The following is a 115,343-nucleotide window of genomic DNA, read 5'->3' as shown; positions in this document are numbered from 1 at the left end:
CCTGGAGTTCTTTCATGGCTTTAAGCCCCAATGGCGTCGCCGCATTATCTAATCCTAGTGCATTAGCCGAGAAATTCATAAGAATAGAACCAAGCGCAGGGTGATTTTTGGGTATCTCTGGGAATAGTTTATGGAAAAAAGGTCCCACGATTTTTGCGAAGATATTGATCATACCACCTTTTTCGCCAATTTTCATAATCCCAAGTGCAAAACTCATCATGCCGATCAGTCCTAAAGAGATTTCTGCTCCTGTTTTTGCACTGTCAAAGATTGAATTTACAATTTGCTGAAAGATTTCCGTATCTCCGAAAAAGATTAGTTTTACAAGGGCTACGGCAAATGTGATTAAGAAAAATGCAACCCAAACGTAGTTTAATGCCATATAGATTTAAAATATGCGTAAAAGTAATCTTTTAGAACTTATCCATCAACTGGCTCCATGGATTTTTCTTCTTATTTTGACTCTTTTCTTTAATGAGATGCGCAACGATATAATCCAATGTATCCTCATGCTCACTGATCATTTTATCGGATAAGGAGATCAACTTCTGAATATTATTGGGCGAGGCTGCATCTAATGATGCATTGATGCTCGACAGATTGGCTGGTTCTATGCGTAGATAATTCTGTTGCTTACCGTTACTTTGAAATAGTTGTCGAATAAAAAACTCGGTACTTTCAGAAGATGCACTTGTCATAATGTCAACTAAAGCTGGACCGATTTGTATAGCAAGTTTCTTTTTAAAATGTTCGTAATTATAAGCTGTTTTTGACATTCCGGTACCTAAGGATACCATAAACATGTCGTTTATCTGCGTGCTGTTAAAAGCCTTTAAAACTTCAAGTAAACCGCATATGGAGGGGTTTTGAGCAAACACACCGCCATCAATCAAAGGGTATCTTGTTTTTGAAAGCGAATAGATCTCTGCAACAGGAAAAAATGTGGGTGCAGCAGATGTAGCCTTGCAGACATCTTTAAGGTAGAAATCCCGAGCTTCCCCGTGCGTAATTGCCTTTTGTTGTCTAAAAAAATGATTCTTCCGCAATTCAATGTTATACGCAGTGATGATACAGGGTTTTATAAGATGGCTCAATCGTGCATTTTGAAAGTACTCATCCAAAACGTCTGATAATGTGTTGGACGAGTAGAGTTCGCTGACAAGACCAAATCCACCTAAAAAGCGTCGCCATTTGGAAGCGTTGAAAATTTCAGTACCATGATTAACAAATAAATTTAATGCATCTCGCGCGGAAAACTTAGGATGGGTGGGATTGCCTTCTTCTGGATACAAAAGAATGCTTGTCAGAATTCCACCGCTGCTTGTGCCCGCAATAAAGTCAAAGTAGGAGGCAATCCGCTCATTGGGATCCATGGTCTGCTTTTGTAACGTCTCTTCCAGAGCGACGAGAACCATTGCAGGAATGATACCCCGGATACCACCACCATCAAGCGCGAGAATATTCTTCATATGCCAAAAACTGATTTAGTTAACGATATGTAAATATAATAAATGTCTTCAATTGACAGGAGTCATATATTGGTGACAATTGTGTCCTACATCCTGTGCTTAAATGCATAGCGTATCTTTTTAGCAGACTTACTTTGTATTGCATTGTGCTATGCGCTAAACAGCTTCTGAATTAATGGGGATTTACCATATAGTTTGTAGGGATATAACAGGGGGTTAACAAGGGTTTACCCCTGCTAACCCCCTGTTAACCCCCTGTTATACCCCTGTTAGTGTAGGAGCTGATGAGAAGATTATAGGAGTTTGGTATTAGCTGATACGCTACATAAAAACAAAAAAAACTGCCTCAAAATTTTATTGAGGCAGCTTTTTTTGCTAGTATAGATACCGATTTAATTGAACCAAGCAAATACTTCGTCTTTCGTTGGCATATTGATATCTAGTTTCAGTTTTTTACGCATACCACCAAGATCATTAAAAACCTTGTTCGGATTCGCTTCTTTTAAAGCTTCAATGGTTGTAAAGCCCATTTTTTGTAAAGCAGGAACCCAGGCCGCAGGAATGCCTTGTTCCTCATAATCTTTTACTTCTGCTACTTTGGCGACTTTTTCAGGTCTCATTTGTGGGAAGAAAAGAACTTCTTGGATTGACGCATTATCGGTCAAGAACATGATTAAACGGTCCATACCGATTCCAAGTCCAGAGGTCGGCGGCATTCCATATTCCAATGAACGTAGGAAATCCTGATCAATAAACATGGCTTCATCATCACCTTTTTCAGAAAGACGTAATTGATCTTCAAATCGTTCACGTTGATCAATTGGATCATTAAGCTCTGAATAAGCATTGGCAATCTCTTTTCCACAAACCATCAGCTCAAAACGCTCGGTTAAATCAGGATTATCTCTGTGCTTCTTCGTTAAAGGAGACATTTCTTTTGGATAATCTGTAATGAATGTTGGCTGGATGTAGTTTCCTTCACATTTTGCACCGAAAATTTCATCGATCAGTTTGCCTTTACCCATGGTTTCGTTTACATCGATGCCCATTCCTTTGGCGGCAATACGGATTTCGTCTTCAGATTTTCCAGTAATATCAAATCCAGTAAATTCCTTAATGGAATCTGTCATCGATATCCGTTTATACGGTGCTCTAAAGTCAATTTTATGTTCTCCGAAGGTAGCTTCAGTCGTACCGTTTACAGCCAAGGCACAATGTTCTAACAGACGTTCTGTAAAGTCCATCATCCAGTTGTAGTCTTTATAGGCTACATAAATTTCCATTGCGGTGAACTCTGGATTGTGGGTACGATCCATTCCTTCATTACGGAAGTTTTTAGAAAATTCGTATACACCATCAAATCCACCAACGATTAGTCTTTTTAAATAAAGCTCGTTGGCGATACGAAGATATAATGGAATATCTAAAGCATTATGGTGTGTAATAAACGGACGTGCTGCAGCACCGCCTGGAATGGATTGTAGGACCGGTGTTTCTACTTCCATATACCCCGCGTCGTTAAAGAACTGACGCATCGCATTGAAAAGCTTCGTACGTTTGATAAATATGTCTTTGTTACTTGGATTTACGATCAAATCCACGTAACGCATTCTATAGCGTTGCTCTGGGTCTGTAAAGGCATCAAAAGTTTTACCTTCTGCAGATTTAACGACAGGTAGGGGACGTAGCGATTTGGATAAAACGGTAAGTTCTTCTACGTGTACTGCAATAGCCTCGGTTTGTGTTGTGAAGACATAGCCTTTGATACCAACGATATCTCCGATATCCAATAGCTTTTTGAAAACGACATTGTATAGGTCTTTATTCTCATCAGGACATACATCGTCACGCTTAATATAAGCTTGAATACGTCCGGTAGAGTCTTGAATTTCAAAGAATGAAGCACTACCCATCACACGACGACTCATGATACGTCCAGCAATGGTAATGTTCTTATAATTCAATTTATCTCTATCGTAATTTTCTAAAATATCAGCAGCATGTGCATTGACGACAAATTCGTTTGCTGGAAATGGATCAATTCCCATATCCAACAACGATTGCATCGCTTGTCTTCTAAGTTGTTCCTGTTCGGATAATACAGTACTCATTCGGTATGAATAATATTTAAAATGTGAAAATCACGCAAAAATAGCCATTTTTTTCAATTCTTTTTATGGATTTTTTTTGAAAACACTGTAGCGAAAGGAAATGGCATTCCGTTATATGGGATAAAAATAGTTAAATAGTGATATTATTACAAGGGGACATTCGACTATTTGATTTTGAGTTTTATAATTTTAATTTCGTTATCTCCTCGAAAAAAACGTTCATAATGAAGGGGAGAATTCGATAGATTGTTTACATGGCATGTGTTATTGATTGCATATGAAAGGCAATTTGTCTAAGTTTGAAACTTAATAATTAAATGGTTTAAGTGGGTATAATTCGGTCATATTTTTATAACAAGAAGCTATCATCTTTACATGATGCCTTAGAACGTTGCTTGCGCGATCGTGAGGACGGCAAGGCCTTCGTTTATAAGAAGTATTATGGTTATCTCATGGCTATTATTATTCGTTATGTAAAACAGGATGTGGACGCTGAAGAGCTCGTGAATGAAAGCTTTGTTCGGATATTTCGAAAATTGGAATCATTTAATAGGGATATTGAAGATGAAAATCTCGAAAAATCGTTTAGAGCCTGGATAGGGCGAATTGCTGCCAATATTTCGATTGATTTTTTACGAAGTAAAAAGCAGTTTTATTCGGTTGAAGATTTGGGAGAAGGGGATATGCATACACCGGCAGTACAATTGGACAGTCGACTGGAGGTCAATGAGATTATGCGTCTGCTCGATCAGCTCCCTGAAATTCAAAAAACTATTTTTAATCTCTATGAAATTGAGGGGTATTCACATGATGAAATTGCCCAGATGCTTAACATACCAGATAGTACATCAAGGACTTATCTGACGCGAGCGAAACAAAAACTTAGAAAATTATACTTGGATTATACAGGCGTAGTTCAAGAAATAAGATAAATATTGTTGTTACGATGAAAGACAATAAGAAAAAGGAATTGATAGAAGAGATCATTGGACAATTAAAAGACCATGAACTACCTTATAAAGAAGGTTCCTGGGAGAAATTTGCCTCAAATTATGGCGTTTCAGCACATCGCTCCTCTAATTGGAAGTATTGGAGTGCTGCTGCGGCTGTGTTATTGTGTTTTGGTGTAGGCTATTGGGGGCTAAAGACGAATGTGGAGACTGATATACCTGCAGTCGTTTTAACACATCTGCCGGAACGCGAAGATGTGTTAGGTGATCATAAGGATTTAAAAGAATCGATACAGCGTTCGTTATCGGATGTTACGGGCGATAGGATTGTGAGTGCAGAGGGATTATCGGCGAAGAAGCCCTATACCTATTCTGTGCCAGCGGACCATTCAACTGAAAATTTGGACAATCACCACATGGTATTGAGTACCGGGCAATTAATGCGGGGCCACGATGTGGCTGTATCAGCCGATTTAAGAAGGCTACAGTCCATGCAATTGAAAAATAATTCATTTTCAGCGCAGGTTGGTTTAACGGAAAGTGAAGTGGAACGAGTAAGCGCGTCAACAAATACCACTGTGACGAATAGTAGTGCCGTTATTGCTTCGGCCAATTCAGGGTTTATGTCGCCTGTTAATCAAACGCAACGCGATGCTGCAAAACTATCACAATTGTATGCTGCACAACAAGGGGGGGCAAGGAATAGTGTTGTACACACGAACGTTAACCAAGATAAGAAATGGGAAATGGGCGCTTTTGTATCACCTGCTTCTACGTCAGAAAGTATAACGCTGGGGGGCGGGGTCGCACTAGCCTATAATATTTCGAGTAAGGTAAGTCTTCGTTCAGGAGCTTCCATTCAACATTATGGAGCTGTTTCGGGTAATTCACCCATTACTCCTGCAATGGGATCAAATACTCTTAATGCAGATGCGCCAAATTATATTTCTCAATCGAATTTGAATAATTCCTTTGCGATGCGGGCAGCAGATGCAAAAGATGCAAAGAGTAATGAACGGGTTTCAGGTAAAATCCTAACAGTTGATATCCCATTGGATGTTAGATACGCGATCAACAAGAATTTCTATACCTCAGTCGGTGTATCCTATGTTGGTGTATTGGATCAGGAACGGGCAACGATCTATGAAACAAATAATACGGAGTACAGACAAAAATCTCAAGACAAAAATGTTGATGATAAAGGTGTGAACGGCTTTATTAATTTTTCAGTTGGTCGGAAACAGAAAGTTGGAAAATTATCCATTTCTGTAGAGCCTTATTATAAAGCTCCAATCGGAAATTTGAAATCATCCGATTTGAACTATAGCAACGGGGGAGTGAAAATAATTACTAGTTTTTAAATAGCATAATGCTATAAAAAAGCCGCAGTAAGTTTGAAGTTTACTGCGGCTTTTTTTATAGTCTGCATATCTGATTAAATTTCATCAACGCGAACCCAACCCATTCCTGCGGCTTTCGCACCTTCAACTCCTGGGGTCCCGTCTTCGTAGACCAGGCATCTTTCCGGAGCAATATTCAATTGAGCAGCTGCCAAAAGAAAGGGTTGTGGTGAAGGTTTTCCCTCAGCTGTATCTCCAGCACAAACCAGTGTTTCCAAATCATCCCATACACCAATGGTGGTTAATGTCATGGATAAGGTTGTTCTGGTTCCTCCTGAAACGGCAGCGATGTGTTTTTTACCTTTCTGATATTTTAGATGTTCAACAACGTAATCTACAGGCTTAGTCTTGAAAACATACTCGTCTCGAAAAATGGTAGACTTCAGTGAAGAAAATTCTTGATAATCGAAATCTACCTCATAGCGTTTGCTGATTTCCTCTGCAACAGCCACAGTGGGCCATCCGGCAGTTTCATCAATCAAATTGACGTCCAACTCGACCCCGTATTGTTTGGCTGCAGCTTTATAGGCTTGTTTATGTGCGTCCATATTATCTGCCAAGGTACCATCGACATCAAATAATAGCGCGTCGTAGGATTCGGCAAGAAGGTTTAGTAATTCAAATTTTCGTTGTGATTCAGGTGACATATACTTTTAATAGTGAGCTGTAAAAATAAAAAAATATAATTGGACGAGCAAAAAAGAAGCCTTTCCCTTGTTACAAGGAAAGGCTTCTTGCTGTTAGCTCCGTGTGGATTCTTCACAGAGGCAGCGTATAATTAGTGTGAACTTAAATTTTTCGCTTTCTCTTCATCGAAATTAGCTTCTAATTCAGCCAATTTTTTCTTACCATATGCCATACGTGTAATCACAACGAATAGCACCGGAACGATAAAGATTGCTAGGAGTGTGGCTGCAGTCATACCACCAAATACCGTCCAACCGATTGTTTGGCGAGAAATCGCTCCAGCTCCATGAGATAGCATCAATGGAATAATCCCCAAGATGAAGGCAAAGGACGTCATGATAATTGGGCGTAAACGCAATTTTACAGCATCTAATGTCGCTTCATAAAGGTTCATCCCGATATCAACCCGTTCCTTAGCAAACTCTACGATTAGAATCGCATTCTTGGCAGCAAGTCCAATGATGGTGACCAGACCAATCTGTGCATAGATGTTATTATCCAATGTAGGGATTAATGTTAGGGTTAATATAGCCCCAAACACACCTAATGGTACAGATAACAAAATGGAGAAAGGTACAGACCAACTTTCGTATAAGGCAGCCAATAGTAAGAACACAAATAGGATACACAACGCAAAAATTTGAATGGTCTTTGACCCGGATTGCATCTCTTGAAGAGATAGACCGGAGAACTGATAGTCAAAGCCTTCTGGTAATGTTTGTGCAGCCACTTCTTGCAAAGCTTTCAATGCATCTCCGGATGAGAAACCAGGAGCCGAACTACCATTGATCTCGATACTTCTAAAGATATTGTAGTGGTTGATGATTGAAGGCATTGTCATTAATTCGTACTTGACCAGTGTACCCATCGGTACAGGGTTTCCGGAAACATTGTTGACATACAATTTGTTGATGTCTTCAATATTCATACGGTAGGGAATATCAGCTTGTGTCACAACACGGTAACTACGACCATACTTTGTAAAGTCATTGACATAGCTACTTCCCAAATAGGATGATATTGTCGAATAAATACTTGAGATAGGCACGCCCATACGTTTTGCCTGTTCACGATTGACCTCCAATTTGTAGTTTGGAGAATTGGTATTAAACATGGTATAGGCCATTCCAATTTCTGGACGTTGGTTGGCAGCCATCAAGAATTTACCTACTGTTGCTTCGAAATCTTTGATATTTACAGTTTGTAAATCCTGTACCTGCATAGAGAAACCACCAGATGTACCCAGACCCGGAATTGCTGGTGGTGTTACCGCCAATACCCGTGCTTTGGTATAACCCATGTATTTACCCATAATCATTCCCGCGATATCGTTTGCAGTACGTGTACGGGTTTCCCAAGGTTTAAGAGAAACGAACACTGTTGCACCATTGGATTTAAACGCACGGTTTAGGATATTGATACCAGAAATTGCGGTAACATACTTGATTTCAGGGAAAGTCTTGTGTAGATCGGCTTCAATCTCTTTAAGGACTTCATTGGTACGTGCAGAAGAAGAACCTTCCGGCAAAGTAATACCTGCGAAAAATGCACCACCATCTTCGGAAGGGATAAATCCTGTCGGTTTGGTTGTAAACATCCAGCCTGTTCCGATAAAAATACACAACAGAATGATCAATACAAGTGGTGCTTTTTTGATTGCTTGTTTTACACCATTGGAGTATCTGATGGTCACCTTTTCAAACCAGACATTAAATTTGTAGAAAAATTTATTTAAACCTTTGGCGCCTTCATGTACTGCTGTTGGTTTTAATAAAATCGAACATAATGCTGGAGTTAACGAAAGGGCAATAAATGCAGACAACATAACGGATACAGCGATCGTGATGGCAAATTGTTGATACAATTTACCGACCATCCCAGGGATAAAACCTACAGGAACGAATACGGCAGCCAAAATTAATGCAATTGCAATAACCGGAGCGGTGATATCGCCCATAGCGCGACGTGTCGCTTCTTTTGCATCCAGCTTATAATGGTCGATATAGTGCTGCACAGCTTCCACCACAACGATGGCATCATCCACCACAATACCGATGGCCAATACAAAGGCGAGCATGGTCAGGTTGTTGACCGAAAAGCCAAACATCAGGAAGAAGATGAATGTACCGATGATGGATACCGGAATTGCCAATACGGGGATTAATGTTGCCCTCCAGCTTTGAAGGAAGAAAAATACCACCACTGTTACCAGGATCAATGCTTCAACTAGGGTATGGATAACCGAAGAAATTGAGGCATTTACTACCGAAACTGTCTCGTAACTGATGGTATAATCTACGTCAGTTGGAAAAGATTTCTTTAATTTTTCCAATGCTGTCACAATACCTTCTGCGGATTCTACGGCATTTCCTCCCGGGGTCTGGTTAATCATCATCGCAGATGAGGTCATACCATTTACGGTAGATGATGTACCATAATTAAATTGACCCAATTCAACACGTGCAACATCCTTTAAAAGTACGATAGATCCATCTTTGTTGGTTTTTACAACGATGTTTTCAAAGTCTTCCGGATTCGAAAGGTCACTATCGGTAATGATTGGATATTCAAATACTGTCGAAGACTCTTGTGGACGTCCACCCACACTACCACCAGGTATGCGGGAGTTTTGTTCCGCAATCGCTGTCGATACATCGGCCGGGGTCATGCTTAGATTAGCCAATTTATTTGCATCTAGCCATACACGCATTGAAAATGGCTGACCAAAAGCCGTTACGTCACCGACACCTTTCACACGTAAGAGCGCGTCTTTAACGTATAAGTTATTGTAATTGGCCAAGAAATTTTCATCTCTCGTTCCTTTTGGTGAAGTTAAGGCAACCAACATCAGGATATCGTTATTGGCTTTACGGGTCGTAATTCCCAGACGTCTCACAGCTTCGGGAAGGGCTGGTTCAGCGATTCCCACGCGGTTTTGTACGTCTAAGGTCGCAATATCGATATCCGTACCTACTTCAAATGTCACCGTAATTGTTGCTTGACCATTTGACGTACTATTGGACGACATATAAATCATGCCAGGTGTACCATTGATCTGACTCTCGATAAGAGTTGTCACGGTTTGTTCAACCGTCTGTGCATCAGCTCCGGTGTAATTGGCCGTAACCGTTACTGTTGGAGGTGCAATAGAAGGATACTGGCTAATTGGCAACGTGGATACTGCAATGATCCCGATAATTGAAATCAATATCGAAATAACGATTGCGGTAACTGGCCTCTTAATAAATACTTCTGAAATCATTCTATATCTTTTAGATTCTCTTTAAAAAATTAATGGTGTTATTTTCCATGAGGTGCTCCTTTCGCAGCCTGTTGGGCAGCGACAGCAGCATCAACTACTTTAACTCCATTTTGGACATTCATGGTACCGTCGACGATAATCTTTTCACCGTCTTTGACACCTTCTTTAATCACAATTTTATCACCAGCTTTAATACCTAATTTTACTTGACGTATTTCAGCTTTGCTGCTATCATTCACAGCATAAAGGTTAAATACCCCGAGCTGTTCAAAGACAGCTTTGTAAGGTACAACAACTTCTTCTGTAGCCGAGGTTGTTGATACATTCATCGTAATATTCATACCAGCCCGCAATTCGTTGGCATTGTTCGGGAAAGTAGCCCGCACTTTGATTGTTCCGGTAGCAGGGTCAACTGCGCGGTCAATGGTTGTGATCGTTCCTTTGCCTTCATAAGTGCTTCCATTTGGCAATAAAAGAGAAAGGTCCGAAGAGGAATGGCTGCTTTGCAATTGGGTAAATTTGGCAATATCCTTTTCGTTTACCTGAAACTCAACAGCAATTGGACTGGTTGAAGACAAGGTATTCAATAGGGTTGTGCCTGGGTTAACTAAAGCTCCCAAACGCACCTGTGATATCCCTACAGTACCACTGAAAGGAGCGCGGATCGTTGACCGTGATAAGTTTGTATTTGCAGTGACCAATGCCGCACGAGCCGACTCTACCTGTGCCTGAGAAGCCGCTACATTTGATACTGCATTGTCAAAAACCTGCTTCGCAATCGCGTCTTTATCGGCCAATGTCTGGTAACGTGCTAAATCTCTTTTTTGTCGGTCCAAATCAGTCTGTGCGACCTGTAAGCTTGCTTTAGCTTGTTGGACAGCTGCGTTGTAGCGTGTTCCATCAATTTCATAAAGAGCTTGTCCTGCGGAAACTACTGCACCGTCAGAAACATATATTTTTGTGATATAGCCGCTTACTTCCGCATATAGATCTGCTTCGTTCAACGGTTTGACTGTTGCTGGATAGCTGATTGTACCTGTAACAGTCTCATGCGATGCGACACCAAAGCTGACAGGGACAACTTTTTCAGCCTGAGCCTGTGCTGCACCTTGCTTTTTTGCATCTTTATTTCCACAAGAGGTCCATACTAATGCCGTCCCAAGGAAGAAAGCGAATAATAATTGTCTTTTATTCATGATTTGTATTAGTTTCCGTTTATTGATTAATTTGTGTGGATTGCCCCAACTGCTTTCTGAACATCCAATTTACTTGACAATAGCGCATAAAGGGAGTTCAAATAATTGAGCTGTGTTGTTTTGAGATCAGTCTCTGCTGTCATTAAATCGAGGTAAGTTTTGATACCTTCGTCATATTGAAGTTTGATTGTCTCGTATACTTCTTTGGAGAGATCCACATTTTCTTTAGCTGTTTTCCAGTCATTTAAATTTGCATTATAGGTTGCCTTTGCCAACGAATATTCTGTGTTAATGCTGTTTTCTAAATTTTTGATATCCCAGTCAATTCTTTCTTCCTGCAATCTGGATTTATTGATTTGTTTTTTACGTTTAAACCCGTCGAAAATTGAAAAAGAAACATTTAGGCCAGCTACTGAACCCGGGAAATTGTCGGAATAAAGCTTACTGAATTTATCATTTCTATAGTTGAATGCGTAATTATAAAAGGCACTTACGCTTGGTAAATATGTCCATTTATAATACTGTGTGCTCAACTGTTGAATCTTTTTCGATGTTTCCAATTGTTGGAATTCAATTCGATTAGAGACACTTATTCCTGCAGTTGTATCAAGTAGAATCTCTGATTCCATACTGCTATTGTCAAATGAAAGCGTCAAATTTTTGCTTTTATCCAAAGCTAGCAATTGTTTAAGGTATTCGTATTTATATTTACGAAGCTCAACCGTTCTTTTCTCGTCAGCATTCGAATTTGCCAACGCAATTTGCGCTCTCTTATAGTCGGTTTTATCAACTAAACCCACATCATATTGTGACTTCGCATCTTTCAATTGTTTTTGAAGGCGAGCAATATTTTCGCGAACAATCTTGATCTGCTCTTCCGAGGTAAGGATGTCATAATAGGCTTTACTGACTTCCACAACAGCTGTTATTTTTTTGTTCTCCGTATTTTGTTTATTACCGAGACGTACCAGCTCAGCGGCTTTTTTTGCCTGCATTAGCTCCGGATTAAGGATCTGTTGGTCTGCTTGAAGCGTTAAGGCACTCGCATTGTTCTGCCCCATTTTGATATTATTTCCGCCAATATTTGCTAATGGAACAATGACATTATAATTGTAACTTCCTTTTAGACCCAATTGAGGGTACCAACCTGAAAGGGAGATGTCAATATCTTTTTCACCGATGGCCTCGTCCAATTGTGCTTGTTTTACAGAGATTTGATTACGTAAGGCGTAATCAATCAGCTGCTGAAGTGTTGCATTTGCCGGCAAGTTTTCAGATTGCTGTTGTGCAAATCCTGTATTACTCAAAAGCGACAGGGCCGCCAAGGAATAAACGATTCTATTAAACTTCATATATGTAATTAATTATTTTTTTCTCTATTAATAGCTCCATCCCAAATAATCCCAATTAAATCTTCTACATTCTGTTCAGAGAATTTGAGATCTTTAAATTTGATACTGTGAACAGTGGATAAGGCTACACCAATATAACTGGCCACCAAAAGATGGACGTCTACCTGTTTCAATATTTTTCGGTCAATGCCTTCTTGTAAAAAATCAACAACTTTATTTTGTCCACCTACAGGTTCTTGTATCTCAGCTTTGTTTTTCTCGTAATAAGGAGACGAAAAAAACTGTTCAAAAAAACTGAAGATATGCCCATTTTCTAAATAGAACTTGACAAAGTTGCGCCAGATATGAATAAAGGAATCTTTATAATCGAAATCATCTTTTATACCATCAAAAATGTAATCATTCAGTAATGTTCTACAATGCTTGAACAGTGCAAAGATTAGGTCATCTTTTGATGGAAAATAATGGTAGATAGTTCCTATTGCTACATCAGAATCTTGTGCGATTTTGCTCATCGGCGTTCCATGGAAGCCGTTTGTTTGTATAAGTTTTAGTGTGCTGGCAAGTACTGCCGCAATTTTTTCATTGGAATTCATCAATCGAACGTTCATTCGGTTGCAAAATTAACGATTAATTTGGATCCAAAATGTCAGAATATTGTTATAAATCAATAAATATAAAACGATTTGAACCAATAATACAATAAGGAAAAAAAGGTGAAATTGTTTTCAACTTTTTATTTTTTTTGATGGGCGGAGGGGAAGTAGTGCCAAGAGTGCCAGGGTTGTAGCTTGATTGTCGCTTGCAGATTGGCCCGAAGATCTTTCTTAGAGGAGGTGGATCGGTTGCATAGAAAAAAAAGCGTTGGCTTATAAAACCAACGCTTTTTTCTATTTACAATTTTTTAAATTTTTCTCCACTTCTTCCAGAGGATATAGATTCTTTCCTTTATTGATCTTGGTATTGATGTATGTTAATACATAAGCGATATCAATTGCAGAAAGATTTGAAGCGGGCATGGTATTATTAAACTTTTTGCCTGCTACTTCAAGTTCTCCGGAAGTCCCGTGCTTGATGATACAAGCAAGCTCCTGACGATGCGTTTGCAGAAAGGTAGTATCGGTTAGGGGAGGATAGAGATTTCCCAATCCTTCACCTTTCTCTCCATGACAATTTTGACAATGTGTTCGGTATACCTTTTGACCATTAACCGCATATTGTGCCGTTTTGATATCAACTTCCTGCTGACAACCAATCAAGATCGATAAAATAACCCCGATCGTTATACCTGTTGTTAAGAGAATGCGCATGTTACTTTTTAGCCCCACTCAAGAGTAAAGGTAAATCGTTTATCAATTTTTTCACCTGCTCATCGTTTGTACCGTCGTAGGCACCCCGAATTCTTTTATCCTTATCTATTAAGACAAGGTAACCTTGATGATCGTAACCACCAGGTGCATTTTTATCTTCAGCGGTATAAACCAGGTATTGATTGGCTAGACCATATATTTCTGCTTTAGTCCCCGAAACAAATTGCCAGTGATTATTGGTTACACCCAATTTATTGGCATAATCTTTCAGAACATAGGGTTGATCGTATTTAAAGTCTATACTATGGGACAGGAAACGAACTTCTTCATTATCCTTGTATTGCTGGTATATCTTTAATAGGTTGCGATTCATCGTCGGACAGATACTTGGACAATGGGTAAAGAAGAAGTTGGCGATATATACTTTACCCTCAAAATCTTTATCTGAAATCATTGTACTATCCTGATTGAGCAGTTTAAAAGGTGGAATAGTATGATAGACTGTATCTACGATTTGTTTTCCATCAACTGTTTTTTCTACAGCTTCTCTTTCGCCATAGATGGGTAGGCTTGTCTGGCTATTGTTTTTACAGGAAAATAAACCGAGTAAAAGGCCAGTTGCGCAGTAAAATTTAGTTATGGATCTCATGTGTTTAATAGTTTTGTTTGTAAAAGCTTGATTCCATCTTTACACGAACAATTTAATGTTAATCTAAAGCGGGGTGGACTGCGTTATTTGAATTTTTGGATTTAAAAATTCTTTAATTTGTCTTGGCTTTCTTTAGAAACATTATCAAATATTTTTTTCATATCACTTACTTTTTGCAGCTCTGTTTCAAAATATTTAACATCTGTTGAATCTGGGTTATATCCTTTCATCCAGTCCATCATATGGTCTGTAGCACTTTCTAAATTAGCTTTCAATGTGCTTAGCTCTTTTCTTGTTAAATTGGTGTCTAAATCAGACTTAGTTGTTTTTAGGTTTTTTAAATTTGCCAAAATAGAATCTATCTTAACAGCATCGCGGTCGAAATGAGCGATTTGAGGCATAATTTCATCATGTATCTTAATAGTTGAATCTTGCAGGGCTTTTACACCTGTTGCACCATTTCCCTGAGTTCCACATGCTGCTATTGCCAAGGATGCGATAGCTACAAACGCGATTTTATTCATGTTTTTTGTTTTTTTGGTAATTGGACAAATATATTAATTTCTTATGGCTCAATATTTCGATTTCTGGAAGGGAATGTAAAATTCAAGTCACGAATATAGGTTTCACAACGTACCGTGGCACAGAGATCGCCAGACTTATCTTTAATTTCCAGGGTAAAATCTTTTACTACTTTGCCTTTTGTACGGATAATATGGGCACATTCTTCAAGGATTTCCTCGGAGAGTTGCACAGAATATTCCACGCTGGTTTTGCCGGGTTTCTTAAAGGTGATCTGTGATGATTTTAACCAGGCCACCGTTTTTTTAAAACCAATCTTTTGAAGATACTGATCAATGAGGATGGGGAATATTGGATCTGCTGCAGAAAAGATCGTTCCGCCAAATAATGTTTTGTTGGTATTGATATTGAATGGTGTCTTATAAATTTTTACTTTGGCGCCTTGGAAGCCGGGGCTAATTTTTTTAACCCAGATTCCCTGAAATAGAAATGGTGGGTAAATACGTAATAGCCATGTTAAGGCAAGTGGACTATATCTCATGATGCAAAAGTAAAACAATGTGTCGGATTATTTTTCGAAATCTTGGTTTTATAGCTTCACTATGGTATTTTTACAGATCAAAAAACCTAAAATGTCAACAATAAAAGAAAAACAATCCAGCAAAAAAGTATGGTTACTGGTTATGATTGCATCACTGGGCTATTTCGTCGATATCTACGATTTGATTATTTTCTCCATAGTTCGTATTCAGTCCTTCACTGATATTGGCGTCCCTGCGGAAGAAATGCGGGTAAAGGGTGAATTTGTGCTCAATATGCAAATGGGCGGTTTGCTGTTGGGTGGAATTCTTTGGGGGATTATAGGGGATAAATTTGGACGTTTAAAAGTGCTTTTTGGATCGATTCTTTTATACTCTGTAGCGAACATTGCAAATGGTTTTGTACATGATGTGCTTATGTATGGTATTATTCGTTTTATAGCGGGCGTTGGATTGGCCGGAGAACTGGGGGCGGGAATTACCTTGGTTTCTGAAAGTATGCATAAATCAAAACGCGGTTATGGGACCATGTTGGTTGCCGGTGTCGGTGTTTTAGGCGCTATATTGGCCTATTTTGTCTCGGAAGAATTTGACTGGCGGACGGCCTACTTTGTCGGTGGTGGAATGGGCTTACTGTTGTTACTGTTGCGCATTGGCTCTTTTGAATCAGGATTATTTAAGGATCAAGATAAATCGGGTGTTGTGAAAGGAGATATCCGTATGCTTTTTACAAATAAAAGCCGGTTAAAACGGTATGTTAACTGTCTCTGTATTGGCCTTCCAATCTGGTTTGTTGTCGGTGTTTTGGTTACACAGGCTCCGGAAATCGGCAAGGCCTTAGGGGCTACAGGTACATTGAGTGCTGGTCAAGGGGTGATGTTTACCTATATCGGTATTTCTATTGGGGATGTACTGGCAGGAATATTCGCACAGATTTTAAAATCCCGCAAAAAAGTGGTGTTTATATGTCAATTAATTATCATTGGAAGTTCACTATGGTATTTATTGAGTGATGGTATTACAGCGACAAAGTTTTTAAGCCTTGCCTTTATAATGGGCTTAGGAGTAGGGTATTGGGCAACCTTTGTGACTATCTCAGCGGAACAATTTGGTACAAATCTCAGAGCAACTGTTGCAACGACGGCCCCCAATTTTGTACGGGGTGCACTCATTCCATCAACAATGCTATATGGACTTCTAGTAAATGCATTTGGAATTGTGCCAGCAGCAATTACAATGGTTGTCGTTCTTTCGGGTATAGCAATTTATTCGTTGACTCAGTTAGAAGAAAGCTTTGATAAAGATTTAGACTATCTGGAAGAGTAGTCAATAAATAGCTATTTTTTTCGTCCCGGACATTTTTTACAGCGTTTGCCTTCTTTATATTTTTTGCAACACTTTTTAAAGCAGGCACAAGAAAAGTCAGAAAAAGGGTTCATAGCCGTATTCCGAAACTGAAACAACCCGGCTTTATTTTCTGACTCATCGATCTCCAACACAGATTCAATAACTTCGTTCATAATACAAAGTTACAATTTGTTTAAAACAATTCTAAATAATAGAATTGTTTTTACATTTTTTTGATAAGATTTTCAATTATTTTAGGGAAGTACTGATGTTCAAGTTGCTGCCCTTTAAATTTAATAATGTCTAAAGTATCGTTGGGATCCACTTTGAATCGTGCTTGGTATATAATTTCCCCCTCGTCAAAATGTTCATTTGCGAAGTGGATCGTAATGCCATGTTCCTCTTCCTTATTGGCCAAAACGGCTTTGTGCACATGGTCACCATACATACCTTTGCCACCATATTTTGGTAGGAGAGCAGGATGTATATTTATAATTTGATTTGGAAATGCTTTCAGAAGGTTATTGGGAACGAGCCAAAGAAAACCCGCCAAAACAATCAGATCAATATTTAAGTTTTTAAGAATATTGACAACGTTGTCGGTTTTGTAAAATTCGTCACGATCAAATATATGTGCAGGTATTTCAAAATTGTCGGCTCGTTGAATAACGTAAGCATCAGGGTTATTGGATAAAATCAAGGCAACCTCAGCTTCATCTGAATACTTGAAATGTTCCATTATTTTTTGAGCATTGGACCCTGAACCTGAAGCAAAAATAGCAATTCGTTTTTTCACGATTAATAAGTATTAATAGATTTGATCGATTTAAAAATTAGCCCAAACTTACGGATTTTTTGTAAAAAAACTAAAATAATAGTTGACTGAAGCGCATTTTTAAGTATTATTGATTAAAATTAATTGAATAGTCACTGTTGGTTTAAATTTCTTTAACATGAGGTTCCTTTGTTCCCTATTTTTTGTAAGTGTATTTTTCTTATTTCAACCTGTTTTTGCACAGGCACCCAAAACACTTCCATCGTTTACTTTTGAGGAGGTCTATCAGGCTAACAAGTTTAATTCGGACAAGCTTCCAAAATCGGGTTATATTGTGTTGGATTTTTACGACCCGGGTTGTGGCCATTGCCAGAAAATGGGCGCTGGTATCGCACAGCACTTGTCCAAATTCAAGAATGTATCCTTCTATTTTATCTCCATGAATGACAAGCCTTATGTCGATGGATTTATTAATATGCATGCGAAGGCATTGAAAAGTGCCGCAAATGTCAAATTCTTGTTTGATGCTGGAACTCAATTTATTGAGAAATTTAAGCCAAGCAATTACCCTTCGCTTTATATCTATGATGCAAAAACCAAAGTATTGGTACAGCATTTGGACGGCGAAGACGATATAAACAAGTTGTTAAAAGCTTTAGGTATTACAGGTTAAATGTTTAAAAATTAGCAATAAAAAAAAGAACGTCCGATAGTACTATCGGACGTTCTTTTTTTTATTGTTCTTGTTTATTGATGAACACAAATTTACCGTCGAATACATCCAGACGAATAATCGAATCGCGATTTACTTTTCCGGATAAAATTTCCTTTGATAATTCATTTAAAATTCGTTTTTGAATAACACGTTTTAATGGCCTAGCCCCATAAATAGGGTCATAACCAAGCTGTGCCAACCAATCCATTGCTTCATCAGAAGCCGTAATGAATATATTTTGTTCGGCCAGCTGTTTCTGAACATGTGCAAATTGTAAACGAACAATATCTCCAATTTCGTCTCGACTTAATGGCGTAAACATAATCACTTCATCGATACGGTTCAAAAACTCGGGACGAATCGACTGTTTTAAAAGATCGAAGACCTCATTCCGTGTTTTGGCGATAATTTCATCCCGATTATCATCGGTCAGATGACTGAAATTCTCCTGTATAATGGTTGACCCCGTATTGGAGGTCATAATGATAATGGTGTTTTTGAAGTTTACCGTACGACCTTTGTTGTCTGTAAGATGGCCATCATCCAATACCTGCAATAGGATATTGAATACATCGGGATGAGCTTTTTCAATTTCATCTAACAAAACAACAGAATAAGGTCTTCTTCGGACTGCTTCAGTCAACTGTCCGCCTTCATCATAGCCGACATATCCCGGAGGCGCTCCGATTAAACGAGACACTGCGTGTCGTTCTTGATATTCCGACATATCAATACGAACCATGGATTGTTCGTCGTCAAATAAGAACTCGGCAAGTGCTTTTGCAAGTTCGGTTTTTCCGACTCCAGTAGTCCCCAAAAATATGAACGATCCTATTGGTCGTTTCGCATCATTTAATCCAGCACGTGATCGACGAATGGCATCGGAAATAGCTTCTATTGCTTCATCCTGACCGGCGACACGTTTATGAAGCTCTTCCTCTAGATTCAGTAATTTTTCGCGTTCTGATTGAATCATTTTACTCACAGGTATTCCCGTCCATTTTGCAACAACATCAGCAATGTCTTCTGAAGTAACTTCTTCTTTGAGCATACGCTTACTTTCTTGTTTTTCGGCGAGTTCAGCCTTTAGTTTGTCCACTTTTTCTTGCGCTTCTTTAATTCGTCCATAACGAAGTTCTGCTACCTTTCCATAGTCTCCGGAACGCTCGGCCTGCTCAGCTTCGAGTTTGTAGTTTTCAATATTCTCAATCTCTTGATTGACATTGTCAACAAGACTCTTTTCTTCTTGCCACGATGCTCTCAACGTATCTCTTTCTGCAGATAGATTAGCGATACTTTCCGACAGTTCTGCGACTTTTTTATCGTCATTTTCACGTTTCAAAGCTTCACGCTCAATTTCCAATTGCATGATACGACGTTCAAGCTCATCGACAGCTTCCGGTACAGAATCCATTTCAAGGCGCAATTTGGATGCTGCCTCATCAATTAAATCAATCGCTTTATCTGGTAGAAAACGATCGGCAATATAGCGCTGTGACAATTCCACTGCAGCAATGATAGACTCATCCAGAATGCGTACCTTATGGTGTGTTTCGTAGCGTTCTTTTAGGCCACGGAGAATGGAAATGGCATCTTGCGTGTCAGGTTCTTCAACCATAACTTTCTGGAACCTGCGCTCCAATGCTTTATCTTTCTCAAAGTATTTTTGGTATTCGTTTAAGGTTGTCGCTCCAATTGCACGTAGTTCACCTCTAGCTAACGCCGGTTTGAGGATATTAGCCGCATCCATTGCGCCTTCACCACCACCAGCACCCACTAATGTATGGATTTCATCGATAAAGAGTATAATGTCTCCATTGGAATCGGTAACTTCTTTTACAACCGCTTTTAGACGTTCTTCAAATTCACCTTTATATTTAGCTCCGGCAACCAAAGCGCCCATATCTAAGGAAAATACAATCTTAGATTTTAAGTTTTCAGGTGCGTCGCCTTTTATAATTCTGTAAGCAATACCTTCCGCAATAGCCGTTTTACCAACCCCAGGTTCACCAACGAGTATTGGGTTGTTTTTGGTACGACGGGAGAGTATCTGCATCACCCGTCTAATTTCCTCATCACGGCCGATAACAGGATCCAATTTGCCGGATTCGGCATATTCATTTAAATTTCGTGCATATTTCCCCAGAGCATTATAGGTGGCCTCCGCATTTTGATCGGTTACCCGACTGTTTCCGCGCAATTCTTTTATGGCGGTCTTTAAGTCTTTTTCTGTAACGCCCTGTGACTTAAGTAATGTTGAGGTCTTATCAGAGGTCGCCAGGATACCCAATAATAAATGCTCTACCGAGACAAATTCATCATTGAATTCTTTGAGATAGCCCTGTGCTTTCTGAAGTGCATTGTTGGCATCGCTACTTAAATAAATATTGCTACCACTAACCTTCGGAAAACCTTCAATTTGTTTGTCAAGTTCAGTTCCGAGGTAGCTGATGTTGACATTTAACTTTTTTAATAAGTGGCTGACAACATTTTCATCCACTGTGAGTAAAGCTTTTAAAATATGCGCTGTCTCAATCGCCTGTTGTTGATGGCCAGCCGCAATTTCGGATGCTTTTTGTATAGCCTCTTGGGCTTTAATTGTATAGTTGTTAAAATTCATTTTTATTCTCTTATTTAAAGTTTCGTTGATACATATTGGTTATAACAATTGAAGTGCCATTCGGTTTTTAAGCCATACTTCGGAAAAAATGGCAATATTTTTTATTGAATCATGACAAATTTTCAGTTATTGAAAATAATGCGCTTGATTTTTAAATAATTGGCTTAACAGGGTATAAAATTCTTGAAATCGACTTGCATTTTTGGTTTAAGCTTTCGATATTTGCAGCATCTTAAAACGGTCAGACGTTGTAAGATTGAAAAGAAGTAACGCCTCTTTAGCTCAGCTGGTAGAGCAACTGACTTGTAATCAGTAGGTCATTGGTTCGATTCCGATAAGAGGCTCTTTGAGCGACACTCATTAAAATTCATGTGTCTTTTGCCTCTTTAGCTCAGCTGGTAGAGCAACTGACTTGTAATCAGTAGGTCATTGGTTCGATTCCGATAAGAGGCTCATAAAAAAGATCCCCAAGATTTCTTGAGGATCTTTTTTTGTTTAGTCCAAACTAAGTTGTGCTGCTGTAGCGATTTTCTTTGGTATATCTGTGTTATCCATTTTCTGACTGAATTGCTCGGAGCCAACTCCGATCGCATATACCGGTGCATAGGCGGCCGAATGGTTGTTAGAGGCCCAGCTTATTGATCCCATCCGATTTAAGATTGAAATACTCAATGCGGCTATTTTGTCGTCGCTTGCGTAAAGGCTTTTTGCGGTTTCATTGTGGTGATCGACAAAGCTTTTTTGATAGGCAGCTTCTAAAGCATTACGATCAGTTTCATGGATTGTAATTTTGGAAAATAAACCAGTTTGAGCAGCAATGAGATTCTTGAGATCGTCCCATGTTGCATTTGGATTATTCTTACGAAGGTTGCCAATTGCGTTCGAAAGTTCTGCATGCGAGGTTTTTTGGTGGGACAAGAATTTTGTTTTCAGCGAAGAACTTCCATTACCGACACCTAATCCTCCTGTTTCATGGTCCGCCGTAACGACTATAAGTGTTTCATTTGGGAATTTTTTATAAAAATCATAGGCGAGTTGTACGGAGGCATTGAAATCCAATACTTCCTGAATCGTTGTAGCCGCATCATTTGCATGGCATGCCCAATCAATTTTTCCACCTTCAATCATTAAAAAGAAACCATTTGTATTGTTTTTATGCAGTGAAGTGATAGCTGCAGATGTGATATCTGCCAATTTTAAATCACTTGGCTTTTGGTCTATGGCATATTTAAGGGCATCTATAGGACTGCCATCTGAATTCATCAATATGATCTTATCTGATTTATTTGGTAGTTGTGCATAAGCATCTTTTCCTTTAAGCACTTTATAGCCGGCTTTTTCTAATATGGGGAAAAGCGATGGCGCCTTTTTATGATCAAATGTTGTTTCGGGTTTGAGAAAATTGGATCCGCCAAAAAAGTCAAAATTGGAAGTGACAATTTCTTTACCGATTTCATAATACATGTCGCGGTCTGCTTGGTGCGCATAAAATGAAGCTGGGGTAGCGTGGTCTATGCTGACGCTTGTAATAATACCGACTTTCTTTCCTTTTTGCTTTGCGGCATAAGCTATACTCTTATAGGGGACAGTTCCTGTACTGTCCATACCGATAACGCCATTTTTGGTTTTTTTTCCAACGGCTAATGCGGTACCTCCAGCGCCTGAGTCCGTTACGCCATTGGAGAGTGAATGTGTGGAGGCAAATCCAACATGAGGAAATTGGGTAAACACAAGTGGGATGGGATTATCTTTATGCTGTACTTCAGCTTGATGAATTTCGGTGAGATTAACCTGGTTGAGGCCCATGCCATCACCAATTAAGTAAAAGATGTATTTTGCTTCTTGGCCAAAAGAGGGGAAAACATGTACAAAAACGAGGAGAAACAGAAATAAAACGTGTTTTTTCATTTGAATGGTTGTTATTTTAAAAAAACACAAATTACAGCCTTAGGATTAGCTTACTGTTAATTCAATATTATGAATTGTTTTTTTACTTGTTTCAACTGGTTTCTGCTGCTAATTTCTGGATATCTTTCACGGTTACAGTATGGATACCTGTTGTGTAGTGATTGATCGCCTGTAACATTGCCATAGCAACTTGTCCCACTGAAAGAGGCTCGTATGTTTTGAATAATCCTATTGTATTAAAGATACGAAGAGCAGCTATGGCTGTTTTTTCACCCAAGCGATCTGTATTTGGTCGGATTAGTCCTCCAGGCTGGAAAATAATAAGCCGATTGAAATCAAGTGCCTTAACATCCTGTTCAAGGCTTCCTTTCATGCGGTTATAAAAAATTTTTGATGCAGGATCCGCAAGGACAGCCGATAATAAGAGAAAGGTAGGAAAACCATTTTTTTTAGCCAATGCCGCAAATTGCAAATTAAGATCATGATCTATTTTCCATTGTGCATCTTTACTGCCTGCGTCTTTTAATGTGGTGCCAAGGCAGGAAATTGCGACATTGCCCTGTATCACTTGCTCAAAATCCGTTAGATTTTCGAAATCTACGATAACCTGTTTCAATTTAATGTGCTCCTCAAACGAGACACGTCTTAAAAGCACTACGATTTCCGTAATTTCCTTAGATTTTAACATCAATTGAACGAGCGCCCTTCCTGTAGCGCCAGAACCGCCTATTAAAACTACCTTCATTATTTCCTTACTTCTTTTCTTTACTAATTATCTTGTATTAATTGCTTTACTGAGCGTTATTTGCCGAGATGATTGAGCATGCAATTAATCTTTATAATTAGGCTTGCCCGGAGTAAAGCGAACAATAGATTGATCCAATCGGAGGGTGTCTGCGACGGTAATCAAGTCTTCTTCGACGATAAAATTTTGATCAATAGCGGTTTTTATTGTCGTAAAATCCTCTTGATCGGCGTCCTGAAAATAGAGGAGGGATTGAATAGTAGATACAGCCACCAGTTCGAGTAATTCGTTTTCACCTTCGTATCCAACGTAGAAAAAATCTGCCATAACAATGATATTTGATGTTATACGAATATACTTTTTTTCTTTTTAAAATTTGTCAATTAGCGCGAGAACTTATTAAATTGTGATAAAGGCTATGTCAAAAAGTTGTTGAAATTTGAGTTTCTTTTAGACAGATGTGGGTAGCCATCGTAAAATACATTATATTTGATATAGTCATTTTAAAGATAATTAACAATAAGTTTTGATAACGATGGATAAAGAGCAGATACAAAATTGGTTGGACAATGGATATGACATACTTCATCATGGAAGACCTGTGAAAGTTGAAGGTGATTTGTGGGATTATATCGATGGATTGGGAAGTTATGAAAATGTGTATGTTTTGCGCGAATTGATCTATTGGACGGAAGAAGAGTTGGCAAATATCGGTAAATAACGTGGAGACCCTGAAAAATCATATTCAGGATCCCGTCGGTTGTTGCCTTGTTCTAGAATATAATATTTCGCTTGAAGGCACAGCCTAATTCAATAAGGGAATCTGTTTTTGCAATTCCTGGAATGCTATCGATTTTTTCATAAAGCAATTGTCGCATATGTTCGTGGTTCTTAGCAATAATTTTTACATATAGCGTGTAATTGCCCGTAATGTAATAGCATTCTGTAACTTCTGGTATTTTCTTAAGTTCTTCAATAATTCGGCTCGAGTCATGATCTTTTTCTAAACTTAGCCCTGTAAAAGCACCCCAATCATAGCCTAGCTTTTTTTCATTTAATACAGGCTTTATACCGGCCAGTATTCCTTGTTCTGTCAATCGGTTGATTCGTTGATGGATCATCGTATTGGATACGCCCATAGCTGTTGCTATTGCAGAGTAGGCCATTCGTCCATCTTCGTCTAAATATTTTAAAATTTGTAAATCAAAATCATCGATATTATTCATTGTAGAAAGTGGTTTAAAAGTTAATTTTAATATTTCTATGCTAATTTAGTGTTAAATTTTATTTTTCAGTCAATAAAAAAGTAAATATTGTATATTTGTTATTATTAGAAAAAATCTGAATTATGAGTACAGTAGCTAAACATGGTAAGGGCGAGATGTTCACTGCCAAAGAAGAAAAATATGGAGCGCACAATTACCATCCTCTTCCAGTCGTATTGGAAAGAGCTGAAGGAGTCATGGTGTGGGATGTTGATGGAAAATCTTATTTTGATTTCTTGTCTGCATATTCTGCTGTCAATCAGGGACACTGCCATCCGCGAATTATAGATGCTTTAAAAGAGCAAGCTGCGAAATTGACACTTACATCGAGAGCGTTTTATAATAATAAATTGGGCGATTTTGAAGAAATGCTTTGTCAGTTATTTGGGTTTGATAAGGCTTTGGTGATGAATTCGGGAGTTGAAGCGGTAGAAACGGCAATGAAGCTTTGTCGTAAATGGGCCTATCAGGTGAAAGGTGTAGCAGCCAATCAAGCGAAAATTGTTTTTGCCAAAGACAATTTCCATGGTAGGACAATCTCCGTTATATCGGCATCCAATGATCGTACTGCAACACATGAATTTGGTCCCTTTTTAGATGGCATAGTACTCGTTCCCTATAATGATGTTGATGCGCTAGAACAGTTATTCAAAGCAGATGAAAATATTGCTGGCTTTATTGTTGAGCCAATTCAGGGCGAAGCGGGTATTGTCGTTCCTGATGAGAATTATCTGATGCGTGTGAGACAGTTATGTACAAAATACAATGTATTGTTTATTGCAGACGAAATCCAAACCGGTATTGCTCGGACGGGAAGTATGTTGGCATCCTATGATATTGATGCTGCGCAGAGTCAAAGCAAACCAGATGTTCTGATTTTAGGGAAAGCGTTATCGGGAGGTGTATTGCCGGTATCGGCAGTGTTGGCAAATGATTCCATTATGTTGTGTATTAAACCGGGCGAACATGGTTCGACTTATGGTGGAAACCCGTTGGCCTGTGCAGTGGCTATGGAAGCGTTAAATGTTGTACGGGATGAAAATTTGACGCAACGGGCGTTTCAGATGGGGGCATTGTTTTTGGATGGATTGCGTCAGATTGCCGCTAAGTGCACGTTAATTACAGAAGTGCGAGGAAAGGGGCTCTTGACTGCCATTGTAATTGATGCGGATGAAGAAAGTGATTTGGCCTGGAATATCTGTCTCAAATTTAAAGAAAATGGACTTTTAGCGAAGCCTACACATGGTAACAAAATTCGATTGGCTCCGCCGCTGGTTATTACAAAAGAGCAAGTCGAGACTTGCTTAGGGATTATTGAGCGATCGTTGACTAATTTGAAATAGTGTATGGAGAAAATGATTGAATTGATCAAAAACAGATCGGATATAGGAGCAGGGACTAGGGGTTCAGATCTGGGCATCGACGCCATCGAGATAGCTGCAATTAATAAAGGAAGTCAATATTTCATTAACTATCCATTTGTTGATGTGCCGACTCGAAATAGCTCCATTTATCAGAATGATAATCATCCTTTTGCAAAACATATTCAGCAGATTTATGAACAATGCAAACAAGTAGCTTCCACCGTTGAAGATAGCTTATCTTCCGGCAATTTTCCATTGGTGTTTTCAGGGGATCATTCTTCAGCAATGGGGACGATCAGTGGTATAAAGTCCGCTTATCCTGATAAACAACTCGGTGTAATCTGGGTAGATGCGCATGCCGATATTCATTCTCCGCACACAACACCCTCAGGCAATATGCATGGAATGCCTTTAGCGGCGATGTTGAATGAGGATAATTTGCCATGCAAAATCAATGAAATAGACGAATCGACACAAGAATTTTGGAATAAACTAAAACGAATAGCTGGCCCAGTAGGTAAAATACTATCCAATCATTTGATTTATTTTGGTGTAAGGGATACGGAAGAACCGGAAGATCTGGTCATTGAACGACTTGGCATTAAGAACTATCGTGTGGAAGATACGAGACAGCGCGGAATAACCGATTGTGTGGCTGAAGCATTGAAAATCCTAGAAGCATGTGATATGATTTATATCTCTTTTGATGTGGATAGCATGGATAGTGAATTGATATCGGATGGCACGGGAACACCAGTACCTAAGGGTTTTTTGCCAAGGGAGATTGTGTTGATTTTAGAAGAGATCATCCGATCTGGAAAGGTGATTTGTTTTGAAATTGTTGAAGTTAATCCGTTATTGGACAATAAAGGTAATAAAATGGCAGAGGTGGCATTTGATATATTAGAACGGATCACTCCGCTCATTGAATTGAAATCGGGTAATTAACCGGTTTTGGGATTGTCTATTTTCAAGCCCTTTTATTGATGTGTATCGTCAATAAAAGGGCTTTTTTAATAGTATATCGTTGAGCTTGGCGGATAAAAATAAGTCAGCCTTCCTTATGTTAAAACTCGTATTGCTTTATGTGATTTAATATTGTGTTAACATGTTTCATGTACATTTGCAATTCGATTATTTACGTTAAATATGAGGATTTCTGATAAAATTATTTTGTTTCTACTTTTTTTTATACAGCTTTTTTTGTGTCACCCGGGTACTGCGCAGGTTGAATCCTTTAAGGATATCAGAGGATTAAGTCAAAACCATCCTGATTCTGCAATTATGCTCGTCAAAAAACGTTATGCAAAAGCTGTTACGGATAAAGACTTATTATTACAAGCCAATTGTTTACAGGCGATTGGATGGTTATGTGTCAATCAGGGACATTATGGACAGGCGCAGGACTACTATTTTCAAGCCGATCGAATCTATACGCAATTAAATTCAAAACAGCATCTTGCTTCGAATTGGAGTGATATCGGGGAGCTCAATATTTTCAACAAACAACATGATGTAGCGAAAGTTTATTTTAACAAGGCGCTACATTCTTTCCGAACAGAGGGGGATAAAAATGGAGAGGCAGGTACATTAGGGAATATAGGTCATTTATTTGAAAAGGAAGCGAACTACGACTCCGCCTTTGTCTACCAGCATCTTGCTTTGTCCATTTATAGCAGTGTGGGTAATAAAAATGGAGAAGCCAAGATCCATGAAAATTTGGGGAGTATTTATGAAGATCTTGCAAGGTATGACAGCGCTTTTCTTCATTTTGAAAAAGCAAGTACCCTCTATACGGAAACAAAAGACAATTATGGAAAAATTGTGGTCATAAATAATATGGGCGATATTTTTAGAAAGACCAATAAATATCCAGAAAGTATTAAACTCACGCAATTGGCCTATCAGATGGCCGAAAATTTGGGTGATGTGTATCAAATGGCTGCTACGACAAAAGATTTGAGTAGGACCTACACCTTGCGTGAGCAGATGGATAGCGCATATTTTTATGCAGAAAAGAGCCGTAAGTTGGTGCTTGAACTATATAGCGTAGATGGTGCTCGACATACCGCTTTTTTTCAGGCGCTCTACGATATGAATCAAAAAGCTGAGGAGATTGAAAAATTGCAGGTAACAAAAAGAATCAACTTAATCATGCTGTGGGGAACAATCGTGGTTTTAATTTTGTTAATTGTATTATCCTATGTATTGCATAGTCGTCAGAAAATTAAGATCAAAAATCAGATTACTGAATCGCGAAAACAGGAGGCCGAACGTGAGTTGACTGAAGTAGCCCTTAAAAACCAGTTGCTTGAAGATAAGCAGCTCAAACAAGAACTGTCGCTCAAGCAAAAGGAATTGACATCCCATACCTTAAATCTAATCCGTAACAATCAATTTTTGGAAGAACTTCGTGATGAATTAAAAGGAATGGTTAAGGACGAACGCCGGGATCAAAAACGACAAATGCAGAAGTTGGTGTTGCAAATCAATGAAAATATTACGCAGGGCATCCATTGGAAAGAGTTTATGGGAACTTTCGAAAAGGTACATCACAGCTTTTTTGAAAAACTTATTCAACGATTTCCAGATTTGACGGCCGCAGATATGCGATTAATAGCATTGCTTAAAATAAATTTGAATAATATCGATATTGCCGTCTTATTGGGCATTTCACAAGATAGCCTTCGTGTTGCCAGACATCGATTGCGAAAAAAATTAAGATTGGAACAAGGAGAGGATCTGACGGGTTATCTCGTTGGTATTTCATAATTTTTTAACACAGGAGTAATAGAATGTTAATGGCGTGTAATTTGTTTTTAAATTACTGTTTACTAGTGTTTTATATCTTCTTGTTTCCTTGCTGTATAGTGCTCTTTTTACCTTGTTTCCTTGTTGTAACGCTAGATATTTTGTGTGAATAGAATTGGCTGCCATCTTTGCGACAACAATCAAAGATTCATAATAATCTAAGCAAAATGAAAAACTTTTTAACGGTATTACTTGCCTCCAGTATTTCGGTCAGCGCTGCTTATGCGACCAAAATCAAAGGTAAGGTATTAGATGGTCAGACTGGTGAAGCCATTGCTGGTGCAACAGTGTTCTTGGAACAGTGTGGGCTATCGACCAAAACACAATTGGATGGTTCGTTTGAATTCAAAGGATTATCTGCAGGTGTGGATAAGGTTCATATCAAGCATATGGCCTATGCCGAATTAATTAAAGAAATCGAAATTCAAAAAGAAAATACACCTCATTTTATTTTTCAGCTGACATCTACCGAACAGACATTAATGGAAGTAACCATAAAGGGACGTCGGAATGGAGGGGATGATGATCCTAGTGCAAGGCGTTTGGAAAAGAATGCGTCACAAATTATGAATGTTGTTTCGGCGCGTGCAATAGAGATTTCTCCGGATATCACCGTTGCTAATGTTGTACAGCGTGTTTCGGGTGTATCTATAGAAAGAAATTCGAATGGCGAGGGGCAATATGCTATTCTGAGAGGGATGGATAAACGTTACAATACCACTTTAGTGAATGGTGTAAAGGTTCCAAGTCCGGATAATAAATACCGTTATGTCCCTTTGGATTTATTTCCTTCAGATATGTTGGAACGCTTAGAAGTCTACAAGTCGCTAACACCAAATATGGAAGCCGATGCGGTGGGTGGAGTTGTCAATATGGTTATGAAATCGGCGCCGACTAAATTATTGCTTCAAGCAAATTTGGCAACAGGCTACAGCCAACGTTATTTTAATCGTGATTTTGGAAGCTTTTCAACAGGCGGAACCTCGGCTAAATCTCCCTACGAACAGCATGGGAAGAATTACAATGCAACCGCTGCTGATTTTAATAAGGGGGCATTAGATTATACCTATAAAAAGCCCCTTCCAGATCTTGTAGGCAATTTGACAATAGGCAATCGGTATTTGGATGATAAATTGGGCGTTATTTTGGGTGCGAGTTATCAAAATTTACATCGAGGTAGTCGTTCTATTTTCTACAAATCGGCTGTCGTTGGCGTAAATCCCAATGCGGTAATTACTGAGCAGAGTGATCGTCAATATGATGAACAGCAACAACGCTTAGGTTTGCATAACAAGGTCGACTATCGATTTAATCCAAATCATCGGGTTAGCTTTTATCAAATGTATGTGAATTTAAATAACATGCAATTGCGTGATGCGGTAAATACGATATATAATGGTCAGTATGATCCCAGTATTGGTAAAGCCGAACTGACCTATGTGACAAGAAGCCGAAAAACACAGCAACAGATCTACAATGGTACCCTACAGGGGGATCATCATTTTTTAGATAATCGTCTGAATGTCCGTTGGTCAGGTGTGCTTTCTTCAGCGCGCAATCAATTGCCACAAAATACGATGATCAGTCTGGATGGAGTAGAAGAAAATTTTGAACGTAAAAGGACTTCTCTCGTCAATAAATCTCCCGTAACCTATCGTTGGGAGCGGAATACCGATAATGATCATGCAGGCTATTGGGATGTAGCTTATAAAGTTCCAATGGAAAACAGTAAGCTGGAGCTATCGACGGGAGGTTTGTATCGTGATAAACAGCGTAGTAGTTTTTACAATAACTATAACTTATCACCAGCTTCGGCAGAAGAGGCAAAGTATAAATACGGCGTAGATTTTCAGCGCTATACCGATCTCAATTTGACCGTCACCAATCCTACCGGAGCTGTCGCAAATCCATTAACTTATGATGCTGGAGAGAGGACCACAGCATTGTACGGTATGTTCAATTATGAGAATGACAAATGGCAGATGATCGGTGGGATCCGGATGGAGCATACCAATCAGAATTATAAATTATTGTTTCCTGCAGGAGAAAAAAGACCAGAAGGATCCCAAATTTATACAGATTGGCTGCCAAGTTTGACCATGAAATATCATTTGGACGAAAAACAACAGCTTCATGCGGCCTATTATCGTGCGTTAAACCGACCTGGATTTTATGAAATTGTACCCTCAAGTGTGGTTAATGAAGAGTTTTTAGAAAAAGGAAACCCAGATTTAAAACACGCCTTAGCAGATAATTTTGATTTAAGGTATGAATTATTCCCTGAGGCTTCCTCTCAATTTCTTGTGGGTATGTTTTACAAGAAAATCAAAAACCCAATTGAATATACCTTTCAACCGGATGAGGTTCGTAAACAGGATGTATACTACACACCTGGTAATTTTGGTAATGCCAATAACTTTGGTCTTGAGGTTGATTATATCAAGTATATCCAGAAATTTGGTGTTAAGGCAAATTACACCTATACACATTCACGTATAACTACCGCCAAGATGTCGCGTCGAATCAATGAGACCACACAGGACCCTGAAGCGATTATCGTGGATCAAACGAGACCGCTATATGGGCAAGCTGCACATGTGGCCAATCTATCGCTACTTTACAAAGATGCTAATAATGGCTGGGAAGGACAGTTAGCTGGATCTTATACCGGCTCACGAATCAATACAGTGTCACAATTTTTGAACGATGATTTATGGCAAAAAGGATTTGTTCAGTTAGATGCTTCTATTGAGAAGAAATTTAAAGCTGGTTGGGTCATTTTTGCCAAAGCTAACAACATCTTGAACACACCAATGGAATTGTATGTGAAAGGAACAAATCCCGAAAATGAGAAGATCGCTGAAAAGCTTATTGAAGGCGGAAATACTTTGATTAGAAAGGATTTGTATGGACAGAACTATATCCTTGGATTACGTTATTCGTTTAGTAAATAATAGACCCGCGTAAAACAGGGCATGTTTTAATCTGAACATGTGCGACGTGAAATAACAACAGTTTGTTTCGGTGAAGCTTTCACTTTTTTGGAAAGCCAATGTTTTGGATAAGTGAAATCTGCTTCATCATTAAAAATTAAATATATACAGATGAAAAATAAATGTATTTTATCGTTTCTAGCGTTTTTTATCGTGGTGCTAAGTGCCTGTGAAAAAGCAAATATTGATGTTGATACTTCTGATGCTGATGGAAGTGCTATAGGTGAGGTCTCCGGTGTGTGGAGCAAAGGGAGTGTGCAGCATATCAAGGGAGATATTATTATTCCCGAAGGCAAGAGCCTGACGATTGAGGAAGGTGTAACCGTATTGATGGATTCAGTCAATAAGCCTGAAATTGTTGTTTTGGGTAATTTGTATGCACTAGGTACAGCTGAAAATCCTGTAAAGTTTACGGTTGAAGATGGATATAAGACGAAGACGAATGAATTTGGGAAGTTATGGGGAGGAATTTTAGCCGCTCCAAGCTGCCAGGAACTTGTTTTGGACAATACCGTCATTGAATATGGTGGTGCAATTACATCGGATGCGTCGACTTCTGTAAAAATGGGCTTGTATAAAAAAGTGTCTGGTGAAGCTTTGCCAGCTTTGTGGTTCTCAAATCCAGACGGAAAGCTAGTTGTTCAAAATAGTACTGTAAGTCATTTTCACGAAGACTGTACGTATATTGAAGGCGGAAAAATCATTTTCGCTAACAATCGTTTCTTTTCTAATGGGGTGACAGGTGGAGAAGCGATGAATTTCAAATCCGGATGTCTTGCAGATGTTGCTTATAACCTCGTGTATAGTGTAAATACCAATGCATTAAAACTATCCAACTCGGGAGACCGTACACCGCAGGCTTATATTATTGTTTATAATAATACCATGCTCAATACAGGGTGGCGCAGACCTACAGCCAAAGGAGGTTCCATATGGTTAGAAGCCTCTGTCAGAGCAGAAATTTATAATAATCTTTTTGCCAATACACGGTTTGGTGTCAAGCGTGATCCTAAAAAACCAGAAGATAGCCGTTCTGTGTCAGGTAATAATTGGTATTATGGCTACGGTCAATTGACTGTAGATCAGTTTCAGGTCGGTAAAAATGATATTGTAGGCGGTAGTAATGATGTTAGAGGTAAAGTGGCAGGGGAGAATAATCCTAAATTTGTTTCTTATCCTTTAGAAACATCAGTTGACAATTACATATTTGATTTAACCTGGGATTTTCATCTTCAGGGGAATTCACCTGCATTAAAGGCCGGTACTTTGGCTTTTAAACCCCATTTTACGAGTGGCCTGGTGATGTCAAACGGCCTGACATATAATTCTCCTCAGCCTGCAGCTTATGTTGGGGCATTTGGTTCCAAATTCTAATTTACTTCATATAATGACAAATTTAAAAACAATACTAACACTAACTTTTGGAGCGTCAACCCTGCTTCAAATGGCATGCAAAAATGCGCAAACAAATACGGTAAACTCAGTTAAACCCATTATTGTGACCGATGCTGTACGTTATGATTCGGATGATCCTGCAATTTGGATCAATAAGAGCGATCCGAGCAAGAGTCTGATTATAGCAACGGATAAAGATGCCGATGGAGCTTTATTCGTGTACGATTTACAGGGTAAAACGGTCAAAGAAAAAGTGGTTTCCAATTTAAAACGGCCAAACAATGTCGATGTCGCTTACGGTTTGGTATTGGGGGGGAAACCTGTCGATATCGCTGTCACAACAGAGCGTATGACCCATAAATTGCGTATTTTTTCACTACCTGACATGAAGCCGATCGATCAAGGGGGATTAGATATGTTTGTTGGTGAAACTGAGCCTGAATTCAGAGATCTGATGGGGATTGCCCTATATACTTCTCCAAAAGGAGAGATCTATGCTATTGTTGGACGAAAAAATGGACCAAAAGAAGGCTATTTGGGACAATATTTATTGGAGGATAATGGCTCTGGTTCAGTAAAAGCTACACTGGTTCGCAAATTCGGTTCATTTAGTGGAAAGAAAGAGATTGAGGCAATAGCGGTGGACAATGAGCTTGGGTATATTTACTATTCGGATGAACAGGTTGGCGTAAAACAATACTATGCGGATCCAGCAAAGGGAAACCAACAGTTGGCATTGTTTGCTACAGCAGGTTTTAAAGAAGATCATGAAGGTATTTCGATTTATAAAGTGACCGACAGTACTGGATATATCTTGGTGTCGGACCAGGGTGCAAATCGTTTTCAGGTTTTTAGTCGGGAAGGAACCAAAAGCAATCCTTTCGAACATAAATATCTGAAGACTGTGCCGGTTATGGCAACACAAAGTGATGGTTCGGAAACTACCTCTTTTAATTTAAATGAAACCTTCAAACATGGCTTGTTTGTTGTTATGAGTGACGATAAAACATTCCATTATTATCGATGGGAAGATATTGCCGGAGCCGATTTGAAAAAGAAATAGGTGACGAATTAATATTTCAGCAACAGTTGTGATTTGATTCGCAACTGTTGCTTTTTTTGCTATCGGAAATTTTATTGGTGGTAATTAGCGCTGTTATTTATACACTGACCGGAATTTTAAACCAAAAGGTTGACCCTTGGCCGATCTGGCTGTCGACACCAATTTCTCCTTGATGTTTTTGAATAATTTCTTTGCAAATAAACAGTCCTATGCCAAATCCCGAAGCATAACGATCTGCATCGTCATTTACACGATAGAATTTATTGAATATTTGTTTCTGATCCTTATGATTGATGCCTTTTCCTTGGTCTTTGATCTCGACTTCAAAATAACCTGAATGTATGGCCACATGCATAGTAATTGTTGAATTACTGGGCGAATATTTAATGGCATTATCCATGAAGTTGATTAACACTTGTTCGATTTTATCACGATCGGCGATAATCTCCAAATTCGAATCTATTGCTCCTGAATAATGAATGAAGTGCTTTGCAGATTTTAGAGAATAGATATTTTGAATATAATCGAGTAAAGAACAAACGTTAAATGTCTTTTTGCGAAGTACTAACTTACCCTCATTTAGTTGAGTAACATTTAAAAAGCCGTCGATTAAACCGCGCATGCGCGTTGCTTGCTCATTCGATTGGTGGAGATATTGCATGCGCTTTTCGCTGCTCAATGTACCTTCTTTGGCTTGTAGTAATTGGATATAGGCAATGAGTGAGGTCAAAGGTGTTTTGAGTTCATGACTTGCGATACTAATAAAGTCTAGTTTTTTCCTTTCTTCTTCCTTGTCATTGGTGCTGTCTATTATAGCGCCGTAGATCATGAGTCTTGTCGTATCCGATTCCAATTGACTTCCGCCTATTGACCTTAACCATTTTATCTTACCCGTTTTTTTATCTTTTATTTCACATTGACAATCAAAAGGGGATTGTTTGAGCGTTACTTCTTGAAAAACATGATGAATGATGTTTCTATACTGAGGCAGAATTTGGTCGAAAAAGTCGGATTCTTTTATGTTGTCACGCTGATCGAAGCCAAATAATTCACGGCAACGATCATTGAGTTCCATTTTCTTGGTTTCCATGTCAATAGAAAAGATACCGATGCCGGCGGCTTCTACGATCATTCTAAACTGTTGATCTCTTTTGGCGATAAGTTGATTAATAGCTTCAAGTTTTTCATGCTCTTGATGCTGGATGGTAATATCTATAGCGGTGCCTGCAAACCATTCGGGTTGTTGGTCTTGGTCAAAGTATACTCTTCCTTTACAGTGCAACCACCGTAATTGAAGATCTTGTGCTCCAATGGTTCTAAATTGTACGTCATAAACACCTTTGTTTTGGTAAGTCAGTGACTTTTTGACTTCTTGATCGATTCTATTCCTATCTTCTGGATGAATATATTTTAGTACCTCATTATATGGAACATATTCACCTTTCGCAAAACCAAAGAGCTCCCGGGTCCGTTCATCCCAATTGACCATATAATTTTTACAATTTAAATTCCATGTACCCATCTCAGCCGACTGTAAGGCAAAATGGTAATGTTCTTCACTTTCTATGATTTTCTTGAGTGCATCCTTAAGCTTTTCATTGAGATCTTCGGTATGTTTAGGTGATAAGGTATAATTATTCGTGGGGATTTTGTAGGGGGTTCCTGCTACTGTATACTTTTGAGTTAATAAATCTTGTAGCAGTTTTCGTTCAATGGTATTTTTTTCTTGCGTTTGTGGGGTGTCGTCTTCATTTTCAGGTATCAGTCTAATTTGATTAAATATGGCATAAATTTCACCCTTTTCATTGATGAGCGGATGATATTCAAACGTGTGCGTATATCGGAGTGAAGATTGTTGTTCGGTTTTGAGCTTGATCTTTATCTTGTCGATCAGCTGTGTATTTTCATTTCCCCAAACGTTTTTCAAAAGGGGGATATAAGACGTTAATTCTTCTTGTTGAAGACAATTCTCAAGATATTGCCCAATCGCGCTGTGATCACAATTCCATAATTTTAACATGTTAGTGCTTGCATAAGAAATACGGAGATCTGCGCTATCATAAATTGCGCAAGCATCCAATGAAGAAGAGAGAACGGCTAAAATATCTTTATCTGAACAAATCATAACATATCAAAAATTAAGCGTTGATTAAGCGATATCATGTATAGCTTGATTTAATAGCGTACAAATATTGTTCCTTTTCTCAGGGGTTTTCTCTTTATCGATAAATGATAGCTGTTGTCGGTCATTAGCAATACCTACTTTTTGATCTGTTAGTGATCCTAGAGGTTGTTTAATATGGAGTCATGATATCAATAGTACAGTGAATAGAAATTCGTATCTTTATTTTGTTTATGCAGTCTGTTTCTTTTTTATTCCAAATCGGAAAATACAATACACCATCATTGTCGTATATGGTTGGAAGAAAATAGAATTGAAAGTTTATATTTAAATGCTAAAGAAGATGAATATGGTTAAAATACTATTGGTTGAAGATCACATGGTCGTACGTAATGGTATTAAACTACTTTTAGAATCCGATGGAGAATTTGCAGTGATAGGCGAGGCATCTGATGGTACGGAAGCCCTGTCTAAATTGGCGAATGGTCTAGCTCCCGATATTGTCTTAACTGATATAAGTATGGAGCATATGGACGGGATGGAGCTCTTAAAAAGCATCAGTCAAAAATATCCGCTGGTCAAAGTTGTGATATTATCCATGCTTAGTCAAATTCATTATGTGGTTGAAGGGTTTGAGCATGGTCTTTCAGGCTACCTGTTGAAAAATGTAGGTTATAATGAATTACTTTTTGGATTAAAGCATGTCGCTCAGGGCGGGCGGTATATGAGTGAAGAAATTAGCTTAGCCTTACTTGAACAAGTTTCTTCGGGTCAGGTTTATACGGATGCTGGCTCGAATACTATCCTAGATTTGGAAATAAGTGAACGCGAGCTAGACGTATTGGAATTGATCGCGGACGGGTTTACAAATCTAGAAATTGCAGATAAAATCTTTTTGAGTAAGCGTACTGTTGAAGGATATCGGCAGAACTTGATTGATAAAACAAGGGTGAAGAACACTGCGGAATTAGTAAAATATGCTTTTCAACATGGCTTATTAAAAAAATCATGATAAAATTTCTGTTCCTGATGACCATGGCATAGGTGATGATTTTTGGAAGTACTGCGCATCCCCTTACTTTAGTTTTGGTATTCTTTCTTGAAAACGGTTGAAAATAAATAGACCAGCTCCAATAATAATAAATGGTATGCTAAGAAGCTGTCCCATATTGATGAATAGGGAGTCTTCAAAATGCTCCTGATTGATTTTCAAAAACTCATCCAAAAACCGGAACGAAAACAGCAAAACCAATAGTAAGGCAAAATAGTTTCCATTGTTACGTTGAAGCTCTTTTTCTTTCCACAAACGATATAACAATACGAATAATAGGAGACAAAATAATGCTTCATAAAGCTGTGCCGGATGCCGGGGTATCGTGTCGATACGGGTAAACACAAAGGCCCAAGGTAAACTACTTGCTGTTCCAATCATTTCAGAGTTCATTAAGTTGCCCAGGCGAATGCAAGCCCCCGCTATAGGGACGACCAAAGCAACCCGATCTGCAACCCAAAGAAAAGGAAGCTGCTGTTTTTTTGCAAATAAATAGATTGCAGTCAGGATACCTATACCTCCGCCATGGCTTGCCAGCCCACCTTCCCAAATGGCCATTATTTTTAAGGGATGATCCAGGTAATAACTGGGGTCGTAAAATAATACGTGCCCCAATCTAGCACCAATAATAGTACCTAAAACGATATAAATGGTTAGCTGATCTAAGAACTCGGTTGGCCGACCTTCTTTCTTAAATAATGAATCTAGTATCTTATAGCATAATACAATGCCCAATAACCAAAATAGTCCGTACCAGCGAATAGGGTGTTCAATAATTGGAATAACAAAGATATCACTATTTATATTCCAGTTTATGTAAGTTAAGATTAGATTATTTACCATATGACGTTTTAGCGTGATGCTCCATAGTATAGGTATACGGTCGGGATATTTCGTTACACACTTTGATGAAAAAACACGAAATTCTCTTTATTGATGCAAATATTGAGTCATATACTGCGATTATTAACTATGAAGTTTTCGTTGTTTGACCAATTTGTATGTTCGTAGGTAGTAAAACGAAATTACCTATAAGCGAGTTCAATGGTTGCGACCGGTGTTTTTATTGGAGAAGAATATTAGCATAAGTATCAGCCGGGTTAAATACTTATGAAAGTATATCTTGTTTTTTTGATAATATTCCGATATTCGGCAATTGAGAACATGATATGGACAGTACCTTGCATATTTCTTTAATAGCTGCTTATCCTGTGAAAGCTTATCATAGTTAATGAACGAGGTTATGGAAAAATATAGGCACCTTCATGTAAATTTAAACAGATAGTTATATTCTGATGATACGAAATTTGACAAGATTTACTTTTTGTTTTTTATCTCTCGTGCTCATGGCACAGTTACTCTCTTGTCATCAAAGTGGCCAGCAGGCGTCTAAAAATAATACGCATATCGAAGATAACTCACTTGATTTAACCTATCAGGATACGTTATTAAAATTTCTCGCTTTACAAGATTTTAGGGATCAATCTATTATAGCAAAGAAGAAAGCGGAGTTTGCTCAGGATAAGTATTTTAATAATTCTGGTTATAATTGGATTTTTTTGGCCTACAACTATTTGTTGGACGATAACATAGATTCAATAGAAATCGCGCTGAAAAACCTTGATGGGAGAAAACTGTCTCCAGATTTGCTTGTTCTGAAGGATTACTTTAAAATAAGGGCTAATTTTAGTTTTAATGATGTGACTACTATTGGCATCATGGAACAAATTATTGATGCTAAAGAATATGCGTTAGAAAATAAGAGTAGGTTTAGCTTTCTTTTTTTCAATCTATTGGCTAATGCAAATTATCGTCGAGCTGACTATAACCAGGCGCTCAAAGATAACGAGTCATGGTATCATTATCATCCCAATAGATCCGATGCCCGTGTTGCGCAAGCGTATCAGGAGATCAAATTTATGCAGTATATTGAATTGCATGATTTTGAGAAGCTAAAAGTAACACTGGATAGCAGCAAATATTACGCAAATAAAACGGCGGATTCTGCTATCATTATGCGCATGTATAATTTACAGGCGCAGTATTTCTTTAGCATAGGGAATAGTCGAAAAGCGGTAGAGGCATCCCAAAAATATTTTAATTATTTATCTTCAAGCAAGGCACTCAATGCCTATGCGTATGCGAATTTGGCAAAAAATTTTTTGAATAATCATCAAGTTGACTCGGCGATCTATTATTTTAATGCTGGATTGCAGTTTATCAAAACACATAAAGGCAAGCAAAATAAATTATTCTATTATCAGAATCTACAAGTAGCGCACGCATTAAAAGGAGATTATGAACGGGCTTATTTTACCTTGGATTCGGCCTATCAGGACTATAAAAATAGTACAAAGAGTATTGAAAATGAACGTATCAATGAGATCAATACACGGTATGAAACTGAAAAAAAGGATCAGGCTATTAAGCTTTTAAAAACAACAAATGCATTCAACCATAAGATTATGGTCCAACAGCGCTGGATTTTTGTTATTTTATTTGCACTGATCTTTAGCATTGCGTTCTTCATTTATTACCGGAATAAACAAAAGCTATTGAAAAATATTAATCAGCGTATAGTTGCCGAAAATAGACAATTAATTTTAGAGCAGAAGACGCGACAAAACCAGCTTAATCCCCATTTTATTTATAATGCTATAGCTAATTTGCAAGGTTTGATCAGTAGTGAGCAAAAAGCAAAGGCAAATCAGTACCTCATCTTATTGTCCCGTCAAATTCGTGATATACTCGAATTAAATAGGGAAGAGTATATTTCTTTGGATCAAGAAATTAAATCATTAAAGAATTATATACTTTTACAGCAGATGCGCTATCAAGATGTATTTGATTTTGAAATTGAGAGCGGTAACTCGGATGTTGATGATGTCATGATTCCTCCTATGTTGATTCAGCCTTTTGTCGAAAACGCTATTGAACATGCTTTCAAAAATTTGAATTATCGTGGACAATTGCAAATTCTTTTTAATCAGGAAGCAGATCAATTGCATATTGTTATCAGTGACAATGGCTGGGGAATGCAATCTTATCAGAAAAATAATGCACACAAGACCTCTCTTTCACAAGTTATCACGAAAGAGCGCCTTGAGCTTTTGTTTAATGATCCTCATCAAAAAGCAAGGATTGAAATAAAGCCCAATTATAGAGAAGATAAAAGTGGATATCGCGTAGAACTCTATATCCCACTCGTTTTATATTTTAATTAAATACGTGAAATTATGAAAGTTTATATTCTTGAAGATGAGTATAATATCTATTTGTACATTAAGTCTTTATTGGATGCTATTCCTTATGTCCAGATCGTTGGTTATAGTCCATCAATCGCCCAAGCAGAACGTGAGTTACTTGTATCTAATCCAGATCTTATTTTAGCTGATATTCAATTGAAAGATGGATCAAGCTTATCCTTCCTCTCCGAGCTGAAATTGGACATAAATACAATCTTTATAACCGCATTTAACCAATATGCTATAGAAGCCCTTAATATAGGCGCTATTGCCTATTTATTAAAGCCTTTGGTTCCGGAACAATTTATAGAGGCTATTGAAAAATGCTATAAGAAAAATACAGAGTTTAGATTCAATAGCATGCAATTAAGTATGGCCGAAAGCTATCTGAAGTCACCAGTTAGACCAAAGAAAATAGCACTACGTACATTTGAATACACTCAGATTGTGAATATCGATGATATTCTTTATTGCCATGGAGATAAGGGTTATACTACATTTTATATTAAAGACAATAAACCGATGATGGTTTCGAAAGTCCTTAAGCACTTTGAAACTATGCTTCCTGAATCCGAATTTATTCGTTGTCATCAATCTTATTTAATCAATGCAAACTATATAAAAAAATATTTCAAGGATGGCCAGATAGAAATGTCCGATGGTAAAATGATTCCTGTTGCGACAAGAAAAAAAGATGTTATCCAGCAATTCTTGAATGATATATAAGGCTTGAAGTAACAAAGGCTCTACGGTTCTAAGTTCTGTTGTTTGCACTAAAAAATGTAGCATTCTCTTTTATTGCTAAAATAATTAGTATTATATTTGTGTGTAATATTAAATACGAGGGGCTATGATGTTAGAAGATAAACAGGCTTTGATCAGCAAACTTAAAAAGGACTTGCTTGCCTGGCAAGGGGTACCTCAAAGGTCAAATGATGCAAGCACGATGGGTTTGGGGCCATTGGAGAAAGCTTTTCCGAATGGAGTTTTTCCTAAAGGGGTAATACACGAGTTTGTGAGCTTTAACCGCATGGATAGTGCTGCATCCTGTGGGTTTATTGGTGGTCTCCTTGGAAAACTTATGCAAACTGATGGGATTTGTATTTGGATAGGCTCCATTCAAACGGTATTTCCAGCGGCAATCAGATCATTTGGGGTCGATCCAGCATCGATTGTTTTTGTTTCTATGAAACGGGAGAAGGATGTGTTATGGGCGATGGAAGAAGCGTTGAAATGCCATGGCATAACAGCCGTGCTGGCCGAAATACATCAGCTGGATTTTGTTCAGTCGAGGCGCCTTCAACTTGCCGTAGAAAAAAGTCGGGTTACAGGGTTTATACTTCAACATAACCCAAAGATCTTGTTGGCGACGAGTTGTGCGGCACGTTGGAAAGTCACTTCTTTACCTAGTCAATCGGATGATGGATTACCTGGTATTGGCTACCCTTGTTGGGATGTAGAGCTGCTCAAGGTAAGGAATGGTAGTCCAGCTAAAGAGCAAATAACCTGGTCTCCACAAGGATTTAAAACATTTTCTAAAAAGGAGATACAGGTAAAAGACTGGAATTATAACTACCAAAATCTTGGCTAGTCATGAAAAAAAGATTTGCCTCACTTTGGTTTCCTCATCTGAAAACAGATTGGCTCACTGTTTGCAAACCACATTTGCAAAATATTCCCTTTGTATTGTCCATCGCCGCTCAAGGAAGATTAATCGTCAGTGGGAGTAACTTATTAGCGGAGCAAGCGGGGGTGCATTCAGGTATGGCTATAGCGGATGCACGGGCATTTATTCCATCACTTAAAATAATCAATGAGCAAGCTGGATTGGCTGAAAAGTTACTCCATTCGATAGCAGAGTGGTGCATCAGGTACACACCACAAGTGGCATTAGATACGCCCGACGGTATCATCCTGGATATTAGTGGTTGTGCTCATCTTTGGGGCGGGGAGGCGGCCTACTTAACAAGTATTGTCTCGAAATTTAGACAACATGGTTATGATGTACGTATGGGGATTGCTGATACCATTGGGGCCGCATGGGCGGTAGCGCATTTTGGACACGAAGATATCATTATAAATGAACAGGCGCAGTCGGAAACGCTTCTTCCATTAAGTCCTGCTGCATTACGATTGGAAGATGTTCAATTGAAGCGCTTACAATCGCTTGGATTACGGTCAATCGGAAGTTTTTCAAAAATGCCACGTTCAGTGTTGCGTAGAAGGTTTGGCGATAGTTTACTGCTCCGACTGGACCAGGCCATGGGATTGGAAGATGAATTTGTTATTTCTATAAAACCCATCTTACCCTATGAAGAGCGTTTACCTTGTTTGGAGCCTATCTGTACAGCAAATGGTATTGAACTGGCTTTGGAAGATTTATTAAACAAGTTGTGTAAGCGTTTGTCGGGGGAGGGTAAAGGATTACGTGCAGCCGAATTGAATTGTCATCGCGTGGATGGAAAAATAGAGACCATTACTATTGAGACTAATCGTGCTACTGCTCAGGTTAAACATATCCTTCAATTATTTGTCCTAAAGATTCCGCAAATTGAACCGGCATTGGGAATTGAATTATTTACCTTGGGCGTATCCAAAGTTGAGACGGCAGATCCAGTTCAGGAAAATCTTTGGAACAATAGAATTGGTCTCAAAAACCCAACGGTTACCGAACTTTTAGATCGCTTGAAAAGTAGGGACGCCAATTGTGATATTTCACGCTATGTGCCATCTGCGCACTATTGGCCGGAACGATCCATGAAAATAGCGGCTAAAATGGATGAGGTTGCAGCTGTTGACTGGCAAACTGCAAGGCCACGTCCAACACGACTATTGAAGATCCCTGAACGTATTATAGTCACAGCACCCATACCCGACTATCCACCCATACTGTTCCGTTATAAGGGAGATACCTATACTATAAGGAAAGCAGATGGCCCCGAACGTATTGAACGCGAATGGTGGATTGATCCTGGTGAACATCGGGATTATTATGCGGTGGAAGATCTGCAAGGTCGGCGCTTTTGGTTATATCGCGCCGGGCATTATGACGGTCAGGCTGATCAATGGTTTATACATGGTTTTTTTGCATAAGGTTAGTGTATGGTATATTGTGAATTACAGATAACAAGTAATTTTAGTTTTCTCGAAGGTGCTTCTCATCCGGAAGAACTGATCGAGCAAGCGGCGCGATTGGGGTATAATTCTGTTGCAGTAACGGACCGCAATAGCCTTGCTGGAATCGTCCGTGCACATATGGCTGCAAAAAAAAACGGTATACGACTGATTCCTGCTTGTCGTCTAGATTTACAGGATGGGCCAAGCTTATTGGCATACCCCACAGATAAAGAGGCTTACGGACGGCTTTCAACATTGTTAACTGTTGGAAATCTAAGGACGGAAAAAGGAAGATGCGAATTGTACAAAAATGATGTGTTTCAATATGCTGAGGGGATTATATTCATTATTTGTCCACCTGAAAAACTAGTGGTCGGTTTTGAGCTTGAGCAGTCATTTATAGCGTTTGTACAGGAATGTCAACAGCGTCTACAGGGGTGTCTTAATCTAGGAATAAAAAAACTCTATCGTGGTGATGATGCTAAATTATTGTTTAGAATAAATCAGTTGGGCGAACACCTGGCTATCCCGCTTGTTGTACTTGGTGATGTATATTATCATGTACCTGAAAGGCGTGAATTGCAGGATATTTTAACCTGTATTCGTGAAAAATGCACAATACATACGGCTGGATTTAATTTATATCCCAATGCAGAGCGCTATCTAAAATCAATAACTGAAGTTGAACGCTTGTTTAGGTTGTACCCTGAAGCTGTAGAACAGAGTGTAAAAATTGCCAATGCTTGTCGTTTTTCCTTAGATGATTTGAAATATATCTATCCAGATGAATTATCATCTCATGGTCGGACTACACAGGAAGAATTAAGTTATTTAACTTGGGAAGGTGCCAGTAAACGATTTAACGGAGATATCCCGGATGTAATTCGCGAAACGATTCAAATGGAACTTGATTTTATCGAACGCAAAAATTATGCTTCTTATTTTTTGACGGTGTATGATTATGTTCGATTTGCGAAGGAAAAGGGAATTTTATGCCAAGGGCGTGGATCTGCAGCAAATTCAACCGTATGTTACTGCTTAGGTATTACTTCTGTTGACCCGTCAAAATACAGGCTTTTGTTTGCGCGATTTATGTCCGATGCACGCGATGAACCACCAGATATAGACGTCGACTTTGAACATGAGCGCCGTGAGGAAGTCATCCAGTATATTTATGAGAAATATGGCCGCAATCGTGCTGCTATCGTAGCAACTGTCACACAGGTGCGCTCCAAAGGGGCTATACGTGATGTTGGCAAGGCCATGGGGCTTTCCATGGATGCTGTAGGGCGTTTAGCAGGGGTTGTGAGTAGCCATTGGGACGATTATATCAATTTGGAACGTTTGGTTGAACAGGGCTTTAATCCGGAAGACCAACATTTGCGAAAAGTTCTCGAATTGACACATCAATATATTGGCTTTCCACGTCAATTGGGGCAGCATACAGGCGGATTTGTTATTACGCAAGGTAATTTGCATGAGCTTTGTCCTTTAATAAATGCCCGCATGGATAATCGGACAAATCTCGAATGGAATAAAGATGATCTTGAAGCACTCGGCTTTCTAAAGGTTGATGTACTTGCTTTGGGGATGTTGACCTGTATTCGCAAAGCTTTTGATCTCGCTAAAAAGCATTATGGAAAAGAGCTTACCCTGGCTGATATTGGGGCAGAAGACGATCCAAAGGTTTACGATATGATCTGCCATGCAGATACTCTAGGTGTATTCCAGATCGAAAGCCGGGCCCAGATGTCGATGTTGCCGCGATTAAAACCACGAGAGTTTTATGATCTAGTCATTGAAGTAGCTATCGTTCGACCTGGACCGATACAAGGCGATATGGTGCATCCCTATTTGCGCCGTCGAAATAAAGAGGAAGCTGTTGATTATCCCAGCACTGAGATCCAAACCATTCTTAAAAAAACCTTGGGGGTTCCTCTCTTTCAGGAGCAGGCCATGGAAATTGCCATAGTCGCTGCCGGATTTACTCCTGCGGAAGCCGATGAATTGCGGCGTAGCATGGCTACATTCAAAGCAAAAGGACAGGTATCTGCTTTTCACAAAAAAATGGTCGATGGTATGGTAAAGAAAAACTATACGGAAGAATTTGCCAATAGAGTTTTTAAGCAATTGGAAGGTTTTGGCAGTTACGGTTTTCCAGAGAGTCACGCAGCGTCTTTTGCTTTACTGGTGTATGTGTCCTCATGGCTTAAGTATTACTACCCCGATATTTTTGCGGCATCCTTACTCAATAGTCAGCCCATGGGCTTTTATCAACCTGCTCAAATTGTTATTGATGCACAGAAACATGGCGTAAAAGTACGTCCCATTGATATCAATCATTCTTCATGGGACAATACTTTAGAGGGAGAAATTGGAAAACCACATGCTCTTCGATTGGGTTTACGTCAGATCAAAGGATTTTCAAGGGAAGAGGCCGTTGTGTTGACTCAAGGTCGGCAGTCTGCCTATTCATCCATTACTGGTATGATGGATGTTGGACTATCTCTTATTGCGTTGGAGAAATTGGCTGATGCAGATGCCTTTACATCATTAGGTATTGATCGTCGGCAAGCGCTTTGGGAAATTACAGCATTGGGTGATCGGCCGATTGCATTATTTGAAGGTCAAGCATCTGAAAGTACCATGGAGGGGCAAATTGAATTACCATTGCTAACAAAAAGCCAGCATGTTGTGGCTGATTACGCAAGGACCTCGCTATCCATTAAAGCACATCCAGTAAGTTTCTTGCGCGGAAAGCTCGATCTTCTCCATGTAGTGCCCACAGCAAAATTGGGCTTGATACAAAATGATATGCCTGTGAAAGTATGTGGGTTGATTACTGTTAGACAACGACCAGGAACCTCCAAAGGTGTTTTATTTATCACTATTGAAGATGATACTGGTTTTTCAAATATTGTCGTTTGGAGTAATGTATTTGAAAAATATCGTAAAGAAATCCTTCGGGCAAAACTCCTTATGGTTGCGGGTAAAATCCAAGTTGAAGGTGAAGTTATTCATGTAATAGCGCAACGATGCTTTGATATGTCAGGTTTGTTAAAAGATCTGACAACTGATGGCGACAATGCTGCAGGTATTTTTCATAAGGGAAGAAATTTTCATTGATCTCTCATTTATTAATCTCATTTTTGAAGTCGAATGCTTTTACTTCGTTTAGGTAGCAAAGCATTCTAATCTATAGGAAATTAAACGATATGACCAAAAATATTCTCGTCAATACGATCGAAATTGATAAAGCAACTATTCGTGAATTCATTAAACAGGGTGATGTAAATGCGGCTATTGATCTGATTGCCACCCAGGCAAATGTAAAGTATAAAACTGCCCGGGATATTGTGGAGATGTTTAAAGAAGACCATATTGATCTTTTTGATGGTAAAGACCTGTTTTTGGCTGATTATGAATTCGTTGAACATCGTGGCGGTTCTCAGGAAGCAGATCACAAAGGATCTTCTTTTTTGGAAGTGGAAACAAATGAGCGTGGGCGAACTAGTATTTGGAAGGCACTTTTTATCTTTTCAGTCCTTGCTCTGTTGGCTTTCGTTATCTTAAATTACGTTGTGGGTTTTAATCAAATAGGGCATCATATCTCAGAACTTACGCAGCTATTCGATAAAAATGAAGGCTCAGCTGCCGCTGATACTGATACATCCAAACAAAATATTGTATTAAGTGCTGGTGTTACCCGGGCGGGCGGTGTTGAAGACCTCCATCCCGTAGATACAAATCTCTTACCATTGGATGTGAGGCAGGCTGAAATAGCGCGAATATATCGGGCTCAGTTCGATCAATTGAAAGCAGCAAAACATTCACCAACAGATGAAGATGCACAGATCGCTCTAATTCACCTTACAAATGGGCGGTTGACTGATGTTATTATTCAGCAAAAATTAACTGTAAAAATAGGGAAGTGTTATGAAAATTCGACCATGAAAGATAAGGGCACCTGCGTGAGTTGTATGATATTACTTTACAATAGGGAGAAGAAAAACTGGCAAGAAGCTCCCAATGGGGAGAATTTCCTGCGTAATGCCTATGATTTCTATTTGCCCAGCGGTTCAGACTTATGGGAAGCCAGCCCGCTGAGCATCCGTATTCCTTACGACTACGCTTTAGTAGACAAGTATGAAGCAGCAAATTAGCTACATTAATCCTGAGAGAAAGTATGATAGACCCAGCGAAATCATGAACGAATTACCTGCTATTTTACTTTTTTTGAGGGTAAATAAGCTATTGTACATACGACAAATAAGAGTAATATGACCGATAGTACGATCGAGTAGCCATAGGCAGATGAGATGTTCTGCAAAATAAGAAATTTAGTCTCTTTCCGATGGAGGAATATACCGACAATAAAAGCGATTCCCAAGCATATAGATAACTGTTGTACAGTAAGATAGATGGCGGATCCTACGGAGATTAGTTTTTCGTTAAGGTCTTTTAATGCAAGTGTCATTAATGCCGGCAGTACACTACCGCAGCCAATACCATAAAAAAAGAAGAGCGCGTGTATTTGGTTGCTATCTATGATCATCGTATTGAAAACGAAAAGATGAGACAGCAAACCCAAAATCATTATTCCTAATCCATATAGGACAATGATCTTTCCGTGGCGCTGTATTAACTTGCTGACAATAACACTTGCCAATACGTAACCAATACCCTGAAAAACAAACGCAATTCCTGTCATTGTTGCCGTATAATTCTTTTGATTTTGAAGGTAATTGGAGTTAATAATAAAATAAGCATCTTGGACCATATAATAGGCTAAAGCCGCTAGAAGGCCTAAATTGAAAACCCGATTATTAAATAAGGAGAAATTGAGTAGACTAGAACGGCCCGTTTGTTCTAATTTACGTTGTTTTTTTAGAAACAACAGGACGAGAACAATTGCTGCTCCCAATAGCAGTAATGACCAGAATGGCCATTTCAACTCAGGTCCCATGATTAAAGGAAAAATTATTCCCATTAAAAGGATAAACAACGTTATCATAGGGATAAAAGAGATCTTAGATTTTCCAGTAACTTGATCATTGAATGTATAGCGATAGACAGCAAAGCAGGCAAGTACCCCAATGGGAACATTGATCAAAAAAATAAGACGCCAACTTTCATGTATCCAAGTCTGATCCGGAAGAATTCCGCCTAATAATTGACCTATTACTGAGGCAATACCTGCTATGCTTCCATAGATACCCAAAGCCATCGATCGCTTCTCCGGATTTTCAAAAAGTAACGTGATCAATGCGATGCCCTGTGGAACCATAAGTCCAGAGCTAATCCCCTGGATCAATCTTCCGGCCAATAAAATGTAAAGATTATTGGCTAAGCCACATACAAGGGAGGCTACAGTAAAACAAGCCATCCCAATTAAATATAATTTCTTCTTTCCATAATGATTTCCGGCATTCCCAGCATTGATTAGAAGACTTGCATACCCAATAATATAAAGTATTATAATCCATTGCGTATCACTGTCTCGTAGATGTAGTCCATGTTGAATTGTGGGAAGGGAAACATTAATAATAAAGAGATCTATGACAAATAGAAATATACCAGTTGAAAGGAGGAAAATATGAAGTAAATCTTTAATTTGAAAGCGCATATAGAAAGTTTTTAATAATTTTATGGTTAAAAATAGCTTGGATATTTTCTACAATCAAGTAGTTATAAATTATGTACTTGGTATGTTTTTATGAACTAATGGTCAGTATGAGGTGATTATGAATGAAAAAAAAAGTGAAAATTTTGGCGCCTGCTGTGATGTCAATGGAATTTTTAAGATAATAGGTGGAAAATGGAAAGTTTCGCTCATTAAGGCTGTTGCTAAACAATGCCCCAAAAGATTTGGTGAGCTACGACGGGAAATGGAAGATCTGGCACAAACGACATTGACTGTTCAGCTCCGTGAGCTCGAACGCGATGGTATTTTATGTAGACAGATTTACGCTGAATCTCCACCACGCGTGGAATATAAACTCAGCGAATTAGGTAAAACTTTACTACCCGTCATTGAAAGACTTGATGAGTGGTGGTCAGATTACAAGCGCGAAAGGGGATAGGCATTTAGCTTATCCTTTTTCGCTCCTCATTTTTGGTGATGCCCAATAAGACTATTGTACCGATAATACAAAAAGTGCCGATCCAGTCTGTTTCTCTAAATGGTGTATTTAACCACAAGACAGCTAATAGGGCCGCCGATAAGGGTTCGGCAGAAGCTAGAAGACTTGTCTTTTGTCCACCAATAAGCTTAACTGCTGTTAGATAAGCATAAAAAGGGATTAGTGTGCCGAAGACAACAATAAAAGCAGTGTAGCTATAGGTATATATATCCCAGATTCCATCAATTTCCCAAGGAGGTTTGACAAAGCAAAAAACGAGACCTCCCAATAGCATTCCCCAACCGATAACTATTGCCGCATTATACTTGTTTAACAAGTGGATTGGTTGTAGTGTATAAAAAGCAAGCGTAACAGCTGACATCAAACCAAAAAATAATGCGAGAGGAGAAATCGACAGGGAACCAAAATTCCCATGTGTGACTAAAAGAAATGTGCCCAGTATAGCTAAAAGTATGGCCAGGCAGGCAACTTTCGAAGGGAATTTTCTCTTGTTCAACGCCATATAGATTGCGATCAGGACCGGACCTGTATATTGTAGCACAGTTGCGGTAGCAGCGTTGGAATAATTTATGGCGGCAAAATAAGTATATTGGACGGCTAATACACCAAAAATACTGAATAGAAGAAGTGCTAAACTATTTTACGATGACGCCAAATCTGCCAAATCTCATTTTTCTTGTGCATTCCCGCCAAAAGCAATAATACAATGCCTGTCACAAGCATTCTTACCGTAATAAGCCATTCTACGTTAACTGCCCTTTTTTGAAAAAGAAATTGGCCAAAAGTACCCGATACACCCCAAAGAATAGCCGCCCCGATTGCCAAGAGGAATCCTTTCAAAACATGGTTTTTCATTGTTTTATCCGAAATAAATTTGATATTAAGTCTTGCTATAGCAAGACTTCTGCGTCAGTGATCCCTTTGGTTGATAGGTCGGAGATGCTTCGAAGCGTTCTTTGAGAAATTTCTGTTAATGCTTCTGTTGTGAAAAAAGCTTGATGCGCCGTAACCAAAACATTCGGATAACTCATCAATAATTGTATTGTTTCATCTTCAATAATTGTTGTCGATAAGTCTTTAAAAAACAACTTTTCCTCTTGTTCATAAACGTCAATACCTAATAAGCCAATTTTTCGTTCTTTAAGCGCTTTAATAGCATCATTGGTATTGATTAGATTGCCTCTGCTTGTATTAATAATTGTCACCCCATCTTTCATCTTGTCCAATGACTCCTTATTAATGAGATAGTGGTTCTCGGGAGTAAGCGGGCAATGAAGAGAAATAATATCTGATTCTTTGAAGACTTCATCCAACGATCTGTAATTGACACCTTGTGCTGTAAGCTGCTGGTCTGGGTATAAATCATAGGCAATTACATTTGCCCCAAATCCCAATGCGATTTTGATAAAAGCCTTTCCAATTTTTCCAGTACCAATAACGCCAATTTTTTTCTGATGGAGATTAAATCCCAAAAGTCCATTCAATGCAAAATTTTGCTCCCGTACGCGATTATAGGCTTTATGTGTTTTACGATTCAATGTCAATAACATGGCCATGGTGTGTTCAGCGACCGCTTCAGGGGAATAGGCGGGCACCCGACAAACTTTTATCCCAAATTCCCTGGCAGCTTCCAGATCAACGTTATTAAAGCCAGCGCAGCGTAAGGCGATCAGCTCAACACCTTTTTGAGCAAGTACTTCAATAACTTGTCGGTTGAGTTTATCATTGACAAATGCGCAGACTACCTTCTCATCTTCAATAGCATTGACAATGTGTGGACCTAAATGCGTTTCATAAAAATTGAACTGAAAGCCATAGGTGCTGTTTTCTTGCTCAAAGAATAATTTGTCGTATGGTTTTGTCGAAAAGAAAGCGATTTTCATAAAATTGTTTGTTACGTAATACTATAGAATAAATATACGGTATAAATCGCTTATTTGGTACCGCAATGCAGGATGATTTTCTAGTATTATAGTATAATTTGTTTTAAAATAGCTTAAATTAGAACAATCACATGAAAGCTATTTTAGTTGAATCTTAAGCATATTAATTACTTCCGATATGAAATGGTCAAATCAAATTACACAATTAATAGGTATTGATTATCCGATTATCCAAGCTCCCATGTTTGGTGTTACCACACCAGAAATGGTCATTGCAGCATCGCGTGCCGGAGCGCTCGGGTCGCTATCGTTGGGTGATCTACCAGCAGAACGCTGTAGTGAGCTTATTCGTTCAACCGCTGCATATGTAAAGAAGCCTTTTGCAGTCAATATTTTTGTAAATCATGTTCCTGAAGTTTCAGTGAATTTGAGGACAGCGTATAATGAAACAAAGGTTTTTGTGGAACAGTTAGCCCTGCAATATGGTTTAGAAGTAGCTTTACCGGAGCTCGATAGCATCCATATTACAGATTACAGGGAACAAATTGACGCGATCATAAGCCATCAGTGTAAAGTTGTGAGTTTTACTTTTGGAAATCTGGATGCACAAAGTATAAAACGATTGAAAGACAATGATGTGATGATTATTGGTACATGCACTTCAGTGGCAGAAGCAATTGCTCTGGAAGAAGCTGGTATTGATGTGATCTGTGTACAGGGATTAGAAGCTGGGGGACATCGCGGAAGTTTTGAGGAGGCACCTGTTCCTGAGATTGGCGGATTTTCTCTGCTACCACAAGTGAAAGAGCATGTAAACGTGCCGCTTATTTATGCCGGTGGATTATATAATGCAAGCACGATCCATTCTGCAAAGCTATTAGGTGCCAGTGGTTTTCAGATTGGCAGTTTATTGCTCAAATCTAAAGAAAGCGCACTGCTGGACTTTGAGAAAGCGCGTCTTTCTCATGTTAAGGAATCAGATATTGTCTTGACAAGGAGTTTTTCAGGACGCTATGCCAGAGGTATAAAGAATACATTTATTGAAGCTTTGGACAAATCGCACTATATCTTACCATATCCCTATCAAAATAAACTCACCGGGGAATTACGAAAAGTAGCCAAGGCCAATAAAAATGTCGATTTTGTAAATATTTGGGCCGGACAATCGATCCATTCTTACAGTGAACTTTCGACAACAGATATTATGCAAACGTTAATCCGAGAAGTTGAAAATTTGCATACTAGTTTAGTTGTTTAACAATAATATAGAGTCTACCACCTGTCAGTATATTGTCATTTTAATTAAAACTAATAACTAAAATCTTTGTTTAAATTATTTAAACGGAGTTGTAGTGGTTAATCTACAACGAATTTTCTTTTTTTTTCGAAACTTTGCATCACTGTGAAAAACTAAAAATCTACCGCTATGGGGAACGAAAAAAAGAGAATTCTTGTTATCGAAGATAATGAGATTCTATTAAGCACAATGCAATTTGTTCTTGTAAGGGAGGGCTATGACCTATTACTTGCCAGATCTGTTATGACCTTTTGCCAATGGTTACGAAATAATCGATCGCATTCGGAAAAGCAATACGAATAATCAGGTACCTGTTATTATTATTTCCGGTTACCGTGACGATAATAGTATTGTGGAAGGATTCGAAGTCGGAGCCAATGATTATATTAAAAAGCCTATCTCTCCGTCGGAACTTATATCTCGTGTACGATTAAGAATAGGTCATGCTTAGTAAAATTGAACATATAATCCATTTCATTCGATCCTTTTTCGAAGGTGAGGGCTGGCGTATTTTGACGGCAACATCGTATAGACAATTGGGGTTTTACACTCATGGGCGGTTGGAGCTATTACAAAGTTGCTGAAAATAGATTTATGAATCAGTATGACCTAAATCTATCATTAAGGAAATATTTTTAATATGATGTGGAAGTTTATGTTATGTCTATTGTCAATGGTAACGATAGTTCAGGGTAAAGAAAGAATTACATTAGTTGATCAAGGGAAAACGGACTATGTCATTCAAGCGGATGCAAATGATCCTGTTTTACAAAAAGCTGCTGCGGTGATAAACACTTTTACAAAAGAAAGTACAGGTGTAGATTTTGCAATACAAGCTAAAGGCGAAGTCACACATGCCATTATTTTGGAAAAAAGCTCAATAACTAATATGTTTCCCGAAGACAGTTACTCCATACAAGCTGTAGGAAAGAATATTTATATCGAGGGAAGTGGTAAAGGTGTACTATTTGCGGCATATCGTTATGTCAGGGATATTATTGGTGGACGAAAGTGGTATGTAGGTAAAGAAAATACATCTGTTCCAAAATTGACATTCTTAACAGTGGATTCAGATCTGAAGATTTATTCCAAACCAAATTTTGAGTTTAGAGAGGTTTATTTCCCTGTTGAATTGGATCAGGAGTATATGGATTGGTATGGTTTACATAATTTGGAAGAACGCTGGGGAGATTGGGGGCACACTTTCAGTAAAATATTGCCACCATCAGTTTATTTTAAAGAACATCCGGAGTATTACTCCCTGTATGATGGAAAACGCCAACCTATTCAACTTTGTCTATCTAACGAGGACGTTTTTAATCTTACCGTAGCTTATTTTAAACGTAGGATAAGCGAAAATCCCACAGCTACTTATTGGTCTATCGCGGCCAATGATGATATTGGAAGCTGTACTTGCGATCGTTGTCAGGCTATTGATAAGCGGGAGGGTGGAGCGCAAGGCTCACTGATTCACTTTGTGAATAGGGTGGCCGCACAATTTCCCGACAAAAAATTTACAACACTGGCGTATTTAGAATCAGCAAATGCGCCAACGCACTTCAAGGTTGCCGATAATGTTTCTGTTATATTAAGTAATATCGATGCTTTTAGAAAAAATGACATTGGAAGTGAACCATCAGCAGCAACTTTTCGTAGACAATTGGGAGCTTGGAAAGCTAAGGCCAAGCATGTATTTGTATGGGATTATCTGACACAGTTCACTAATTATCTTGCGCCATTTCCGATCCAAGGAACCATGCAGGAAAGTCTACAATATTTGAAAACGCAAGGTGTCGAAGGGGTCTTTTTGCAAGGTGGAGGAGCGACTTATAGTGATATGGCGGAGCTAAATGCCTATATATTGGCTAACCTCGCCTGGGATACGACGCTTTCAGAAGAACAGCTAACCAACGAGTTTATCGAGGGCTATTATGGCAAGGCTGGACCCTTTATTAAAGCATATCTTGCTGAACGAAGAAATCACTTGCCCGGGCCTTCATCAGCTTTATCCATTTACGGAAACCCGATTGATAATAGGCATGACTTTTTAAGTCCAGAGGCGATGGATAAGTATAGTACATTATTAGAAAAAGCGGAAATAGCCAGTGAAGGTAATCCTTTAGTGGAATCCCGTGTCAGGCGTATTGGACTTGGGTTGGATTATACCTATTTGCAACAAGCAAGATTTTATGGACCGCATCAACATGGTATATTTGAACAAGAGGGGGAGCGTTGGGTTGTGAGACAAAAGGTGAGTCGTAAAGTAACACAATTTGTTGAAGATGCAAAAAAATTGGACGTTATAGAGCTTGCCGAAGCTGGCGCATCACCCGATAGTTATGCAAAGGAGTGGTCTGAAATATTCAAAGCCGGCGTTAGAGCAAATAAGGCCTCTGAAGCAAATATTAAGTTGAGATATCCATTTGATCCTTCTTTCCCTGCCAATGGACTAAAAACACTTACAGATAGTGTGCCGGGCTATATGGATTATAGCTATAATTGGTTGCTATGGAACGGGGAGCCGATGGATATTACTTTTGATTTTGAACAGGAAAGGCGAATAGATACCATAACACTTAATTTTCTAAAGGATGCCCGACATTGGATATTTCCACCAAAAGAAATTCGAATTTCGGTATCTAAGAATGGAAAAGATTTCCAAGATGTATTTCTCAGTAAGCTTGAATCCGTTGAGGAGGATTACACCTTGGACAAGATACCTTATCAAGTATTATTAAATGACAGTGTTAAAGTGATCCGAGTTTATGCTGCACCTTTGGCAAAACTACCCGAATGGCGGTATCATCCTAAGCGAAAGCCTCTTATAGCCTGTGATGAAATCTGGTTAAATTAATATAGAAAAGCTTATTAACGTTGGTTTTAAAGCGGTGTGGATATTGTTCTACAATAATTTATTTAGCAGTATAATTTTATACGGAAAATGATTAAATTAGAGTTAACTAAGTTATAAACAGATTCATATGGAAATTAAAACATCTTCAAAATTTATCGCCGAACTAATTGGAACGTTTGGTTTGGTACTTTTTGGTTGCGGTGCGGCCGCTATTGCAGGAGCCAATACCACAGCTGGGCTTTCTGGTCTTGGCCTTTTGGGTATTGCTGTCGCCTTCGGACTTTCAGTGGTGGTATTTGCATACACGATCGGTGGAATTTCAGGCTGTCATATCAATCCTGCGGTGACTGTTGGTGTGTTATTGGCTGGTAGAATGTCTGCCAAGGATGCGGTTGTCTACATTGTTGCTCAGTTTATTGGTGCACTTTTGGGGGCATTTGTCCTTCAGCAGATTTTAAGCGGGCAATTGGCCGGATTTACCGCAGGAGAGTGGGCGTATGGCTCAAACGGTTGGGGTAAAGGATATCAAAACGAGTATGGTACTGCTTCCGCCTTTTTGATTGAAGCAGTGTTAACCTTCATTTTTCTGTTTGTGATACTGGCAACAACTTCGAAGGTAGGAAACAGCACAATGGCTGGGCTTGCAATCGGCTTTACGCTTCTTTAGATCCATTTGGTTGCTATTCCCGTAACAGGTACGTCGGTTAATCCTGCTCGTTCATTTGGGCCAGCGATTCTGGCCGGCTGTCAGGCTTTATCGCAGCTTTGGCTCTTTATTGTAGCTCCATTAGTAGGGGCAGCTGTAGCAGCAGGGGTATGGAAAGCCCTTGAACCTAAAGACTAGTTTTTCAATTTTATAAGATGCGCCCAATACGTAAAATATTACCTATTGGGCGCTTTCGTGTATATAAGATTTATTGGCTAGGGCGGAACAATCCCTAGGAATTCAATATATCATTTATAAAGTTAGTAACCTGTTTCTCTTCCGTAGCCCAGGACGTGATCAAACGAACCGCTGCATAATCTGAATCGATATCCTTCCATATATAAAATTGATAATTTATAAGCAGTGCTTCGATGAGCGATTTAGGTAAAATGGGAAAAATCTGATTGGTGGTTGATTCCGTTAGAAAGGAATATCCTTTGTCTTTGATAGCCTTCGCCATACGCATCGCAAGCGAATTAGCTCTCAATGCCAGCTCTAAATACAAATCATCCTGAAATAGCGTTAGAAATTGAATTGAAAGCACTCTGCCTTTGGCAAGCAAGGCGCCTTTCTGCTTGATCGCATAGTCAAAATCTACGGCTAATTCGGGACGGTTAAACACAACTGCCTCACCCAGCAGAGCTCCGTTTTTTGTTCCGCCAATGTAGAAAACGTCAGTATACTTAGCAATAGCTGCAAAGGTTAAATCGTTGTTTTCCGCGGTCAAAGCATGGCCCAGGCGTGCGCCATCCAAATAAAGTAACAGTTGTTGCTGCTGACAGCACACATATAGCGCTTCCAATTCTGCCGAAGAATATATTGTGCCGATTTCAGTGGAATTAGAAATATAAACTATTCTTGGTTTTACCACATGTGGCGCCAAAGCATGTTCCCTGAGTACCGTAGTAATATCGTTAGGTGTCAATTTCCCATCAGACGTTTCAACGGTAATGACTTTATGTCCAGTTGCTTCTATAGCACCAGTTTCATTTGCAGATATATGCCCTGTTTTTGCACTGATCACTGCTTCATGGATACGTAAAAGAAAAGATATGACAAGAAGATTTGTTTGTGTGCCCCCAGATAAAAAGTGGATAACGGCTTGCTGATTCGCTATCTTTTTCTTCAAAATCGATCTGGCTTCTTTGGAATAGTCATCCTCCCCATAGCCTAATTGCTGTATCAGATTCGTTTCAATAAGCTTATCTAAAATGCGGGGATGTGCCCCTTCTGAATAGTCATTTTTAAAGTTGTACATAAATTTATCTATTTAATGCGGATGCTTTATTAAACTCTTTTCCTAGGGTAGGCTGCTCGAGTCTTGTGTAGGTCAAATGTATACATACAATCTCATTTTTTAACAACCTTAATCTAGAAAAAATTAGGACAAAAGCTATGCGTTTTAAGTACTGGTGTTGTAGGATAAGAATGTTTTCTGAAGCGCCGTAAATGTTTTGTCAAAACTAATGATTAAATTCGGGAGAGAAGGCAGAATAACTGATTTGTCCTTATTAAATTATGAAAAGAGTCGTATTTGTTGCAAGTATTTTGCTGGCATTTGGAATGGGGTATGCTTTTAATAACTTGAGCCATTCATATCGATCCACCGAGTTGAAAAGAGTAACCGGTATAGGTGGAATTTTTTTCAAATGTAAAGATCCTAAAAAAGTAAGAGCTTGGTATGCCGATCATTTGGGACTGGCTACAAATTCTTACGGCGCTGTATTTGAGTGGTATCAGGGAGCTGACAGTACGAAAAAGGGATTTACGCAATGGAGCCCTTTTAAAGAGAGCACTTCCTATTTTGGCCCTTCGGAAAAAGATTTTATGATCAATTATCGGGTAGCCAATATTGAGCTTTTAATAGAAGAATTGAAGAAGGAGGGCGTTACGGTACTTGATACGATCGAATCCTTTGACTCCGGCAAATTTGCTCATATCATGGATATTGAAGGAAACAAAATAGAGCTTTGGCAGCCCAATGATCTTGCTTATGAAAAGATGGGCATCGATTTGGGGGCCAAAACCACGAAGTAGGTCTATTTAGTTCGTAACGTAGGGTCTGTCTTTAACATTTGATAATTAAGATAATCAATGCATGCAGCTCCGACGGTTCCCAGGCAGTAAGCCACAAGATCCGACCATAAAAAGCCCTGTCCAAACACGAGCCGCAAAAGCGGATTGTTTCTTATCCATATAAGTAAAGGATGTTGTACAAGCTGTAAAAATTCGATGGCAAAACAAAATATAAGTGTCGCCGTAAAAGAAAATAATAACGATTTCCTCGTAAATAAAAAACGTGACAACCAATAAATCATAACCGCATACAGTACATCGCCGGTAATGGTAGGAATGGCGGATATTTTCCGTGACAACAAACCCATGAAGATGGTTAAAGCAACGCGAAGTAGATAGTGTATTTTTGGTTTCATCGAAACGAATGCGCTACAATGTTATTGCCTGAAATATGAGATCGTTTCGACGGGATTACCAAAGATCTTTTTGGTTCCTCTTTTTTGTGTAAATCCACCATGTTGCGCGATTATATTTGCAATGGAGAAAATTACATTCATATCGTTTTGAGGGTGAATAGTCGTAAGTAGTTTTCCATTATGGTCGAATAGTTGAAGTTGGTTGACCAAGGAATGATTTATTTCCATGGAATGAATGACCTCGAACGGAATAATTTTGTCCTCCTTTTTCGGTTGTTTAATAGATAAGTTATTTTTATCAACTTGTATTTCTATCTTGGGATTGATGAATTGCAATAGTATGACTAGGGGACCGATTACAACGACAGCAACCAATATACCAAGACCCTTTGCCGAACCAAAGTTGTTTACTGCATCAGCTAGCACATTTATACCGCCAAAAATTAAACAGCATAGGATAAATACAACAATTAGGTAGCCAAATCCAAAGATCAAGCCCTTTTTAACATTATGGGATTTAAATTGAAAGGTATTCATAGTGGTGACTTCTATTTTTACGTGTTTTTATTTTAGTAAAGATATTTATATTTATGCAATCAGAGCTATCTTAGCGACAGAGATTTTGTTATTTCATTAGAGAACGTATTGGAAAATATCATTGAAATTAAAAGAACTAATTTTCAGCGGAAGTCAGCATATTTTCAACTGTTGAATTATACACTGTTTTCAATACTCGGAATTGTAAGTATATTTTGGGATTGGAAAGCCAGCATTGCGCCAATAATCTGCGTCATTACTTTCTATTTAATCGAGCGGAAAATTGATTTTTGGTCAAATGTCCTCTCGTTTATCATCGCTTTTTTAATCCTTTCATTTTCTTTGTCGTGGATATTCAGCTTGTCTTTTGGTATATTTATTTTTCAATGTCTATTGCTTGCAGCCATTAAGCCTGCTATCGTTATATGGAAAGAAATCAAACAGGAACATACCGATGTGATCTTCGCAATGAGTTCGGAGTATTTTGTATGTTTAAGTCCAGATAACAGTGACTACAGAGGATATGCAATGAACCCTATGGGGTATAAAAAGCGCTTTCCAATGTCGGCCGTTATTTCAGTTCAGCGAGATGGAAATATTTTACTTATTGCCTTGCAGCAGCAGATTGTACGTCCTCGTGAATTGCGTTCAGACGAAATCGAAATTATTCTCGAATATTTTAGAATGAATAGACCGGATGTTTTAGCCGCAGTTGAAACAAAAATTATCCGTGAGGAAGAAGACCGAATATATTGGGTCAAGCTTATTGTTATCGGTATTCCATGTATATTGGCTGGACTATCCATCTATTTTTTTGCAGACAACGGAAGGAATACATTGGTCACAATACTTAGTATTGTCGCCGCATTGTTTCTTGGCCTGATTTTATTGAAAATTACAAATTTGATATATCGTTCATAACGATGGAAAAGCCATTTATTTATTTTAAAAAGTCTCCGTACCAATGTCCAGAGGATTTGACGATGCGCTGTTGATTGTTGAAATCAACATAAACTAGTCCAAATCTTGGACGATATCCTTCAGCCCATTCGAAGTTGTCCATGAATGTCCATACAAAATACCCTTTGACATTTATTCCTTCTTGTTTTGCACGGTAAACCTCCTGTAAAGCGTGCTGTAAATAGCTCAATCTTTTGGGGTCATGCACTAAACCATTTTCAATTTTATCAGGAAATGCAGCACCATTTTCGGTAACAATTAAAGTGGGGATATTAGGGTAGGCGCTAAATTTCTTGAGCATATAATAAATGGAGGCTGGGTAAACTTCCCAGTTCATTTCGGTCATTTCAACTTTGCGCTCTTTCGCCGACACTATCTTTGCTTGAAGATAAGGAACGAACATGGCGTATCGTATAATTTCCCGTGTATAATTTTGCACGCCAATAAAGTCCATATCAAATTGCAGATCTCGCTCATCATTCGCGTGCATATACTTTTCAATTCTACCCAGTATTTTAATCTCTTGTGTTGGATAGCCCATTCCTAGTAGCGGTTCTATAAATAGGCGGTTGAGCAATACATCTGCTTTCTTTGCCGCAAGAATGTCTCTGTCTTTCGACGTAAAGGGCTCAACATGGGAGCAAGAAAAAGTCGTTCCTACTTCGCTATTAGGCTGTAAAGACTTAATAATTCGGCCGCCTTGAGCTTGTGCTAATGCAGCATGATGGGACGCAGCCAAAAAATTGCCCAAACCTTTTCTCTCTGGTGCATGTACACCGAAGAAATAACCTGCAGCAGTAAATACTGTAGGTTCGTTGAGAACCATCCAATGCTTGACCCGGTCCCCGTAGGTTTGCACACATTTGGAAACAAATTCTCCAAACCAATCTTTCACATCACGGTTTACCCAGCCACCTTTCTTTTCCAATGCATGTGGAAGATCCCAATGATATAAGGTAGGCCAAGGTGTTATCCCTAACTCAAGGGATAAATCGATCAAACGATCATAAAAATCCAATCCAGATTGATTTACCGCACCAATACCAGCAGGAAATATACGACTCCATGATAAAGAGAATCTGTAATTAGGAATATGCATTCCCTGCATCAAATACAGGTCCTGAACATAGCGATTGTAAAAATCACAGGCCTCATTACCATGTTGATTTTGAAATATACGGTTTCTTTTTTTGACGAATATATCCCAGATAGAAGGGCCTTTTCCATGCAAATCATGTGCTCCTTCAATCTGGTAGGCAGCTGTAGAAACTCCCCAAATAAAATCTTTGCCAAAGGCATCTTTGGTTAATAGCATTTACAAAAATAAAATTATCGGACCTCAATGCCGTTTTTAAAAACAATTAAGTTTTGTGGAATCTTAATGGTGAATAGAATGAACTGAATCTACCCAAAAAGATTCTAAATATAATCCGCTGGAAAAAATAGTTTATCGTTTTCATAATAGATACATTAACTCCGTTGACTACATTAATTATCGCATTATAAAGTAACAGAACTTATATGAACTGGATATAAACTATATGTTAAATATACGAAAAAATAGTTCGACGATCATCGGTAGCTAATTTGTCCGCGTAACGGCTAAAACACTGTCCCTCGAGCGTTATTTTTTCATTCAACTATTGAATCGAGGACGCTGGTTGATTGGAGACAGAATCGGTGTGGCATCTATTTGATTTCAAATTCCGTAAATATCGTTCTTTTAAATTCTAAAACTTCGGGAGCAATTTTAAAACCTTCACCACCATAGCCTTTATTGAATGTTTCTAGAGCCATTCCTGTTCTGTACTGCGTTGATTCGTTGGATGCGCTTCCATCATTAGACAGAAATAGCAGTTTTCCGATTTTAACATCAGCCCTAGATGCAAGTTTTTTTGCCGATTTTAAAGCATCATCATATGCAATAAGATCTGCTTCTCTTAAAATACTGTCTGCTCTGGAGTGGTCAAATGAGATGGAACCGATCCCACTGATTTTTGTTTCTAACAATTTTCCCGTTAATTCTGTGAATTTCGATAAATCATGTAAAACAAAATCGATTGTTTGCTGTGCTTGATAACCTATAAATTTATTGGTATTACCAATGTATTGATAGTCTTTATTTGCAGACACGCTACTCGTTTTGATATCTTCTTTTTGATGTCCATATTTTTGGAGCAACGCTATTACGGTGTCGACTGTTGCTTGTGTTTCTCGTACCGCGTCTACCATTCTGGGTTTTGTGAAAGTTGTATTGATGGTCAGGGTGACCTGGTCGGGCATGATCCTAATCTTTCCTTCGCCACTTACACGAATTCTGTTTTCACTTTCCTTTGATACCGAACCACACGACGATATTAAAATTATGCTGCTCAAGCATATAAGAAATATAGCGATTGTTTGCTTTTTCATATTACATGATGTTCAAAGTGATATTTTAATTAGTAAGTTTCACCCTAAATATAATAAATATATCCCGAGGTAGCGGCAGTGACTAAAACAATATTAGCCAAAATAACGGGGTGTAAATTCAAAAAGCAGGCTATAACCTGCTTTTTGTTCTTGAAATACGACTATTTTTTTAGTTAATACTTTTTGAGTAAATCTTAAGCTGTTTTTGCAAGGACTTTCGTGCCATGTGTATACGTGTTTTCACAGTTCCTTCCGGTATTTGCAAATGCGCTGCAATTTCATAATATTTAAACCCTTCCAAAAACATAGCAAAGGCGTCATAATAGTCTTTCGATAAATTATTGAGCGCATGCTGTATATCAGAAGCAACAAAATTATTTTCTCCGCGATTGGTTGTTATTTCATTGCGATAACCAGTGCTGATGTATTCGCTTCTGTAATTTTCTAACCTTTTGTTACGTGTATATTGATTGATATACGTGTTTTTCATAATGATATAGAGCCAAGACATCAATTTCGGATGTTTCAGGAATTTTTCGATAGATGCTAGTGACCTCACCATGGTCTCTTGAACCAAATCTTCCCGTTCATCCGGATCATTTGTAAATTGCGCTGCCAAATACTTTAACGTAGGCCTTTTTTCCTTAAACAGTTGATCGATTGTTGTATTTTCCATATTATCAAATTTTAAGTGTCTATCTTTTCTACATCCACTGCAATTAAGATGCTAGAAAAAACAATTTGGAAGGATGAATCGAGGCAAGTGTTTTCAAGCGAGTAGATTTATTTTTTATTCTAAATAGTTGTTAAACAGTGTTTTGGGTGTATTGTTCGCTTGGTATATTGGTGCTTTATTTGAACTTTTTTACTTTAACAACAAGTGTTTTCCTATCTAAATTCCCCCATTTATCTTTTTCTTGCACGTATTTATACGCAGTACTTCAAAGGATACATATTTTATATAAATAGGTGTTAATTTTTAAAACTGTTCGTGCCTTGAAGTGGTTATTAGTTACAACATGAAATGGAAAACAATATGGGGGACGTGAACAAAAAACTATATTTTGACCTATCAGATGGACCGAAAGGCCAATCTGAAGGTCTAAAAGATCAGGCGGAGTTAAAGGAAGTATGGGACGGTAGCCAAGAAGATTTTTATAAATCGATTATTAGGAATCAACAGGATGATATCGGAAAAATAGGACGGTATTTTCGCGATGAACTGGCTCAGGAGCTTTACGGAATGCGTATATCGCTTCAGAATTTCACTAATCGTTATGGCGATTTTGAAGAATTACGTTGCCTACGTGATTCATTGACTACCTTAGTTATAGAAATCCGCAATAAAGCGGGATTGCTGTACAATCCCATATTAAATGACCTGGGAATTTTTCACGCTGTTGATGAAGCCGTTGCCAGTTACAAAAAACGATCTGGTTTTATAATTGATACGTTGCTTGACCCTCATTTGCGAGAATTACATCATCAGACGCAAATTCATCTATTTAAATTTCTGACTGCAATGTTTCAATATTTAAATGATGAAATGGCCTCGCAGTCGATCTCAATTTCAGTGCAGGTGATCGAATTTGAAATTCTTGTCAAAGTATCACCTTTTTTTCAACAAGGAGAAGCCTTGTCAGTATCAAAGCCCGAAAACAGACAAATGCGCTTGACGAAGATTGCAGAACTCTACAATGCGCAGATTATGAATGATACACTTGTAGCAGGTATTTTACTAAAATTGACTATTTAAAAAGATAATAATGATAAAAATCCTATTGGTTGAAGACCACATGGTTGTACGTAACGGAATAAAATTACTATTAGAATCTCAAGAAGGATTTGAAGTCGTTGGCGAAGCGTCGAATGGCAAAGAGGCGCTCGACTTCCTAAGTGCAAATTCTGTTCCTGATATCGTCTTAACGGATATCAGTATGGATGAAATGGACGGCATGGAATTGCTTCAGGTCCTAAACAAACAGTATTCATCTATTAAAGTGGTTATACTATCCATGCTGAATCAGATTAATTATGTCATTGAGGCGTTTGAATCTGGTCTGGCTGGCTATTTGGTCAAAAATGTTGGCTATCACGAATTGCTTTTTGGGCTGAATCATATTGCTAACGGAGGTCGGTACATGAGTGAAGAGATCGCCATGATACTTTTAGATCAAGTCCGTTCTGGGCAAAGCTATGCGCAGATCCCAGGAGAATGGCAAACGGATTTTGATATTTCGGAGCGTGAACTTGAAGTATTAAAACTGATTGCGGAAGGCTACACGAATGTTGAAATTGCAGATAAGATTTTTTTAAGTAAGCGTACTGTTGAGGGGCATCGTCAGAACCTCATAGACAAAGCGGGCGTAAAAAACACGGCACATCTGGTTAAGTTTGCTTTTGAAAGAGGTATTTTAAATTAGCGAAAATTTTCCTGGCAAATGATCAGGGAAATTTTGATCCGTAAAGATAGTGTCAGTATGTTGGTGTATATAGCGAAATGTTTTCGGATAGAAAAAGTCTGGATAGTAAAATGGGTTTGTGGGAATAGAAGAGGAATGGATTTCAATAAATTTATCTGGAGATTTTTAATCTGATACAAAATGATATTCAATTGATACGATTTACCTCCAATCTTAGCAAATATTTGTTCAATTTTAGGCTTTCACCTATATGATGTATTATAATCAATGAACAAAATATATTTGCTGCCTATTGCTTTCTTACTGTTTTTTGTCCCAAGGACATTTGCGCAAACTGTAAACAAAGATCAGATTGAAAATGCGCAGATGCCTATAAACGGCATTTTTCAAGCGGATCCGACCATATTCTATCACAAAGGATATTATTACCTTTATGGTACGAATGGTGATCAGCATGAACAGCAGGGCTTTAAAGTATACCAGTCTAAGGATTTAGATTCCTGGGTAAGTCCGGAGGGAGTTAATTCAGGTTTTGCGGCTGTAAAGGGTGATATCTTTGGATCAAAAGGATTTTGGGCTCCGCAAGTATGGTTTGAGAATGGTAAGTTTTATATGGCTTACACAGCCGATGAGCATATTGCAATCGCAGTCGGTGATGCTCCAACGGGTCCTTTTAAGCAAACTGCCAAAGTGCCAATTGCTATTGGGCAAAAGCAAATTGATCCATTTGTATTCCGCGATAAAGATGGGAAAAAATACCTATTTCATGTAAGGTTAAAGGATGGGAATAGAATTTTTGTGGCGGAGCTGAAGTCAGATTATTCCGGAATAAAGGAAGAAACGCTGAAAGAATGTCTCCATCCAGAACTTCCCTGGGAAAATACGGCGAATGCCGACTGGACAGTAAGTGAAGGTCCCACTGTCATTCGAGAGGGAAAATATTATTATATGTTCTATTCGGCGAATGATTTTCGGAATAAGGACTACGCTGTGGGTGTTGCTATCGCTGAAAATATTTATGGACCCTGGAAAAAACTGGAAGGTCAGCCTGCATTAAGCCGTAAAAATAGCGGATTTGCCGGAACTGGACATGGTGACATTTTCAAAAAAGGAAAGCAATGGTATTACGTCTGTCATACACATTTTTCAGATGAAAAGGTTGCGCCTCGGCGGACAGCCATAGTGCCGATTCAATTCGTGGCAAATAGCAACGGTCTCTTGATTCCCCAATTCGAAACTGCAAAGTTTCGCTTTTTAAGCACAGATCAACGATCGAGGCAACCTAGAAAATCCTATCAAACAGATGTAGCCTTTGGTGATCCTTTTATTGTTTTCGATCCACCTTCGGATCAATACTATTTATATGGAACCGGCGGGACTGAAAATGGATTTATAGCCTATAGTTCCAAAGATCTAAAGACATGGAAAAAGGAGGGAAAAGTATACGATGCCAAACAGCCGAATGGTTGGGGGGAAAAGGATTTCTGGGCGCCAGAGGTCTATCGTGTGAATAACAAATATTACATGTATTATAGTGCTCATTGGAAAGAAAATCCGAAAAAACACCTGGAAAACTATCGTATAGGAGTTGCAGTGTCGGATAGTCCATTGGGGCCATTTAAAGATCTGAGCGGGAAACCTATTTTTGATCCTGGATATCCCATCATTGACGCGAATGTTTTTAGAGATACAGACCATAGAAATTATCTGTTCTATTCACGCTGCTGCTACGAACATCCTGTGGAATCAGAAATTGCAACTTGGGCAGAAAAGAAATTTGGCTATAAGAATATTGAAGAAAGCTGGGTTTACGGAGTCGAATTGGATAGCAGTATGACAAAGGTGATAGGGAATCCGGTTCTTTTAATGCGCCCCCCAATTACGATGAACGATGCTCAATCAGAATGGGAAAGTAGATCGGTAACTTCAGGTGAGGTCAATAGACGATGGACGGAAGGTTCTTTTTTAGTCAAAGAAAACGGATTATACCACATGATGTATTCGGCCAATTATTTTGCTGGAGCCAATTACGCTGTTGGCTACGCAACAGCAACTGCTCCTTTGGGAAGCTATCAAAAATCGGTATCTAATCCGATCATTGAAAAGAATACCAATAGAGGTGGAGTGGTTTCGGGTACTGGGCACAATAGTTTATTTCAGGATAAGGAAGGAAAAATCCGCTGTGTATATCATGGCCGCACCCTAAAGACGGGAGATCAGCGTATCGTTTTTATCAGCGATGTTTTTTTTGATGAAAAAGGACAGTTGAATATCTTTACAGATTGACCCATCGGTCAATCTGTCTTTTTAGATATGGCCCGATTTTCGACATTTTCGTCCCAGGTAGCGGAAGACTTCTTTCCAGGGCTTATGTTGCTTCTTGTCTGCGGATTTTTATGTGTGTAGTTGATATTTTCCTCTTCTTCCGGATCGGTTTCATCTATCGCTGGATCAGGATGTTCGGTCGGATCAGTGTCATTTGGATCGGGAATAGTACGTTCCCCGAACAATCCTTTACGATACCAGATGTTACTAAAATAATAGGCAATAATTAAACCTCGTTTTACTACTGCATGTTGCAATATCTCTTCCATTTTCGATTTCTTTTTAAGTGATACGATCCTTTTTATTGGATGGTATGCTCTCCTTAAATGAACAACGTTAGATGGAAAATAGTTTGAAAGATTTCAGGATTTGAAACAAAGATCAATCGAGTAACATTTGCTCAGGAAATGGCTTAACAATAGGGAAGTAGAGGTGGACAACGGTGCCTATACCAACCTCTGATTCAATTTCGATACTTCCTCCCAATCGTTCCATTATCCGTTTCACCAGCGAAAGCCCAATGCCCGTACCAGGTATTGAACCCACATTGTCGGCTCTGGTAAACATTTCGTAAATATGAGGCAGGTGGTCACTTGGTATGCCAATACCGTTATCCTTGATCTGATAATGCGTATAATCGTCTTCGTCGGAACTATCTATTGTCACTAAAGGCCTGTCTGCTTGTGCAGAATATTTTATTGCGTTAACAATTAAATTGGAAAAAATTTGATACGCGGCACTTTTTTCGCCCCAAATTGGTAATAGGGTACCAAAAGTGGGTTGGCAATTATTGACGTTATATAAAATGCTATTTTCTTGAAATATGCGCTGAATTGTATAGGCCATGGGAAGTGGTTCCTTGTCTAAAATGCTGGAACGGTGCTGGCTCAACTGGACCATATTGTTGATAATATCTTCAATGTTTGTAACGCTTCGGCTGAAATTCTGGTACCACTTATTGATTTTTGTAAAATCAATATTGTCGGAGTGCTGCTGTAGAAATTGTATGCCCATTTTTAAGATGGACAAGGGATTTTTTAAATCATGAGAAAGGGTATGTGTAAACATTTCCAACTCATTGTTCAAACTCAGAAGCTCCTCATTTAGCAACTGACGTTCCTTTAATTTTGCAAAAATGGATTCCTTGATAATCTGATTCAGACGAAGGACAAAATTGATTTCAGCATCATTCCAGGGTTTGGCAACGTCATAGCGCATATCTTCCCAGATTTTGAGCTGTTTGCTTTCATGCGGCTCGTTTTTCAGCTCCATCTGCATCACCTGATTACGGTTTTCCTTTCTAAACCAAACGAGGTAATAATCGTTTTCCAAGCCAACCTTTAGATACATGAGCCCCGCAAAACCCAATTTATCGTTAAAGTTATCCTGATGATTCAGCCGAAAATTATAATCTTTGAAGAGGGCTTTATCGGTATGTTTTTGCAGGAATTGAATGATTTCATAAAATTGCGCTTTCTGCGGAGAATGACCATAGTTAAAAACATCGCCCTGGTTAAATATGGCCAATCCATCTGCATTGACCAGCTGGGTAAGAATATCCATATGCTGTATCAAAGCACAATTCACCATTTTATTTTCAGAAAGGCTCCTTTTTAACTCTTCTTCAGCGAGTTTAAGAAGTTCCGTTCTTTCCAACAGATTCTGTTTGACATGACTCTCATATTTGCTGGTGGCTGCCTGGATGGCAAACGTACATAGTTTTCGCTGCTGCAGATCGACCACCCGCTCTTCATCATTCTGTGCGACCACAAGACCCCAAAAGTCATCATCGATACAGATTCTAAAAAACAAGGCGCTTTGTACATTTATCTTTTTTAAAAAAAGCCGATGAAGTTCAGGTAACGGTGATAATAAACTCGAGACCGGATCAATTCCTTCGTCAGTATAGTAGAATTTTTGTCCCTCGATATTAATATTGGGAGCATATCGATATGAATAGCTCCGATAGTACGACAAGACTTCTTCGGGCATGAAATCTTTCGAGAACTCCATTCCTTTGAAATGGGCTTGTCCATCTGCTGTATGTTCCGCAATCACGGAACTATAACCCGTTTCCTGAACCTGCAAAACGAAAACCCGATCGTAATTCAGTAATTTGTTGACGGCCGAACAAACACGGTCCCAATTATTTGGTTGAATAGTATCTAGCAAAAAATTAAGCTCATTTATTTTTTTTGCAGCAATGTATTTTTTGTGTTGTTGTTCCCACTCGATATAGAAGTATTCATCGTGTCTTCGCAATTTTACATAAACACGTTCTTTTCTCATTTTAATGGGCAAAATATGGCGCGACTGCCCGTTTTCAAGTAGATCAGTTACTGCATTCTTGATTTTGGATAACGCTTCACCGAATGTATTGCTAAAGCTATCAAAGAAATGAGTTCCTAATAGGTTCTCTTTGGCGTCGTGATCATTTACGACAGATTCGGTTATCCCAACGACATTAAAATGTCGATCTAAGATGACCAGACTGCCAAAAGATTGAAGCATAATGATGGTTTGATTGTTAGATTGAAATGTATGATTCATAATACCCCAAAACTTCTTATGATATACATAAATATACAAAAAAAATTACGACAACATCGATTGAATCTTTTATAACAGAAGGTTATAAAAGATATAAAATTGCCTCATTGGGTTCTTTTTATTTCGAAATTAAAGCTGCTGCCAATTTCCGTTCGGCAGAAGGAACTAATGCTGAACATTAAACTCTTTGGCCACGGCATGAGCCATTCCTTTAAGAAGTGATTTCCATTGTGGGTAAGATGCCCCAATTTTAGCTGCTAGACCAATGAAATAATTCCTGACATTATCACTGATATTCTCATTGTCGACATTGATGATCTCGTTCCTTCCAGCGTATTGGAACAAAATACTATTCCTCCGTTTTTCGATCAAAAAGGTAGAAGATGAAACTCCTTCAAAAAAATGTGCTGTATTTTTATCCCCAGGATGGCTTGGATCGGGGCAAGGTTTTAATGTTATGGCAAAAACACTATAATCGTCCGTTTTGTCTGAAATGAGGCTGACAATATTTACCCAATCATAACCATCACTACTTGGAAGTCCAGGTCCTGGAATATCGAGTCTGATATAATCATGTAATTCGAGTAAGCGATCAATTGGAGTACCATAACCCGCTGTTAATTGAAACACAGTAGCAGGTATCTGAGCGAGCTCATGCCAATGGTTGACTTTTCTAAGATTGTTTATAGCCGAAGCATAGGCTAAATTGGCCATAGCTTCACTTGGAAACTCGAGGGATTCAAAGCAATCCAGGTGCTTACCTTCTTTCTGTTCCGGTATGATATTCTTCATCTTATTTCACTTCTTATGCTTAAAATATTGAATTTCTTGCTCGTGTTTTTTTGCCTCCTCAAGGGTATCAAAAGTACCCAGATTCCGACGTCTGTTCGTCTCTTTATCTGGATGCCTGGCATATATTCGATATTGCCCCGACTTTAGTTTACGTATCATGACACAGGGTATTTTGTTTAACCAAGGCTTGCTTTAAGTTTTGCAAGCAAATCATCTGCTTTTGTATGCTCTATTTTCATTTTTCGAATGGTAGGACGTTTACCCTTGTCTTTTTGTTTGATTATTTTGAGGAGCTCGTCCATATATTCGTTTTTATAGCTACTGATATCGAAGGATGTGCTGTGTTGCTCGATCAGCTGTGTAGCCATATCCATTTCTGCTTTTTGAATTTTAATTGCAGTAGGTAATTTAAGCTCGTCAAGTGATCTGATTTCCTGTTGATAACGTATTTTATTCAAAACCAATGCATTTTGATAGGGCTTTATAAGGGCTAGATGTTCTACATTTCGCATGACGAATGACCCTAAGCCCGCCATTTTAGTTTTTTCTAATGCTTTGAGCAATAACTGATAGGCTTTTTCTCCACCTTTCTGTGGCTCCAGATAGTAGGGCGTTTCAAAATATATACTGTCTACATCCATCAGTTTAACAAAAGCATGAAGATTGATAAGTTTGGTCTTTTCCGGACTTGCGTCTTCAAAATCCGCATCTTCCAGCACGACATAATGGTCTTTTATGAAATATCCTTTAACAATATTGTCGCATTTTACCTCTTTGCCGGTTTGTTCATTCACCCGCTTGAATTTAATATTGGATAGATCATTTCGATCAAGCATATCCAGATCTAAAGCAGCATTCTCCGTTGCACTATATATTTTAATTGGGATATTGACCAAACCAAAACCAATAGCCCCCGTCCAAATTGCTCGCATAAGTAATCTATTAATTGCTAATAAGATAACCTAGCTAATGCTCAAATGGTTTGAAATTTAATAAAATGCTAACCAAACTATTTCTTTTCAGAAATAGTTATACAAACATTCAATAAGCTTTTATTACAATGGATTTAAAGTCAAATGAACCTTTTTGGTTAATAAAAAACGGTCTTCTAAATAGTTATCCTTCCTTGCAAGATAATCTTAGCTGTGATGTTCTCGTCGTTGGGGGCGGCATTACAGGAGCCCTGATCGCACATCAATGCATAAACGATGGAAGGAAATGTATTCTTATTGACAAGCGTGAAATTGTGAATGGGAGTTCGGCAGCAACAACCTCTATGTTGCAATATGAAATTGATGTGCCTTTGTATAGATTAAAGGAATTAATTGGTGAAGAGGCCGCAATAGCGAGCTACAGAGCCTGTTGTGAAGCAATTGTCAAATTGGGGGAAATCGCAAAGAAGATCCGGTCCAAAGCTGGTTTCCGAACAAAAAAATCACTCTACTACGCGGCAAGGAAAAAAGATATCTCCTGGTTGAAGCAAGAGTTTGAAGCCCGACAAGCGGCAGGTTTTGACGTTAAATGGTTAACGGAACAAGATATCAAGGATCGTTATGCTATACATGGCGCTTATGCTGGAATTCTCTCGGCTTTAGGGGCAAGCATAGACGCCTTTTGCTTTACACATGAACTGCTGGCATACAACGTTAGAAAGGGATTATTGATTTTCGACAAAACAGCCTTAGACTCTGTATTATATAAGTCGGGGCATAATCTTGTAACCACTTCGACAGGAGCTAAAATCAAAGCGAAGAAAATTATTTATTGTACAGGATACGAAACGACAAACCTTATTCCGGAGAAATTTGTCGATCTATTGAGTACATTCGCAATCGTGTCAGAAGTCGATAAAGACAATTATGATCGGTATCGCGATCTGCTCATTTGGAATACTACTGAACCTTATCTGTATATGCGCACCACAGACGATCATAGGTTTCTGATTGGGGGAGAAGATGAAGAATTTAAAGACCCTATTAAGCGAGATAACCTCATTTCAGCGAAATCACTTAAATTGGAAAAGTCATTTAACAAAATTTTTACCGATAGGGTCTTTCACGCAGATTTCGCCTGGGCCGGTACCTTTGGAACAACCAAAGATGGATTGCCTTATATTGGAGAACATGAAAAGTTTAAAAACTCATATTTTGTATGTGGTTTCGGTGGAAATGGTATCACATTTTCTGTTGCCGCCATGGATATGGCAGCATGCTGGATGGATAACCTAAGCCATCCATTGGACGAATGGTTTAGGTTTGGACGTTAAACAATTGCCTTATCTGAAGTAGTCAAGACTTAATCTGACAGTTGCGATAAATTAACAACTGTAAAATAGATTAGAGTTATGACAACACAAGAAAAAATCATCAAGAACAAACTGGGTGTTTTAGAACTTGCCCAGCATTTAGGAAATGTATCAAGAGCCTGTAAAGTAATGGGCTATTCCAGAGACAGCTTTTATAGATTCAAAGAATTGTATGATCAAGGAGGCGAACTTGCACTTCAGGAACTTTCTAGAAGAAAGCCAGTGTTAAAGAACCAAGTAGAAGAACATATTGAAAAAGCTGTTGTGGATTTAGCCATAGACCAACCTGCTTTAGGCCAATTACGGGTATCTAATGAGTTAAAAAAGCAAGGGATATTGATATCACCTGGAGGAGTTCGGAGCATATGGATGCGTCATGATTTGCAAACTTTTAAGCTTCGATTAAAGGCTTTAGAAGCAAAATCGGCACAGGAAGGTATTGTTTTGACGGAAGCCCAGCTTATAGCACTGGAGAAAGCTAAAGAAGAAAAAAAGGCACACGGCGAAATAGAAACGTATCATCCTGGATATTTAGGAGCTCAGGACACTTATTATGTTGGAAATATTAAAGGAGTCGGGCATATATATCAGCAAACTTTCATAGATACCTATTCCAAAGTCGCTTTTACAAAACTGTATGATCGCAAGAATGCATTAGTTGCCGCAGATATATTAAACGACCAGGTGGTACCATTTTTCGAGCAACATGACATAAGATTGTTAAGGATATTAGCAGACCGCGGAACAGAATACTGTGGTGTAAGAGATCAGCATGAGTATCAGCTCTATTTAGCAATCGAAGATATAGATCACACGAAAACCAAAGCAAAAAGCCCCCAAACAAATGGTATTTGTGAACGTTTCCATCGTACTATTCAAGATGAGTTTTATGCAGTTGCATTCAGAAAGAAGGTATATCGTAGCATTCAGGAGCTCCAGAATGATCTAGATCGTTGGATGGCATACTATAATCAGGATCGTACCCACACTGGAAAGTACTGCTTTGGGAAGACACCTATGCAGACCTTCGACGATACAATTCATTTGGCAAAACAAAAGATGCTGGAGACACTAAAAGAAGATCAACTTGTTACTTATCCAATACAGGAGAATAAGCAACAAGTCACATCTTTAGATTTTGAAGAAACATCACTATATTCGAATAGGCAACCTGACAATTTTTAAGAACACCCAACTGTCAGATCAAGTAGTGGCTATTACACCTTATCGGTGTTTTTAAGCAGAAAACGGTATAATTTATCTTCTAATTTCGCAAGCGGTAATTTACTTTTTATACTGGGGAATCTTCCCTCCATAAATAAACGTTGTATGGCAGGATGGATATAATAAGTCTGTGAAACAGTCTTTGTATTGCCGAGCTGCTCAGCAACATGTTTAATGACCTTGTTTAACTGTCTTTTTCGGGCATTAAGTGCCTCCGCCTGTTTTGTTTGGGCGAGCTGGTAAAAAGCTTCTCGACTGGCTCCCCAAATACGAATGCTTTTACAGCTGATCTGACCCGTAGAATTCTCCCGGAGATACTGATTAAAGGCGGCACCGCAGAACGTGCTTTCGCACGTAGCACTATCAATCTGAAATATCCTTTTTCCCTTCATTTTTAAAAGTTCTTCCAGAAGCTTAGCTTGTTGCCTATTGGACCATGACTTTTGCTGAAAAACCCCCTTTTTGCCTTTATAAGCCAAAGATATCGTGTTGTTTTCGATGGTGACGTGCCTTTTTTCCAGTGTACTTAGGCCATATGACTTATTGGTCAGTGTATAGCGCTTATTGCCGATACGAATTAATGTACTGTCCATAATTTTAAAAGCAATTGCACACAATTTGTCCATATCCCAAACCTGATGTTTGAGATGTTTAGTGCTGATCTTTCTTAATTCTTGCAAATATTTACCCATAAAAAGAATATTGCTGAACTTTGCCGCTTGCCGTTGGTCAACGAATTTCGTATGGTAGATATATTGTTTACGCTCTTTTTGATCGAATCCAAAAGCTTGCAGATCACTGGTCTTACTTTTGGCAATCCATACATCCTTCCAGTTGGGTGGAATAACCAGTTTCATAATTCTTTCTAAGATCTTTTTATCAGATACTTCTGTTCCTGATGTATCAAAATATTTAAAAGACTTGCCTATTTTCTTTCTTGTATAACCGGCTTTTACTTTCATATAATAATCTCCAAAGTCAACGTATGCTTAAACCCAAAAATGTTATTTAAATTTCTTATGTGAATGCTTGAGACCATATCAGTTGCCATTTGTTAATCAGCAGTTCGATCATGGTTGATCTGTATAAGATCGTTGATCATTCTATGGTCATTTATAAGTTTGGTTTCCATTGTATCATGCTGATGAGTGAATTTTTAATCTTTTTTGTAAGAACGGAAGAGAGGCATCCCCGGTTTTCGAAAAAAATAAGATGCGTATTATTCACATAAATCAAGGGTTTTATACAGGAAAGGGGAGACGGACTATCAGGTAAATAGAAAGAAAAATATATTAAAAAGGGTTACTTTCTTAACAAAAGCAACCCTTTCTATGGATAAATTTCAATGTTCTATGAGTAAATTCTCATCTATTTTGTTTTATTTACAGAAGGAGATTTTTTACCTTTTTCTGTCTCTACTTTAGTTTGATTTTTGTCTAATGTGTCCGTAACTACCGCTTGTACAATGGTCTTACCATTTCCCTTTCCAATGGGACCGCCACAGATAATCAGCGTAATGACCATATTGTGCTGATTTTTTGTTTTAACTTCTGATTTCATATATTTATTATTTAGCGAATTGTCAGCTATCCGGTTAAGTTACTTTAGGTAGATAACCTCAAAAGCTACGTTTTGTTTTATTTTAATTTGTAAATTTTAAGTTGTTTTTGAAGTTTTTTTCGCGTCATGTGTATCCTGGTTTTGATTGTTCCTTCAGGCATGCCAAAATAGGTGGCGATCTCATGGTATTTGTATCCCTCAAGGAATAATTGAAACACCTGGTAATTTTCTTCCGACAAACTGCACATCGCTTTTTGAATATCATCAGCGATAAACTTGCTGTCACTTTTATTGGATTCTACAGTGTTAGTGCTTTCTAGACCGATGTATGTTTCATGGATGTCGTTTATACGTTTGGCTTTACGATATTGGTTAATGTAAACATTTTTCATAATAACGTAGAGCCACGACATTAATTTGGGATGACGGATAAAATCATCGATCGATTTCAATGCACGAATAAGCGTCTCTTGAATTAAATCCTCTTTTTCATCGGGATCATTGGTGAATTTTCCCGCAAAATGTTTCAAAAGACTTCTTTTTTCCTCGACTAAAATATTCAAATTGGAATTGCTCATAGTATCGTTTGTTAAATTGATTGATGTTTATTTGATACATGGAGGTGCAATTAAAGTGCTACATTTACGTTTTCAGGTTCATCTAAAACTTGTTTAAACAGGCATAGGGGAAAAATACGTACACCTGCGTATTGATTATTTTGTAGCCTAAACGCTACAAGAGTACACAATTGAAAGCGTCCCGATAAAAATAGGCGACCGATTTGGGCCCGGTTAATTGGGTATTTGTTCCATTAAAAAATGTCTTTATTACGGGTATCCTTCTGTATTTAGTGGAGTGTGGGAACTGTCTGTTTTTTTAAGCAGAAGTTTAAATGATTGTTTTTTATCAGTTTTTATTAAACTAATAAGTTCTGAATGTGGTTCTTAAGAAAAAGATTGATCACAAAAACAAAATAAAATATGAAAAAGAGAAAGAAATTCACGGTAGTTTTGGGAACGTTATTATTTTGCAGCACACTATTCTTTGCGTGCCAAAATCCAAACAAAAATCCAGCAGAAGGAAGTGGTCAGGCGGACAATATCGCGCCGAGCGCTGCCGATGAAACAAGATACAATTTAAGCGAGCAACAAAAAATGAGCATGCAGAAGGATACCAGTTTAGCAGACACGCTTAGGAAGGATAGCATCAATGCTATACAATCTAAACCTTAAAGGAGCACTTAGAAAAGGTCACTCGGACCTCTTCGTTATATTCACAAAAAAACTCCCTTAGTTGTGGGAGTTTTTTTTATCCTTTTCTTTTTGATCTGAATCAGCATCATAAATATCTTCTTCTGAATGATCTGGTTTCTCTTTATGTTGATCCTCTTCTGTATTAATCTTTTCTCTAGTTGTGCGGTCGCGTTGTTCTTCTTCACTTGGATCGGGGCCAGCCATACTTTTTGGAGAGTTAAGTTTGCGATTGACCGCATCTCGATCCGAAACCTTGGATGGACTAAATACGGACTTAAGACTGTAGCTGTCCGGTTGGTTTTCCATTGGGGCTATTTCGTGCAAGAATAGGGAGCTTTCTTGGAAATAATCTGAAATAGCATCACCAAATTGAATTGCTGTATTCATCGTCTTTTTAATAGGAACATGAGTCAAATCTGATTGGTTCTCTTTTTTACAAAATGACAAAACGATATATTTTAAGAATAAATTTAAAACTTTTCATTTGTCGATCTTGTTATTAAACTAAAGTAATTTAGATAATAGAGATACTATGAGAAAATTGACACTTCTTTTATTAATAACAGCAGGAATTGGGTATCAGGCCCATGCTCAGAAAATTGAAACTACGCCACAGATGTCCTCGGATGTCGGAATTGAACCTATTCGACAAGGAAATTGGATGGTCGGTGGATCGATCGGTAATCTTGGCTATAGTTTTGAAGGAAAATCATTTAATGTAGCACTTCAACCACGAGCTGGTTATTTCGTGTCCGATGGATTGGCTATTGGTGCACAGGCAAATCTTGGCTTGGCTACTCAAAAAGATGCTGATAATGAATGGACTTATGGTGTAGCGCCATTTGTGCGTTATTACTTTCCAAATGCGGGATCAAGTACAGGTCGGTTTTTTGGACAGGGAGATATTGGTATTTCAGGAAGTTCTAGGGGCAAAGATGTCGCACTGGCTGTAGGAGCCAATGTTGGATATGCACATTTTATCACACGAACTGTTGCTTTGGAAGCTACCTTTGGCTACAATTATAGCAAGGCTAATATTAATACAGGCAGCGGTGCGAGTGGTTTAGGCGTTGGCGTAGGTTTTCAAATCTATTTACCAGGTAAACGCTAACAAAAAATAGTAAAAGCAATCTTTAACAGTATGTTTCCAATTAATCAATTGGAAACATTTTTTTTGGACGCCACCGTATAATTACTTGCTCTTGTGTATGAAAGACCTATTCTTTTCAAAATGACAAAAATTAGAAAACATTTGAAGCAACGTAGCTGTTTTTCTAATAAAAGGAGCTGAAATGATGACAGGGACAAAAAATATTGGTTTGGTACTCAAAGATAAAATGGGTAAATGGTCTTCTTATAATATTCCGTTACTCAAAGAGTGTCACCTGAACAACAAGCTTGTGAAGAGCAATGAGCTGGAAGGTATTTTTGTCATAGGGAGTTTGGCAACGGGTTTATACATATTTTCCTTGTATAAAAACCGTTTTATAGACTTGATGGGCAAGCGAATCGGGATGGAGGAGATCTGTGAACATTTTGACAGCTATAAACAGACATTAATATAAAAGTACATACATTTCATTTTTTAAAAACAAGGAGCATTTATGAGTAATTTAACATGGAAAGGCCGTTGGAACGAGCTGAAAGGTAAAGTGAAACAGCAATATGCAGATTTAACCGATGATGATCTGTTGTATGCCGAGGGAAAGGAAGATGAATTGTTGGGTAAATTGCAACAAAAGACCGGAAAAACCAAAGAAGAGGTAGAAAACTGGCTGGATAAATTGTAATATTTTATCAAGGCCATTTAATTGGCAATTATAAGCGTACAAATGTGCGATCAATTTATTTTGATCGCACATTTTGTTTTTATGTCATTGAAAAATTGGTTTATCTAATTTTATGGCAAGACGATAAACGGCATTCATCAATCCAACGTGACTGTAGGCTTGTGGGAAATTGCCCCATTGGCTGCCATTGTCCTCGGTAACATCCTCACTGAACAGCCCCAGGTGATTGCTGTAGGTCAGCAAACGTTCGAGGATCTCTTTCGCTTCCTCCACACGGCCGACACAGGCTAGCGCTTCCACGTACCAAAATGCACAGACTAAGAAAGTGGATTTGGGTCTGCCGAAATCATCCTGATGTTTATAGCGATAGAAAAGTCCATTTTCACCTTTTAATTCCTTTTCCAGCATTTCGAGATGATGAAGGGCGCGTTCCGATTTTGGGTCAAGGTAATCCATGACAATGAGCTGCAAGGTACTGGCGTCTAAATTCCGGCTATCAATAGCATTCTGATAGACTTTTCGCTCTTCGTCATAACAGGCCTCGATGTAAGCTTCTGCTTTTTTTAAGAGGACATTCGCGCGATCCTCCATATCTTGATAACCATTTTGACGCGCAATCAATAGGGCCGCCTTACATCCGACCCATTGAAAAAGATTGGAATAACAATGGTGGTTGGCAAAATTTCTAAACTCCCAGATACCGGCATCTTTTTCCTCTATAGTAGCCTCAATCTTTTCGAGAATGAAATTTACCCAGCCTAACACATTCTTGTTTTCATGGATTTTAAAACGCTGATCAGTGAAAAGAGGTAACAAGGCAATCATTGCTTGGCCGTATACATCATTTTGGATATGTTCAAAAGCTTGATTGCCAATCCGCACTGGACCGTTATCCTGATAGCCTTTTAGGTAAGGTAAGATCTGTTCTGTCAGTTCGGTGGTACCAAGGATACCATACAAAGGTTGAAGTCTTCCAGGGTTGCGATGCGTGATGCCAGCAATATAATTAGCAAAGCTTTCCATTTCTTCAAACTGACCGATGTGTGTCAATGCTGTTAAGACATAATAACTATCACGTACCCAGCAATAACGGTAGTCCCAGTTTCTTCCCGAACCTGGATATTCGGGCAGACTAGTTGTTGATGCGGCGATAATTGCTCCTGTATCCTCATATTGATGAAGTTTCAGCACCAGAGCCGATCGGATTACTTCTGTTTGATAAATGTTGGGGATACTACACCTTTTAATCCATCGCTGCCAATAACTGAGCGTCTTATGGAGGAAATCCTCACAGGTGCTTACAATGGCCGATTCGAAAGCTGCATCATACGTCAATATAAGGTATTTATTTTCACTGATAATGGTCCAGCTTTCCTCTTGGAAGAAATGTGAAATAGGCAGATCAGTGGTAAGTCGAATCCGTTCTCCGACCTGATCGTTGCTATAAAGAATATGGTTACTGCCACGGGTAGGCTTAAGTGGCAATCGGCCGTAGTCAGCAGTCGGCTGACATCTGATGTTGACGCTAGGGGCACCATGCAGTGGTTCGATCTTTCGTATCAGCATCAACGGTTTAAAATACCGCCCGAATTGTTCAAAACGAGGTGCAAAATCTGTAATACGATAGGCGTAGGATTCCGTGTGGATTTCCGTACAGAGCACATTTGAATTTTTGATGTAATATTGCTTGGTTTCCACAACTGCTTCCTCTGAACTGATCTTGAAAGTTCCACCTTGATTTTTATCGATCATACTGCCGAATACAAAGCTATCTTCGAACGATGGCCAGCACAACCATGATATGTTTGTATCGATGCCAACATGCGCTATGTAGGAACAATTTCCAATGATTCCAGATTGGTAGATATGTCTGTTTTCTGTTGTATTTTCGTTCATTATTTTACGATAAGTTGATTTAAAAATTGAAGAACATCTTCTTGTTCATCTAAATAATATTTTGCTGCAGATTTGTTGCTTCCTACCTTAATACTTATGGTCGATTGTGGTAAATACTTGAATAGATCTTCGTCGGTAATGTCGTCGCCAATAGCCAACATGAAATCTGCTTTTATATGTCCTGCGATTTCCAATGCCGCCTTACCTTTATTAACTTCTGTATTTTTGACCTCAATGACAGCATTTCCGTCCAGTAGTTGTAATCCATAGTCGTTGAGCATTGGGTTTAAGGTCTCCTTTAGCTCAGTTGCTTTAAGTTCGCCTAAGCCCAGTTCTACTTTTCTATAATGCCAAGCTAACGAGTAGGGCTTGACCTCGATGTAAGCCCCCGGAGTTTGATCGGCCAGTTTTTCCATCAGCTTTTTTACTTCAGGCATCCAATGGAGGGCCAATCCTTTCTTATACGACCAGTTGAAATTTGGGAAATTTGACCAAATGCCATGTTCGGCAACTAAATAGTACGATCGACCGTCAAACCAAGACGATAGGCTCTCTTGTGATCGGCCGCTTATGATGACCAATGTATTGAGTGGATCAGAAATGATATTATCCAAAAGGTTATACAACAGGGTCGTCGGAGTTGCTTTTTGGGCATGATTCTGGAATTTGACCAAAGTACCGTCATAGTCCAGAAAAAAGAGTCTATTGCTACTTTTGCTATACCTTTCTGAAATACTATTCAATACCTTATCCGAGATTCGCCTTGCCCATTCGTCACGTTGTATGGCTTTGGTCTCAGCCAAACGATTGGTAAAGAGCTGCACCCAATGTTGCACATTAAACTTCTGTATAATCTGAATATTGGCATCGGTACGTTCCTGAATTTCTTCGGGCGGCATTTTAAGCGCCTGATAAATACTGTCTGCTGTTTCCGTACGGTTATAGGGATTAATAATCAAGGCATCAACAAGTTCCTTAGAGGCGCCTGCAAACTCACTTAAAATCAATACCCCCTTTGACAAAGTCTTACTGGCGATGTATTCTTTACTTACAAGATTCATCCCATCTCGCGTAGATGTAATCATACAGATATCGGATGCAACATATAATCCAACCAGCTCCTCGAATGGAAGTGATTTGTAAAAATATAGTACCGGCGTCCAGCTTAGATTGCCATAAATAGAATTGATTTCACTCACCTTCCGGTTAATCTCATCTTTCAGTTTTTTGTATTGCGATACCTTATCCCTAGAGGGTACGATAAGCATATACAATACAACTTTTGTATGCCATTCGGGGTATTTTTCAAGGAAAGTGAGAAAAGCACGTAATCGCTCTAATATACCTTTGCTATAATCGAGCCTATCGACAGCTATAATAATCTTTTGATCGGGAAAATGGCTTCGGAATTGGCTTGCAATCGACTGGATTTTAGGCTGACTGCTGACTTCGACGAATTTATCAAAATCAATACCCATCGGAAAGGATTCTATAAATATATGACGGTCTTTGTACTTGAGCTGGTTATGTCCAGACGAGACATGCAGTATTTTTTTGCAGGCATTTAGAAAGTTCTGACTATCGGCGAAAGTATGAAATCCGATAAGATCTGCTCCCAGTAAACCTTCAACCAATTCTTTACGTTGCGGAATGTTCATAAAGAGTTCCTCCGAAGGAAAAGGGATATGGTGAAAATAACCGATGTTGAGCTCTTGGTTCTCTGAACGCAGCAGTTGAGGGAGCAGCATAAGCTGATAATCATGGACCCAAATAAAACCGGATGGCTCATCGATAGAAAGCGCAGCCTCGCAGAATTTCTTATTTACCATGACATAGGTAGACCAATATTCGCGGTCAAAATGGATGTAGCTCGGCTGATAATGGCAAATAGGCCAGAGGACCTCATTGGAATAACCTTCGTAGAAATTGCGTATTTCATCTTTGGATAAGAAAACAGGAAGTAAGTTCATCGGTTTGAGAAGCTCGACAATCTTTTCTTTTTCCTCTTCATCTTTGGGAACAATTCCCGGCCAGCCAACCCAAAGTATTTCATCCGTATCAAAGGCGGAATTTAAACCAGTTGCCAGTCCGCCCGCACTCGGCTTGATGATTAATTTTTCTTTTTTTCGCTCTATTTGTATCGGCAGTCTATTTGAAATTATTATTTTCTTCTTTTTCTTCATAAGAATATTAGATCGATTTATTTGCAGTGTGGAAGAGTTATATTGAAATAACGATGGGCTTGTAATCCACTTATCTGAACAACCTCGGGAGAGAATAGTTTGAATAAATTCAAATTAGAAAGACAATAGGGAAGCTGTTGAAGAAAGAACGCGGTAATTTGCAAAAAAAAAGACCTCTATTTCTACAGGTCTTTTTTTTGCTATTTCATTAGATTACGATATACTGATCGCAACAGCTTTTTCGTTATCCAGCTTTTTCATGAATTGATCGAGAATATCACCTAATCTCCCTGAAATTTCTCCTAAAATACTTTCCCAATCTTTAACTGTGCCATCACAATTGTCTGAAACAATTTTAATACTATGAAAGGTGAGATTTTTTTGAAAACAGAAATTCGCTAGGGCATAAGATTCCATATCAAATGCCAAAGGATTAAAATGTTTGATATCCTGATAAAAAGCAGTATTTACATTGATAAAACGATCCGATGTCAAAAGTGCATCTTCGTAGCGAAATTCATCAAGAGATATGGATTCCAATACGCCTTGACCTTTAAAAAACAAGGTGTTTTCCAGGAAAAATCCATCCGTATAAGCATCCCCTTGTGCATAGTATGCCGGATAAAGGACATGGCCTATCGGATGCCTTGTACAACCTACCGTGCCAACATTGAGAAGAACAGGACTAATCCCTAATGCTTTGATGTCTTCGTAAAGCGTAGCTACGGACAGGAGTGCATTTACTTTACCTACACCAATTTCGTATACAAAAGTCGATTCACTTGTCGAATTAAAAGATAGCTCATTTTTATTTGCTACCAAGATAATCGTTTCAATATCTTTATTCAGGATCATTTAATTTTCTTCGATATATGGATACTCAAATTCCAATTCTTCGGCAGTAATTAGATTTAAGAAGTTAACACAAGCCTGTTTTGATGTGGGAAAATCCATGAATGTGTAATTTCCGCAGCTAATCGGGTTTTGGAAAGGTACTTCGTATCCTTCTGTAAGAACAGTCTCTAATACTTCTTTCATCAATTCCGCCACGTTCTGAGGAGTTTTCGCCGTTCCAGCCAATACAACATAAAATCCCGTGCAACAACCCATTGGCCCAACATAAATAACTTCATCACCTAAGATGGTTCTAATTTCTGTTGCAAAACAATGTTCTAAGGTATGCATGACCTCAGGTGATAGCATACGCTCCGGAGAATTCGGTCTGATCATGCGAATGTCGTAAGTTGTATAACTCTCAACATTGCTGTTATTGGTTGTAGAAGCTTTAGCGTAGATCCCTTGTTTTAACTTGGTATGATCTACCGTAAAACTATTTACTTTTGCTTTTTCTTTTGTGTACATCTTGTTCTGTTCAAAGCTATAACGCTTGTGACGTTATAGGGGTTAAAAGTTGAATATCAAAAATTTCTACAAAGATACTAGATTATTGTAGAAAAGGACGACAAAACTACTATTTTAACACTTCATAATGTTCGACTGTTGGAAATGGATCGTAGTAATGGTGTAAAAGTTTCTCCCATTCCTTAAATAATGCCGACTCCCTGAAACCAATGGTATGGTCTTCTAAAGTTTCCCATTCAACCAACAAAATGTACTGGTTATCTTTTTCAATACATTTACGTAAGGAATGCGTGATATAACCTTTACTCGCACTAATATACTGGCAAGCTGTTTTATAATCTCTTTCAAAATCGGACTGTTTTCCTTCAATAATTTGTAATACAGCTACTTCTAAAATCATAATTCGTTTTTTAAATAAAGTTTAGTAAATATATCAAACTTAGAGAATTTGTTTTTTATATGCAATACAATAACAAGCTTATCCGAACAATTTATTTGGCATTCTTTTGATGCAGTCTTAGCTATTATTGTTTATGCTGGCAGTATCAGGTCCAGCTTTGTTGGTTTGCGAAGCGATGATCTGAATAACTAATGGAATACCGGGATTACGATTTTGGGCATTCCAAACTAAGGAGAGCGTTGTTCGTTGTGGTAAAGTGTTCAATTCAAGGAAAGTGACATCAACATGGTATCCGTTCTTTAAAGATGAAGGAACTATTGCAACCCCCAGTCCCTGAGCAACCATATTGAAAATAGTTAAAGCATTCACTGTGCGTAAAGTAACTTTGGGGATAAACTTATGATCACTAAAAATACTCATCACAAGATCATAATAAGAGTGGCTATAGTTTTTGGAAAATAAGATAAATGATTCATTTTTGAATGCATCAAGACTTGGTTGCGGCGACTTCAATAGGGGATGATTGTTGGGTAAAACGAGGCTAAAATGTTCTGTATGTATAGGCAGGCTACATAACCCGGGGGGCGTTTCGGAAAGACGAACAAACCCTAAGTCCAGTTCTTTTTTCTCCAGCAGATCCAGCTGGGTTTCATTCGCTAGTTCGTGAAGTGATAACTCGATATCAGGCTGCTGCTGTTTTAAGGTGACAAGCAATTGCGGTAAGATTGTTTGAACAGCCGACCCGATAAACCCCAGCTTTAAGGTGCTTATTTTACCGTTGGCAAAACTTTGAAGTTGAGTTTCAATCTGATCCAAGTGCCTAAATAGTTCTTTCACCTCCTGAAAGAGATACATCCCCGCTTCAGTCATTTGAACATTTCGTTTATTACGCTCAAAGAGTGTTACGCCATAGGATTCCTCCAGCTGCTTAATTTGCCTGCTCAAGCCTGGCTGCGCAATAAACAATTTTTCGGCAGCCCTTCTAAAATGCAGTTCTTCTGCCAATACTTTAAAATACAGTAAATGTCTTAGCTCTATTTGATAATTCATGGTTATCAATTGATGATAAAAATGGTATTTCTAATTATCAAATATAGCAAGTACATTTGAGTAAAGCAGTTATGATAATGGAAAAATTTTTATATGGCAGTGGGCAGCTAACATGCTCCACCGCTTTAGCGATAGCAAAAGGAACGGTTACCGGGGAAATTTCCCCCGAAGTCAAGGATAAGATCGAGCAAAGCGCCAGTTATGTCAGGAAAATAGTTGAGCGCGGTGAGGTTGTCTATGGGATCAATACTGGTTTTGGTCCATTGTGTACCACACTTATTGATGCAAGTCAAACGCAGCTGTTACAAGAAAATATTCTCAAAAGCCATGCTGTGGGTATGGGAGAACCTATAGCCAACGATTTGGCCAAATTGATGCTTATTCTTAAAGTTCACGCGCTTTCTAAAGGATTTTCAGGAGTTCAGTATACGACGATTGAGCGGATTATTTGGCATATTGAAAATCATGTCATTCCTGTGGTTCCCAAACAGGGTTCTGTCGGCGCATCGGGTGATTTGGCCCCATTGTCACATTTATTTTTACCATTGATTGGTTTAGGAAAAGTTAATGTAGAAGGGGAGATTGTGGAGACAGCTGCCGTTTTGGAAAAACACGGTATGGCACCGGTTCAGCTGGGCGCAAAAGAAGGTCTGGCTTTAATCAATGGAACTCAATTTATGGCGGCACATGGTGTGATGGCTGTTGCCGAGTTAAATCGTGTACTTCAGAACGCTGACATTATTGCTACCTTAATGATTGAAGGCTTAAATGGTTCAATAAAACCATTTTTTACAGAATTACATCAATTACGCCCGCACCCAGGAAACCGCTATGTCGCTGCAAGCATTTTTAACATGCTTCATGGCTCGGCCATTTTGGAAAGCCACAAAGACTGTTCTCGTGTACAAGATCCCTACTCGCTGCGTTGTATCCCTCAGGTCCATGGAGCATCACGCAACGCTTGGTTTCATTTGAAGGATACCATAGAAATCGAAATAAATGCAGTGACCGATAATCCTGTGATCATTAATGATGAACTAACCATTAGTGGCGGTAGCTTTCACGGACAGTCAATTGCTTTGCCTTTGGATTATGCCACACTGGCCGCATCGGAAATTGGCAATATTTCGGACCGAAGGGTCTATTTGTCTTTAGAAGGTCAAACCAACGGCGTCCCAAAATTGTTAATGAAGTCAACCGGTCTCAATTCAGGATTTATGATCTTACAATATAGCACGGCCGCGATTGCAAGTGAGAATAAAGGACTTTGTTTTCCTGCAAGTGCAGATAGTATTCCTACCTCTTTAGGCCAGGAAGATCATGTCAGTATGGGATCTATTGCCGGCCGAAAATTACTGCAGGTCATTGACAATGTCGATAAAATACTAAGTATTGAACTGTTATGTGCGGCACAGGCCAAAGATTACCATAAGCCATTAAAATCGACTGCAGCATTGGAAGCTATCCATGCAAGAATTCGCCAGTCTATTCCGCATATTGAATCCGATCAACCTATGGAAGAGCTGCTGACTGAGGCACAAAGGCTCGTAAAATCAGGCGAACTGATCACATTGCATCGTCAATATGCTACAGGTGAGATTGAAGCGGATTTGAAACAAAGGTTTGAAATGTTTTAAACGAAGAATGATGGAAAAAGAGCTGAAATTAGTTGGACCTTTTAGGCAGGTATTAACGATGTCAAATATGCCCGTTAATGGGGCGCTCCACGATAAACAATTGGCTATTATTAAAGAAGGAGGTATTTTAATAGCAGGTAACAATATATTGGAAGTGGGGGATTTTGAGCAACTACAACTGCAATGGGGAAAGGCGGCGGCACTTGTACTTGTAGAAGGAGATCAGGTTGCTCTGCCAGGCTTTATTGATTGCCATACACATATTGCTTTTGCCGGTAATCGAGCGAATGATTTCGCCCTTCGAAATGCAGGCTCAAGCTACCTGGAGATTGCAGCGGCAGGAGGTGGGATCTGGAGCACCGTTTCCCATACGCGGGATTGTAACGTAGAAGAATTGATTGATCTCACTATCCAGCGCGCAAATTTTCTATTAAGGCAAGGAATCACAACAATTGAAGTTAAAAGTGGTTACGGCCTCAATGTTAAAGAAGAACTTAAGATATTACGGGGCATTCAGAAATCGGATCGTCGTACAGCATCAGACCTTATTCCAACTTGTTTGGCTGCACATATGCTCCCACGGGACTTCGACGGATCCGCAAAAGATTATCTTCATCTGATCACAACAGATCTTTTTCCCCTATTGAAATCAGAAGGGCTGTCGAATCGGATTGACGCATTTATCGAAAAAACAGCTTTTCAGGGGGAAGACATTGTGGCCTATTTACGAAAAGCAAAAGAAATGGGTTTTGATCTGACTATTCATGCCGATCAGTTTACCACTTCGGGAAGTCAGATTGCTGTAGAACTCGGTGCTCAATCTGCGGATCATCTTGAAGCATCAACTGCGGCTGAAATAGAACTTATCGCACACTCAACTACTGTTGCTGTAGCGCTGCCTGCAGCCTCTATTGGCCTTGGATGTGGTTTTACACCTGCTAGAAAGTTGCTGGATGCAGGTGCATGTTTGGCAATAGGAAGTGACTGGAATCCAGGGTCCGCGCCCATGGGACAGTTACTGACGAGTGCGAGTATTTTGGCAACAGCAGAAAAGTTGACGAATGCGGAGTTGCTTTCGGCACTAACCTACCGTGCTGCAAAAGCCTTAAACCTGTCGGATCGCGGCGTGTTGACCAAGGGCATGAAAGCAGATTTTAGTTTATTTAAAACAGATAATTATCAGGATATTACCTACTACCAAGGAAGCTTGCAGCCTACAGCAGTATGGAAAAATGGTCAGGAAGTATTCTCAATATAACAACATGGAAGATACATTTAAGAGTGAGGTTGCGGAAGGTATTCCGACCGTATTACCTCCAAAAGTAGAACGAGATCATACAATAAGTCATGCCCCCAGACGAAAGGATATTCTCACCAAGTCGGAAGAGAAGCTGGCCCTACGGAATGCATTGCGTTATTTTCCAAAACAATGGCATACGGTTTTAGCACCTGAATTTTTAGAGGAGCTTCGTAGTTTTGGGCGAATCTACATGTACCGCTTTAGACCCCAATACGCAATGCACGCTCGACCGATAGATGATTATCCAGCAGTGAGTAAGCAGGCGGCAGCTATTATGTTGATGATTCAGAACAACCTCGATCCAGCTGTAGCACAACATCCTCATGAACTGATTACCTATGGTGGGAATGGAGCTGTTTTCCAAAATTGGGCTCAATATCGCCTCACCATGCAGTATCTTTCGCAGATGACAGATGAGCAAACTTTACATCTTTACAGTGGTCATCCAATGGGGCTTTTCCCTTCCTCACAACATGCACCTCGTGTTGTTGTAACCAATGGCATGATGATTCCAAACTATTCGAAACCGGATGACTGGGAACGTTTTAACGCCTTAGGCGTTACACAATATGGGCAGATGACTGCAGGTTCCTATATGTATATTGGTCCACAGGGTATTGTGCATGGCACCACAATTACTGTCATGAACGCTTTTCGAAAACATTTAACAGTAGACGATACCATTCAAGGCAAGGTGTTTTTGACTTCTGGTTTGGGAGGTATGAGTGGCGCACAGCCCAAAGCAGGTAATATTGCCGGCTGTATCACCGTATGCGCTGAAATAAATCCCGCTGCGGCAAAAAAGCGGCATGAACAGGGTTGGGTAGACCGATTGATAGAAAATATCAATGAACTCGTTGAACAGGTACAGTTGGCGATGGATCAAAAGGAAACAATTTCCTTCGCCTATATCGGTAATATTGTCGAAGTGTGGGAAGCCTTTGATCGCGAAAATATCCACATCACGGTAGGATCTGATCAGACATCATTACATAATCCTTGGTCTGGGGGCTATTATCCAATGGGGCTGACCTTTGCAGCATCCAATGCGCTATTAGCGACCGATCCTGACCGGTTTAAGCGATGTGTACAAGAAAGCTTAGTACGACATGTCGATGCCATCAATAAGCATGTAGCCAAAGGAACCTATTTCTTTGATTACGGCAATGCGTTTCTGTTGGAAAGCAGCCGTGCTGGTGCAGCCGTATGGAATGATAAAAAGGATCAGTTCCGCTACCCATCTTATGTGCAGGATATTCTTGGTCCAATGTGTTTTGACTATGGTTTTGGACCATTTCGCTGGGTTTGCACGTCTGGAAAGACTTCGGATCTCCAAAAATCAGACGAAATAGCCATGACAGTTTTAGAAAAGCTTCGAAAAGAAGCCCCTGTGGAGATTCAGCAGCAGATGCAAGATAATATTCAATGGATCAAAGAAGCTGGTAAAAATAGACTTGTAGTAGGCTCTCAGGCGCGTATTCTTTATGCAGATTCCAATGGACGTATTGCCATAGCAAAGGCTTTTAATGAAGCCGTAAAAAGTGGCTTATTTGAAGCACCTATTGTTTTGGGAAGAGACCATCATGATGTGAGCGGTACCGATTCACCTTATCGGGAAACAAGCAATATCTACGACGGCAGTCAATTTACAGCAGATATGGCTATTCATAACGTCATTGGCGACAGTTTCCGGGGGGCCACTTGGGTATCTATTCACAATGGCGGCGGAGTCGGTTGGGGTGAAGTCATCAACGGAGGCTTCGGTCTACTGCTAGATGGCTCTGAAGAAGCAGCTTTTAAGTTAGAAAAGATGCTGTATTTTGATGTGAATAATGGGATTGCTAGGCGCGCCTGGGCTAGAAATAAGGAAGCTAATCAGGCGCTAGATCGTGCAATGGAGAAAAATACGACATTGCAAGTTACCCGCGCGCAACTTGTAGATGACGATATTATTGAACAATTATTTGATCTGAGCGAATGAACTTATTGTTGAATAATCCGGAAATATACAACAAAGGAGACCAAGCGGTCTGGAAGGGGCGTATCGATGGGCAGGATCGTGAATGGATGCGTTGGCATCAATTAATGGATTGTGTTGATCTTCTCGAGCAGCCCGATTTAAGGCAGTCCATTGCTTTTCTCGGATTCTGTAGCGATGAGGGGGTTGGACGCAATCAAGGTCGTGTAGGAGCCAAAGATGGACCGACAGCACTTCGGAATGTATTAACAAACCTTCCTGTACATTTTTCTGATAAACTAAAACTTAAAGACTGCGGTGATATACTTATAAAAGACAGTGATTTAGAGCTATCTCAACAGGGGCTTGGGGCTGCATTAAATTGTATTCTCGAACAAGAAGGATTTCCAGTCATCTTAGGTGGTGGCCATGAAGTAACTTACGGCCATTATTTGGGTGTTAAAGAATTTCTAAAGAGTCGTAACCAAAGTCTTGGCATTATTAATTTGGATGCCCATTTAGACATCCGTCCATTGCAGGATGGCAAAGGGAATTCTGGAACAGGCTTCTTTCAAATCGAGCAGGATCAGTCTAAAGCTGATTTGCCATTTCATTACTTGGCGATTGGTATTCAGGGAATTAGTAACACCAAGGGATTGCTGGACTATGCCAAAGAGAAGGATGTGCAGATTATTGAAAGAGAGAGTTTGGTCATTGAAAAGCTGGATTTAATTAGGGAAAAAATTGTTAGTTTTTCCAAATTAGTGGATTATGTGTATTTGACGGTTGATCTTGATGCTTTCGCTGCAGCCCATGCACCGGGAGTAAGTGCATTGGCATTTAACGGTATAGTTCCTGATCATTTGTTTTTTACGATCTACGATATGCTACTGGATCTGCCTAATCTAAAATCTGTCGATTTTGCCGAATTCAATCCCCATTTTGATATTGATTCCAGAACGGCCAAACTAACGGCTGATCTCATTTTTAAGTTGATAAACAAATTAGCAATTAAACTTGATTAGCAACTGCTCATTAGCTAAACAGGGGGCAAAAAAGATGGTTAGATACATTGCGACAGGAATCTAACCATCTTTTTTCATATTGGCGAGGTCTTAAAAAAGCACATCGGCTAATGCTGGATCCTTATCAAAAACTGATTTTGCAAAAGGACATAAAGGCATAATTTTTAAATTTTCTTTACGTGCATAAGTCACTGCCGCCATCAATAGCTGTTTACCTAGCCCTTTTCCTGCATATTCAGAATTTACTTCCGTGTGGTCTATAATGAATTTTGTAGGGCCAGCCCAGGTATAGGTCATTTGTGCCACTGACTTTTCCTGATCGATAACCTCAAAGCTACCATGTTTATCGTCATTTTTTTGTATTACTTCCATGAGCATGAATTTAATTAAAGAAAAGTACAAAATAGACAAAATCCAGCAATATATAATATGAACAGTGATTTAGAAAAACAGCTATTTCTATCAGCTAGATTGTATAATTGGCTTCCGTGTTTTGTAAAATTGCGGTGACCCTTTTAAGTAGCTAATATTTTTAGTATTTTTGCTTTGCGTTATGAGTGTAAATCAAAGCAAAAGACAAGAATTTGCCATTGTGGACATAGAGACTACAGGTGGCAATGCAAAATCGAGCAGGATCACAGAGGTTGCCATTGTTATTCATGATGGTAATCAGGTTTTGGAACGTTGGGAGACCTTGGTGAATCCAGGGAAAGAGATTCCGAATTCGATTTTTGCGCTTACGGGCATAGACAATGACATGGTGAAGGACGCTCCGTTATTTGATCAGGTAGCCGAGCACATTTATGAAATGCTCAAAGACCGTATTTTTGTTGCGCATAATGTAAATTTTGATTATTCATTCATTCGATTTCAGCTTCAGGAATCGGGTTTCGAGTGGTCGGCGATTAAATTGTGTACAGTACGCTATGCGCGAAAAATAAAGCCGGGATTATTGTCCTATAGTTTGGGACGCCTATGTGATTATCTAGATATCCCGATTGAAAATAGGCACCGTGCGGGTGGCGACGCTGATGCAACAGCCATTCTCTTTGCTTATTTGAAAGTGCTAGATACCGAACAGGTATTTCAGGATATGATTAAACATAAAGCGCTAGATCAACGTTTTCCACCGCATTTAAATCCCTTGGAATATGAACAATTGCCCAACGAGGCTGGAGTCTATTATTTTCACGACAAAGCTGGAAAAGTAATTTATGTTGGCAAGGCCGTCAATATAAAAAAAAGAGTATTATCTCATTTTACAGGGAATAATATTCAAGCGCAAAGGCAACATTTCTTAAAAGAAATTCATCATATAAGTTATGAGTGCTGCGGGACAGAGCTGATGTCATTGTTGTTGGAATGTGCTGAAATCAAAAAATTCTGGCCAAAATATAATAGAGCACTTAAACGGTATGAGCCTAAATTTGGTTTGTTCTCTTATGAAGATCAAAATGGCTATCTCCATCTGGCAATTGGGAAGACAACAAGGGGACAAGAATGTATTCAGTTGTTTCAGCGGGAATATGACGCTATACAGTTGTTGCAAAGCTTTATTCAGCAGGACGCTATTAATCCGCAATTTTGTCAGTTTGGGCACGCCAGTTTGTCTACGAAAGCTTTAAAGAAGACCGAATTGCCCGATCGAGACCTACACAATACTCGGGTGGAACGTTGTATCGAGGATTGGCTCAAACAGCAGCCATCCTTTGTATTGATCGATAAAGGACGTAATTCCGATGAAAAAAGCTGTATTGTCATTGAAAATGGTGTTTTTTATGGAATGGGATATATTGATCAATACGGCCAGTATAGCAGGTTTGAAGATATAAAAGGACAAGTTAAAAGATATCAGAGCAATCACTACATGATGGAATTGGTCAAAATGGCAGCAGAAAGACAACCCGCTAAAATACATTTCTTAACAAAATCAAAGATTTTACCTGATGTTGCGGCAGAACCTGATTTCTCTTATGAAAAATTGGCTCCGAATAGCCTCTTTAATTTCTTTTAACAGTATATGTTCTATTCTTATTTTGGAAATGTCTTGCGTTTAGTCATTTCAATCTCAGTAATCTGTTAAAGAAATGTGAAATAGTAATTTATGCGCGATTTTGGTCCAATAGTTGAAATATTCTTTGTGTAGAATATTAAAAAAAGACTTTTCATAATTTAGGTTAATAATTGGTTAGTTAAAACCTGGGGCTCCCAACCTCAGGTTTTCTTTTTTTTATATTTCCGGACAAGAATTTTAAGCGAAGTATGACTTCTATTATGATTATTCAAAATAAATTAGCGTTTTTTTTTATTTAAATATGTGTTTCAATTTGCTGTTTTTCAGGTGATTGCCTTTTGTCCCCCCTTTGTCCCCCTAAATTTTTTCTCTGTGTAGTTAGTTTGAGCTATTTTAGTGTCAGCATACTGTAATAGCGGAATTAGTAAAACAAAGATGGGGCGTTTTCTAAAAGTAGCTGCGGTATATCTTATCCATATCTTTATATATAAAAAGGGCCTTGGCCCTTTTTTTTATTCTTATTATTCAGATTGCCTATTTTGAGCCAAAGACACCTTGACCTAGATTTTGATATAGATCTTTTTCTTCCGTAGGCAATATGCGATCAACCAATTCAAAGCCACAAATAGCAGCGCAAATAGAGCGGAGGATAATCGTTGGTTTTGCCAGCTATCAAACAGGGAATGGTAGCTTAAGTTCCAGAGATTTTGATGCGTATCTCCGATGAGAACAAAAGAACAAATCGTAGGGATTAAGCCGCTAAGACAATAGATAAATAGTGTATTCTTACCGAAATCGTCAAGGACAGTGTAAATTATCCCTTTGATGTTTTGAAATTCGATAAGATAGATTAATATACCAAGAAAAGAGAGTGCAATTCCAGTGCTGAATACGGAGTAGCTGCTGGTCCAGATCTTCTTATTAATAGGAAAAACAAATGACCATAGATAGCCAATCAGGATAAAGGACAGACCTACGATAAATAGGTTCATCAGCTCCCTTTTTCCTGTCAGTTTTTGAATAATGTACTTTCCGGTAATATACCCGAATATCGTTTGACTGATGGCCGGTAATACGCTCCAGATATCCTCTGGATCAAACGCTGTTCCCTCGCCGTGATAGAGATGGGATGCACCAAAGATTCGGATATCCAGTGCCGTTCCAAACCACCCCTCCAGACTATATGGATCTGTTGGATTACCAGAATAGCAAATTAGCCAATAAACTAATAGGAGCAAGATACTAATAGTGGCCGCACCTTTGTCTCTAAAATAGTATAGTATAATCGCCGTACTGAAATAGCAGAGCGCAATACGCTGCAGCACCCCAAAATACCTATACTTGGCAACGGGAATCCACTCGAGCTGGTGAAGACTATTCCATTCTACAAAAGGGAAAATATTTAAAAACAGACCGAGTAGAAAAAGGATGATTGTTCTTTTGACAATTTTATTCCAGTACAGTCCTGGTGCCAGCTGATCACTATTTTTTAAAGAAAATGCCATGGAGTTTCCGACAGCAAATAAGAAAAATGGAAATATAAGATCTGTAAACGTACATCCATGCCAGATGGAGTGTTCAAGTTGAGGAAATACATGATGATAGTTGCCGGGATTATTGACGAGAATCATAGCCGCGAGTGTAAACCCACGGAAAATATCCAGTGATTTAAAACGAGTCATAACAAAGTATATTAGTAAAAAAGGCTGTTCAAGAAATTAATCCTTTGAACAGCCTATGCTTGGTCTAATTAATAGCCTGGATTTTGAGTCAGGCTCGGATTTGCCTGCAGTTCCAATAATGGTATTGGAAGGAGCAGGCTATTTTGGTTAAAATTATACTTAATCAACGTGGGGTTGCTCTGTTTGCCGTTATCGCATGTAAATTTTATTTCATTTAGTTTATTCATTACATCTACCGTGACACCATAACGATTTAAATCATCCCAACGTTGACCTTCGAAAGCAAGTTCCAATCGCCGCTCGTTGAGAATGATGGCCTTTAGTGCACTGGAGCTGACACCGGATAAATCGGACAGCCCTGCGCGATGACGTATGACGTTAATGGTGTTTATCGCACCAGAAGTATTTCCCAAGGCGTTTTGAGCCTCTGCTTTAAGCAGAATGATGTCCGCAAGCCGCAAAAGGTAAAAATGATCGCCACTTTGGAAGCTGTTGGCATGTTTTTGCTTTACATTAAATGGTATTTCTGTATCGGCATCTCCACAAGGGTTCCAAAACTCATCTGCCCAAGGGACAGAGAAAAACCAGATGTTGGCATTCTTTCGTTCAGTGTCGCCAGCGCTGTCATAAGCTTCGACTAGATCTTTCGAAGGTGTGCCATACCGGCGCCATTCGTTTTCGTTGATTTGGCCATTTTCATCAAGATCCGGGAAAAAGAATGCACCACCCCAACAGCTTAGATTGGGACTGCCGGCGATATAGGGAATCTCTATGATGGATTCACTGTTATAGTTATGTTTACCGTCAAAAAGATCCGCATAGTTTTGAAGGAGCTGATAGCCACCTTTTCCAGTAATCACTGCATCGGCGTATTGCAATACCTTATTGTAATCTCGATCAGGGCGTTGTGCCCATATCTTGGTCAGCAAGGCATTTGCTGCACCTTTTGTCGCTCTAACCTTGTCGATAGAGGCTTGCCCAAATCCATCGGGAAGATTGTTTGCTGCCACTTGTAGATCCGAATCTATAAAATCATAAACCTCCTCTACAGTTGATCGTTTGATGCGTAATACTTCGGCATCGGTACTGTTGGAGTGTTTTTCCATGGGTACACCACCGTAAAGTTTGACCAACTGATAATAATGGAAGGCTCTTAAAAATGAAGCTTCTCCAAGAATTTGTTTGCGTCTTTCATCCGAAAAAGTAGGATCTGTGACTTTATCAACATTGTCGATAACGATATTGCATTTTGAGATTGCTCCATACAGTTCTTCCCAATCCCTGCGTACCATTTCATTGGTATTGGTAATCGTATTGTAGTCAATTTGTGCAAAGTCTATCTCACCACCACCGGCCGCATGCGCATTGTCCGAACGGATATCGGTCTGTAAAATCATCTCCCATTGATAATAATTGGCATTGCTTCCTGGGCGGGTACCATTGCCTATAAAAGAATTATAGGCCCCGTTTAATGCTTTCTCAATATTGTCTCCGGTGAGATAGGCATTTTCACTCGTTACCGTGGAGGTAGGCTGAAGATCTAAAAACTTTTTGCAGGAATTTAGAGCAAGAGAAGCCAATAAGGCGATGGCTAATGAGGTATATCTAGTTGATTTCATTGTTTGTAAGCTAAAAGGTTAAAAAGTTAGGTTTAAACCAACAATAAAGGTGCGTGCCTGTGGCGAAGTACCAAAATCGATGCCCGGTGCCATATTGGAGCTCACGGTTTGCTGGTTAGTTCCCCCGTACATGCTTACCTCAGGATCTAAACCTGAGTATTTTGTGAATGTTAACAGATTCTCGCCTGTCACATAAAAACGGACCTTATTGAGCTTCCATCTTTCAAGCACTTGTTTAGGTAGGGTATAGGCCAAAGTCATCGATTTTACCCTGAGGTAGGAACCTTTCTCTACAAAACGGGAAGAAATCTGTGAATTGTAGTTGTCATCTGTATTGTTTAGATCCGGACGCGGCATAGTACTATTTTTGTTATTGACTGTCCATCTGTTTAACACGGCAGCACTTTGGTTTCTCGGTTCCCACATACCTTCTGTATAAATACGTGTCGCATTAAGGATATCATTTCCCTGTACACCCTGTAAGAAAAAAGAAAAGCTGAAGTTCTTATAGCTGAAATCATTTGTCATGCCATAAGAGAATTTTGGTGTAGCATTACCAATGATAGCCATATCACTCGTTTGAAGACCTGCTTCAGGATCGGCCATCTGATAGATCATATCTCCGGTGTCTGGATTGACACCTTTTGCGACATAGCCCCAGAATGATCCCAATGCAACCCCTTCTTTTGCAATCGTACTATTGCCACGGCCATCAATATTTCCGTCATAGTAGGTTCCGCCATCAATATTCAGTACTTTATTGCGATTGAGCCCAAAGGTCACTGTTGTATTCCATTTGAAATCGTGAACGAAATTTCGGCTACTCAATTCGAATTCGAAACCTCTATTCTGTAGGTCGCCGAGGTTTTTCAACGCAGTTCTATAACCGGAACTATAAGGAACTCTTGAGTTGAGAAGTAAGCCTACAGTCCTTTTTGCATAATAATCTGCACCAAATATCAATCTGGAATTAAAGAAACTGGCATCCAAACCAATATCGGTCTGGTTTGTTGTTTCCCATTTTAGATTGGGGTTGTCTAAGGTAGCAGGTGTATACCCCGGTACAACCTGATCCCCGATATTGTACGATCCCGTGACGTCAACTAAACCAAGATAGGAAAAGGCCGGAATTTGGCTATTTCCAACCTTACCCCAACTAGCGCGGATTTTCAAATCGTTTACTGTGTTTTTCAGGGAACTAAAGAAATCTTCATTGGATAGACGCCAGCCGGCAGAGAAAGAAGGGAAGTAACCCCAACGGTTATTAGGCCCGAATACAGATGACGCGTCAGCTCTCAGATTTGCTGTAAATAAGTATTTGTCGTTATAATCATAACCGATTTTTGCAATGCCAGAAACAGTGGATACAGCAGCATCTATCGCTGTTGGCATCTCCGTAATCATCGAACCTCCATTAACGGTGTGAATTGCTGGATTAGCAAAATTCTGGGTAGCGATATTTGAGATTGTTGTTTGTGTTTTAGTGGTAATATAACCTAGTAAACCTGTGAAGTGGTGCTTGTCACTAAAAGTTCTGTCGTAGTTTAATGTATTTTCGGACATCCAATACTGATTATCCTGCTGCTGGAGCGTCGCCATTCCTTTATATTTTCTACCCTCCGTCGTGCGGAACGGATCCACAAAAGTGCGGTACTGGTTGTTAAATTTCTCATACCCAAACAGCGATTTGAATTTTAATCCAGGTAGGATATTAGCCTCCACAAAGGCATTTCCTGTAAATCTGTTGTTGATATAGCTGTGCTCGTTGCCTGTTGCCAATGCAACGGGGTTGTCGAGATCCGTATAGAATGGATCTACTGTGAAAGCCCCCTTATCACCGTATATGCCGATGACTGGAGAGCCCAGATAAGCATTCATGATGACTCCATTTCGGGAGTTCTCGTTAATGTCAACGTCGTACCAACGGTTATAAGATAAGCTTGTTCCAACTTTAAAGATTTTATTGATCTGATGATCCAAATTAACCTTAAAATTGACCTTGTTTACTGTATTTGTGATGACTGTACCATTATCTTTTTGATAAGATCCAGAGATGTAAAACCCTGTCTTTTCATCTCCACCGCGTACTGAAGCCTGGTATTTTTGGCTGTGGCCGGTGCGGAATAACTGATCTGGCCAGTTCGTATCAGCGGTATATTTCGACCAATCCAAAGCTTCCCCCATCTCAGTCATTAATTCTCTATATTGTGCAGCATTTAGAACGCTAGGCTTTTTTCTGATGGCTGAAAATCCTTGATAGGTTTCGAAATTTACCTGTGTCTTACCGTTTGTTCCTCTTTTGGTCGTAATCAACACAACGCCATTTGCTCCAGAAGATCCATAGACAGCGGCAGAAGCAGCATCTTTTAGTACAGAAATACTTTGAATATCTGATGGATTGAGCTCCGATATATTTTCAGTAGGAACACCATCTACAATGTATAATGGGTTGCTACCTGCAGTAATTGTTGAGGTTCCGCGAACACGAATGGAGAAGCCAGCTTGAGGTTGTCCGGAGGATTTTACAATTTCTACCCCCGCCATTTTACCTTCCATGGCACTCGCCAATTGGGTTACAGGGCGATCTTCAATATCTTTTGTACTCATGGTTGCAATGGCTCCCGTGATGTCTTTTTTCTTCTGTGTTCCAAAACCGACCACAACGATCTGTTCCAGTTGATTGTTGGCAGTTTTCATCTGCACGTTGAGGAAGCTATTGGAGCCTACCGTACTACTGATAGTCTCATAACCTATCGAACTGAAGCTGAGTTGATGTGTAGGGGTCGCTTCAATCGAGAATTCACCTTTACTGTCTGTTTCCGTTTGTCTACCTGTTGTTGTATTGCGGATTGTGACCCCTGTTAATGCCTTGCCATCGACATCGGAAACGCGTCCTTTGACAAGCTGTTGTACATTGATCGTGTTTCTTAAGGGCATATCATCTGTTTTCCTTTTTAGGACAATGGTGTTGTTGACAATTTTATAAGAATACGATAGCTCTTTCAGGTTGTCATCCAGAATTTCAACAATAGAACCATCTTTATGGTTTATTCGGATTTTTTGGTTATCATTAATCTGTGAGTTATCGTACAGAAACACATAAGAACTCTGACGCTCGATCTCTTTAGCAAACTTTGCCAAAGTATATTCCTTGTCTTGTAACTTGATTTTAGTTTGGTTTACATTTGCCATCGCCAAATTTGCATGGGAAACGCATTGGATAGCAAGTAAAGCAGCAAATAGTTTTGCCTTTTTACCAGTCCCTTGGATGGTTTTAAGTTTATACATAATTAATTGGGTAAGTTTGTTTTATATTAAATAATTTAGAGTTCAACTTCAATTTTATTGTTTTGCAATCGACATTTTATATCCAGGAAGTTGAGGGTCTCAACCAGTTGCTGGGCCGTTGAATTACGTTTTATTTTTCCTGTCAGTTCACGCTTTTCATTTGTTCCTTTATAGACAATATCTACATTATACCAGCGTTTTATGGCGGCGAGTGCATCTTTTATTGGTGTCGATTCAAAATAGAAAAAGCCATTTTTCCAGGCCATTGCTTCTTCGATATTGGCTTCTGCTACGATAAGATTCCCACCTGAGGTAAATGCTGCTTGACCAGGTTTGAGCATTTTTGACTTGCCGAATTGCGAGACTTGTACAGAACCCGCTATAAGTGTGGTTTTATTGTTTTCATTTGGATAGGAGCTTACGTTAAAATGGGTTCCAAATACGCGAATGGTTTGTTCATTCGATCGCACATAGAATGGTCGCTTACTATCGTGGCTGACTTCAAAATAGGCTTCACCAGATAATTTTACTTCACGGCTATTCGACGCAAAAGATTCAGGAAATGTCAAAACGGAGCCAGCGTTTAGCCACACCTTACTGCCATCGGCCAAAATTATCGTATACTCTGTTCCAATCGGCGTTTCAATGGTATTGGTACGGATAGCAGCGGTATTCTTACTGGCTGTAAATTGATATTGCACGGTTCCGGAAGCAGTTGTAACAACTTTCACCTGTTCATCCTGATGGAGAACGCTCTGTTGGTGGGCAGAAAGGTCAATTTTAGTTCCATCGGCTAAAGTTAATACGGCTGCTTTAATACCCGGATGAACTTGCTGTTGCGTCTTCACAGCTACCTGCGGGGTATCTCCGGTTGTTCTTTTAACAAGGTAAAGGGGCAATATAAATAACAGTGCCAAAGCAGCAGCTATTCCACTCAATTTCACCCATTGTGGAATTCGCTTGATTTTTGACGCTTGGATTTCCTGCTTGATATGTAAGAATAACAGCTCTTTGAGTTGTTGTTCATCCGTTGCGAGCTCCTCGGGGATAGGGAGAGGTTCGCCATTACTTGTTTCATACCATTGTTGCAGTTCGGCTTCTTCTTCAGGGGTACATGTGCCTTGAAGCCATTTATAAGCCAATTGCTTTATCCGGAATTGATTATGATCAACCATATTTAGGGGTTATTTATATATAGAGTCCCTAAATTGGGCTGATACCCTGACAAGAAGAGAAAAAAAATTACAAAGTAATCAGAAAGCGCTGAATACCAGTGCGTATTTTTTTTAAGGCACGGCTTAATTGGGTTTCGACAGTTTTCACAGAGATGTTCATACTTTCAGCGATCTGTTTATAGGAGAGTCCCTCTTCGCGGGATAATTTGAAAACAAGCTGGCATTTTTCAGGCAATTCCGAAACAAGCTGATCTAGCCGAACACGAAGCTCTTCAAACTGAAGCCAATTTTCCGTCGAGTTATCAAAATCCACCCATTCCGTATCATGCTTAAAAGCTTCCTGCTTGTATTGTTGTGCGAGATATTTAAATACTTTGTATTTAACGGCCACAGCGAGGTAGGAGGCGAGATTGCTTTCAATTTGGAGTTGATGGCGTCTCAGCCAAAGTGAAGTAAAGATATTTTGTACAATTTCCTGCGCATCTTCCAGTGAATTTGTTTTGCGGGCAGCCTGGTAATAAAGCTTTTTCCAATAGCGATCGTACAAAGCTTCGAACGCTAAGCTATCGTCTTGTTGAATCAACACGATCAACTCTTCATCTGAATGGCCTCCAAAATCTCTCATGCAAGACAATAATTTGTTTTTCTATGGTTATACGACGTGAAATGCTAATTGCGCTATAAATGTAGGGACTAAATTATGAATAATGCAACTTTAATAAATAAAAGCTGGCTTTAAGCAGCTAAACGCACATTTTACAAAGGAAAGCAGCTTCGAATAGACAAAAAAAAGGAGTATCTGAATCAACAGATACTCCTTTTTTGAAGTGGTGCTTCTTAGAAGTTTGGTTTCAACAAGTATTTATCGTAGAATCGGAAAATATGATCAGCTGCTTCCTCGGCAGTATCCACAATTCGAAATAGTTTTAAATCCTCTTCACTGATATATTTGTTTGAAATCATTGTATTTTGAACCCAGTCCATTAATCCTTTCCAATATTCAGAGCCGACCAATACGATTGGAAAACGCGCAATTTTACCGGTTTGAATCAGTGTGATTGCTTCAAAAAGTTCGTCCATGGTTCCGAAACCTCCAGGCATAACAATATATCCTTGAGAATACTTCATAAACATGACCTTTCTGACGAAAAAGTACTTAAATTCAAGCAATTTGTCGCGGTCAATATATTTGTTGTGAAATTGCTCGAATGGCAATTCAATGTTTAGACCAACAGACTTCCCTCCAGATTCGTAGGCGCCCTTATTGGCTGCCTCCATAATACCCGGTCCACCACCGGAGATAATACCATAACCGCGTTCCGTCAATAAGCTAGCAATATCTACCGCCATTTGATAATATTTGTGTTCGCGTGGGGTACGTGCTGATCCAAATATTGAAACACAGGGGCCAATTTTTGCCAATTTCTCAAACCCATCCACAAACTCTGACATCACTTTAAAAATCTGCCATGAGTCCTTTACTTTAATTTCCTGCCATGTTTTGTTTTCAAATGCGCGGATAATTTTATCTTCTTTTGTAATGTCCATATATAACGTTATACATTTAATTTCTAAAACCTAATTTTTCAAAAAGGAATACAATATAGCTATTTTTTTAATACTAGCTACTTTTTCTGATTATTCTTACATTTGCATTATGAATTTTTCTTCTAAACTTCTCGAGAACGCAGTTGCCGAATTTGGAAAATTACCTGGCGTGGGACAAAAGACGGCATTAAGACTAGTTTTGCATCTGTTGAAGCAATCCGATGCAGATGTAGCGCGTTTTACGGCCTCTATCGATCGCTTGAAAGAAGATATTCAATATTGCCAAGAATGTTTCAATATTTCTGACCACAGTATATGTGAGATATGCGCCTCATTCAAACGCGATAAAAGTTTGATCTGTGTTGTAGAAGACACGCGAGACGTGATGGCCATCGAAAATACAAATTCCTATCAAGGTGTATATCATGTATTGGGAGGGTTAATTTCGCCAATGGACGGTATTGGCCCCGCTGATCTAAAAATCGAAGGGTTAATTAATCGAATCCAAAGAGGTGAGGTAGAAGAAGTTATTTTGGCCCTTTCAGCAACAATGGAAGGGGATACCACCATTTTTTATTTATACCGTAAATTGCGTGAGTTTGATGTAAAAATTACAACGATTGCCCGCGGTATAGCCTTTGGTGGCGAGCTGGAATATGTCGATGAGCTGACCTTGGGACGCTCCATTGCGACACGGGTGCCTTACGAGCGCAACGTTGGTTAATTGTATTTCAGATAGATTTGTTTCACGCCTTCGTGTACTTTTCTTCCTTTGTCAATTTGTTGTTGTCGCCATAAGCTGTCGGTGACCATACGATTTGCTTTTTTATTTTTTAAGATATTCACATAAGCAATTTTACCGAGTACCGTCTTCTTTAAACCCAATAGTGAACAGGAATAGTCTCCCAATAGATAATGATTGTAGTAGAGATGAATTTCGCGCATAAGCTTTCGTCCCCATTTGTTTGTGGGGTATGCTGCTTTAATGGGCTCTTCCATAAGCGCTTTTGCTAAAGCCAAACTATCCTGATCTCCTGATTGTTGTGTCATGGTCCAATAATACAAAGCTTCAATGGCTTGCTCCTCTGTGTCGGGGAGAAGTTGCATTGGAATACCCAGCAATGTTCCGATAAATTTCCAGACATGGAATAAACCTTCAATCTCGTTTTTCAATACATTGAATTTTATGCGTTTTAGTCCCGTTAGGTAAACAAGAGAAAATCCGAGATTGGTTGCAAGCATATCCCATGTATTTAATGGAATGCCCCATTTTTCTGTTTGCCACTGACCGTGCTTTAGGATGTTTAATCGCGCATACGAATGGATACATCGGGTGAGTAGAATGGCCTCTATGCCAATATTACCCTTTTTCAGAGCATCATCGCCTGTGATATCAACCCAAAAGGTTACCGTTTCGGTGAGCCGTTTTACGGCACCTTTTTTTAGTGCTCCCGTAAAGATTAAGGGTTTATTGATCGCACTGGATTCATAGCCTCCCATGAGGACATAATCCCGTAACACAATAAGTCCTGATAAACCAGAGCGTTGACTGAGCCCAATGCCTTGTTCTATTTTATCCCAATCTAACCAAGAAGGGCTGAGATCTAATGTATTTAAAAAATTCAGCAATACATGTTCGTATGCTGCATCAATAGGCTTGCCTGCAAGTGCATCTTTAAGCAGTTGTTGACCTTGATGGAAACCAATTTTTAGATGTAGCTGCTCGACAAGTTGGTCGCAGCTATTGTCAAATTGATAGAGTAAAGGAGTAAATTGATCGGCAGCAGCGATGGAAAGTTTCGTCGGCAATTTGCGAAGCAATTCGACACCAAGACCCTTTGACCAATAAAAAGAAAATGAACTTGTATTAACTTGATAACGTTCGGGTACTCGCATATCTTCTATTGAATTGTCCAAACGGTATAACTTCCAGTTAGTGTGATACTATCATTTGATTTATTAAACTTAAAGTCTATATAATCCATTTGACACGATGAGAGATCACTACAACAAAATTGACGATCAATTTTAAAATGAAGTCTAAAAGAACCTTCGGTACTATTTGTATAAAAAGTCAATCCACTTATGCTAAAGTCACTTAAATGCGGTGCGCCATCTTTATCTTCCAATTGCTCGATAACGTAATCATTGATTTCTTGCTGATGTTTGTCGATGAATGGTATAAGATCTTGATTGCTGAATGGTATGATTAAATCGTCTTTTTTTAGTTGGATTCTGATGTTAATTTCTGTCATCTTATTATGCTGTACTAATAAAGATCTCTCCAGTTTGGAATATATAAACTGAAAATTGCCTCTGTTTCTTTTTGCGTCTTATGAGCAAATTTACAGAAAGCCTTTAGAATAATTAGATTGATGTGTTCTTTTTCGAAATCAATGAGTCGATTTGAAAAATGAAATCCACCTTCAACGATTCTAAAATCGTTTTTGGATAATTTATGGATGGTTACTGTAGCTACATCATATATATCCAACTGTTCTTCCCAATAAGCAATCTGCTTGATTATTTCATGATAGAGTAATTCCTGACTCCATTTGTGCAGTAATTTCAATGTATTCGTGCTCTTCTTTTGATATACACATATGCTTGTAGCTGTCAGTTCAACGGTTGCTAGCGTTGTGGAAGGATAGATTTTGACCAAATAAGGTTTTCCAAAAAGGTAGTAGGGATTTTCTAGATAGGAATAGGATATACCTTCCGATTTACTTTCTGGCGGGTTTAACTTGATGTACTCTTTAAGGAAAGCAACATCGCAATGTGCCGGAGCATGTACACGATAGGGTGATGAACTACCCGAAATTTGGATATAATCTTTATTCCAGGGAACTATTTCATAAAATATACGACCGATTTCGATTTGCATTTCTCGATTTTAAATTAGATTTGGGGCGTCGGCATTCAATATCGCTTGACACCCTAGCAGCCGCGTTAAAGTAACATTTTTTTATATTAAACAATAGTTATAATCGTAACAATTTTCTTTTATACAGGGAGTCCAAACAATAAGAGTTTCGTTTGAACAAATAATGGACTAGGAGTAACCAACTTCGGACTGTAAGCAGTATGTCTGTACGATGCATCCATAGTAAATACACTTAAAAAAGGTGGACTCAACGTGGACTCACTGTGGAGTCACTGTGCTTACAGGACGAAGTTGGTCATAAGTTAGTCGTAATTTGTAGCATTGTTACCAGCTCTCACTAGTTTTTGTTTTTAATATTTAGATACTATCTTTGGAATACTGTTTATGTATCAACCCAACGACCATTTTCCAATATTAGACCTGCAGAAATTTCAGGAAGGGATTATCGCTGACCGCGATTTGCTTTTTCATGAGCTCATTGGCCCTAGAGAAATTAGTGAACCGCACAAACACGATTTTTTTATCCTTTTATTGTTTCAGGAGTCTGTAGGCACACATACAATAGATTTTGACCGTTTTGTACTAGGCGCAAATCAGTTACATCTGGTTTTTCCGGGACAGGTGCATCAGTGGCAGATGGCCGATCCTACCTATGCACTGCAGCTCATGATCAGTAGGCGTTGGTTCGAAAGCTTATTACCTGCGTTGCGATTTCCTATTTCCTATTACCTTAAGCATTTGGTCATTGATCTTTCAACAGCCAATTTCCAGTCCTTATTAACAGAATTCAAGGCAATTGCAGATGATTTACAGGATGGCGAGATCCTATGGGAATTGATTTACGCACGGGTCAAAGTAATTACGCTTCTGATCAGCAAGATCGTTCAGGATAATTATGATGATTATGAACAATATCAGGCTAATCCAATTATGGCAAAATTTGTGCAGCTTATCGATGAATGGTATAAAAGTGAAAAATCAGTCGCTTTTTATGCCGAGAAGCTAAATATTTCGGCAAATTATCTGAATGTGTTAAGTAATCGGGTTTTACAGAAATCAGCTTCATTTTTGATTCAGGAACGTGTGTTACTGGAAGCAAAGCGATTGCTTAGAATTTCGGATAAAACGATCAAAGCGATTGTTTTTGATTTAGGGTTTTACGACAATGCAAGCTTCAGCAAGTTTTTTAAAAGCCATACGAATATGACGCCAAGTCAGTTTAAAGCACAGCCATAATATCTACATAAGCTGTGATAATTCGTACAAAGATCATTGGCTCAAATCACTTAGCTTTGGTGAAAAATGATATAGGCATGAATGAAATCAATCAGAATCAAGAGACATATTTGTTGAAGAATGTATTGCTAGAAACAGGCTTTCTTTATGAGAAGGACGAAATTGTTGCTACGAAAACGGCATTATTTGATATTCAAATTGAGGCAAATAAAATAAAAGATATTGAGCGAGCGCAATCGGTAGCGAATGGAAAAGCTTTTGATGTGAAAGGTAAATTGGCATTGCCACCATTCCGTGACATGCATATTCATTTGGATAAAACATTATACGGCCTGCCCTGGAAGGCGGTATTTCCAAAAAATAGAACTGTAAAAGATATGATTGCCAAGGAATAGGTGATTATCCCCGAGTTGTTGAAAACCTCTGTCGAACGGGCCGAAAAGTTAATCGCGCTTTTACAGGGCTACGGAACAAATTTTGCACGTACGCATTTTAATGTAGACCCAACATCGGGAACAAAGTCATTGGAGCATTTGTTACAGGCGCTGGAACATTTAAAATATTCATTTGCTGCAGAACTGGTCGCATTCCCCCAGCACGGTCTATTCTATACAGAATCGGCGAAACTAATGGAGGAGGTAGCTAAATGGGGGCAGGTGGATTTTATTGGTGGTTTGGATCCCTTTAGTATTGACGGCAGTATTGAGAAACCGATGGACTTGACCGTTCAACTTGCATTGGATAATAACAAGGGAATCGATATCCACTTGCATGAGGGAGGGGAATCAGGTGTTAAGACCATACATTATTTGATTGATAAAGCATTGGAAAATCCGGTATTGCAGGGACGTACATTTATCAGTCATGCTTTCGCCTTAGGTTACATGCCGAAAAAGGACTTAGCACATACGGCCGAACGATTGGCAGAAGCGAAAGTTGGTATCTGCAGTTCGGTTCCTTTTCGCAATATGTTGATGCCATTTCGGGAATTGAAAAAAGCGGGAGTGGAAGTTTTTGCAGGAAACGACAATGTTCAGGACCATTGGGGTACTTTCGGTAGCGGTAATATGCTTCAAAAAGCCAATCTGGCTGCGGAATTATATGGTTATGAAACTGAATTCGAGTTATCCCGTTGCCTTCGTTATGCGACCAATGGCAAAATTCCGCTTGATGATCAAGGGAATTCCGTATGGCCGAAAGTTGGAGATGATGCTAGCCTCCTTTTTGTCGATGCGAGTTGTTCTGCAGAAGCAGTTTCTCGCATCTCAACTGTCTATGGGCTTATCCATCAGGGAAATGTGGTCAAATGGAACAATAGTTCCCAAGCTTAATTGAAAGTAGCAAATAATCATAAATTGAAAATGCCAATTTATCGTCTAGAAAATTGGCATTTTCAATGCTGGGGGTAACGTTTAGTGTAGGAAAGTCGTCTTGCAATAATCTATTTTATAAGAACCTTGCTCATTGACCAATTGAACTTCATTTTTTGTTCGGATGTCATTACCGTAATCAATAAATACGATAAATTTGCTTTCAGTTACTCTGTCGATTTTGACATCCTTGATATCCAATGCGTCGTCATTACCTCTTCCAAATAACCAGGTTTCCGCTGTATATAAGGGGTAGATTTTTCCCCATTTGGCCTTGTAAGCTGCCTCAGCTTTGGGTAGTTCTTCATCTGTGAGGTTGGAGGGCCCGTAAATTTCATTCGCATCTTTTAAAAAGGCTTGGAATCGCTTGGTACATAATGCGCCCTCTTTATCCAGATAGTAACAATATTTCCCAGATGCGGAACCTGTACATTGAAAAATTCCTTTCAACCAAGCTTCTGCTTGCTGATTCTGACCCACTGCCGTGTCTTGCTCCGCTGTCCTTGTGCTGTCTTTGATTGGTATTTGCTTTGCAGGATGATTTGCAGTAGCGCTTTTATGGTCTTGCGCTGAATTTGTACAGCTTGCTAACATGCAAAACAGCCCTATTGTTGCATATAAACTTTTCATTTTTGATATCGTCTTAATATTGGAATAAAATTAGGATATAAATTGGATAACATGATCACGGATTACCACTATATTCAACAGAATATTCATCAAAAAATCTAATTTTCCATTCTTTTTGAAACAATGCAGAGGGCCTAAGTCTACCATGTCGATTTAAGACGCAATGAATTTGCGTAGTTCAGGACTTCTAAATCTTTTTTTACAGCAATTATTTATTTTTATCATCTGTATATCAGTACTATATAGTTTTTCATAGGTTTTTCTTATTTCTTTTTATTGTTACGCAAATTCCCTGCGTAGTAAACCAACGATATTTGTAATGTCAACAATGACAAACGTTCTTTGATGGAAATTATAGCGAAAAGCTTTAAGATATATACTTTATTATGAAGTATAAAAGAGCCTTTCTTCTTCAGATGGCATCCTGGTCACCTGTTTCAGTATAGCAGGTTAGTATTGTTCTCTATGAGCTTCAATATACTGATAAAACGAGAAGTCGAAAGGAAAGTGCTCGTGTTAGAGGTTCGAATCCTCTCCTGTAAAAAAGGTAGCTCAAGGGTAGAGCAAAGCAGTTAGTTGTGGGTCGTAGGTTCGATTCCTACTCCTGAGCAATCAGGATAGTTCAGTCTGGTTAGAATAACAACACAATCGTGTGGGTTCGAATCCCACTTCCATTTTCGGATGGAATAGCATAAGGGTATTGCATCGAACTGTCCATTCGGACATTCAAAGTTAAGACTTTCTTCAAAAAGGTCGTTTGGTAGAAGCTTGCTATCTTTTATCCTGCTTATACGCTGTTTTCATGCGATTGAGCAATTGATTGATGGCCTGAGATTCCTAAGTGAGGTATCTGCATTTATAATAAAATGTCATGACAATAAGATGGGGTATTTGTTCATCGACTTTTGATTTTAAAAAGGGTATCTGGACTTTCGAATCCCGCTTGAGGTCAAGGGATAAAAAATAGCAGGTTTTATAATAGAAATGAGGAAAATTTAAAAGAATATACAATGAAAAGAGTACAACTAACTACAGACGAAATCGGATTGGTTGTTAAAAACAATGCGGTGATCCGTGTTTTGAAATCCGGTAACTACTGGTTGGGATTTGGTGAAAAACTGGAGAAGTACACGACTACTCATCCATTTCCTTCCGGTCGCAATGTCGATGTACTGTTGCAGTTGACAGGTTTTCGCGAATTGGTCGATATCGTTGAAGTGGGTGATACGGAGATCTGTCTTGTTTTTTTGAATGGTAATTTTGAAAAGACGTTAGCGTCTGGCAGACATCTTTTTTGGAAGGAATTGCGCGAACGCAGATTTCAATTAGAAGACATTACGGAGATTGAGATCCCTACATCTGTTAATCGTCAATTGCTGGAGAAGCAGAGCTTAGGCTATTATGTACGTCAATATAAAATTGAACCAAATGAGAAAGCATTGCTTTTTGTGGACGGTGTGTTTGTAGATATTTTGAAGTCGGGAACGTATTGTTGGTGGAAGAATGCAAAAACCATAGCGATTTCAAAAGCTGATATGAGAGTCTTGACGTTGGAGGTGGCGGGACAGGAGATCTTGTCCAAAGATAAGGCACAGATCAGAATCAATTTCACGCTGCAATATCAGATTGTGGATATTGTCAAAGCGCTATTGGATAATAAAGAATATGAAAAGCAATTGTATTCGTTGATGCAGTTGACCTTACGGTCCTATATTGGCCAGATGACTTTGGACGAGTTGATGGAGCGAAAGACCGAAATACAAGGCTATGTCTTAGAAAATACATTGCCACAAGTCGCGGGCTTGGGTATAACACTGTTGACCTGTGGCATTAAAGATGTTATTTTACCAGGAGATGTGCGGGACATCATGAACCAGGTGTTGATTGCAGAGAAGAGGGCGCAGGCAAATAGCATCATGCGTCGTGAAGAGACTGCTTCAACACGGAGTTTGTTGAATACCGCGAAGCTGATGGAAGAAAACAGTATGTTGTTTAAATTGAAGGAAATGGAATATGTGGAAAAGATTGCTGAAAAGATCAATACGATTTCGGTTTCCGGAAATGGACAGATTGTTGACCAACTCAAGCAATTGTTTGTGAAATAAAAGATTAATAAGTTGAAAGAGGTGCAGGTAGCAACGTAAAGAGATGTTGTTACCTGCTTTGGAGAAGTTGTATGGCTGCTCCATCAAAAAAGAACGTAAAAAAATGGAAAATAAAAGAATAAATGGCAATGATTTAATTGCATTAGGATATAAAGAGAATCATTCCTTGGGCGTGGCATTAAAGATCAATAGTAAAAGACACGGTTTTACGCGGGTAGAAATGCTCGAAAAATTCAAGTCTGTCCTGGAAGATCCGACCGGGTATTCAGAAGATGCTGTTTTCGGAATTTTGGCTCATGCCATACTTGGACAAGAGGCTGTTGATAAGTCGTTAATTGCATTGAACGAGACTCCGGCGGAATATACGATTTATGGCGCGTCTGAAATCGAAACAGGGGCAAAAGTACAGATGAATATCGCTATGAAATTGCCTGTTTCAGTTGCCGGAGCGCTGATGCCGGATGCGCATCAAGGATATGGGTTGCCAATTGGTGGAGTACTGGCGACTAATAATGCGGTGATTCCTTATGGGGTCGGTGTCGATATTGGCTGTCGTATGGCTTTGTCTATCTTTGATTTGCCAGCCTCATTTTTGGAAGAGAATTTAATGACCTTGAAAGACATTATTCTGCGTAATAGTAAGTTTGGTGCTGGCAATGGATATTTGAGACATGAACGTGTAGATCATGCTGTATTGGATAACGAATTGTTCACTGAGAACAGCTTCCTTTCCGCATTGAAGGATAAAGCCTGGACGCAATTGGGATCTTCAGGTGGGGGGAATCATTTTGTGGAGTTCGGTATAGTCGAATTTGAAGAAAGAGATGAGGTTTTGAACATTGATAGCGGAGCCTATTTAGGCTTACTGACCCATTCAGGTTCAAGAGGAATGGGCGCCACCATTGCTGCACATTATACAAAATTAGCCAAATCCTTGTGTAAGTTGCCTTACCAAGCTGAAAATCTAGCCTATTTAGACTTAGATACTCATGAAGGGCAAGAATATTGGCTAGCGATGAATCTCGCCGGAGATTATGCATCAGCTTGCCATGAAGTGATCCATGAAAAGATTACGTTGGCTTTAGGGGCCGAATTGTTGGCGAAGGTCGAAAATCACCACAATTTTGCATGGAAGGAAACGTGGAATGGTCAAGAGGTTATTGTCCATCGAAAAGGTGCTACGCCAGCTGCAAAAGGGGTTATGGGGATTATTCCAGGCTCCATGGCTACACCAGGATTTTTGGTTCGTGGAAAAGGGGAGTCGAATGCGATACAATCGGCATCTCATGGGGCAGGTCGACTAATGAGCCGTACGCAAGCGATTAAAACGCTATCTTCCCATGATCTCCATTCGATGCTTAAAGATAAAGGTATTATGTTGCTTGGGGCAGGGATGGATGAAGCGCCGATGGCCTATAAAGACATCCATACCGTAATGGCTTCACAAAAAGATCTTGTTGATGTCGTGGCAAAGTTTTCGCCTAAGATAGTCCGTATGGCAGATGATGGGAGCAGGGAAGATTAAATCATGAAAAAAGCGCCTCAAACGTATTTGAGGCGCTTTTTTATTGTGATTTGATCATGTTTTGTTGATCAATCAGTGAGATTAAAATGGTTTGGCTGTCGCTACTTCCTTATAGGTGTATACATTATAAGGATATAGTTTTTTTGCCAGCGCTTTCGCAATAAAACTGCTAATAAGTAGCGGTGCCAGAAGCAAGTAGCCCCCCGGAACAAGACTTGCGATAATAAAGATTGCTGTAAAGGGGGCATGTATTGCTGCCGAAAGCATTGCCGCAGCACCAAAAAGAGCAAAATTTATAACCACCAATTGTGTGCCTAGGTAATGATTACAAAGCTGTGCAAACAAAACGCCTAACAATGCACCTGTAACAATACTTGGGGCAAAAACGCCGCCATCACCACCTGCACCTAAGGTCAAAGAGGCTACAAAAGGTTTTAAGAGAACAAGCAGGATCAGCGGAAGAAAGTACAGTAAATTAACAGAATCATGCAGACTGCTTTTTAGAATTTCTCCAAGACCATGATAGCTGTCGCCATACAATGCCGGCAAGAAAAAGATAAATGTCCCAACGGTGATTGCGCCCAAATTGACACGGATAAAATTACTTTTTATGCCTGCAAAATAGGACTTTGCATAAATAACAATTTTAGTGAAATATAACGCTAAGATCCCGCCAATCAGTCCTAAAATGGCTACAAAAGGGATCGCCTGCCATCGCCATGCTTTTACCTCAAATGTAAATAAAGGACTTGCATCAAGGTAATAAACAAATACGGACGCCACAGCCATTGAAGTTAGTCCACTAATGAGTAAAGTCTTATTATATCTCCGTGCAATTACCTCAAAAGCGAAAAGAAAACCACCCAATGCGCTTCCAAACAACAGTGTGACTCCAGCAATTACGCCTGCGCAGATCAACTCGGTTTTGTAGGCCCAAGCCGGATGCAATCTCCTATACGCTTGGTTGCCTACTGTAGCTGTGGCAACAACTGTGGAGACTTCAACACCGGTTGAACCACCAAAAATTACAGTTAGAAAACCATTGATATAATGGGAAGGAATCTTAAAAAAAGGCAAATGGTCTTTTCTTGTTTCCAATGTTGTATAGATTTCTTTGATCCCTTTGTTTTTTCTGTTTTGAAAAGCGTATTTCCGTAAAAAATAAATAGCTGTAATACCGATGCTGGGTAGAATAATAAACAGTTTAGGATTCCAGGAAAATACTCTTTCAAACAATTCTTCCTGTACATAACCTGTGCTGTGCTTGAGACTGTATGCCAGTAAGCAACAAATGATACTAACGAGAGCTGAACTTCCAATTAATTTTAAATAGCTATATCGAACAACTTTTTTTCTGTATGTCGTATTGCCTTGCATAATGTTTTTCTTTAAATCGGCACAAAGGTAAGTGTTATTTAGTTTAAAATAAATGATAAATACCTTAAGACATACTTTTTGTTACGATAGAGGGCTTACTGGATACCGATGAAAATATCCACTTTTGCGTCTTGTGGATTTTGAGCTTTTTCGCCATATATTTCGAAGTCTGCGGCATACGTTCTTGGTAAATCCGAACTCCATATCTTTTGCCAAGTTTCATAAACGATGCCATCTTCTAAACTTCCTTCTGCAGTAAAGTGTTGGTAATGATTTTCAGCGATATGAATACCATCCAAGTCTTCGGGTACTTCTTCAAGATTACTCACTTTACAGCCCAAGAAAGTCGTATAAGGTAGGGTATGATCCTTTTCATATTCGGTATAGATACAGTAAAGTTCGCTGGATATCTTGTTGGGAATACGGCTTAATACATCTTCTTTAAAAAAGCGGGCCCAAAGTTCTGGAATGTCCTTAGCTGCCTGTCCATCTTGGTTGCTCGTACGGATGGCGAGGCCAATTATACTGAATGAAGGGATTGTTTGATTTTTCATGTCTTTTAGTTTTCCCCAAAGTTAGATCGGCAAATGACAGCTGTATGTCACGAACAAACAGCTAATGTTGTTTTTTCCAGATTTTATCTACTTGGGA

102 protein-coding genes, 3 tRNA genes and 2 pseudogenes (2 of these 107 cut by a window edge) are annotated in these 115,343 nt (G+C 39.0%); 48 read left to right on the top strand and 59 right to left on the bottom strand.

Annotated features, from left to right (window positions below; translation table 11 throughout):
- The 3 genes from IQ31_RS00760 to lysS form a co-directional block, all read right to left on the bottom strand.
- On the bottom strand, window positions 1–382 hold the beginning of the coding sequence (locus IQ31_RS00760) for a nucleoside recognition domain-containing protein (RefSeq protein WP_075992759.1). The gene continues 851 nt to the left of window position 1, outside the view; the window shows 382 of its 1,233 coding nt (coding positions 1–382); the start codon lies at window positions 380–382; its stop codon lies beyond the left edge, outside the window.
- Window positions 383–413: 31 nt separating this feature from the next.
- Window positions 414–1,469, bottom strand: coding sequence for a patatin-like phospholipase family protein (locus IQ31_RS00755; RefSeq protein ID WP_145326809.1), 1,056 nt, complete (start codon window positions 1,467–1,469; stop codon window positions 414–416).
- 392 nt (window positions 1,470–1,861) lie between these two features.
- Window positions 1,862–3,580: a lysine--tRNA ligase gene (lysS, locus tag IQ31_RS00750; protein WP_120334298.1), complete on the bottom strand. Its 1,719-nt coding sequence runs from the start codon at window positions 3,578–3,580 to the stop codon at window positions 1,862–1,864.
- A 326-nt stretch (window positions 3,581–3,906) separates the two neighbouring features.
- On the opposite strand from lysS, the gene IQ31_RS00745 reads away from it, so the two are divergent.
- Window positions 3,907–4,512 carry an RNA polymerase sigma factor gene (locus IQ31_RS00745; RefSeq protein ID WP_120334299.1) on the top strand — a complete coding sequence of 202 codons (606 nt, stop codon included), beginning with the start codon at window positions 3,907–3,909 and terminating at the stop codon, window positions 4,510–4,512.
- 14 nt (window positions 4,513–4,526) lie between these two features.
- A complete protein-coding gene (locus IQ31_RS00740) occupies window positions 4,527–5,891 on the top strand; it encodes a hypothetical protein (protein ID WP_145326808.1) in 1,365 nt (454 codons plus the stop codon).
- A gap of 74 nt (window positions 5,892–5,965) precedes the next feature.
- Here IQ31_RS00740 and IQ31_RS00735 read toward each other — a convergent pair whose 3' ends face one another.
- The 9 genes from IQ31_RS00735 to IQ31_RS00695 form a co-directional block, all read right to left on the bottom strand.
- Window positions 5,966–6,577, bottom strand: a complete 612-nt coding sequence (locus IQ31_RS00735; protein WP_145326807.1) for an HAD family hydrolase — start codon at window positions 6,575–6,577, stop codon at window positions 5,966–5,968.
- A 131-nt stretch (window positions 6,578–6,708) separates the two neighbouring features.
- On the bottom strand, window positions 6,709–9,879 hold the full coding sequence (locus IQ31_RS00730) for an efflux RND transporter permease subunit (RefSeq protein ID WP_120334301.1): 3,171 nt from the start codon (window positions 9,877–9,879) through the stop codon (window positions 6,709–6,711).
- Window positions 9,880–9,917: 38 nt separating this feature from the next.
- On the bottom strand, window positions 9,918–11,075 hold the full coding sequence (locus IQ31_RS00725) for an efflux RND transporter periplasmic adaptor subunit (protein WP_145326806.1): 1,158 nt from the start codon (window positions 11,073–11,075) through the stop codon (window positions 9,918–9,920).
- Between the two features lie 26 nt (window positions 11,076–11,101).
- A complete protein-coding gene (locus IQ31_RS00720; protein ID WP_075992752.1) occupies window positions 11,102–12,427 on the bottom strand; it encodes a TolC family protein in 1,326 nt (441 codons plus the stop codon).
- Window positions 12,428–12,435: 8 nt separating this feature from the next.
- Window positions 12,436–13,023 (bottom strand): TetR/AcrR family transcriptional regulator, encoded by a 588-nt coding sequence (locus IQ31_RS00715; RefSeq protein ID WP_158638758.1) that lies wholly within the window; start codon window positions 13,021–13,023, stop codon window positions 12,436–12,438.
- Window positions 13,024–13,317: 294 nt separating this feature from the next.
- Entirely contained in the window at window positions 13,318–13,737 is a 420-nt protein-coding gene (locus IQ31_RS00710) for a c-type cytochrome (RefSeq protein WP_075992750.1), read from the bottom strand.
- 1 nt (window position 13,738) lies between these two features.
- Window positions 13,739–14,386, bottom strand: a complete 648-nt coding sequence (locus IQ31_RS00705) for an SCO family protein (RefSeq protein ID WP_115048787.1) — start codon at window positions 14,384–14,386, stop codon at window positions 13,739–13,741.
- 101 nt (window positions 14,387–14,487) lie between these two features.
- Window positions 14,488–14,910 (bottom strand): transposase, encoded by a 423-nt coding sequence (locus IQ31_RS00700; RefSeq protein WP_115048785.1) that lies wholly within the window; start codon window positions 14,908–14,910, stop codon window positions 14,488–14,490.
- 41 nt (window positions 14,911–14,951) lie between these two features.
- Window positions 14,952–15,449 carry a PaaI family thioesterase gene (locus tag IQ31_RS00695; protein ID WP_070563819.1) on the bottom strand — a complete coding sequence of 166 codons (498 nt, stop codon included), beginning with the start codon at window positions 15,447–15,449 and terminating at the stop codon, window positions 14,952–14,954.
- A 91-nt stretch (window positions 15,450–15,540) separates the two neighbouring features.
- Between IQ31_RS00695 and IQ31_RS00690 the strand changes: the two genes are divergently transcribed.
- Window positions 15,541–16,773, top strand: coding sequence for an MFS transporter (locus tag IQ31_RS00690; protein ID WP_075994819.1), 1,233 nt, complete (start codon window positions 15,541–15,543; stop codon window positions 16,771–16,773).
- A gap of 244 nt (window positions 16,774–17,017) precedes the next feature.
- On the opposite strand, the gene purN is transcribed toward IQ31_RS00690, so the two are convergent.
- Entirely contained in the window at window positions 17,018–17,590 is a 573-nt protein-coding gene (purN, locus tag IQ31_RS00680; protein ID WP_070563826.1) for a phosphoribosylglycinamide formyltransferase, read from the bottom strand.
- A gap of 157 nt (window positions 17,591–17,747) precedes the next feature.
- On the opposite strand from purN, the gene IQ31_RS00675 reads away from it, so the two are divergent.
- Complete coding sequence (locus tag IQ31_RS00675; RefSeq protein ID WP_115048783.1) at window positions 17,748–18,242, top strand: TlpA family protein disulfide reductase; 495 nt, start codon at window positions 17,748–17,750, stop codon at window positions 18,240–18,242.
- A gap of 61 nt (window positions 18,243–18,303) precedes the next feature.
- Here the strand turns inward: IQ31_RS00675 and clpB are convergent, their stop codons facing one another.
- A complete protein-coding gene (gene clpB, locus IQ31_RS00670; RefSeq protein ID WP_075992745.1) occupies window positions 18,304–20,904 on the bottom strand; it encodes an ATP-dependent chaperone ClpB in 2,601 nt (866 codons plus the stop codon).
- 271 nt (window positions 20,905–21,175) lie between these two features.
- Here clpB and IQ31_RS00665 point away from each other — a divergent pair.
- Window positions 21,176–21,248 (top strand) — tRNA-Thr (locus IQ31_RS00665).
- Between the two features lie 36 nt (window positions 21,249–21,284).
- Window positions 21,285–21,357: transfer RNA gene (locus tag IQ31_RS00660), tRNA-Thr, on the top strand.
- Between the two features lie 42 nt (window positions 21,358–21,399).
- Here the strand turns inward: IQ31_RS00660 and IQ31_RS00655 are convergent.
- From IQ31_RS00655 to IQ31_RS00645, 3 genes are all read right to left on the bottom strand, one after another.
- Complete coding sequence (locus IQ31_RS00655; protein WP_115048781.1) at window positions 21,400–22,812, bottom strand: alkaline phosphatase; 1,413 nt, start codon at window positions 22,810–22,812, stop codon at window positions 21,400–21,402.
- Between the two features lie 91 nt (window positions 22,813–22,903).
- Window positions 22,904–23,557 (bottom strand): NAD(P)H-binding protein, encoded by a 654-nt coding sequence (locus IQ31_RS00650; protein ID WP_115048779.1) that lies wholly within the window; start codon window positions 23,555–23,557, stop codon window positions 22,904–22,906.
- Window positions 23,558–23,641: 84 nt separating this feature from the next.
- Window positions 23,642–23,884 (bottom strand): hypothetical protein, encoded by a 243-nt coding sequence (locus tag IQ31_RS00645; RefSeq protein ID WP_145326805.1) that lies wholly within the window; start codon window positions 23,882–23,884, stop codon window positions 23,642–23,644.
- A gap of 208 nt (window positions 23,885–24,092) precedes the next feature.
- On the opposite strand from IQ31_RS00645, the gene IQ31_RS00640 reads away from it, so the two are divergent.
- Window positions 24,093–24,278: a hypothetical protein gene (locus IQ31_RS00640; RefSeq protein ID WP_046673540.1), complete on the top strand. Its 186-nt coding sequence runs from the start codon at window positions 24,093–24,095 to the stop codon at window positions 24,276–24,278.
- Window positions 24,279–24,330: 52 nt separating this feature from the next.
- Here the strand turns inward: IQ31_RS00640 and IQ31_RS00635 are convergent, their stop codons facing one another.
- Window positions 24,331–24,783 carry an Lrp/AsnC family transcriptional regulator gene (locus IQ31_RS00635; protein ID WP_075992742.1) on the bottom strand — a complete coding sequence of 151 codons (453 nt, stop codon included), beginning with the start codon at window positions 24,781–24,783 and terminating at the stop codon, window positions 24,331–24,333.
- Between the two features lie 122 nt (window positions 24,784–24,905).
- Here IQ31_RS00635 and rocD point away from each other — a divergent pair, with 122 nt between their 5' ends.
- From rocD to IQ31_RS00605, 6 genes are all read left to right on the top strand, one after another.
- Window positions 24,906–26,165: an ornithine--oxo-acid transaminase gene (gene rocD, locus IQ31_RS00630; protein WP_115048777.1), complete on the top strand. Its 1,260-nt coding sequence runs from the start codon at window positions 24,906–24,908 to the stop codon at window positions 26,163–26,165.
- A gap of 3 nt (window positions 26,166–26,168) precedes the next feature.
- On the top strand, window positions 26,169–27,134 hold the full coding sequence (locus IQ31_RS00625; RefSeq protein WP_115048775.1) for an arginase: 966 nt from the start codon (window positions 26,169–26,171) through the stop codon (window positions 27,132–27,134).
- Between the two features lie 201 nt (window positions 27,135–27,335).
- Window positions 27,336–28,958: a tetratricopeptide repeat protein gene (locus IQ31_RS00620; protein ID WP_115048773.1), complete on the top strand. Its 1,623-nt coding sequence runs from the start codon at window positions 27,336–27,338 to the stop codon at window positions 28,956–28,958.
- Window positions 28,959–29,164: 206 nt separating this feature from the next.
- A complete protein-coding gene (locus IQ31_RS00615) occupies window positions 29,165–31,951 on the top strand; it encodes a TonB-dependent receptor (protein WP_115048771.1) in 2,787 nt (928 codons plus the stop codon).
- A 150-nt stretch (window positions 31,952–32,101) separates the two neighbouring features.
- Entirely contained in the window at window positions 32,102–33,364 is a 1,263-nt protein-coding gene (locus IQ31_RS00610) for a right-handed parallel beta-helix repeat-containing protein (RefSeq protein WP_115049587.1), read from the top strand.
- Between the two features lie 70 nt (window positions 33,365–33,434).
- Entirely contained in the window at window positions 33,435–34,448 is a 1,014-nt protein-coding gene (locus IQ31_RS00605; RefSeq protein ID WP_115049586.1) for a phytase, read from the top strand.
- 97 nt (window positions 34,449–34,545) lie between these two features.
- Here the strand turns inward: IQ31_RS00605 and IQ31_RS00600 are convergent, their stop codons facing one another.
- Complete coding sequence (locus IQ31_RS00600; RefSeq protein WP_115048769.1) at window positions 34,546–36,573, bottom strand: PAS domain-containing sensor histidine kinase; 2,028 nt, start codon at window positions 36,571–36,573, stop codon at window positions 34,546–34,548.
- A gap of 340 nt (window positions 36,574–36,913) precedes the next feature.
- Here IQ31_RS00600 and IQ31_RS00595 point away from each other — a divergent pair, with 340 nt between their 5' ends.
- Window positions 36,914–37,582 (top strand): response regulator, encoded by a 669-nt coding sequence (locus tag IQ31_RS00595; protein WP_244294278.1) that lies wholly within the window; start codon window positions 36,914–36,916, stop codon window positions 37,580–37,582.
- Between the two features lie 63 nt (window positions 37,583–37,645).
- On the opposite strand, the gene lgt is transcribed toward IQ31_RS00595, so the two are convergent.
- Entirely contained in the window at window positions 37,646–38,464 is an 819-nt protein-coding gene (gene lgt / locus IQ31_RS00590) for a prolipoprotein diacylglyceryl transferase (RefSeq protein ID WP_145326804.1), read from the bottom strand.
- A gap of 503 nt (window positions 38,465–38,967) precedes the next feature.
- Between lgt and IQ31_RS00585 the strand changes: the two genes are divergently transcribed.
- The 6 genes from IQ31_RS00585 (at window position 38,968) to IQ31_RS00560 (ending at window position 48,146) form a co-directional block, all read left to right on the top strand.
- Window positions 38,968–40,845, top strand: a complete 1,878-nt coding sequence (locus IQ31_RS00585; RefSeq protein ID WP_158638755.1) for a sensor histidine kinase — start codon at window positions 38,968–38,970, stop codon at window positions 40,843–40,845.
- Window positions 40,846–40,857: 12 nt separating this feature from the next.
- Entirely contained in the window at window positions 40,858–41,592 is a 735-nt protein-coding gene (locus IQ31_RS00580; protein WP_145326802.1) for a LytR/AlgR family response regulator transcription factor, read from the top strand.
- Window positions 41,593–41,716: 124 nt separating this feature from the next.
- The gene (locus tag IQ31_RS00575; RefSeq protein WP_145326801.1) at window positions 41,717–42,457 is read left to right on the top strand and encodes an ImuA family protein; all 741 of its coding nucleotides are present in this window, start codon (window positions 41,717–41,719) and stop codon (window positions 42,455–42,457) included.
- Between the two features lie 2 nt (window positions 42,458–42,459).
- Window positions 42,460–43,959 carry a Y-family DNA polymerase gene (locus tag IQ31_RS00570; RefSeq protein ID WP_145326800.1) on the top strand — a complete coding sequence of 500 codons (1,500 nt, stop codon included), beginning with the start codon at window positions 42,460–42,462 and terminating at the stop codon, window positions 43,957–43,959.
- Between the two features lie 9 nt (window positions 43,960–43,968).
- Window positions 43,969–47,109 (top strand): error-prone DNA polymerase, encoded by a 3,141-nt coding sequence (locus IQ31_RS00565; protein ID WP_145326799.1) that lies wholly within the window; start codon window positions 43,969–43,971, stop codon window positions 47,107–47,109.
- Window positions 47,110–47,198: 89 nt separating this feature from the next.
- Window positions 47,199–48,146 carry a hypothetical protein gene (locus IQ31_RS00560; RefSeq protein WP_145326798.1) on the top strand — a complete coding sequence of 316 codons (948 nt, stop codon included), beginning with the start codon at window positions 47,199–47,201 and terminating at the stop codon, window positions 48,144–48,146.
- A gap of 59 nt (window positions 48,147–48,205) precedes the next feature.
- Here IQ31_RS00560 and IQ31_RS00555 read toward each other — a convergent pair whose 3' ends face one another.
- Window positions 48,206–49,609, bottom strand: a complete 1,404-nt coding sequence (locus tag IQ31_RS00555) for an MFS transporter (protein WP_145326797.1) — start codon at window positions 49,607–49,609, stop codon at window positions 48,206–48,208.
- Between the two features lie 118 nt (window positions 49,610–49,727).
- Between IQ31_RS00555 and IQ31_RS00550 the strand changes: the two genes are divergently transcribed.
- Window positions 49,728–50,066: a winged helix-turn-helix transcriptional regulator gene (locus IQ31_RS00550; protein WP_088161659.1), complete on the top strand. Its 339-nt coding sequence runs from the start codon at window positions 49,728–49,730 to the stop codon at window positions 50,064–50,066.
- A 4-nt stretch (window positions 50,067–50,070) separates the two neighbouring features.
- Here the strand turns inward: IQ31_RS00550 and IQ31_RS28025 are convergent, their stop codons facing one another.
- From IQ31_RS28025 to IQ31_RS00540, 3 genes are read right to left on the bottom strand one after another with little or no spacing between them, the layout of a single operon-like run.
- Entirely contained in the window at window positions 50,071–50,739 is a 669-nt protein-coding gene (locus IQ31_RS28025; protein WP_280176842.1) for an EamA family transporter, read from the bottom strand.
- A 17-nt stretch (window positions 50,740–50,756) separates the two neighbouring features.
- On the bottom strand, window positions 50,757–50,981 hold the full coding sequence (locus IQ31_RS28020; RefSeq protein WP_208734063.1) for an EamA family transporter: 225 nt from the start codon (window positions 50,979–50,981) through the stop codon (window positions 50,757–50,759).
- Between the two features lie 35 nt (window positions 50,982–51,016).
- Complete coding sequence (locus IQ31_RS00540; RefSeq protein WP_145326796.1) at window positions 51,017–52,009, bottom strand: 2-hydroxyacid dehydrogenase; 993 nt, start codon at window positions 52,007–52,009, stop codon at window positions 51,017–51,019.
- Window positions 52,010–52,187: 178 nt separating this feature from the next.
- Between IQ31_RS00540 and IQ31_RS00535 the strand changes: the two genes are divergently transcribed.
- From IQ31_RS00535 to IQ31_RS00520, 4 genes and pseudogenes are all read left to right on the top strand, one after another.
- Window positions 52,188–53,267: an NAD(P)H-dependent flavin oxidoreductase gene (locus IQ31_RS00535; RefSeq protein ID WP_145326795.1), complete on the top strand. Its 1,080-nt coding sequence runs from the start codon at window positions 52,188–52,190 to the stop codon at window positions 53,265–53,267.
- 304 nt (window positions 53,268–53,571) lie between these two features.
- Window positions 53,572–53,757, top strand: a pseudogene (locus IQ31_RS28175) (response regulator); the annotation flags it as partial.
- A 222-nt stretch (window positions 53,758–53,979) separates the two neighbouring features.
- Window positions 53,980–56,160: a DUF4838 domain-containing protein gene (locus IQ31_RS00525; protein ID WP_158638753.1), complete on the top strand. Its 2,181-nt coding sequence runs from the start codon at window positions 53,980–53,982 to the stop codon at window positions 56,158–56,160.
- A gap of 127 nt (window positions 56,161–56,287) precedes the next feature.
- A pseudogene (locus IQ31_RS00520) lies at window positions 56,288–57,004 on the top strand (MIP family channel protein).
- A 94-nt stretch (window positions 57,005–57,098) separates the two neighbouring features.
- On the opposite strand, the gene IQ31_RS00515 reads toward IQ31_RS00520, so the two are convergent.
- Window positions 57,099–58,124 carry a threonine aldolase family protein gene (locus IQ31_RS00515; RefSeq protein ID WP_088161654.1) on the bottom strand — a complete coding sequence of 342 codons (1,026 nt, stop codon included), beginning with the start codon at window positions 58,122–58,124 and terminating at the stop codon, window positions 57,099–57,101.
- 260 nt (window positions 58,125–58,384) lie between these two features.
- Between IQ31_RS00515 and IQ31_RS00510 the strand changes: the two genes are divergently transcribed.
- A complete protein-coding gene (locus IQ31_RS00510; RefSeq protein WP_208734061.1) occupies window positions 58,385–58,903 on the top strand; it encodes a VOC family protein in 519 nt (172 codons plus the stop codon).
- Window positions 58,904–58,905: 2 nt separating this feature from the next.
- On the opposite strand, the gene IQ31_RS00505 is transcribed toward IQ31_RS00510, so the two are convergent.
- Together IQ31_RS00505 and IQ31_RS00500 are read right to left on the bottom strand one after the other, a co-directional pair.
- The gene (locus IQ31_RS00505; RefSeq protein ID WP_145326793.1) at window positions 58,906–59,298 is read right to left on the bottom strand and encodes a ribosomal maturation YjgA family protein; all 393 of its coding nucleotides are present in this window, start codon (window positions 59,296–59,298) and stop codon (window positions 58,906–58,908) included.
- Window positions 59,299–59,319: 21 nt separating this feature from the next.
- Window positions 59,320–59,835, bottom strand: a complete 516-nt coding sequence (locus tag IQ31_RS00500; RefSeq protein ID WP_145326792.1) for a hypothetical protein — start codon at window positions 59,833–59,835, stop codon at window positions 59,320–59,322.
- A 108-nt stretch (window positions 59,836–59,943) separates the two neighbouring features.
- Here IQ31_RS00500 and IQ31_RS00495 point away from each other — a divergent pair, with 108 nt between their 5' ends.
- The gene (locus IQ31_RS00495) at window positions 59,944–60,756 is read left to right on the top strand and encodes a hypothetical protein (RefSeq protein WP_145326791.1); all 813 of its coding nucleotides are present in this window, start codon (window positions 59,944–59,946) and stop codon (window positions 60,754–60,756) included.
- 19 nt (window positions 60,757–60,775) lie between these two features.
- Here the strand turns inward: IQ31_RS00495 and IQ31_RS00490 are convergent, their stop codons facing one another.
- The 3 genes from IQ31_RS00490 to IQ31_RS00480 form a co-directional block, all read right to left on the bottom strand.
- Window positions 60,776–62,110: a GH1 family beta-glucosidase gene (locus IQ31_RS00490; RefSeq protein WP_145326790.1), complete on the bottom strand. Its 1,335-nt coding sequence runs from the start codon at window positions 62,108–62,110 to the stop codon at window positions 60,776–60,778.
- Between the two features lie 374 nt (window positions 62,111–62,484).
- Window positions 62,485–63,207 carry an SIMPL domain-containing protein gene (locus tag IQ31_RS00485; RefSeq protein ID WP_145326789.1) on the bottom strand — a complete coding sequence of 241 codons (723 nt, stop codon included), beginning with the start codon at window positions 63,205–63,207 and terminating at the stop codon, window positions 62,485–62,487.
- A gap of 169 nt (window positions 63,208–63,376) precedes the next feature.
- Window positions 63,377–63,883, bottom strand: coding sequence for an RNA polymerase sigma factor (locus IQ31_RS00480; RefSeq protein ID WP_145326788.1), 507 nt, complete (start codon window positions 63,881–63,883; stop codon window positions 63,377–63,379).
- A gap of 369 nt (window positions 63,884–64,252) precedes the next feature.
- On the opposite strand from IQ31_RS00480, the gene IQ31_RS00475 reads away from it, so the two are divergent.
- The 3 genes from IQ31_RS00475 to IQ31_RS27560 all read left to right on the top strand — a co-directional run bounded on the left by IQ31_RS00475 (window position 64,253) and on the right by IQ31_RS27560 (window position 67,916).
- Window positions 64,253–64,963 carry a hypothetical protein gene (locus IQ31_RS00475; protein WP_145326787.1) on the top strand — a complete coding sequence of 237 codons (711 nt, stop codon included), beginning with the start codon at window positions 64,253–64,255 and terminating at the stop codon, window positions 64,961–64,963.
- Between the two features lie 10 nt (window positions 64,964–64,973).
- Window positions 64,974–65,630 (top strand): response regulator transcription factor, encoded by a 657-nt coding sequence (locus tag IQ31_RS00470; RefSeq protein WP_145326786.1) that lies wholly within the window; start codon window positions 64,974–64,976, stop codon window positions 65,628–65,630.
- Between the two features lie 267 nt (window positions 65,631–65,897).
- Window positions 65,898–67,916, top strand: coding sequence for a glycoside hydrolase family 43 protein (locus IQ31_RS27560; protein ID WP_208734059.1), 2,019 nt, complete (start codon window positions 65,898–65,900; stop codon window positions 67,914–67,916).
- A gap of 8 nt (window positions 67,917–67,924) precedes the next feature.
- On the opposite strand, the gene IQ31_RS00455 is transcribed toward IQ31_RS27560, so the two are convergent.
- The 5 genes from IQ31_RS00455 to ku form a co-directional block, all read right to left on the bottom strand.
- Window positions 67,925–68,224, bottom strand: a complete 300-nt coding sequence (locus tag IQ31_RS00455) for a hypothetical protein (RefSeq protein WP_145326785.1) — start codon at window positions 68,222–68,224, stop codon at window positions 67,925–67,927.
- 112 nt (window positions 68,225–68,336) lie between these two features.
- Window positions 68,337–70,505, bottom strand: a complete 2,169-nt coding sequence (locus IQ31_RS00450; protein ID WP_145326784.1) for a GAF domain-containing sensor histidine kinase — start codon at window positions 70,503–70,505, stop codon at window positions 68,337–68,339.
- Between the two features lie 165 nt (window positions 70,506–70,670).
- The gene (locus tag IQ31_RS00445; protein WP_145326783.1) at window positions 70,671–71,297 is read right to left on the bottom strand and encodes a hypothetical protein; all 627 of its coding nucleotides are present in this window, start codon (window positions 71,295–71,297) and stop codon (window positions 70,671–70,673) included.
- Window positions 71,298–71,303: 6 nt separating this feature from the next.
- Window positions 71,304–71,456: an AP2/ERF family transcription factor gene (locus IQ31_RS27495; protein WP_167512254.1), complete on the bottom strand. Its 153-nt coding sequence runs from the start codon at window positions 71,454–71,456 to the stop codon at window positions 71,304–71,306.
- Between the two features lie 17 nt (window positions 71,457–71,473).
- On the bottom strand, window positions 71,474–72,229 hold the full coding sequence (gene ku, locus IQ31_RS00440) for a non-homologous end joining protein Ku (RefSeq protein ID WP_145326782.1): 756 nt from the start codon (window positions 72,227–72,229) through the stop codon (window positions 71,474–71,476).
- A 128-nt stretch (window positions 72,230–72,357) separates the two neighbouring features.
- On the opposite strand from ku, the gene IQ31_RS00435 reads away from it, so the two are divergent.
- Together IQ31_RS00435 and IQ31_RS00430 are read left to right on the top strand one after the other, a co-directional pair.
- Complete coding sequence (locus IQ31_RS00435) at window positions 72,358–73,563, top strand: NAD(P)/FAD-dependent oxidoreductase (protein ID WP_145326781.1); 1,206 nt, start codon at window positions 72,358–72,360, stop codon at window positions 73,561–73,563.
- Between the two features lie 78 nt (window positions 73,564–73,641).
- On the top strand, window positions 73,642–74,787 hold the full coding sequence (locus IQ31_RS00430) for an IS481 family transposase (protein WP_145326780.1): 1,146 nt from the start codon (window positions 73,642–73,644) through the stop codon (window positions 74,785–74,787).
- A 32-nt stretch (window positions 74,788–74,819) separates the two neighbouring features.
- On the opposite strand, the gene IQ31_RS00425 is transcribed toward IQ31_RS00430, so the two are convergent.
- The 3 genes from IQ31_RS00425 to IQ31_RS00415 form a co-directional block, all read right to left on the bottom strand.
- Window positions 74,820–75,788 (bottom strand): DNA topoisomerase IB, encoded by a 969-nt coding sequence (locus tag IQ31_RS00425; RefSeq protein ID WP_145326779.1) that lies wholly within the window; start codon window positions 75,786–75,788, stop codon window positions 74,820–74,822.
- Window positions 75,789–76,194: 406 nt separating this feature from the next.
- Entirely contained in the window at window positions 76,195–76,386 is a 192-nt protein-coding gene (locus tag IQ31_RS00420) for a hypothetical protein (protein WP_088161638.1), read from the bottom strand.
- Window positions 76,387–76,463: 77 nt separating this feature from the next.
- Window positions 76,464–76,964 (bottom strand): RNA polymerase sigma factor, encoded by a 501-nt coding sequence (locus IQ31_RS00415; protein ID WP_088161637.1) that lies wholly within the window; start codon window positions 76,962–76,964, stop codon window positions 76,464–76,466.
- A 402-nt stretch (window positions 76,965–77,366) separates the two neighbouring features.
- On the opposite strand from IQ31_RS00415, the gene IQ31_RS00410 reads away from it, so the two are divergent.
- A complete protein-coding gene (locus IQ31_RS00410) occupies window positions 77,367–77,618 on the top strand; it encodes a hypothetical protein (protein ID WP_088161636.1) in 252 nt (83 codons plus the stop codon).
- Between the two features lie 57 nt (window positions 77,619–77,675).
- On the opposite strand, the gene IQ31_RS00405 is transcribed toward IQ31_RS00410, so the two are convergent.
- Window positions 77,676–78,026, bottom strand: a complete 351-nt coding sequence (locus IQ31_RS00405; protein ID WP_088161635.1) for a hypothetical protein — start codon at window positions 78,024–78,026, stop codon at window positions 77,676–77,678.
- A gap of 145 nt (window positions 78,027–78,171) precedes the next feature.
- Here IQ31_RS00405 and IQ31_RS00400 point away from each other — a divergent pair, with 145 nt between their 5' ends.
- The 3 genes from IQ31_RS00400 (at window position 78,172) to IQ31_RS00390 (ending at window position 79,429) form a co-directional block, all read left to right on the top strand.
- Window positions 78,172–78,750: a hypothetical protein gene (locus IQ31_RS00400; RefSeq protein ID WP_075992701.1), complete on the top strand. Its 579-nt coding sequence runs from the start codon at window positions 78,172–78,174 to the stop codon at window positions 78,748–78,750.
- A gap of 181 nt (window positions 78,751–78,931) precedes the next feature.
- The gene (locus IQ31_RS00395) at window positions 78,932–79,204 is read left to right on the top strand and encodes a hypothetical protein (protein WP_088161634.1); all 273 of its coding nucleotides are present in this window, start codon (window positions 78,932–78,934) and stop codon (window positions 79,202–79,204) included.
- A gap of 39 nt (window positions 79,205–79,243) precedes the next feature.
- On the top strand, window positions 79,244–79,429 hold the full coding sequence (locus IQ31_RS00390; protein ID WP_075992699.1) for a CsbD family protein: 186 nt from the start codon (window positions 79,244–79,246) through the stop codon (window positions 79,427–79,429).
- An 84-nt stretch (window positions 79,430–79,513) separates the two neighbouring features.
- On the opposite strand, the gene IQ31_RS00385 is transcribed toward IQ31_RS00390, so the two are convergent.
- The 6 genes from IQ31_RS00385 to IQ31_RS00360 form a co-directional block, all read right to left on the bottom strand.
- A complete protein-coding gene (locus IQ31_RS00385) occupies window positions 79,514–81,325 on the bottom strand; it encodes a glycoside hydrolase family 15 protein (RefSeq protein WP_088161633.1) in 1,812 nt (603 codons plus the stop codon).
- Window positions 81,325–83,508 carry a bifunctional alpha,alpha-trehalose-phosphate synthase (UDP-forming)/trehalose-phosphatase gene (locus IQ31_RS00380; protein ID WP_145326778.1) on the bottom strand — a complete coding sequence of 728 codons (2,184 nt, stop codon included), beginning with the start codon at window positions 83,506–83,508 and terminating at the stop codon, window positions 81,325–81,327. The genes IQ31_RS00385 and IQ31_RS00380 overlap by 1 nt, the downstream gene beginning before the upstream one ends.
- Window positions 83,509–83,721: 213 nt before the next feature.
- The gene (locus tag IQ31_RS00375; protein WP_145326777.1) at window positions 83,722–84,363 is read right to left on the bottom strand and encodes a 5'-methylthioadenosine/S-adenosylhomocysteine nucleosidase family protein; all 642 of its coding nucleotides are present in this window, start codon (window positions 84,361–84,363) and stop codon (window positions 83,722–83,724) included.
- Window positions 84,364–84,870: an S-ribosylhomocysteine lyase gene (locus IQ31_RS00370; RefSeq protein WP_075992695.1), complete on the bottom strand. Its 507-nt coding sequence runs from the start codon at window positions 84,868–84,870 to the stop codon at window positions 84,364–84,366.
- A gap of 109 nt (window positions 84,871–84,979) precedes the next feature.
- Window positions 84,980–85,270, bottom strand: coding sequence for an antibiotic biosynthesis monooxygenase family protein (locus IQ31_RS00365; RefSeq protein ID WP_075992694.1), 291 nt, complete (start codon window positions 85,268–85,270; stop codon window positions 84,980–84,982).
- 117 nt (window positions 85,271–85,387) lie between these two features.
- Window positions 85,388–86,320: a LysR family transcriptional regulator gene (locus IQ31_RS00360; protein WP_145326776.1), complete on the bottom strand. Its 933-nt coding sequence runs from the start codon at window positions 86,318–86,320 to the stop codon at window positions 85,388–85,390.
- A gap of 77 nt (window positions 86,321–86,397) precedes the next feature.
- Between IQ31_RS00360 and hutH the strand changes: the two genes are divergently transcribed.
- The 4 genes from hutH to hutG are packed head-to-tail and all read left to right on the top strand — an operon-like array spanning window position 86,398 to window position 92,239.
- Window positions 86,398–87,957: a histidine ammonia-lyase gene (gene hutH / locus IQ31_RS00355; RefSeq protein ID WP_244294276.1), complete on the top strand. Its 1,560-nt coding sequence runs from the start codon at window positions 86,398–86,400 to the stop codon at window positions 87,955–87,957.
- A 7-nt stretch (window positions 87,958–87,964) separates the two neighbouring features.
- On the top strand, window positions 87,965–89,215 hold the full coding sequence (gene hutI / locus IQ31_RS00350) for an imidazolonepropionase (protein ID WP_208734057.1): 1,251 nt from the start codon (window positions 87,965–87,967) through the stop codon (window positions 89,213–89,215).
- 4 nt (window positions 89,216–89,219) lie between these two features.
- On the top strand, window positions 89,220–91,238 hold the full coding sequence (locus tag IQ31_RS00345; protein ID WP_145326774.1) for a urocanate hydratase: 2,019 nt from the start codon (window positions 89,220–89,222) through the stop codon (window positions 91,236–91,238).
- A complete protein-coding gene (hutG, locus tag IQ31_RS00340) occupies window positions 91,235–92,239 on the top strand; it encodes a formimidoylglutamase (protein WP_145326773.1) in 1,005 nt (334 codons plus the stop codon). The genes IQ31_RS00345 and hutG overlap by 4 nt, the downstream gene beginning before the upstream one ends.
- A 90-nt stretch (window positions 92,240–92,329) precedes the next feature.
- Here the strand turns inward: hutG and IQ31_RS00335 are convergent, their stop codons facing one another.
- Window positions 92,330–92,611: a GNAT family N-acetyltransferase gene (locus tag IQ31_RS00335; protein WP_145326772.1), complete on the bottom strand. Its 282-nt coding sequence runs from the start codon at window positions 92,609–92,611 to the stop codon at window positions 92,330–92,332.
- Window positions 92,612–92,792: 181 nt separating this feature from the next.
- Here IQ31_RS00335 and IQ31_RS00330 point away from each other — a divergent pair, with 181 nt between their 5' ends.
- Window positions 92,793–94,253, top strand: a complete 1,461-nt coding sequence (locus IQ31_RS00330) for an exonuclease domain-containing protein (protein ID WP_244294275.1) — start codon at window positions 92,793–92,795, stop codon at window positions 94,251–94,253.
- A gap of 560 nt (window positions 94,254–94,813) precedes the next feature.
- Here IQ31_RS00330 and IQ31_RS00325 read toward each other — a convergent pair.
- The 6 genes from IQ31_RS00325 to IQ31_RS00300 all read right to left on the bottom strand — a co-directional run bounded on the left by IQ31_RS00325 (window position 94,814) and on the right by IQ31_RS00300 (window position 103,559).
- Window positions 94,814–95,935: an acyltransferase family protein gene (locus IQ31_RS00325; protein ID WP_145326770.1), complete on the bottom strand. Its 1,122-nt coding sequence runs from the start codon at window positions 95,933–95,935 to the stop codon at window positions 94,814–94,816.
- A 68-nt stretch (window positions 95,936–96,003) separates the two neighbouring features.
- Window positions 96,004–97,554, bottom strand: a complete 1,551-nt coding sequence (locus IQ31_RS00320; RefSeq protein WP_145326769.1) for a RagB/SusD family nutrient uptake outer membrane protein — start codon at window positions 97,552–97,554, stop codon at window positions 96,004–96,006.
- Window positions 97,555–97,572: 18 nt separating this feature from the next.
- Window positions 97,573–100,842, bottom strand: coding sequence for a TonB-dependent receptor (locus tag IQ31_RS00315; protein ID WP_145326768.1), 3,270 nt, complete (start codon window positions 100,840–100,842; stop codon window positions 97,573–97,575).
- Window positions 100,843–100,877: 35 nt separating this feature from the next.
- Window positions 100,878–102,017 carry a FecR family protein gene (locus IQ31_RS00310; protein ID WP_145326767.1) on the bottom strand — a complete coding sequence of 380 codons (1,140 nt, stop codon included), beginning with the start codon at window positions 102,015–102,017 and terminating at the stop codon, window positions 100,878–100,880.
- Between the two features lie 67 nt (window positions 102,018–102,084).
- A complete protein-coding gene (locus IQ31_RS00305; protein WP_088161622.1) occupies window positions 102,085–102,642 on the bottom strand; it encodes an RNA polymerase sigma-70 factor in 558 nt (185 codons plus the stop codon).
- 212 nt (window positions 102,643–102,854) lie between these two features.
- Window positions 102,855–103,559, bottom strand: coding sequence for an LOG family protein (locus IQ31_RS00300; RefSeq protein ID WP_167512255.1), 705 nt, complete (start codon window positions 103,557–103,559; stop codon window positions 102,855–102,857).
- Window positions 103,560–103,674: 115 nt separating this feature from the next.
- Between IQ31_RS00300 and recR the strand changes: the two genes are divergently transcribed.
- A complete protein-coding gene (gene recR / locus IQ31_RS00295) occupies window positions 103,675–104,289 on the top strand; it encodes a recombination mediator RecR (protein WP_088161620.1) in 615 nt (204 codons plus the stop codon).
- On the opposite strand, the gene IQ31_RS00290 is transcribed toward recR, so the two are convergent.
- The 3 genes from IQ31_RS00290 to IQ31_RS00280 are packed head-to-tail and all read right to left on the bottom strand — an operon-like array spanning window position 104,286 to window position 106,449.
- Window positions 104,286–105,482 carry an oxygenase MpaB family protein gene (locus IQ31_RS00290; RefSeq protein WP_244294274.1) on the bottom strand — a complete coding sequence of 399 codons (1,197 nt, stop codon included), beginning with the start codon at window positions 105,480–105,482 and terminating at the stop codon, window positions 104,286–104,288. The two genes, recR and IQ31_RS00290, sit on opposite strands and share 4 nt — an antisense overlap.
- Entirely contained in the window at window positions 105,467–105,820 is a 354-nt protein-coding gene (locus IQ31_RS00285) for a hypothetical protein (protein ID WP_145326766.1), read from the bottom strand. The genes IQ31_RS00290 and IQ31_RS00285 overlap by 16 nt, the downstream gene beginning before the upstream one ends.
- 14 nt (window positions 105,821–105,834) lie before the next feature.
- Window positions 105,835–106,449, bottom strand: coding sequence for a hypothetical protein (locus tag IQ31_RS00280; protein WP_088161617.1), 615 nt, complete (start codon window positions 106,447–106,449; stop codon window positions 105,835–105,837).
- Window positions 106,450–106,833: 384 nt separating this feature from the next.
- Between IQ31_RS00280 and IQ31_RS00275 the strand changes: the two genes are divergently transcribed.
- The 3 genes from IQ31_RS00275 (at window position 106,834) to IQ31_RS00270 (ending at window position 109,016) form a co-directional block, all read left to right on the top strand.
- Window positions 106,834–107,685, top strand: a complete 852-nt coding sequence (locus IQ31_RS00275) for an AraC family transcriptional regulator (protein ID WP_088161616.1) — start codon at window positions 106,834–106,836, stop codon at window positions 107,683–107,685.
- A 77-nt stretch (window positions 107,686–107,762) separates the two neighbouring features.
- On the top strand, window positions 107,763–108,080 hold the full coding sequence (locus IQ31_RS27800) for an amidohydrolase family protein (protein ID WP_244294272.1): 318 nt from the start codon (window positions 107,763–107,765) through the stop codon (window positions 108,078–108,080).
- A complete protein-coding gene (locus tag IQ31_RS00270; RefSeq protein WP_244294269.1) occupies window positions 108,081–109,016 on the top strand; it encodes an amidohydrolase family protein in 936 nt (311 codons plus the stop codon).
- Between the two features lie 81 nt (window positions 109,017–109,097).
- Here IQ31_RS00270 and IQ31_RS00265 read toward each other — a convergent pair whose 3' ends face one another.
- A complete protein-coding gene (locus IQ31_RS00265) occupies window positions 109,098–109,685 on the bottom strand; it encodes a hypothetical protein (protein WP_244294267.1) in 588 nt (195 codons plus the stop codon).
- Window positions 109,686–110,231: 546 nt separating this feature from the next.
- On the opposite strand from IQ31_RS00265, the gene IQ31_RS27240 reads away from it, so the two are divergent.
- The 3 genes from IQ31_RS27240 to IQ31_RS00255 all read left to right on the top strand — a co-directional run bounded on the left by IQ31_RS27240 (window position 110,232) and on the right by IQ31_RS00255 (window position 113,315).
- Window positions 110,232–110,293, top strand: a tRNA-OTHER gene (locus IQ31_RS27240).
- A gap of 402 nt (window positions 110,294–110,695) precedes the next feature.
- Entirely contained in the window at window positions 110,696–111,790 is a 1,095-nt protein-coding gene (locus IQ31_RS00260; protein WP_145326765.1) for a slipin family protein, read from the top strand.
- A gap of 103 nt (window positions 111,791–111,893) precedes the next feature.
- The gene (locus tag IQ31_RS00255) at window positions 111,894–113,315 is read left to right on the top strand and encodes an RtcB family protein (RefSeq protein ID WP_145326764.1); all 1,422 of its coding nucleotides are present in this window, start codon (window positions 111,894–111,896) and stop codon (window positions 113,313–113,315) included.
- 81 nt (window positions 113,316–113,396) lie between these two features.
- Here the strand turns inward: IQ31_RS00255 and IQ31_RS00250 are convergent, their stop codons facing one another.
- The 3 genes from IQ31_RS00250 to IQ31_RS00240 form a co-directional block, all read right to left on the bottom strand.
- Window positions 113,397–114,692, bottom strand: coding sequence for a chloride channel protein (locus tag IQ31_RS00250; protein WP_145326763.1), 1,296 nt, complete (start codon window positions 114,690–114,692; stop codon window positions 113,397–113,399).
- Between the two features lie 95 nt (window positions 114,693–114,787).
- On the bottom strand, window positions 114,788–115,246 hold the full coding sequence (locus IQ31_RS00245) for a GyrI-like domain-containing protein (RefSeq protein ID WP_145326762.1): 459 nt from the start codon (window positions 115,244–115,246) through the stop codon (window positions 114,788–114,790).
- A 61-nt stretch (window positions 115,247–115,307) separates the two neighbouring features.
- Window positions 115,308–115,343, bottom strand: the final stretch of a protein-coding gene (locus IQ31_RS00240; RefSeq protein ID WP_145326761.1) for a DUF6265 family protein. The gene runs 822 nt beyond the window's last position; only the last 36 of its 858 coding nucleotides appear in the window; its start codon lies beyond the right edge, outside the window; its stop codon occupies window positions 115,308–115,310.

The organism is Sphingobacterium siyangense (assembly GCF_007830445.1).
Taxonomy (GTDB): domain Bacteria; phylum Bacteroidota; class Bacteroidia; order Sphingobacteriales; family Sphingobacteriaceae; genus Sphingobacterium; species Sphingobacterium siyangense.
The sequence above is the reverse complement of the archived record's forward strand: the minus strand, read 5'-3'. Positions and strand labels throughout refer to the sequence as shown.

Bases quoted from the DNA above. Each gene is read 5' to 3' on its own strand.
- IQ31_RS00755 (WP_145326809.1), bottom strand. From the start codon at position 1,469: ATGAAGAATATTCTCGCGCTTGATGGTGGTGGTATCCGGGGTATCATT.
- lysS (WP_120334298.1), bottom strand. From the start codon at position 3,580: ATGAGTACTGTATTATCCGAACAGGAACAACTTAGAAGACAAGCGATG.
- IQ31_RS00740 (WP_145326808.1), top strand. From the start codon at position 4,527: ATGAAAGACAATAAGAAAAAGGAATTGATAGAAGAGATCATTGGACAA.
- IQ31_RS00735 (WP_145326807.1), bottom strand. From the start codon at position 6,577: ATGTCACCTGAATCACAACGAAAATTTGAATTACTAAACCTTCTTGCC.
- IQ31_RS00730 (WP_120334301.1), bottom strand. From the start codon at position 9,879: ATGATTTCAGAAGTATTTATTAAGAGGCCAGTTACCGCAATCGTTATT.
- IQ31_RS00725 (WP_145326806.1), bottom strand. From the start codon at position 11,075: ATGAATAAAAGACAATTATTATTCGCTTTCTTCCTTGGGACGGCATTA.
- IQ31_RS00720 (WP_075992752.1), bottom strand. From the start codon at position 12,427: ATGAAGTTTAATAGAATCGTTTATTCCTTGGCGGCCCTGTCGCTTTTG.
- IQ31_RS00715 (WP_158638758.1), bottom strand. From the start codon at position 13,023: ATGAATTCCAATGAAAAAATTGCGGCAGTACTTGCCAGCACACTAAAA.
- IQ31_RS00710 (WP_075992750.1), bottom strand. From the start codon at position 13,737: ATGCGCATTCTCTTAACAACAGGTATAACGATCGGGGTTATTTTATCG.
- IQ31_RS00705 (WP_115048787.1), bottom strand. From the start codon at position 14,386: ATGAGATCCATAACTAAATTTTACTGCGCAACTGGCCTTTTACTCGGT.
- IQ31_RS00700 (WP_115048785.1), bottom strand. From the start codon at position 14,910: ATGAATAAAATCGCGTTTGTAGCTATCGCATCCTTGGCAATAGCAGCA.
- IQ31_RS00695 (WP_070563819.1), bottom strand. From the start codon at position 15,449: ATGAGATATAGTCCACTTGCCTTAACATGGCTATTACGTATTTACCCA.
- IQ31_RS00690 (WP_075994819.1), top strand. From the start codon at position 15,541: ATGTCAACAATAAAAGAAAAACAATCCAGCAAAAAAGTATGGTTACTG.
- IQ31_RS00675 (WP_115048783.1), top strand. From the start codon at position 17,748: ATGAGGTTCCTTTGTTCCCTATTTTTTGTAAGTGTATTTTTCTTATTT.
- clpB (WP_075992745.1), bottom strand. From the start codon at position 20,904: ATGAATTTTAACAACTATACAATTAAAGCCCAAGAGGCTATACAAAAA.
- IQ31_RS00655 (WP_115048781.1), bottom strand. From the start codon at position 22,812: ATGAAAAAACACGTTTTATTTCTGTTTCTCCTCGTTTTTGTACATGTT.
- IQ31_RS00650 (WP_115048779.1), bottom strand. From the start codon at position 23,557: ATGAAGGTAGTTTTAATAGGCGGTTCTGGCGCTACAGGAAGGGCGCTC.
- IQ31_RS00645 (WP_145326805.1), bottom strand. From the start codon at position 23,884: ATGGCAGATTTTTTCTACGTTGGATACGAAGGTGAAAACGAATTACTC.
- IQ31_RS00640 (WP_046673540.1), top strand. From the start codon at position 24,093: ATGGATAAAGAGCAGATACAAAATTGGTTGGACAATGGATATGACATA.
- IQ31_RS00635 (WP_075992742.1), bottom strand. From the start codon at position 24,783: ATGAATAATATCGATGATTTTGATTTACAAATTTTAAAATATTTAGAC.
- rocD (WP_115048777.1), top strand. From the start codon at position 24,906: ATGAGTACAGTAGCTAAACATGGTAAGGGCGAGATGTTCACTGCCAAA.
- IQ31_RS00625 (WP_115048775.1), top strand. From the start codon at position 26,169: ATGGAGAAAATGATTGAATTGATCAAAAACAGATCGGATATAGGAGCA.
- IQ31_RS00620 (WP_115048773.1), top strand. From the start codon at position 27,336: ATGAGGATTTCTGATAAAATTATTTTGTTTCTACTTTTTTTTATACAG.
- IQ31_RS00615 (WP_115048771.1), top strand. From the start codon at position 29,165: ATGAAAAACTTTTTAACGGTATTACTTGCCTCCAGTATTTCGGTCAGC.
- IQ31_RS00610 (WP_115049587.1), top strand. From the start codon at position 32,102: ATGAAAAATAAATGTATTTTATCGTTTCTAGCGTTTTTTATCGTGGTG.
- IQ31_RS00605 (WP_115049586.1), top strand. From the start codon at position 33,435: ATGGCATGCAAAAATGCGCAAACAAATACGGTAAACTCAGTTAAACCC.
- IQ31_RS00600 (WP_115048769.1), bottom strand. From the start codon at position 36,573: ATGATTTGTTCAGATAAAGATATTTTAGCCGTTCTCTCTTCTTCATTG.
- IQ31_RS00595 (WP_244294278.1), top strand. From the start codon at position 36,914: ATGAATATGGTTAAAATACTATTGGTTGAAGATCACATGGTCGTACGT.
- lgt (WP_145326804.1), bottom strand. From the start codon at position 38,464: ATGGTAAATAATCTAATCTTAACTTACATAAACTGGAATATAAATAGT.
- IQ31_RS00585 (WP_158638755.1), top strand. From the start codon at position 38,968: ATGGCACAGTTACTCTCTTGTCATCAAAGTGGCCAGCAGGCGTCTAAA.
- IQ31_RS00580 (WP_145326802.1), top strand. From the start codon at position 40,858: ATGAAAGTTTATATTCTTGAAGATGAGTATAATATCTATTTGTACATT.
- IQ31_RS00575 (WP_145326801.1), top strand. From the start codon at position 41,717: ATGATGTTAGAAGATAAACAGGCTTTGATCAGCAAACTTAAAAAGGAC.
- IQ31_RS00570 (WP_145326800.1), top strand. From the start codon at position 42,460: ATGAAAAAAAGATTTGCCTCACTTTGGTTTCCTCATCTGAAAACAGAT.
- IQ31_RS00565 (WP_145326799.1), top strand. From the start codon at position 43,969: ATGGTATATTGTGAATTACAGATAACAAGTAATTTTAGTTTTCTCGAA.
- IQ31_RS00560 (WP_145326798.1), top strand. From the start codon at position 47,199: ATGACCAAAAATATTCTCGTCAATACGATCGAAATTGATAAAGCAACT.
- IQ31_RS00555 (WP_145326797.1), bottom strand. From the start codon at position 49,609: ATGCGCTTTCAAATTAAAGATTTACTTCATATTTTCCTCCTTTCAACT.
- IQ31_RS00550 (WP_088161659.1), top strand. From the start codon at position 49,728: ATGAATGAAAAAAAAAGTGAAAATTTTGGCGCCTGCTGTGATGTCAAT.
- IQ31_RS28020 (WP_208734063.1), bottom strand. From the start codon at position 50,981: ATGAAAAACCATGTTTTGAAAGGATTCCTCTTGGCAATCGGGGCGGCT.
- IQ31_RS00540 (WP_145326796.1), bottom strand. From the start codon at position 52,009: ATGAAAATCGCTTTCTTTTCGACAAAACCATACGACAAATTATTCTTT.
- IQ31_RS00535 (WP_145326795.1), top strand. From the start codon at position 52,188: ATGAAATGGTCAAATCAAATTACACAATTAATAGGTATTGATTATCCG.
- IQ31_RS00525 (WP_158638753.1), top strand. From the start codon at position 53,980: ATGGTAACGATAGTTCAGGGTAAAGAAAGAATTACATTAGTTGATCAA.
- IQ31_RS00515 (WP_088161654.1), bottom strand. From the start codon at position 58,124: ATGTACAACTTTAAAAATGACTATTCAGAAGGGGCACATCCCCGCATT.
- IQ31_RS00510 (WP_208734061.1), top strand. From the start codon at position 58,385: ATGAAAAGAGTCGTATTTGTTGCAAGTATTTTGCTGGCATTTGGAATG.
- IQ31_RS00505 (WP_145326793.1), bottom strand. From the start codon at position 59,298: ATGAAACCAAAAATACACTATCTACTTCGCGTTGCTTTAACCATCTTC.
- IQ31_RS00500 (WP_145326792.1), bottom strand. From the start codon at position 59,835: ATGAATACCTTTCAATTTAAATCCCATAATGTTAAAAAGGGCTTGATC.
- IQ31_RS00490 (WP_145326790.1), bottom strand. From the start codon at position 62,110: ATGCTATTAACCAAAGATGCCTTTGGCAAAGATTTTATTTGGGGAGTT.
- IQ31_RS00485 (WP_145326789.1), bottom strand. From the start codon at position 63,207: ATGAAAAAGCAAACAATCGCTATATTTCTTATATGCTTGAGCAGCATA.
- IQ31_RS00480 (WP_145326788.1), bottom strand. From the start codon at position 63,883: ATGGAAAATACAACAATCGATCAACTGTTTAAGGAAAAAAGGCCTACG.
- IQ31_RS00470 (WP_145326786.1), top strand. From the start codon at position 64,974: ATGATAAAAATCCTATTGGTTGAAGACCACATGGTTGTACGTAACGGA.
- IQ31_RS27560 (WP_208734059.1), top strand. From the start codon at position 65,898: ATGAACAAAATATATTTGCTGCCTATTGCTTTCTTACTGTTTTTTGTC.
- IQ31_RS00455 (WP_145326785.1), bottom strand. From the start codon at position 68,224: ATGGAAGAGATATTGCAACATGCAGTAGTAAAACGAGGTTTAATTATT.
- IQ31_RS00450 (WP_145326784.1), bottom strand. From the start codon at position 70,505: ATGAATCATACATTTCAATCTAACAATCAAACCATCATTATGCTTCAA.
- IQ31_RS00445 (WP_145326783.1), bottom strand. From the start codon at position 71,297: ATGAAGAATATCATACCGGAACAGAAAGAAGGTAAGCACCTGGATTGC.
- IQ31_RS27495 (WP_167512254.1), bottom strand. From the start codon at position 71,456: ATGATACGTAAACTAAAGTCGGGGCAATATCGAATATATGCCAGGCAT.
- ku (WP_145326782.1), bottom strand. From the start codon at position 72,229: ATGCGAGCAATTTGGACGGGGGCTATTGGTTTTGGTTTGGTCAATATC.
- IQ31_RS00435 (WP_145326781.1), top strand. From the start codon at position 72,358: ATGGATTTAAAGTCAAATGAACCTTTTTGGTTAATAAAAAACGGTCTT.
- IQ31_RS00430 (WP_145326780.1), top strand. From the start codon at position 73,642: ATGACAACACAAGAAAAAATCATCAAGAACAAACTGGGTGTTTTAGAA.
- IQ31_RS00425 (WP_145326779.1), bottom strand. From the start codon at position 75,788: ATGAAAGTAAAAGCCGGTTATACAAGAAAGAAAATAGGCAAGTCTTTT.
- IQ31_RS00420 (WP_088161638.1), bottom strand. From the start codon at position 76,386: ATGAAATCAGAAGTTAAAACAAAAAATCAGCACAATATGGTCATTACG.
- IQ31_RS00415 (WP_088161637.1), bottom strand. From the start codon at position 76,964: ATGAGCAATTCCAATTTGAATATTTTAGTCGAGGAAAAAAGAAGTCTT.
- IQ31_RS00410 (WP_088161636.1), top strand. From the start codon at position 77,367: ATGAAAAAGAGAAAGAAATTCACGGTAGTTTTGGGAACGTTATTATTT.
- IQ31_RS00405 (WP_088161635.1), bottom strand. From the start codon at position 78,026: ATGAATACAGCAATTCAATTTGGTGATGCTATTTCAGATTATTTCCAA.
- IQ31_RS00400 (WP_075992701.1), top strand. From the start codon at position 78,172: ATGAGAAAATTGACACTTCTTTTATTAATAACAGCAGGAATTGGGTAT.
- IQ31_RS00395 (WP_088161634.1), top strand. From the start codon at position 78,932: ATGATGACAGGGACAAAAAATATTGGTTTGGTACTCAAAGATAAAATG.
- IQ31_RS00390 (WP_075992699.1), top strand. From the start codon at position 79,244: ATGAGTAATTTAACATGGAAAGGCCGTTGGAACGAGCTGAAAGGTAAA.
- IQ31_RS00385 (WP_088161633.1), bottom strand. From the start codon at position 81,325: ATGAACGAAAATACAACAGAAAACAGACATATCTACCAATCTGGAATC.
- IQ31_RS00380 (WP_145326778.1), bottom strand. From the start codon at position 83,508: ATGAAGAAAAAGAAGAAAATAATAATTTCAAATAGACTGCCGATACAA.
- IQ31_RS00375 (WP_145326777.1), bottom strand. From the start codon at position 84,363: ATGATCCTGAATAAAGATATTGAAACGATTATCTTGGTAGCAAATAAA.
- IQ31_RS00370 (WP_075992695.1), bottom strand. From the start codon at position 84,870: ATGTACACAAAAGAAAAAGCAAAAGTAAATAGTTTTACGGTAGATCAT.
- IQ31_RS00365 (WP_075992694.1), bottom strand. From the start codon at position 85,270: ATGATTTTAGAAGTAGCTGTATTACAAATTATTGAAGGAAAACAGTCC.
- IQ31_RS00360 (WP_145326776.1), bottom strand. From the start codon at position 86,320: ATGAATTATCAAATAGAGCTAAGACATTTACTGTATTTTAAAGTATTG.
- hutH (WP_244294276.1), top strand. From the start codon at position 86,398: ATGGAAAAATTTTTATATGGCAGTGGGCAGCTAACATGCTCCACCGCT.
- hutI (WP_208734057.1), top strand. From the start codon at position 87,965: ATGATGGAAAAAGAGCTGAAATTAGTTGGACCTTTTAGGCAGGTATTA.
- IQ31_RS00345 (WP_145326774.1), top strand. From the start codon at position 89,220: ATGGAAGATACATTTAAGAGTGAGGTTGCGGAAGGTATTCCGACCGTA.
- hutG (WP_145326773.1), top strand. From the start codon at position 91,235: ATGAACTTATTGTTGAATAATCCGGAAATATACAACAAAGGAGACCAA.
- IQ31_RS00335 (WP_145326772.1), bottom strand. From the start codon at position 92,611: ATGGAAGTAATACAAAAAAATGACGATAAACATGGTAGCTTTGAGGTT.
- IQ31_RS00330 (WP_244294275.1), top strand. From the start codon at position 92,793: ATGAGTGTAAATCAAAGCAAAAGACAAGAATTTGCCATTGTGGACATA.
- IQ31_RS00325 (WP_145326770.1), bottom strand. From the start codon at position 95,935: ATGACTCGTTTTAAATCACTGGATATTTTCCGTGGGTTTACACTCGCG.
- IQ31_RS00320 (WP_145326769.1), bottom strand. From the start codon at position 97,554: ATGAAATCAACTAGATATACCTCATTAGCCATCGCCTTATTGGCTTCT.
- IQ31_RS00315 (WP_145326768.1), bottom strand. From the start codon at position 100,842: ATGTATAAACTTAAAACCATCCAAGGGACTGGTAAAAAGGCAAAACTA.
- IQ31_RS00310 (WP_145326767.1), bottom strand. From the start codon at position 102,017: ATGGTTGATCATAATCAATTCCGGATAAAGCAATTGGCTTATAAATGG.
- IQ31_RS00305 (WP_088161622.1), bottom strand. From the start codon at position 102,642: ATGAGAGATTTTGGAGGCCATTCAGATGAAGAGTTGATCGTGTTGATT.
- recR (WP_088161620.1), top strand. From the start codon at position 103,675: ATGAATTTTTCTTCTAAACTTCTCGAGAACGCAGTTGCCGAATTTGGA.
- IQ31_RS00285 (WP_145326766.1), bottom strand. From the start codon at position 105,820: ATGACAGAAATTAACATCAGAATCCAACTAAAAAAAGACGATTTAATC.
- IQ31_RS00280 (WP_088161617.1), bottom strand. From the start codon at position 106,449: ATGCAAATCGAAATCGGTCGTATATTTTATGAAATAGTTCCCTGGAAT.
- IQ31_RS00275 (WP_088161616.1), top strand. From the start codon at position 106,834: ATGTATCAACCCAACGACCATTTTCCAATATTAGACCTGCAGAAATTT.
- IQ31_RS27800 (WP_244294272.1), top strand. From the start codon at position 107,763: ATGAATGAAATCAATCAGAATCAAGAGACATATTTGTTGAAGAATGTA.
- IQ31_RS00265 (WP_244294267.1), bottom strand. From the start codon at position 109,685: ATGAAAAGTTTATATGCAACAATAGGGCTGTTTTGCATGTTAGCAAGC.
- IQ31_RS00260 (WP_145326765.1), top strand. From the start codon at position 110,696: ATGAAAAGAGTACAACTAACTACAGACGAAATCGGATTGGTTGTTAAA.
- IQ31_RS00255 (WP_145326764.1), top strand. From the start codon at position 111,894: ATGGAAAATAAAAGAATAAATGGCAATGATTTAATTGCATTAGGATAT.
- IQ31_RS00250 (WP_145326763.1), bottom strand. From the start codon at position 114,692: ATGCAAGGCAATACGACATACAGAAAAAAAGTTGTTCGATATAGCTAT.
- IQ31_RS00245 (WP_145326762.1), bottom strand. From the start codon at position 115,246: ATGAAAAATCAAACAATCCCTTCATTCAGTATAATTGGCCTCGCCATC.